This window comes from Streptomyces sp. NPDC045998 (assembly GCF_056430285.1).
Genome location: NZ_JBWKLJ010000017.1, coordinates 1 through 96,499 on the forward strand (window position 1 = coordinate 1; position 96,499 = coordinate 96,499).

A 96,499-nucleotide genomic window follows, 5' to 3' on the forward strand; every position below is an offset into this window, starting at 1 on the left:
GCCTTCGCGCTCTCCCGCCTCGCCGACCCCGACACCCTCCACCACACCCCCATCGGCGTCTTCCGCAGCGTCGACCGCCCCGTCTACGACACACAGATGGCCGACCAACTCGACGCCGCCATCGAACACAAAGGCAAAGGCGACCTCGCCGCACTGCTGACCGGCGGCGACACCTGGACGGTCGTCGGATAGAGACAGCCGGGCACGGCCGTCGCCGTGCGCGCAGGAAGGGGCGTCCTCCCGAGGGCGCCCCTTTTCCGTGCCCGCATACGGGTCGGCCGCGCTGCGGCACCCGCCCGTGCGTCATGACCGTATCGCGGTACGGACATGACAGGGTGGCCCGCCCGGCGCTACCTTTCTTCAGCAGGCCAGGGCGTGGCAGGGCAGGGGCGGTCGGGACAGGAGGCGATCAGTGGCGGCGAAAAGCGGTGGCGGCGATCAGCGGGCGGGGCTCTTCTACGGGATCGCGGCCTACGGCATGTGGGGCCTGGTCCCCCTCTTCTGGCCCCTGCTGAAGCCCTCGGGCGCCATCGAGATCCTGGCCCACCGGATGGTGTGGTCGCTCGCCGTCGTCGGCATCGCCCTGCTCGCGCTGCGCCGCTGGGGCTGGATGCGCGAGCTGCTGCGGCAGCCGCGGAAGCTCGGCCTGATCGCGGTCGCCGCGGCCGTGATCACCGTCAACTGGGGCCTGTACATCTGGTCCGTGAACACGGGCCATGTGGTGGAGGCGTCCCTCGGTTACTTCATCAACCCGCTCGTCACGATCGCCATGGGCGTCCTGCTGCTCAAGGAGCGGCTGCGGCCGGCCCAGTGGGCGGCGGTCGGCACCGGCTTCGCGGCGGTGGTGGTCCTGACGTTCGGGTACGGGCGACCGCCGTGGATCTCGCTGACGCTCGCCTTCTCGTTCGCCGTGTACGGCCTGGTGAAGAAGAAGGTCAACATCGGCGGCCTGGAGTCGCTGGCCGCGGAGACGGCGATCCAGTTCCTGCCGGCGATGGCGTATCTGGTCTGGCTCGGCTCCCAGGGCACGCTCACCTTCGGGGCGGAGGGCGCGGGGCACGCGGCGCTGCTCGCCGCGACGGGCGTGGTGACCGCCGCGCCGCTGGTCTGCTTCGGTGCGGCGGCGATACGGGTACCGCTGTCGACGCTGGGGCTGCTGCAGTACTTGGCGCCGGTGTTCCAGTTCCTGCTGGGGGTCGTGTACTTCCACGAGGCGATGCCGCCCGAGCGGTGGGCGGGCTTCTCGCTGGTGTGGCTGGCGCTGACGGTCCTGACGTGGGACGCGCTGCGGACATCGCGGCGTACACGGGCGGAGGCACTGCGCCTGGCGAAGGCCAAGGCGGCGGACGAGGCAGCGGCGGCCGCAGCCCGGCCGGAGGATGCAGCGGCGGCGCGGGTGCCGGAGGACAGGGCGCCGCGGCTCTGAGTCCCCTCACCCCGCCCCTTCCCCAACCCAACCAAGGGGCTCCGCCCCCAGCCCCCCCCGTCGGGGCGGGGCCAAAAGCCCACCCCCTAGCGGGATTCGGCCGGTGTCCGGCATCCGGACGAGGCGTGCGGCATAGCGGGCGGTGCTGGGCCGCGTCGAGGTGTCTCGGGGCGAGGGGCTAGCGGCACGTGGGGCGGCCGGCGGAACCGCCTCGTAACCGACAGCGACGTGGAGCGTCCGGTCATCGAACACCTGTGTCCGGAACACGCTCTTGACGTCGAGTCAACGTCTCGCTGAACATTCAGCACGCACGCCGCACCAGAAGCTCCTGCGCCCCGCGCCACCACGGCCGCGGGGCGTCTCGCACGTTCCGTTCCATCCCCGTACGGAATCCCGGAGCCCCCACATGAAGCTCTCCAGAGGAACCGCCGCGTCCGCCGCGGCACTCGCCGTCGCCGGGCTGATAGCCACGGCGGCCCCCGCCACCTCCGCCCCGCCGACGGCCGCTGCGGCTGCCGCTGCCGCCGCCGCGCCCGACATACCCGTCGCCAACGTCAAGGCGCACCTCGCCCAGTTCCAGTCGATAGCCACCGCCAACGGCGGCAACCGCGCCCACGGCCGCCCCGGCTACAAGGCGTCGATCGACTACGTCAAGGGCAAGCTGGACGCCGCCGGGTTCACCACCACCGTCCAGCAGTTCACGTACAACGGCACCACCGGCTACAACCTCATCGCCGACTGGCCCGGCGGCGACGCCAACCAGGTCCTGATGGCCGGCGCCCACCTCGACTCCGTCTCCTCCGGCGCCGGCATCAACGACAACGCCTCCGGTTCCGCGGCCGTCCTGGAGGCCGCGCTCGCCGTCTCCCGCGCCCAGTACAAGCCCGCGAAGCACCTGCGCTTCGCCTGGTGGGGCGCGGAGGAACTGGGCCTCGTCGGTTCGAAGTACCACGTCAACAACATGCCGAGCGCCGAGCGCGCCAAGATCGCGGGCTACCTCAACTTCGACATGATCGGGTCGCCGAACCCCGGCTACTTCGTCTACGACGACGACCCGACGATCGAGAAGACCTTCAAGGACTACTTCGCCGGGCTCGGCGTGCCCACCGAGATCGAGACCGAGGGCGACGGCCGCTCCGACCACGCCGCCTTCAAAAACGTCGGCATCCCGGTCGGCGGGCTGTTCACCGGCGCGAGCCGTACGAAGACGAGCGCGCAGGCGCAGAAGTGGGGCGGCACCGCCGGTCAGGCCTTCGACCGCTGCTACCACTCGTCCTGCGACACCACGGCGAACATCAACGACACGGCGCTCGACCGGAACAGCGACGCGCTGGCGCACGCCGTGTGGACGCTGTCCGCCGGGACGACGCCGCCGCCGACCGGTGACACGTACGAGAACACCGCCGACGTCGCCATCCCGGACAACGGCCCGGCCGTGACCTCGACGGTCACCGTCTCCGGTCGCACCGGCAACGCCCCGGCCGCGCTGCGCGTCGGCGTCGACGTCGTCCACACCTGGCGCGGGGACGTGGTGCTCGACCTCGTCGCCCCGGACGGCACGGCGTACCGCCTGAAGAACTCCAGCTCCTCGGACTCGGCGGACAACATCCAGACGACGTACACCATCGACGCGTCGAGCGAGGCCGCGAACGGCGCCTGGAAGCTGCGGGCGCAGGACGTGGCGGCCCAGGACACCGGTTACATCAACGCCTTCCGGCTCACGTTCTGAAGCCGAAGGGGCCGTACGTGGGCGGCGGACCCGCCACCCACGTACGGCCCCGACGCGCGCGCGGCTACTTCTCGGCGTTGGCCACGGAGAGCAGCTTCTCCGGGGTGACGGCGCCCGCGTACAGCCGGCCGTCGTCCGTCAGCAGGGCGTTCACCAGCCGGGTCTTGAAGACCGTGCCGGTGCCGAACTTGCCCGAGACCTTGTCGCCCAGGGCGTCCAGGAAGGCACCCGCCTCCGCCGGCGCCTCCTCGCGGCCCGCGGCCGCCTTGCCGTCCGCGGCCGCCTCGCCGCCCGGGGCGTTCAGTGAGGCGACGGTCGTCCAGCCCTCACCGATGACCTTGAGACCGCCCTCGAGGTCCGCGAGGCCCTCGAATTCCTTCGCGAGCTCCTCGGGCAGCTTCTCCCCCGCCGGATCCTGCGCCTCCTGCGGCGCCTCCGTCACCTTCGCGCCCTGCGGGAGCGCGAACGTCGAGCCCGCCGGCGTACCGAAGTCGACCTTCGTGAAGCCGACGTCGATGGCCGCCTTGCCGCCGTCGCTCGGCGTGAGCGTGAACTTCAGCGGCACGCCCTTCTCCGCGTCCACCGCCACCCTGATCGAGCCGATCGTCGACCCCGAGTCGCTCTGCTTCGGCTTGATGAGCAGCTGGTACGCGTCGCGCCCGGCGATCCGGGAGGTGCCGTCGACCGTCACCGAGGTCGTGTCGTCGACGGCCTTCAGCGCCTGGTCGGCGAGGTCCTTGGGGGTGGCCGGCACCTCGTGGTCGGGAGCCGTGCCGGAGCCCTGCCCGGCCTCCGAGGAGTGGACCGCCTCCTTCGACGCGCCGTCGTAGGCCCAGACGTCCTTCCCGTTGCGTATCAGGCTGTACTCGGCGGCGTCGTCCACGAAGGTCAGCCGCTGCTTGTCCGGGCCGTCGGCCGCCACCCTCAGGGTGTGCGTGCCCGAGGCGAGCTCCATGAGCTTCCCGCTCTCGTCACCGCCGGCGCCTCCCAGGGCGCCGAGCGACGGAAGCCCCAGGTCGGCGGTGACCTTCACCGTGCCGGACAGGCGCTGTACGTCCGAGGCGGCGATCTTCTCCACCAGCTGCTGTGCCGTGATCTCCGGCAGCTCGGGGTCCCCGGCCGCCGCGAGCGCCGGGACGAGCCCGATCGTCGCCGCCGCCACCCCCGCCACCGCGACCGGAACGGCGTACCGCGCCATGGTCCGGCGCCCCGCGCTCTCGTTCGGTGCGCTGTCGTTCGGTGCCATGTGTGCCTACCTCCGTGGTCAGCGATCCATCTGGATCCATCTGACCAAGGCGGCGCCCCGGAGGCGTCAGCCCCCGGGCTCAACTTCCGTACTGCTGAAGGATGACCCGGACCCTGAGAGCCCCGCGCACGGCCCCTAACCCGCCCGGTGCACCACCAGGTCGCACAGCTCCTCGAGCGCCGCCTTCGCGGTGCAGTCGGGCAGCGGGGCCAGCAGGGCCCGCGCCTCCTGCGCGTACCGGATGGTGTCCCGGCGCGCGAGTTCCAGCGCCGGGTGGACGCGCAGCCGGCGCAGGGCCTCCGCGTGCCGCTCGTCGTCCGTGAGGTCGCTGTCCAGCAGCGCCACCAGCTCGTGGTCCGCCGCCTCGCCGGAGGCCGCCGCCATCGCGCGCAGGTGCAGCACCGGCAGCGTGGCGATGCCCTCGCGCAGGTCGGTGCCGGGCGTCTTGCCGGACTCGTGGGAGTCGGAGGCGATGTCCAGCAGGTCGTCGGCGAGCTGGAAGGCGACGCCGAGGCGCTCGCCGTACTGCGTGAGGATGTCGACGACCCGCTCGTCGGCGCCCGACATCATCGCGCCGAAGCGGCCCGAGACGGCGATCAGCGAGCCGGTCTTGCCGGCGATGACGTCGAGGTAGTGCTCGACGGGGTCGCACCCGTCGCCCGGGCCGGCCGTTTCCAGGATCTGTCCGGTGACCAGGCGTTCGAAGGCCTCCGCCTGGATGCGTACGGCCTCCGGCCCGAGGTCCGCCAGGATGTGTGAGGCGCGTGCGAAGAGGAAGTCACCCGTGAGGACGGCCACCGAGTTGCCCCAGCGGGCGTTGGCGCTGGGCACCCCGCGCCGCACGTCGGCCTCGTCCATGACGTCGTCGTGGTACAGCGTCGCCAGGTGCGTGAGCTCGACCACGACGGCCGAGGGGACGACCCCGGGGGCGTACGGGTCGCCGAACTGCGCGGCGAGCATCACGAGCAGCGGACGGAAGCGCTTGCCCCCGGCCCGTACCAGGTGCTGGGCGGCCTCCGCGATGAACGGCACGTCGCTCTTGCAGGCATCGAGGAGCCCGGCCTCGACCGCCGCCAATCCGGTCTGGACATCGGCTTCAAGAGCCTGGTCCCGCACGCTCAGCCCGAACGGCCCGACTGCGGTCACGAGGAGATCTCCTGTCTGCTGACGATCACACGGATTGTCGATGTGTCGCTGGATTCACTCAAGTCAGCGTATCCGGTCGCCTTTCGATCACCATGGGCGCCTTCCCGCCACCCCCGGTATGTTCGGGATGGGTAGATTTGCCAGCCAATATGCGGTTTTTTCGGAACTCCGTGAGGCCTCTCCATGCGCTTCCGCACCTCCTTCCCGTACGAGACGACCCACGAGGACGTCCGGATCGCGCTGCCGGACAGCACCCGCCTGTACGGCCGGATCTGGCGCCCGCTGACGGACGAACCGGTGCCCGCGCTGCTGGAGTACGCGCCGGACCGGCTGACCGACGCGACCGCCGCCCGCGACGCGCAGCGCCACCCTTGGTACGCGGGCCACGGCTACGCCTCGGTACGGGTGGACGCGCGCGGGTACGGCAACAGCGAGGGCGTGCCGAAGCTCACGCAGGACCTCGCGGACGCGGCCGAGGTCCTCAACTGGCTCGCGGACCGGCCGTGGTGCAGCGGCCGCGTCGGCATGATCGGCATCGGCCCCGGCGCGACCATCGCCCTCCGCCTCGCCGCGCTCCCCGCACCCGCCGCGCTCCCCGCCGCCGCGCTCCCCGCACCCGCCGCCTCCCCGGCCTCCGGCCCGCTCGGCGCGGTGGTCGCCGTCTGCGCCGAGGACGACGCCCCGCAGACCACCGGGTACGACCACGGCCACGACCACGGTCACGGCCACAGTCACGGCCACGGCCACGGCCACGGCCACGGCGCCTGGCTCGCCCGCGTCGCCTGCCCGCCGGACCCGCACTACGTCGGCGATCTGTGGCGCGAGATGTGGCTGGCCCGCCTGGAGGCGCTGGACCCGGCCGGCGAGCCCGCGCTCCCGCCGTACGAGCCGGAGGCCATCGCCGTGCCCGTCCTCGCCGTCGGCGGCCGGCACGCCCCGCACCGCGCCACCGTGCTGCGGCTCGTGGAGCGCCTGCCGCGCGACCGGGTACGCGGCATCCTGGGGCCCTGGCCGCTCCAGTACCCGGACCAGGGCCTGCCGCCCGGGCCGGCGATCGGCTTCCTCCAGGAGACCCTGCGCTGGTGGGAACACCACCTCAAGGGCGTCGCCAACGACGTCATGGCCGCGCCGCTCCTGCGCTCCTGGATCAGCTCCTCCCACCCGCCCGCGACCGCGCCGCCCGAGCTGCCGGGCCGCTGGGCGGGCGACGACGCCTGGCCGTCGCCGCGGGTCACACCGGTCGCGTACGCACTGCAGGGCCCGCCCGTCGTCGTCCGCTCGCCGCTCCACACCGGCCTGGACGCCGGACGGCCGGTTCCCCGCGGCGGTGACGCCGACCTGCCGCCCGACCAGCGCGCCGACGACGCCTGCTCGGCCTGCTTCGACTTCCCCGTACCGGAGGACGGCCCACCGGTCGAGGTCCTCGGCAGCCCCCGGGTCACCCTGGCCGTGCGCCCCCACGCCCCCGCCGAGCGCGCGCAGGTGACCGCCCGGCTCTGCGACGTGGCGCCCGGCGGCGCTTCCACCCTCGTCGCGCGCGGCGCCTCCGCCACCGGGCCGGGTGGTGAGTACGTCTTCGACCTGGGTTCCATCGCCCACGCCTTCGCGCCCGGGCACCGCGTACGGCTCGCGGTCTCGTCCGCGTACTGGCCCTGGGTCCGGCCGCACCCGGAGGCCGGGGGCTTCACGCTCGACCCGGCCGGCAGCGCTCTCGAACTCCCCCTGCGCACGCCCGCGAGCGACGACGGCGTGGCCTTCGAACCGCCGGAACAGGCCGAGCAGCTCGGCGTCCGCCACCCCGCCACCCTCGACGACGCGCAGCGCCCCGCGCTCCTGCTCGTCCGGGACGTCGCCCGGGGCGAGTGGCGCCTGGAGGCCAACGCCCCCTGCGGTGACGGCGCCGGCTCCGGCGGTGGCGGTACGCGCGTCCACCCCGACGGCCTCGAATTCGGCGAGTACGCCGTGGAGACGTACACCGTCACCGACGGCGACCCGCTCTCCGCCCGCAGCCGCGCCGAGCGGACGTTCCGCTTCCACCGCCCGGACCCGGACCAGCTGTGGAACGTCACCGTCGACACCCGCTCGGAGACCGCCTACGAGGCCGGCCACCTCGTCACCACCGACGAGGTCGTCTGCGCCCAGGGCCCGGAAGTCCTCTTCCACCGCACCTGGGTCGGACGCAAGGGCCCTACGGCCGGATGATCACCGCGGCACCGTCGTAACGTGTCCCCCACACACGTGGAAAGCGAGGCAAGCACCGATGCCCGAGCAGTCCGAGCAGCACAGCCCGCTCGACCTGGCCGAAGGCGACCCCTTCGGCCCGCACAACCTCCCGTACGGCGTCTTCAGCACCGCCGACGAGCCCGCCCGCCGCCGGCTCGGCGTCCGCATCGGCGACCACGTCCTGGACGCGGGCGCGGCGGCCCTGGCGCTGGGCTCGCCGTACGCGGCGCTGCTCGCGCAGCCCAGCCTGAACCCGCTGCTGGCCGCGGGCCGCACCGCCTGGCGCGATGTCCGCCGGGCCCTGACCGCCTGGGTCACCGTGCCGGCCCACCGCGCGGACATCGAGCCCCTGCTGCACCCCCTGGCCGATGTCACGCTCCACCTGCCGTACGAGGTCGCGGACTACGTCGACTTCTACGCCTCCGAGCACCACGCCACCAACGTGGGCCGGATGTTCCGCCCGGACGGCGAGCCACTCACGCCCAACTGGAAGCACCTGCCGATCGGTTACCACGGCCGCTCGGGCACGGTCGTGGTCTCCGGCACCGAGATCACGCGGCCCTCCGGCCAGCGCAAGGCGCCCGCCGATCCGGCGCCGGTCTTCGGGCCGTCCGTGAAGCTGGACATCGAGGCCGAGGTCGGCTTCCTCGTCGGTACGCCGTCGGGGCTGGGCGAGCCGGTCGCGCTCGGCGACTTCCGCGACCACGTCTTCGGGCTGACGCTCCTCAACGACTGGTCGGCGCGCGACATCCAGGCGTGGGAGTACGTGCCGCTGGGCCCCTTCCTCGGCAAGTCCTTCGCCACCTCCGTGTCCGCCTGGGTCACGCCGCTGGAGGCGCTGGACGCCGCCCGCGTCGCGCCGCCCGCGCGGGACTTCCCGGTCCTGCCGTACCTGGACGACAGCGCGGAGGAGGAGCCGGGCGGCTTCGAGCTGCACATCACGGTGCGGATCAACGGGGAGGTCGTCGCCGAGCCGCCGTTCGCCACGATGTACTGGACGGCCGCCCAGCAGCTGGCCCACATGACCGTCAACGGCGCCTCGCTCCGTACGGGCGACCTGTACGGCTCCGGTACGGTCAGCGGCCCCGAGGTCCACCAGCGCGGCTCGCTGCTGGAGCTCACCTGGAACGGGCAGGAGCCGATCGAACTGTCCACCGGCAAGCGCACGTTCCTGGAGGACGGCGACGAGGTGACGCTCACCGCGTGGGCGCCCGGCCCGGACGGGGTGAAGGTCGCGCTGGGCGAGGTGACGGGCCGGATCGCCCCCGCCCGCTAGGGGGTGTCTTGTCGATCAGGCCGGATCAGGGAGCGGCGTCTGGTGCCGTGGCTCGCAAGGCGGAGGAGGGAGCCACTGCGGTGGGGGCACCCCCGTGCCCGCAGGGCTACGGGGGCCATTGGCGACCGACGACAACGCGGCGTGGGGGCACCCCCAGGCGAAGCTCTGGGGGAGCGGTGCCAGGCGTCGCGAGCCCGGCAAGATCGGCAAGACACCCCCTAGGCAACCGTGCCCGGTCCTGCCTGTGGCAGGCAGGCAGGACCGGGCAACGGGCCGGGTGCACCTCCTCACGCACCCGCGTACGCACCTACGTACCGCTAGGGCACGTTCAGTACGAAGTCGAACGCCGCCTCCCGCGCGCCCCCGGTGCCGCGCACCGTCATGAGCAGGCGCGGGTCGAAGAGCGGGTCGGTGTTGTTGCGCGGCTCACCCGGGAAGTACAGCTGCGTGGTGAGCACGGGCCGCCCGGGCGCCTGCACCTTGACGTGGAGGTGCCGGGTCCGGCCCGGGTAGAGGCCCGGCACGATGGTGGTGAGCGTGAACGCGCCCTGCGCGTTGGTGAACTGGTGGCCCCGGAAGCGGAAACCGGCGTTGTCGTACGCGCCGTTGGCGTCGGCCTGCCAGAAGTCCAGCAGGACGCCGCCGAGGGGCCGGCAGGAGAGGGCGAAGACGTACCCGGTGAGGCTGAGGCGTACGCCGGGGGTGGTCGGTCCGACCAGGGACGTGCGGCGCGGTGAGTTGGGCTTGAAGTACGGGCCCTCCATTTGCGGCGGGGTCGGGTCGTCGCCGTCGTCGCAGGAGGGGGTCGGTTCGAGGGTGGCCGCCGGGTCGGCGGAGGCCGTCAGGGTGCGGGCCAGGGCCGGTACGCCCATCAGCGCCGCGGGTGCGGCGATTCCGGCGGTGACCGCGGCGCGCAGCACCGCTTTGCGGCTGGGGCGCCCGGGGATCTCTGCCATGCCTGCTCCTCCTCGTGGGGGGCGGTCGTGGGATCGGCACCGAACTTATGCGGGCCGCCCGGGCGGGGCGATGGACTCGATCCGGTGGTCGTGGTGAATATCGCCGCCGCGCCGGAAGTCGCCCGGACTCACGCCCGTCTCGCGCCGGAAGAAGCGGCAGAAGTACGCCGGGTCCGCCATGCCGACGCGCAGCGCCACCTGACGTACCGTCAGATCGGTCCGGGCCAGCAGCCGCTTGGCCTCGTGCGTACGGGCCTCGCGGAGGAGTTGCCCGGGGGTGCGGCCCGTGGCGGCCTTGACGGCCTCCGCGAGGTAGCCGGAGGTCACCCCGATGCGGCGGGCGCAGGCGTGCACCGACCACAGGTCCGGGTCGGTGGCGCCCGCGATGAGCCGCGTGAACTCCCCGGCCACCGCTCGGGCGCGGTCCGAGACGGGCGCCCGGGACGCTTCGCCGACGCCGCGCATCAGCGCCTCGGGCGCGGCTCCGGCCGACGGGCCGTCCAGCCGGGCGGCCCGTACGACGAGGACGTGGAGCAGCGCCCGCAGGACGGTCTCGAAGCCGTCTGCGCCCCGGCGGTACTCGTCGTCGAGGTCGGCCACCAGGCGGGACGTCCAGGCGTGGGCGTGGTCGCCCAGCGTCAGCCAGGGGCGCTCGCTCAGGCGTCGCAGGAGGTCCCGGTCGCCGGGGTGGTCGAGCAGGAAGTGCTCGGTGAACAGGATGACGGAGCCGGCCAGGCCGGTCACGTCCTGCCAGTGGTGCACCTGGCCCGGCGTGATGACGCACAGGTGCGGCGGGCGCAGCTCCCAGCGGGCGAGGTCGACGACGTGGGCGCCGGTCCCGGCGGTGACGTGGACGATCTCGTAGAAGGTGTGCCGGTGCGGGAAGGACGCCCGGGACATCGGTCCGATCGTGTCGAAGGTGCCGATGGCGAACGGCATCACATTGGGCATCGGCACGTCCAGGCGGTGCAGGGGCAGCGCCCCCGCCGCGGCCCCCGCACCGGCCCCCGCCTCGGCCCCCGCACCGGCCCCCGCCGCAGTCCCCGCACCGGTCTCCGCAGCAGTGCCCGCACCGGCGCCCGCCCCGGTCCCCGCCGCGGGTGACGCCGGTAAGGCGGGCAGCACCGTGGTCCCGCGCATCGTCCACTCCCTCCGCTCGCGCTTCATCAGGTCCAGACCAATCGCGGTCTCCACGATGGCACGCTCCCCGCCGCGGCGGAATGGGCCCTCAACCGGCCTCAGCCCAACGGGCCACCCGGGATGCGGCCTGGCGCGACTCCACCAAGGCTGGTCACGGCAGTCGCCCCGTCCCCTCACACTCCTGGAGCAGTCATGCGTCCCCGCCCCCTGATATCCGCCCTCGGTCTCGCCGCCGTCGCCGCGCTCTCGCTGGGCGCCGCCCCCGCCCCCGCCGCCCCCGCGGCCGGCGGCGGGGACGACCGGCTCCACCCCGACGTCGTACGGGCGTACCAGGCGACGAAGAAGTACCGCGACGAGTCCCTCGCCCTCAGGGACGGCTACGTACCGGATCCCGTGTGTGTCTCCTCCGAAGAGGGCGGCATGGGCTACCACTACGTCAAGGAAGACCACATCGGCTCGACCGACCCCACCCGGCCCGCCGCGCTGCTGTACGAGGAGAAGGACGGCAAGCGGAAGCTGGTCGCGGTGGAGTACCTGGTGGTCGACGAGGATCAGGACCTCAACACCGACGAGGACCGTCCGGAGATGTTCGGCGGCGTGCCCTTCCAGGGCCCGATGCTCGGCCACACGCCCGGCATGCCGATCCACTACGACCTGCACGCCTGGCTGCACAAGCCGAACCCGAACGGGGTGTTCGCCGAGTGGAACCCCCTGGTGAAGTGCCCCGAGCGGCAGTCCTGATCACGCCGCGCCCCCGCGACGCGCGTCGGCGGGGTGCCCGTGACCGGGCACCCCGCCGACGTACGCGTCGTCTCCGCGCTCAGCGGACGAAGACCCCCGCCTGTCCGGCCAGGTCGAGGAAGTACTGCGGCGCGACGCCCAGCACCAGGGTGACGGCGACGCCCACGGCGATCGTCGTCATCGTCAGCGGCGACGGCACGGCCACCGTCGGCCCCTCCGGCTTGGGTTCGCTGAAGAACATCAGCACGATGACCCGGATGTAGAAGAACGCGGCGATGGCCGACGAGATCACGCCGACGACCACCAGTGCCCCGGCGCCGCCTTCCGCCGCCGCCTTGAAGACGGCGAACTTGCCGGTGAAGCCCGACGTCAGCGGGATGCCCGCGAAGGCCAGCAGGAACACCGCGAAGACCGCCGCCACGAGCGGCGAACGCCGCCCGAGCCCCGCCCACTTCGACAGGTGCGTCGCCTCGCCGCCCGCGTCCCGCACCAGCGTGACGACGGCGAAGGCGCCGATCGTCACGAAGGAGTACGCCCCCAGGTAGAACAGCACCGAGGAGACGCCGTCGGGGGTGGCCGCGATGACACCCGCCAGGATGAACCCGGCGTGCGCGATGGACGAGTAGGCCAGCAGCCGCTTGATGTCGGTCTGGGTGATGGCGATGACCGCGCCGGCCAGCATGGTGACGATGGCGACGCCCCACATGACCGGCCGCCAGTCCCAGGTGAGCCCCGGCAGCACCACGTACAGCACGCGCAGCAGGGCGCCGAACGCGGCCACCTTCGTCGCGGCGGCCATGAAGCCGGTGACCGGCGTCGGCGCGCCCTGGTAGACGTCCGGCGTCCACATGTGGAACGGCACCGCGCCGACCTTGAACAGCAGCCCCATCAGCAGCATCGCGGTGCCGATGAGCAGCAGGACGTCGTTGCCCATGGTGTCGGCGAGCGCCGGGGTGACGGCCGTGACCGAGCCGTCGACGACGTCGGCGATGCGGGCGTACGAGACCGAGCCCGCGTACCCGTACAGCAGCGCGACGCCGAACAGCAGGAAGGCCGACGAGAAGGCGCCGAGCAGGAAGTACTTCACCGCCGCCTCCTGCGACATCAGCCGCTTGCGGCGGGCGACGGCGCAGAGCAGGTACAGCGGGAGGGAGAAGACCTCCAGCGCGATGAAGAGCGTCAGCAGGTCGTTGGCCGCCGGGAAGACGAGCATGCCGCCGACCGCGAAGAGCATCAGCGGGAAGACCTCGGTGGTCGTGTGCCCGGCCTTGACGGCGGCCTTCTCGTGCTCGCCGCCGGGTACGGCGGCGGCCTCGGCCGCGAACGAGTCGACCCGGTGCCCGTGGTGGGCGGGGTCGAGCCGGCGCTCGGCGAAGGTGAACACCGCGACGAGCGAGGCCAGCAGGATGGTGCCCTGCAGGAAGAGCGCGGGCCCGTCGACCGCGATGGCGCCCATCGCGGCGATGCCCGCCTTGGTGGAGCCGTAGCCGCCGGCGGCGAGGCCGACCACCGCCGCGAAGGCGGCGGCCAGCGCGACGACGGTCAGGAAGACCTGCGCGTAGTAGCGGGCCCGGCGCGGGACGAACGCCTCCAGGAGGATGCCCAGCACGGCGGCGCCCACCACGATCAGCGTGGGTGCCAGCTGGGTGTACTCGATGGTCGGCGCCCCGATCTTGTCGACGGCTGCCGGGTCGGCCGCCGTCGTCCACAGGCTGTGGACAGCCTCTGCGGCTGCTGCGTTCACTTGGCCGCCTCCACTTCGGGTGCCGGGTCCTTCTGCTGTACGTCCGACATGGTGTGCCGCACCGCCGGATCGACGATCTCGGTCACCGGCTTCGGATAGACCCCGAGGAGCAGCAGCAGCGCGATCAGCGGCGCGACCACCACCAGCTCACGGGCCTTGAGGTCGGGCATGGCCCGCACCTCCTCCTTCACCGGGCCGGTCATCGTCCGCTGGTAGAGCACCAGCGTGTAGAGCGCGGCGAGCACGATGCCGAAGGTCGCGATGACGCCCGCGACCGGATAGCGGGCGAACGTGCCCACCAGAACGAGGAATTCGGAGACGAACGGGGCGAGGCCGGGCAGCGACAACGTCGCCAGACCGCCGATCAGGAACGTCCCGGCGAGCACCGGCGCGACCTTCTGCACCCCGCCGTAGTCGGCGATGAGCCGCGAGCCGCGCCGCGAGATCAGGAACCCGGCCACCAGCATCAGCGCGGCCGTCGAGATCCCGTGGTTGACCATGTAGAGCGTCGCGCCGGACTGGCCCTGGCTCGTCATGGCGAAGATGCCCATGATGATGAAGCCGAAGTGGGAGATCGACGCGTACGCCACCAGGCGCTTGATGTCCCGCTGGCCGACGGCCAGCAGCGCCCCGTACACGATGCTGACCAGCGCCAGCACGATGATCGCGGGCGTGGCCCACTTCGACGCCTCCGGGAAGAGCTGGAGGCAGAAGCGGAGCATCGCGAAGGTGCCGACCTTGTCCACTACCGCCGTGATGAGCACGGCGACCGGGGCGGTGGCCTCCCCCATGGCGTTGGGCAGCCAGGTGTGCAGCGGCCACAGCGGCGCCTTCACCGCGAAGGCGAAGAAGAAGCCCAGGAACAGCAGCCGCTCGGTGGTGGCCGCCATCTCCAGCTCGCCGCTCGCCCTGGCCTCGGCGATCTCCGTGAGGGAGAAGTTCCCGGCGACGACGTACAGCCCGATGACGGCGGCGAGCATGATGAGCCCGCCGACCAGGTTGTAGAGCAGGAACTTCACCGCGGCGTACGACCGCTGGGCGGCGGCGTTCTCGTCGCTGCCCGCGTGGGCCCGGTCCCCGAAGCCGCCGATGAGGAAGTACATCGGGATGAGCATGGCTTCGAAGAGGATGTAGAAGAGGAAGACGTCGGTGGCCTCGAAGGAGAGGATCACCATCGCCTCGACGGCCAGGATCAGGGCGAAGAAGCCCTGCGTCGGCCGCCACCTCTTCGACTGGGTCTCCAGGGGGTCGGCGTCGTGCCAGCCGGCGAGGATGATGAACGGGATCAGCAGCGCGGTGAGCGCGATGAGCGCCACCCCGATGCCGTCCACGCCCAGTTCGTACCGCACCCCGAAGTCCTTGATCCAGGTGTGCGACTCGGTGAGCTGGTAGCGGTCGCCGCCGGGCTCGAAGCGGACCGCGACGTACGCGGCGAGCACGAGCGTGGCGAGCGAGACGAGCAGCGCCAGCCACTTGGCGGCCGTGCGACGCGCGGCGGGGACGGCGGCGGTGAGGATCGCGCCGACGGCCGGCACGGCCGCCGTCACCGTCAGGAGGGGGAACGACATCAGGGTCACACTCCCCTCATCAGCAGGGTCGCGGCGATCAGCACCGCCGTACCTCCGAACATCGAGACCGCGTAGGAGCGGGCGAAGCCGTTCTGCAGCAGGCGCAGCCGGCCGGACAGGCCGCCGAACGAGGCGGCGGTGCCGTTGACCACCCCGTCGACCAGGGTGTGGTCGACGTAGACCAGGGAGCGGGTGAGGTGCTCGCCGCCGCGCACCAGGACGACGTGGTTGAAGTCGTCCTGCAGCAGGTCGCGACGGGCGGCGCGGGTGAGCAGCGAGCCGCGCGGGGCGACGACCGGCACGGGCCGGCGGCCGTACTGCGCGTACGCGATGCCGACACCGATCAGCAGCACGACGACCGTGGAGGCGGTCACCGCGCCCGCGCTGATCGGGGGGTGGCCGTGTTCGAACTCGGTCACCGGCTTCAGCCAGTTGACGAACGCGTTGTTGAGCGAGAAGAGCGCGCCCGCGAAGACCGACCCGAAGGCCAGCAGGATCATCGGGATCGTCATGGACTTCGGCGACTCGTGCGGGTGCGGCATCTCGCCGGGGCGGACGTCGACGCCCGGCTCCACACTGGGCGCCTTGTCCGGGTCGGGGGCGGGCTGCCAGCGCTTCTCGCCGAAGAACGTCATGAGCATCACGCGGGTCATGTAGTACGCGGTGATGCCCGCGCCCAGCAGCGCGACGCCGCCGAGGATCCAGCCCTCCGTGCCGCCCTTGGCGAAGGCCGCCTCGATGATCTTGTCCTTGGACCAGAAGCCGGAGAGCCCCGGGAAGCCGATGATCGCGAGGTAGCCGAGGCCGAAGGTGACGAAGGTGACCGGCATGTACTTTCGCAGGCCGCCGTACTTCCGCATGTCGACCTCGTCGTTCATGCCGTGCATGACCGAACCGGCGCCGAGGAACAGCCCGGCCTTGAAGAAGCCGTGCGTCACCAGGTGCATGATCGCGAAGGCGTATCCGATGGGGCCGAGACCGGCCGCCAGGATCATGTAGCCGATCTGCGACATCGTGGAGCCGGCCAGCGCCTTCTTGATGTCGTCCTTGGCGCAACCGACGATCGCACCGAAGAGGAGCGTGACCGCGCCGACGACGGTGACCGCCAGCTGCGCGTCCGGGGCGGCGTTGAAGATCGCGCCCGAGCGGGTGATGAGGTAGACGCCTGCGGTCACCATGGTGGCCGCGTGGATCAGGGCCGAGACCGGGGTCGGACCCTCCATCGCGTCACCGAGCCAGGACTGTAGCGGCACCTGCGCCGACTTGCCGCACGCGGCGAGCAGCAGCATCAGCCCGATGGCCGTCAGCATGCCCTCGGACGTCTCACCGGTCGCGGAGAGCACCGGCCCGAAGGTGAAGGTCCCGAAGGTGGTGAACATCAGCATGATGGCGATGGACAGGCCCATGTCGCCGACCCGGTTGACCAGGAAGGCCTTCTTCGCCGCCGTCGCCGCGCTCGGCTTGTGCTGCCAGAAGCCGATGAGCAGGTACGAGGCGAGGCCGACGCCCTCCCAGCCGAAGTACAGCAGCAGGTAGTTGTCGGCGAGGACCAGCAGCAGCATCGCCGCGAGGAACAGGTTCAGATAGCCGAAGAAGCGGCGCCTGCGCTCGTCGTGGGCCATGTACCCGATCGAGTACACGTGGATGAGCGTGCCCACGCCGGTGATGAGGAGGACGAACGTCATCGACAGCTGGTCCAGCTGGAAGGCGATGTCCGCCCGGAAGCTCTCCACCGGCACCCAGCTGAACAGGTGCTGGTGCAGGGCGCGTTCCTCCGCGCCCCTGCCGAGCATGTCGAAGAAGAGCACCGCGCCGATGGCGAAGGAGGCGGCCGCGAGCAGGGTGCCGAGCCAGTGGCCGGCCTTGTCCAGCCGGCGGCCGCCGCACAACAGGACGGCCGCTCCGAGCAGGGGCGCCGCGACGAGCAGCGCGATCAGGTTCTCCACGATTCAGCCCCTCACAGCTTCATCAGGCTGGCGTCGTCGACCGAGGCCGAGTGGCGGGAACGGAACAGCGACACGATGATCGCGAGGCCGACCACGACCTCCGCGGCGGCGACGACCATCGTGAAGAAGGCGATGATCTGGCCGTCGAGGTTGCCGTGCATCCGGGAGAAGGCGACGAGCGCGAGGTTGCAGGCGTTGAGCATCAGCTCCACGCACATGAAGACGACGATCGCGTTCCGCCGGATCAGCACCCCGGCCGCGCCGATGGTGAACAACAGGGCGGCCAGGTACAGGTAGTTGACCGGATTCACTGCGCCTTCTCCTCCTCACGGTCAGGCTCGCGGTCCTGGGGCCGGGACGCCTGCGGCTCCGACGGCCCCCGCCCCAGACGCTCCTCGGCGCGCTGCTCCAGCGCCTTGAGGTCCTCCAGGGCCTCGCGCGAGACGTCGCGGATCTGGCCGCGGGCCCGCAGGGTCGGGCTGACGGTGAGCTCCGACGGCGTGCCGTCGGGCAGCAGACCGGGGATGTCCACGGCGTTGTGCCGGGCGTAGACACCGGGCGCCGGCAGCGGCGGCAGCTGCTTGCCCTCGCGTACGCGCTGCTCGGCCAGCTCCCGCTGGGTACGGGCGGGCTCGGTGCGCTCCCGGTGCGTCAGCACCATCGCGCCGACCGTGGCCGTGATGAGCAGCGCGCCGGTGATCTCGAAGGCGAAGACGTACTTGCTGAAGATCAGCGCGGCGAGGCCCTCCACATTGCCGCCGGCGTTCGCCGTGGCGAGGCCGTCGAAGGTCTTCAGCGAGGCGCTGCCGATACCGGCGATGAGCAGGATGCCGAAGCCCAGCCCGCAGCCGGCGGCCAACCAGCGCTGGCCCTTGATCGTCTCCTTGAGCGAGTCGGCGGCGGTGACGCCGACCAGCATGACGACGAAGAGGAACAGCATCATGATCGCGCCGGTGTAGACGATGATCTGGACGACGCCCAGGAAGTACGCGCCGTTGGCGAGATAGAAGACCGCCAGGATGATCATGGTTCCGGCGAGGCAGAGCGCGCTGTGCACGGCCCTCTTCATCAGGACGGTGCACAACGCGCCGATGACGGCGACGATGCCGAGCACCCAGAACTGGACGGCCTCGCCCGTGGACGTCGTAGACGCGGCAAGGGTGTTCATGCCCCGATCACCTTCTTCGAGGCGGGCTCTTCCTCGCCGAAGTCGGACTCCGCGTCCTGCGGCTTCTCGCCCTTGCTGACGGCGGCCTGCTGGACCGTGCCCGGCGCGGCCTCCGTCACCAGGCCCCGGTAGTAGTCCTGCTCCGTCATGCCGGGGTGGATGGCGTGGGGGCTGTCCACCATGCCCTCCTCCAGGCCCGCGAGCAGCTGCTCCTTGGTGAAGATGAGGTCCGCCCGGGTGGAGTCGGCCAGCTCGAACTCGTTCGTCATCGTCAGCGCCCGGGTCGGGCACGCCTCGATGCATAGGCCGCACAGGATGCAGCGGGCGTAGTTGATCTGGTAGACGCGGCCGTAGCGCTCGCCCGGGGAGTAGCGCTCCTCGTCGGTGTTGTCCGCGCCCTCGACGTAGATGGCGTCCGCCGGGCAGGCCCAGGCGCACAGCTCGCAGCCGACGCACTTCTCCAGGCCGTCCGGGTGGCGGTTGAGCTGGTGCCGGCCGTGGAAGCGCGGCGCTGTCGTCTTCTTCTGCTCCGGGTACTGCTCGGTCAGCCGCTTCTTGAACATGGCCTTGAAGGTCACGCCGAAGCCGGCGACCGGATTCTGGAAGTTACTGTCAGACACCGTCGGCCTCCTTTCCGTCACTTGTAGTGTCGGGCCCACCACTGACAATCAGCGCCCGGTCACCCCGGGGCCGTCGGCGCGGCACCGGCGGCAGGGTCTGCCCGGGCAGCGGCGGTACGGGGAAACCGCCGGCCATCGGGTCGAACTCGGCGGGCGGCTCGGCGGTCCGCTCCGCCCCCTTCGCCTTCTTGTCGCGGAAGACGTCGGCCACGAAGGAGATCAGCAGCACCGCGATCACCGCGCCCGCCACGTACAGCACGATCTGCTGGAACTCGTAGTTCTCGTTGCGCAGCGCGCGCACGGTCGCGACGAGCATCAGCCAGACGACCGAGACGGGGATGAGGACCTTCCAGCCGAGCTTCATCAGCTGGTCGTAGCGGACGCGCGGCAGCGTGCCGCGCAGCCAGATGAAGAAGAACAGCAGCAGCTGCACCTTGACGACGAACCAGAGCATCGGCCACCAGCCGTGGTTCGCGCCCTCCCAGAAGGTGGAGATCGGCCACGGGGCCCGCCAGCCGCCCAGGAAGAGCGTCACGGACACCGCCGAGACCGTCACCATGTTCACGTACTCGGCGAGCATGAACATCGCGAACTTGATGGAGCTGTACTCGGTGTTGAAGCCGCCGACCAGGTCGCCCTCGGACTCCGGCATGTCGAACGGGGCGCGGTTGGTCTCCCCGACCATCGTCACGATGTAGATGAGGAAGGAGACCGGCAGCAGGACGATGTACCAGCGGTCCGCCTGCGCCTCGACGATCGCCGAGGTCGACATCGACCCCGAGTAGAGGAAGACGGACGCGAAGGCGGCGCCCATCGCGATCTCGTAGCTGATCATCTGCGCGCAGGAGCGCAGCCCGCCGAGGAGCGGGTACGTCGAGCCCGAGGACCATCCGGCGAGCACGATGCCGTAAATGCCGACGGAGGCGACGGCGAGGATGTAGAGCATCGCGATCGGCAGGTCGGTCAGCTGCATCGTGGTGCGCTGACCGAAGATCGAGATCTCGTTGCCGGAGGGGCCGAAGGGGATCACGGCGATCGCCATGAACGCCGGGATGGCGGCGACGATCGGCGCGAGCACGTACACGACCTTGTCGGCCCGCTTGACGATCACGTCCTCCTTCAGCATCAGCTTGACGCCGTCCGCGAGGGACTGGAGGAGGCCCCAGGGGCCGTGGCGGTTCGGCCCGATGCGCAGCTGCATCCAGGCGACGACCTTGCGCTCCCACACGATGGAGAAGAGCACGGTGATCATCAGGAAGGCGAAGCAGAAGACCGCCTTGATGACGACCAGCCACCAGGGGTCGCGGCCGAACATGGACAGGTCTTCCGCCGCCAGCGTGTACGGGATCATGCCTCCACCTCCGTGCGCTCCGCGGAGATCGGGGTCGCGGCGCCGATGCGGACCAGGTCACCCGGGCCGGCGCCCAGGGCCGACAGGGCGCCGCCGGGGGTCGAGTTGAGCGGGAGCCAGACCACGCGGTCGGGCATCGACGTCACCCGCAGGGGCAGTTCGAGCGAGCCGGAGGGGCCCGTCACCGCCAGCAGGTCGCCGTCCTTGACGCCGGTCTCCGCCGCCGTGGCCGCCGAGAGGCGGGCGAGGGAGGCGTGGCGCGTACCCGCCAGGGCCTCGTCGCCCTGCTGGAGGACGCCGAGGTCCAGCAGCATCCGGTGACCCGCCACCACGGCCTCGCCCGCGCCCGCGAGGGGCAGCGGGCGGCCGGACGCCACCGGGTCGGAGGCGCGCGTGCCGTCCCAGGCGCCGAGCCGGTCCAGTTCGCGGCGTACCGCCTTCACGTCCGGCAGCGCGAAGTGCACGTCCATGGTGTCGGCCAGCATGTGCAGCACGCGGGCGTCGGCCGGGGCCAGCGCGCGCGTCATGTGCTCCGGCTTCAGCGCGGCCTCGAACATCCGCACCCGGCCCTCCCAGTTGAGGAAGGTGCCGGACTTCTCGGCGACCGCGGCCACCGGGAGGACGACGTCCGCCCGCTCCGTGACCTCGCTCGGCCGCAGCTCCAGCGACACGACGAACGCCGCGTCGAGCGCCTCCCGCGCGCGTGCCGGGTCCGGCAGGTCCGCGACCTCGACACCCCCGACGAGCAGGGCACCCAGCTCGCCGGTGGCGGCGGCCTCCACGATCTGGCCGGTGTCGCGCCCGTAGCGGTGCGGCAGTTCCCGTACGCCCCAGGCGGTGGCGACCTCCTCCCGCGCGCGCGGGTCGGTGGCGGGGCGCCCGCCCGGCAGCAGCGAGGGAAGCGCACCCGCCCACAGGGCGCCGCGCTCCCCCGCCCGGCGCGGGATCCACACCAGCTCCGCCCCGGTCGCCGTCGCGGCCCGTACGGCGGCGGTCAGCGCGCCCGGCACCGCGGCCAGCCGCTCGCCGACGACGAGCACCGCGCCGGGCTGCCGCAGCGCCTCGGCGGCGGCGGTCCCGTCCGCGTCCAGCCCCGTGCCCAGGGCCAGCGCGTCGAGCCACTCGGTCTCGGTCCCGGGCGCGGCCGGCAGCAGCGTGCCGCCCGCCTTCTCCAGGCCCCGGGTCGCGTGCGAAGCGAGGGCGAAGGTCCGCTGGCCGCGCTTGCGCCAGGCCTTGCGCAGCCGCAGGAAGACGCCCGGAGCCTCCTCCTCCGCCTCCAGCCCGGCCAGCAGCACCGCCGGGGCCTTCTCCAGCGAGGTGTACGTGATCCCGTGCCCGTCCAGGTCCTTGCCGCGTCCGGCGACGCGTGCGGCAAGGAAGTCGGCCTCCTCACTGCTGTGGACCCGCGCCCGGAAGTCGACGTCGTTGGTGTCGAGGGCGACGCGCGCGAACTTGGCGTACGCGTACGCGTCCTCGACCGTCAGCCGGCCGCCCGCCAGGACACCGGTGCGCCCCCGGACGAGCCCGCGCGCGGCCGCCTCCAGGGCCTCCGGCCAGGAAGCGGGCTCCAGCCGACCCGTCTCGGAGCTGCGTACCAGCGGCGTCGTCAGCCGGTCGCGCTGCTGCGCGTACCGGAAGGCGAACCGCCCCTTGTCGCACAGCCACTCCTCGTTGACCTCCGGGTCGTTCGCGGCGAGCCGCCGCATGACCTTGCCGCGCCGGTGGTCGGTGCGCGTGGCGCAGCCGCCCGCGCAGTGCTCGCAGACCGACGGGCTGGAGACCAGGTCGAAGGGGCGGGAGCGGAACCGGTACGCCGCCGAGGTCAGCGCGCCGACCGGGCAGATCTGGATGGTGTTGCCGGAGAAGTACGACTCGAACGGGTCGCCCTCCCCGGTGCCGACCTGCTGGAGCGCGCCGCGCTCGATCAGCTCGATCATCGGGTCGCCCGCGACCTGGTTGGAGAAGCGGGTGCAGCGCGCGCACAGCACGCACCGCTCGCGGTCGAGCAGCACCTGCGTGGAGATCGGCACCGGCTTGGCGTACGTCCGCTTCTGCCCCTCGAAGCGGGAGTCGGCCTGGCCGTGCGACATGGCCTGGTTCTGCAGCGGGCACTCGCCGCCCTTGTCGCAGACCGGGCAGTCCAGCGGGTGGTTGATGAGCAGCAGCTCCATCACACCCACCTGCGCCTTCTCGGCGACCGACGAGGTCAGCTGCGTCTTGACGACCATGCCGTCCGTGCAGGTGATGGTGCAGGACGCCATCGGCTTGCGCTGGCCCTCGACCTCGACGATGCACTGCCGGCAGGCGCCGGCCGGGTCGAGGAGGGGGTGGTCGCAGAACCGGGGGATCTCGATGCCGAGCTGCTCGGCGGCCCGGATCACCAGCGTCCCCTTGGGGACGGAGATCTCGACCCCGTCGATCGTCAGCGAGACGAGGTCCTCCGGCGGGACGGCAGCCGCGCCGCCCCCGGCGGGGTTGGACGCCATGACGGTCATGCCGTCACCTCCACGTGGTTGTCCGCCCAGGCGGTCGACTTGGCCGGGTCGAAGGGGCAGCCCCTGCCCGTGATGTGCTGCTCGTACTCGTCGCGGAAGTACTTCAGCGAGGAGAAGATCGGCGAGGCGGCGCCGTCGCCGAGGGCGCAGAACGACTTGCCGTTGATGTTGTCGGCGATGTCGGCGAGCTTGTCGAGGTCGCTCAGGGCGCCCTTGCCCGCCTCGATGTCGCGGAGCAACTGCACCAGCCAGTACGTTCCCTCGCGGCACGGGGTGCACTTGCCGCACGACTCGTGGGCGTAGAACTCGGTCCACCGGGTCACGGCCCGCACCACGCACGTCGTCTCGTCGAAGCACTGCAGCGCCTTGGTACCGAGCATCGAGCCGGCGGCGCCCACGCCCTCGTAGTCGAGCGGCACGTCGAGGTGCTCGTCGGTGAACATCGGCGTGGACGAGCCGCCGGGCGTCCAGAACTTCAGCCGGTGGCCGGGGCGCATGCCGCCGCCCATGTCGAGCAGCTGGCGCAGCGTGATGCCGAGCGGCGCCTCGTACTGGCCCGGCGAGGCGACGTGGCCGCTGAGCGAGTACAGCGTGAAGCCCGGGGACTTGTCGCTGCCCATCGACTTGAACCAGTCCTTGCCCCGGTTCAGGATCGCGGGAACCGACGCGATGGACTCGACGTTGTTCACCACAGTGGGGCACGCGTAGAGACCGGCGACCGCGGGGAAGGGGGGACGCAGCCGGGGCTGGCCACGACGGCCTTCGAGCGAGTCGAGCAGCGCGGTCTCCTCACCGCAGATGTACGCGCCCGCGCCCGCGTGCACGGTGAGTTCGAGGTCGAGTCCGCTGCCGAGGATGTTCGTGCCGAGGTAGCCCGCCGCGTACGCCTCCCGCACGGCCTCGTGCAGCCGGCGCAGGACGGGGACGACCTCGCCGCGCAGGTAGACGAAGGCGTGGTTCGACCGGATCGCGTAGCAGGCGATCACGATCCCCTCGATGAGGGAATGCGGGTTCGCGAAGAGGAGCGGGATGTCCTTGCAGGTCCCGGGCTCCGATTCGTCGGCGTTGACAACAAGATAGTGCGGCTTGCCGTCGCCCTGCGGGATGAACTGCCACTTCATGCCGGTGGGGAAGCCCGCGCCGCCCCGGCCGCGCAGGCCGGAGTCCTTGACGTACGCGATGACGTCGTCGGGCGACATGGCGAGGGCCTTGCGCAGCCCCTCGTAGCCGTCGTGCCGCTTGTACGTCTCCAGCATCCAGGAGTGCGGATCGTCCCAGAACGCCGACAGGACCGGCGACAGCAGCTTCTCGGGGCTGGTCATCTCGGTGGCCAACGTCATCACTCCCCCTCCTCGGTGACCGGGCCGGACGGGTGCTGCGGGTCGGAGGCCGAGGTCGGCTGCGGCGCGTCATGCGAGCTGAGGTGCCCGGAGCCGGGCGCCGGCTCGTCCTGCGGGGCCTCGCCGCGCGGGTGGACCACGCGCGCGCCGGGTGCGGCCTCGCCCTTGGCGAGCCGGAGCCCGACGAGCGAGGCGGGGCCCGCGCCGCCCGTCGCCTCGACCGCGCCGGGGCGCTCGTCCGGGAAGCCGGCCAGGATGCGGGCGGTCTCCTTGTACGTGCACAGCGGCGCGCCGCGGGTCGGGGTGACCGGGCGGCCGGCGCGCAGGTCGTCGACGAGCCGCTTGGCGGTCTCGGGCGTCTGGTTGTCGAAGAACTCCCAGTTGACCATCACCACGGGGGCGAAGTCGCAGGCGGCGTTGCACTCGATGTGTTCGAGGGTGACCTTGCCGTCCGGGGTCGTCTCGTTGTTGCCGACGCCGAGGTGCTGCTTCAGCTCGTCGAAGATGGCGTCGCCGCCCATGACGGCGCACAGGGTGTTGGTGCACACCCCGACCTGGTAGTCCCCGGAGGGCTTGCGCCGGTACATGGTGTAGAAGGTGGCGACGGCGGTGACCTCGGCGGTGGTCAGGCCGAGGGTCTCCGCGCAGAACCGCATGCCGGTGCGCGAGACGTAGCCCTCCTCCGCCTGCACCAGGTGCAGCAGCGGCAGCAACGCGGAGCGGCTGTCGGGGTAGCGGGCGACGATCTCCTTGGCGTCCGCGTCCAGCCGGGCCCGCACCTCGGCGGGGTAGTCCGGGGCGGGGAGCTGCGGCATCCCCAAACCGACCTGTTGATTAGCGGTCACCGGTCGACGCCTCCCATCACGGGGTCGATGGACGCGACGGCGACGATGACGTCGGCGACCATGCCGCCCTCGCACATCGCCGCCATGGCCTGCAGGTTGGTGAACGACGGGTCGCGGAAGTGGACCCGGTAGGGGCGGGTGCCGCCGTCGGAGACGACGTGCGCGCCGAGCTCGCCCTTGGGTGACTCGACCGCGGTGTACGCCTGTCCGGGCGGGACCCGGAAGCCCTCGGTCACCAGCTTGAAGTGGTGGATCAGGGCCTCCATGGAGGTGCCCATGATCTTCTTGATGTGGTCCAGCGAGTTGCCGAGGCCGTCGGGCCCGAGGGCGAGCTGCGCGGGCCAGGCGATCTTCTTGTCGGCGACCATGACCGGGCCGGGCTCCAGCCGGTCGAGGCACTGCTCGACGATCCGCAGCGACTGGCGCATCTCCTCCAGCCGGATGAGGAAGCGGCCGTACGCGTCGCAGGTGTCGGCGGTCGGGACGTCGAACTCGTACGTCTCGTAACCGCAGTACGGGTCGGTCTTCCGCAGGTCGTGCGGGAGGCCGGCGGAGCGCAGGATCGGGCCGGTGACGCCGAGGGCCATGCAGCCGGCCAGGTCGAGGTAGCCGATGTCCTGCATGCGGGCCTTGAAGACGGGGTTGCCGGTGGCGAGCTTGTCGTACTCCGGCAGGTTCCGCTTCATCGTCTTCACGAACTCGCGGAGCTGGTCGACGGCGCCGGGCGGCAGGTCCTGGGCGAGGCCGCCGGGCCGGATGAACGCGTGGTTCATGCGCAGGCCGGTGATCAGCTCGTACAGGTCCAGGATCAGCTCGCGGTCCCGGAAGCCGTAGATCATGATCGTGGTGGCGCCGAGCTCCATGCCGCCGGTGGCGATGCACACCAGGTGGGAGGAGAGGCGGTTGAGCTCCATCAGCAGCACGCGGATGACGGAGGCGCGGTCGGGGATCTGGTCCTCGATGCCGAGCAGCTTCTCCACGCTCAGGCAGTACGCCGCCTCGTTGAAGAACGGCGTCAGGTAGTCCATGCGCGTGACGAAGGTGGTGCCCTGCGTCCAGGTCCGGAATTCGAGGTTCTTCTCGATGCCGGTGTGGAGGTAGCCGATGCCGCAGCGGGCTTCGGTGACGGTCTCGCCGTCGAGCTCCAGGATGAGCCGGAGCACGCCGTGCGTGGACGGGTGCTGGGGGCCCATGTTGACGACGATCCGCTCGTCGTCGGCCTTGACCGCGGACTCGGCGACCTCGTCCCAGTCGCCGCCGGTGACCGTGTAGACGGTGCCCTCGGTGGTCTCGCGGCTTTCCGCGTGGGGAGCGTGTGGGGTGGTCACGAGTACGACCTCCGCTGGTCCGGAGCCGGGATCTGGGCGCCCTTGTACTCGACGGGAATGCCGCCGAGGGGGTAGTCCTTGCGCTGCGGGAAGCCCTGCCAGTCGTCCGGCATCATGATCCGGGTCAGGGCGGGGTGGCCGTCGAAGATCAGGCCGAAGAAGTCGTACGCCTCGCGCTCGTGCCAGTCGTTGGTCGGGTAGACCTCGACGAGCGAGGGGATGTGCGGGTCCGCGTCCGGCGCCGACACCTCCAGCCGGATGAGCCGGCCGTGGGTGAGCGAGCGCAGGTGGTAGACGGCGTGCAGCTCGCGGCCCTTGTCGCCGGGGTAGTGGACGCCGCTGACGCCCGTACAGAGCTCGAAGCGCAGGGCGGGGTCGTCGCGCAGGGTGCGGGCGACGCGGACCAGGTGCTCGCGGGCGATGTGGAAGGTGAGCTCGCCGCGGTCGACGACCGTCTTCTCGATGGCGTTCTCGGGGACGAGCCCCTGTTCCTCCAGGGCACCTTCGAGCTCGTCGGCGACCTCGTCGAAGTACCCGCCGTAGGGGCGGGTGGCCTCGCCGGGGAGGCGGATGGAGCGGACGAGGCCGCCGTAGCCGGAGGTGTCGCCGCCGTTGTTCGCGCCGAACATGCCGCGCTGGACGCGGATCTCCTCACCGCCCTGGCCCCGCTGCCCGGGGAGGTTCTGCGCGCTGAGTTCCTGGTCCGGATTGGGCTGTGACTCGCTCACCTCAGCAGGCCCTTCATCTCGATCGTCGGCAGCGCCTTCAGCGCCGCCTCCTCCGCCTCGCGGGCCGCTTCCCGCGCGTTGACGCCGAGCTTGGAGCCCTGGATCTTCTGGTGGAGCTTGAGGATCGCGTCCATCAGCATCTCCGGACGCGGCGGGCAGCCCGGCAAATAGATGTCAACGGGAACAATGTGGTCAACGCCCTGCACAATCGCGTAGTTGTTGAACATTCCGCCCGACGATGCGCACACCCCCATGGAGATCACCCACTTCGGGTTGGGCATCTGGTCGTAGACCTGGCGCAGGACGGGCGCCATCTTCTGGCTCACCCGGCCGGCCACGATCATCAGGTCGGCCTGGCGCGGTGAGCCGCGGAAGACCTCCATGCCGAAACGCGCCAGGTCGTACCGCCCGGCGCCGGTCGTCATCATCTCGATGGCGCAGCAGGCGAGACCGAAGGTCGCGGGGAAGACGGACGCCTTGCGCACCCAGCCCGCGGCCTGTTCGACCGTCGTCAGCAGAAAACCGCTCGGCAGCTTCTCTTCGAGTCCCATGTCGGTGCCCCTCAGCCCCTTAAGTCCTCTTGCCTCTTGGTCCTCAGTCCCAGTCCAGGCCGCCGCGCCGCCATACGTACGCGTAGGCGACGAAGACGGTGAGCACGAAGAGCAGCATCTCCACGAGCCCGAACAGCCCGAGTGCGTCGAAGCTGACGGCCCAGGGGTAGAGGAAGACGATCTCGATGTCGAAGACGATGAAGAGCATCGCCGTCAGGTAGTACTTGATGGGGAAGCGGCCGCCACCGGCTGGTGTCGGCGTCGGCTCGATGCCGCACTCGTACGCCTCAAGCTTCGCCCTGTTGTACCGCTTTGGGCCGATAAGCGTGGCCATGACCACGGAGAAGATCGCAAACCCTGCCCCGAGGGCGCCGAGCACGAGGATGGGCGCGTAGGCATTCACGCTCCTCGCTCCTTCCAGTCGTCCTTGACCGTTGGACCGCACCGGGCATTCGTCTCGCCGCCTCGCGAAGATCGCGTACATGTGAGGCAGTTCACAAGCCCGACTGCTTCGCATCCTATGCCCGTCGATCTGTGATCTGCGACACGGGGTACGACAACGTCTTTGTGATCTCCACCACCTGGCGAAGGATCATGAATTCGGATGAACGGTGATCTTGGTACGCGGCGTGGCCGAATGACCTCATACCGTGACATGCAGGGGGGTTACCGCTGGTCGCGAGGGGTGTGCCCTATCAAGAGATGGCATCTACAGGCAAATTCGCCATGGGCTCTCCCGGGTGATAAAGGAGCTTCACCTCACCCGCCCGAGGGGCTCGCCTGGACCGAAGTGGACGCGTGCGCGTTTTCACGATCTTTCGGGCCGCTCCCCGCGCCCCGAGCCGTGATCACTCCGTGACCTGCGTCACAGGATTCACCGCTCGCCAATAGCGGGCTTGGCCACCGGAGCGCCGGAGTGGTAGGCGCGCGGCAATTCGGGCGTTTCGCGGAAAGCCCATGATCACGGCCTTGATCACGACAGTCCGCATTGTCCGTTACGGCGTCAATAAGGGCCCCGATGAAGCGGATTCGGGCATTCCACGCGCAACTGTGGCGCAACCCACGTTTCTTGAAGGGAACCGCACCGCCCTGATAGCGGTTGTACTCATGTCCCACACCGCTCACATACCCAGCCACCGGAAGCCCCGCCGCAGCGCCTCGAAGCTCTCGCTGCGCGCCGGAGTTGCCGGTGGCGTCCTCAGCACCGTCGCGGTGGCCGGTGCCGCCGGCCCGGCCCAGGCCGAGCCGGTGACCGAGACCATCGAGATGCCCGCGCTCAACGGAGACCTCTCCGCGGGTCTGTCGAGCGCTGTCGCCGCCTCCGCCGAGGCGACCCAGCAGATCGCCCTCGACACCGAGCTCCAGGCCGCTGAGGACGCCGCGGCGGCCAAGGCCGCCAAGGACGCCAAGAAGGCCAAGCAGGAGGCCGAGCGCAAGGCGGAGGCCGAGCGCAAGGCCGAGGAGCGGGCCCGCGCCGAGGCCCAGGAGCGCGCCAACCGCTCCTCCGAGCGCACCACGCTCTCCGCCTCGGGTTCCGGCTCCGCCATCGGTTCGGACGAGGGCGGTTCCGTCTCCGCGCCCGCCACCGGCTCCGCCGCGGCGATCATCGCCTTCGCCCGCGCCCAGGTCGGCGACGCGTACGTCATGGGCGGCACCGGTCCCAACTCCTGGGACTGCTCCGGCCTCGTGCAGGCCGCGTACCGCCAGGCCGGCATCGACCTGCCGCGCGTCTCCGGCGCGCAGTCGAGCATGGGCACCTCGGTCTCGCTCGACAACCTCCAGCCCGGCGACATCCTCTACTGGGGCAGCCGGAGCGGCTCGTACCACGTGGCGATCTACTCCGGCGGTGGCATGTTCATCGGCGCGCAGAACCCCGGCACCGGTGTCGTCGAGCGCCCGCTCGACTACGACCCGCCGTCCGGCGCGGTCCGCCTGCTCTGATCCAGGGGCCCACACGCCGAAGGGCCGTCGCTCCCCCGCTCGGGGTGGGAGCGACGGCCCTTCGGCGTGCCCTTCGTCGTCTTCGTACGCGGCGGGGGCGCGCGGCGACGCCGATGAGCAGGCCCTGGTGGACCGCGTGCACCAGGCAGGCGTGGCCGCGCACCACAGCCCGTCACCGCGATGGCCGTATCAATTCGCCGAGCGGGCCGCGTGGTTAAAGTGGCGTACTCAGTAGGTCACGACGGGACGGGGGCATGAGTCATGCACGGTTTCCACCTCGCGGTGGAGAGTTCCAGGGCACTGCCGAGTTGGGCGCCACCCGCACTCATCGGTGCAGCACTCACCGCGTGCGTCACCCTGCTGGTCTGGTATCTGAATGCTCGCCGCGAACCAGTCAAGCGCATCACCTGGGAAGCCCGTACCCAGTCCAGCATCGTGTCCATCGACCGTGAGTTCCAGCAGAAGGTGGGGATCTCGTACGCCGGTCAGCCTGTGAGCGATCTTTGTGTGGTCAGGTTCAAACTGAAGAACACCGGAAACAAGGTGATCAAGAACCACAAGATCCGGCTCCACTTTCCAGGCGACTCGCACATCCTCGAACAACACTTCTCACCTACCCCCGAAGAGGAGCTCGGCGCCTCGCTGCACATGCGCGCCGGTAATCAGTTCGAGCCCTCGTCGGAGACGGTCTGTTCCATCACCCATCTCGAAGCGGACCAAGAGGTGTCCTTCGAGATCATCGCCGCCGGGACCGATGCCAAGAACTGGAAACCGCACTCCTTCAACGAGGAAGGCGACGTCCAGTTCCGTGAGAAGTCGGCCGACCGCACGACCAGTGACTTCCAACTTCTCACGGGTTTCCTCGCACTGGCCCTCATGCTCGCGACGACGCCCTCGATGGTCGAGTTCGTCGGCGGTGTCGGCCCTCTCCTGGGAGCGCTTCTGCGCCTGGCCCTCCTGATCCCCATGCTCCTGCTCCTCCCTGCGGTCACTGGCGCGCTGTTGCGGGAGTTGGCGAAGCTGGGGAATGAGTCGCCGACGCTCCACGTGCACGACAGCGCGCTCATCTACAACGCCCGCTCCGCTTCGGTCGGAACAGCCCGCGTGACGCACAAAGCGCGGGTGGACGAAGAGTCGGCCGCAGCCTGACACACACGGGAGAACCACCCACCGGCCCTCACGCTTATGAACGCGGGGCCACCTTCGACAGGCCGTTGATGATGCGGTCCATCGCGTCGCCGCCCGTCGGGTCGGTGAGGTTGGCGAGCATCTTCAGCGTGAACTTCATCAGCAGCGGGTGCGTCAGACCGCGCTGCGTGGCGATCTTCATGACCTTCGGGTTGCCGATCAGCTTCACGAAGGCGCGGCCCAGCGTGTAGTAGCCGCCGTACGTGTCCTTGAGGATCTTCGGGTAGTTGTGCAGGGCCAGCTCCCGCTGGGCCGGGGTCGCGCGGGCGTGGGCCTGGACGATGACGTCGGCGGCGATCTGGCCGGACTCCATCGCGTACGCGATGCCCTCGCCGTTGAACGGGTTGACCAGGCCGCCCGCGTCGCCGACGAGCAGCAGACCGCGCGTGTAGTGCGGCTGGCGGTTGAAGGCCATCGGCAGGGCGGCGCCGCGGATCGGGCCCGTCATGTTCTCGGGGACGTACCCCCAGTCCTCCGGCATGGAGGCGCACCACGCCTTCAGCACCTCGCGCCAGTCCAGCTCCTTGAAGGAGTCGGAGGTGTTGAGGACGCCGAGGCCGACGTTGGAGGTGCCGTCGCCCATGCCGAAGATCCAGCCGTAGCCGGGCAGCAGCCGGTCCTCGCCCGGGCCGCGCCGGTCCCACAGCTCCAGCCAGGACTCCAGGTAGTCGTCCTCGTGGCGCGGGGAGGTGAAGTACGTGCGGACGGCGACGCCCATCGGGCGGTCCTCCCGCCGGTGCAGGCCCATGGCGAGCGACAGGCGGGTGGAGTTGCCGTCGGCGGCGACGACGAGCGGCGCGTGGAAGGTGACGGGCGCCTTCTCCTCGCCGAGCTTGGCGTGGACGCCCGTGATGCGGCCGGTGCGCTCGTCGACGATCGGCGCGCCGACGTTGCAGCGCTCGTAGAGACGGGCGCCGGCCTTCTGTGCCTGGCGGGCGAGCTGCTCGTCGAAGTCGTCGCGCTTGCGCACCAGTCCGTAGTCCGGGTAGCTGGCGAGGTCCGGCCAGTCGAGCTGGAGGCGCACGCCGCCGCCGATGATGCGCAGGCCCTTGTTCCGCAGCCAGCCGGCCTCTTCGGAGATGTCGATGCCCATCGCGACCAGCTGCTTGGTGGCGCGGGGCGTGAGGCCGTCGCCGCAGACCTTCTCGCGCGGGAAGGCGGTCTTCTCCAGGAGGAGGACGTCGAGGCCCGCCTTGGCGAGGTAGTAGGCGGTGGTCGAACCGGCCGGGCCCGCCCCGACGACGATCACATCCGCTGTGTGTTCGGACAGGGACTGCTGCTCGGCCACGGCGGGTTCTCCCGAATACTCGAAATTGCGTACCGGACGGCACAGGTCATGTGCAGTCTAGGGGGACGTACCGATCAGCGACCCGAAGGGCCACCCCGATGACCGAGCTGCTCCCCGCCGCCGCCCCGCCCGTAGTCCGGCTGCGCGTGCCGACGGACGAGGACGCGTACGCCTGGCACCGGGTCTTCGACGACCCGGAGGTCATGGAGTTCTTCCAGGGCGGCCCGGCCGAGCTGTCCGTCTACCACGAGTTCACCGCCCGCCAGCGCCGGCACGACGCCGAGCGCGGCTTCTGCCTGTGGACGCTGCTGGACGAGGACGACGAGGTCATCGGCTTCACGGGCGCGCAGCCGTGGCCGCACTCCTGGGGCCCGGTCGGCGAGATAGAGATCGGCTGGCGGCTGGCCCGGTCCGCCTGGGGCAAGGGGTACGCGACGGCCGCCGCCCACGCGACGCTGGAGCGGCTGCGCGCGGCGGGCGTGGAGCGGGTGGTCGCCATGGTGAACACCCGCAACGCGCGCTCGGTGGCCGTGACGCGGCGGCTCGGCATGACGCGGGGCGAGACGTACGCCATTCCCGACAGCGGCGGCCAGGAGGGCTACTGCTTCCGCCTGGAGCTCTGACGTGCTGGAACTCTGACGCGTCAGGCCTTGGTGCCCCGGTGCAGGGCCACGATGCCGCCCGTCAGGTTGCGCCACGCCACCTTCGACCAGCCGGCCTTCTGCAGCAGCCGGGCCAGCTCGGCCTGCTCGGGCCAGCTCTGGATGGACTCGGCGAGGTAGACGTACGCGTCCGGGTTGGACGAGACGGCGCGGGCGACCGGCGGCAGCGCGCGCATCAGGTACTCCTCGTACACCGTCCGGAAGGGCGCCCACGTCGGGTGGGAGAACTCACAGATGACGACCCGTCCGCCCGGCTTGGTCACCCGGTACAGCTCGCGCAGCGCGGCGTCCGTGTCCTGGACGTTGCGCAGCCCGAAGGAGATGGTCACCGCGTCGAAGACCTCGTCCCGGAAGGGCAGCTTCGTCGCGTCGCCCGCCGTGAGCGGCAGCCACGGGTGGCGCCGCTTGCCCTCGCGGAGCATGCCCAGCGAGAAGTCGCACGGCACGACGTACGCGCCGGCCCGGGCGAACGGCAGCGAGGAGGTGCCGGTGCCCACCGCGAGGTCGAGGACCTTCTGGCCGGGCCGGGCGTCGACCGCCTTGGCGACCTCCTTGCGCCACCGCCGGTCCTGGCCCAGCGAGAGCACGTCGTTCGTCAGGTCGTAGTTGGCCGCGACGTCGTCGAACATCGAGGCGACTTCGTGCGGCTGCTTGTCCAGGGATGCGCGGGTCACGCCCCCATTCAAGCAGGGGTCCTCCGGCGCTACGCGCGCCGGTGCACCAGCCGTCCGCCGATCACCGTGGCCACGCAGGTGGAGGCCCCGCGCCGGACGAGCTCCGCCCGGTCGGGCACGTCGAAGACCGCGAACCGGGCGGGCCCGCCGACGCGGAGCCCCGGCAGCAGCACGAGCGGCACCGGGGAGAACGACACGGGCCCGGGCAGCGTCGCCGGGCGGCCCGCCAGGGCGAGCCCGGCCCGCCGGACCGCGTCCTGGGCGGCCCGGCCGCGCAGTTCACCGGCGACGGCGACCGTGCCGTGCGCCAGCAGCCGCTGCACCCCGCGCCGGGCGCTGGCGCCCAGCCGGGAGGGGTCGGCGCGGAAGAGGGCCCGCGCCCGCTCGCCGGTGATCGGCGCGGTGCCGAATTCGTCGGCCTCGCGCGGGTCCGGGTGGTAGGTCAGCTCCAGGATCTCGGGACCGTACGGGTTGAGCAGCCCGGGCGTGAGGATGCCGGGCCACCGCCGCACCCGTGCGGTGGGACGGACGGCGGCCAGGTCCTCGTACGGGCCGAGGGCGGCGATGGACGCCCCGTCGACCAGGACGGCCGTCTCGGGCGTGGCCTCGGCGACGTGGAGGGTCAGCACGGCGGGCTCAGTTGGCGTTCAGCAGCTTGAGCTCGGGGTGGGCCGTGCCCCCCGCGATCGCCGTGGAGGAGATGTGCGAGGCGACGCGGTCGTCGACCGGGTCGTTCGCCGGATCGTCGTGGACGACGATGTGCTCGTACGTCGTCGTGCGCTGCGCCGGTACGCGGTCGGCGGTGCGGATCATGTCGATCATCTCGCGCAGGTTGGAGCGGTGCTTCGCGCCCGCCGACGAGACGACGTTCTCCTCCAGCATGATCGAACCGAGGTCGTCCGCGCCGTAGTGCAGGGTCAGCTGGCCGATCTCCTTGCCGGTGGTCAGCCAGGAGCCCTGGATGTGGGCGATGTTGTCCATGAACAGCCGCGCGACGGCGATCATGCGCAGGTACTCGAAGAGCGTGGCCTGCGTGCGGCCCTTCAGGTGGTTGTTCTCGGGCTGGTACGTGTACGGGATGAAGGCGCGGAAGCCGCCCGTCCGGTCCTGCACGTCACGGATCATGCGCAGGTGCTCGATGCGCTCGGCGTTGGTCTCGCCGGTGCCCATGAGCATCGTGGAGGTGGACTCCACGCCCAGGTTGTGCGCGATCTCCATGATCTCCAGCCACCGCTCGCCGGACTCCTTCAGCGGGGCGATGGCCTTGCGCGGCCGCTCGGGCAGCAGCTCGGCGCCCGCGCCCGCGAAGGAGTCGAGGCCTGCGGCGTGGATGCGCTGGATGGCCTCCTCCACCGTCACCTTGGAGATCCGCGCCATGTGCTCGACCTCGGAGGCCCCGAGGGAGTGGATGACGAGCTGCGGGAACTCCTTCTTGATGGCCGCGAAGTGCTTCTCGTAGTACTCCACGCCGTAGTCCGGGTGGTGACCGCCCTGGAACATGATCTGGGTGCCGCCGAGCTCCACCGTCTCCGCGCAGCGCCGCAGGATGTCGTCGAGGTCGCGGGTCCAGCCCTTGGCCGTGTCCTTCGGCGGCGCGTAGAAGGCGCAGAACTTGCACGCCGTGACGCACACGTTCGTGTAGTTGATGTTGCGCTCGATGATGTACGTCGCGATGTGCTCCGTACCGGCGTAGCGCCGCCGCCGCACCGCGTCCGCCGCCGCGCCGAGGGCATGCAGCGGGGCCGACCGGTAGAGGTCGAGCGCCTCCTCGGGGGTGATCCGCCCACCCTCGGCGGCGCGGTCCAGGACGGACTGGAGGTCGGCCTTCTCGGTCACCGGATGTCACCTTTCGGCGGTTTTACAGGGCTTCAGGGGTGCTTCAGCGGCTTCAGTACGGACCGAACCAGCCTACGCCCGGGTCACCCGCCCGCCTTGGTCAGGGTGCCGGTCGGCCGGCCCGCCGCCGCCTCGTCGGACCGGTAGGCGAGGGTGCCGTCGGCGGTGAGGGTGAAGGTCAGGGTGGCGGAGCTGCCGGTGCACAGGCCCGGCGACCCCGGCTTGGCCGGGTCCGTGCGGTCCACCACGGTGAGTTCGCCCGGCTTGACGGCGGTGAGCCTGCCGACGCTGTGGCACTCGACGGTCGTGGTGAGGACGGAGAGGGTGGTCGTCATCCGGACCACGTCCTGCCCGGTGCCTCCCCGGCTGAAGACGGCCGTCAGCTCGCCGTGCGGCAGGCCGTTGGCCTCCTGGGTGGGGCCCTTCCAGGTGCCGAGGAACTCCTTCGGAACGGCCGACGCGGAGGCGGGGGGCGCGGAGCCCTGCGCCGGGGGCTTGGCGGCGTTGCCGTTGTCGCCGCCCTGTCCGGGCAGCAGGTCCAGCAGGAACGCGCCGCCGACCGTCACCGCCGCGAGCGCCCCCGCGAGCGTGAGGGCGACCGTGCAGCTGAGGCGGCGACCGCGGGCCGCGGTCGGCGGCGCCGGGTCGAGCGGCGGCCCGAAGACGCCCAGCGGACCGCCCGTGGAGCCGGATGCCGCACCGCCCGTGGAACCGGACGACGAGCCGGACGCCGCGTCCGGTACGGCCCCGGCGCCCGCCCCGGCGCCGGACGGCGAGCTGGACGCCTCGACCGCTACGGCCCCGGCCGCCGTCCCCGGCGACGGCGGCTCGACCGCCGGGCCGCTGAACGGCACCGGACCCGACCGCACCCCGGCCGGGTCCGCCGCCGCCGGCTCGAGGTCCAGCAGCCGGACCGCCTCCCGGCTGAGCCGCGCCACCAGCGGGCCCGGCAGCCAGCCGCCCTCGACCAGCGCGGCCGCCCCGTCCGGGGCGAGCCGCCGGGCGACCTCGGCGGGCGCCGGGCGGGCCGCCGGGTCCTTGGCCAGGCACGCGGCGACCAGGTCCCGCAGCTCGCCGGTGAGGGCGCCGCCCAGCTCGGGCTGCTCGTGGACGACCTTGTAGAGGAGCGCCGCCGAGGAGTCGCCGGAGAACGGCGGCTCGCCGGTCGCCGCGTACGCGAGCACCGAGCCCAGCGAGAACACGTCCGCCGCGCCGCCCACGCCCTTGCCGAGGATCTGCTCGGGCGCCATGTAGCCCGGGGACCCGACGGACACGCCGGTGGAGGTGAGCGACGCGGTGCCGTCCGTCGCCCGCGCTATGCCGAAGTCGATCAGCCGCGGCCCCTCGACGGTCAGCAGGACGTTCGACGGCTTCACGTCGCGGTGGACGAGCCCGAGCCCGTGCACGGCCTCCAGCGCCTCGGCGAGTCCGGATCCCAGCGCCCGTACCGTGTGCGGCGGCAGCGGGCCGTGCTCGGTGACCGCGCGGGCGAGCGAGGGCCCGGCCACGTACGCCGTCGCGACCCAGGGCACGGGCGCCTCCGGGTCCGCGTCGAGGACGGGCGCGGTCCACCGCGCCCCCACGCGCCGGGCCGCTTCCACCTCGCGGCGGAACCGCGCCCGGAACTCCTCGTCCAGCGCGAAGTGCGGGTGCACGACCTTCACGGCGACGGTACGGCCGCCCTCGCTCCGCGCGAGGTACACCCGTCCCATACCGCCCGCCCCGAGCCTGCCGAGCAGCCGGTACGGGCCGATGGCCCCCGGTTCGCCGGCTTCCAACGGCTGCATGCGAGCCCCCCGTTCCCGTACGCCTCGGTCCCCTACGTCGTCGACAGCAGGGTAGAGGGCGGTGATTCGGCGGGGACGGTGGATTCCGGGGCCGCGAATTCCCGCGGCCCCCTTCCCTGACTTCCCGGAAATGTCACTCCGTACGCAGCAACTCGACCCGCACATCCGCGGGAAAGCCGGTCGTCGGCCCGGTCCTGCGGGCGAACTCGCGTACACCCGCCAGCTGTTCCGCCCCCAAACGGAAGTCGAGCGTCGTGAAATACCGCTCCAGCAGCGCCGCGTCGAAGGTCTCCCAGCGCGCCGCCTGTTCGGCCACCTTCACGACCTCCTGCAACGACAGGTCGCGCGAGGCGAGAAACGCCTCGTGGACCCGACGCGTCACTTCCGGCTCACGTGCCAGATATTCCTTGCGCACGGCCCACACCGCGAAGACGAACGGCAGCCCCGTCCATTCCTTCCACAGCTGCCCCAGGTCGTGAACATGAAGGCCGAGTCGCGGCGCGTCCTGCAGCGAGGCGCGCAGCGCCGCGTCCCCGATCAGGACGGCCGCGTCCGCCTCGCGCATCATCAGGCCGAGGTCCGGCGGGCAGGTGTAGTAGTCGGGCGCCACGCCGTACCGCTCGGCGAGCAGCAGCTGCGCCAGGCGCACGGACGTACGGGAGGTCGAGCCGAGCGCGACGCGCGCCCCGTCCAGCTCCTCCAGCGGCCGCTGCGAGACGATCACGCAGGACATGACGGGGCCGTCGCAGCCGACCGCGAGGTCGGGGAAGGCGACCAGGTCGTCGGCGTTGCGCAGGAACTCGACGAGGGTGATCGGGGCGATGTCGAGAGCGCCGTCCACCAGCTGCTCGCTGAGCTTCTCCGGGGTGTCCTTCGTGAGCTCGAGATCCAGAAGCGTTCCGGTGCGGGCGAGTCCCCAGTACAGGGGCACGCAGTTCAGGAACTGAATGTGACCGACGCGCGGCCGGTTCGGCTGCTGTCGCTGCTGCTGCCCGGGGTGACAGTCGGTTGAATTGTCCACATCGCGAGGCTAGACCCGCGCGGCGCGGCAGGCGTCAGGGGGTGCCGTGCGTCAGCGTCCGTGAAAGGTTCAAACCTCCGAGTGAAGTGATCTTTACCTCTACCGCTTCCCGGTGGCCGCGTGCTAGGCTCGGCGCAAGTTGCAGTTTGGTTTCCCTTGCAGTACAGAGCCTGCGGAGCATGTGACCCGCAGGCTTTTGTAGTTTTCAGACTTCTTTGCAGGTTCTGGAGCAGGGCAACCCTTTGGCCCATAGGAGGGCTTATGGCTACCGGAACCGTCAAGTGGTTCAACGCTGAAAAGGGCTTCGGCTTCATCGCCCAGGACGGCGGCGGCCCGGATGTCTTCGTACACTACTCCGCGATCAACGCCTCTGGTTTCCGCTCCCTCGAGGAGAACCAGGTCGTGAACTTCGACGTCACCCAGGGCCCCAAGGGCCCGCAGGCGGAGAACGTCACCCCGGCCTAGTTGCCCGGGTCGGCGATCGCGCACGACTTAGCAGTACCCAAGGAGCTCCTTCCCGTGACCAGGCGGTCGCGGGAAGGGGCTCCTGCCTTTTTCGCCCCCGAAGCAGGACGCGTCCGTACGATCGAAGACATGACGGATCGGAAACCGCCCGGCGTCAGCTTCGAGTCATGGGTCGACCGGCAGATCCGCGAGGCGCAGGAGCGGGGCGACTTCGAGCACCTCGACGGCTTCGGCAAGCCGCTGCCGGACGACACCGCGCCGTACGACGAGACGTGGTGGGTCAAGGGCAAGATGCACCGCGAGGGCATCGCCCCCGTCCTGCCGCCCGCGCTCGCGCTCCGCAAGGAGGCCGAGGACGCGCGGGAGGCCGCGGGGCGGGCGGCGAGCGAGGCGCAGGTGCGGCGGATCGTCGCGGAGATCAACGAGAAGATCGAGGCGGCGCTGCGCCGCCCGCCCGCGGGCCCACCGCTGCGGCTGGCGCCGCTTGACGCGGAGGAACTGGTACGGGAGTGGCGCGCGGGCCGCGACGGCTAGGACGTGTGCCCGTGCGCGGCTCGCCCCCGTACCCGCTCAGCGCTCAGGCCCAGCGCTCAGGCTCAGCGCTCGGCGCGCTCCGCGGGGAGGGCCCGCAGGCCGCCGCCTTGTGGGTCCGCCGCGACGCGCAGCCCGTACGCGCGGCTGATCCGGTCGAGGGTCTCCCGCAGCCACGCGCGGTCCGCGCCCGTCGCGGGCCGCAGACGCATCCGCCGGGGGCGCAGGACCGCCATCCGCAGGCCGGCGAGGCGGCCGGTGTCCGGCTCCAGCGAGGCGAAGCAGGCCAGGCGCAGGTCGTCGCGGTACTGCTCGTAGCCGGTGATGCCCTCGTAGTCGTCGATGAAGTCCCCGCAGCCGTACAGGACCAGGTGGCCCCGGTACAGCTCCAGCGGGCGCGGGTGGTGCGAGGAGTGCCCGTGTACGAGGTCGACGCCGGCGTCGATCAGCGCGTGGGCGAACCGGGTCTGGGCGCGCGGGACGCCGTAGCCCCAGTTGGAGCCCCAGTGGACGGAGACGACGGCCACGTCGCCCGGTCGCTTCGCCTCCCGGACGCGGTGGGCCAGCGCCGCGGCGGCGGCGTCGGAGGGCTCGGCGACGTAGTGGACCCCCGGCGTGTCCTCGCCGGCCGCCCATGCGGAGGGGACGCCGCTGGAGGACATGGAGAGGGCGAAGACCAGCACCCGGCCGCCGCCGGGCAGGGGGACGACGGCGGGGCGGCGCGCCTCGGCCGCGTTCCGCCCGGCGCCCGCCGTCCGCAGGCCGGCACCGGCCAGCGAGTCGAGCGTCTCCTCCAGGCCGCGCCGCCCGAAGTCGAGCACGTGGTTGTTGGCGAGCACGCACACGTCGGGTCGGGCGGCGGCGAGGCACGGCAGGTTGTCGGGGTTCATGCGGTAGAGGACCGCCTTGCCGTGCTCGCGGTCGTCGCTGCGCGTGACGCTGGTCTCCAGGTTCACGATGCGGGCGTGCGGTGCGGCGTCGCCGAGCACCGCCAGGGCGTCGCCCCACGGCCAGGCCGGGTCGACCGGCCGCGGGATCGGGCCGCTGACCGCCTCGGCGAGCTCGACGTAGGCGCGGGCGTCGCGGATGTACTCCTCCCACAGGGTGGGGTCCGAGGGGTGGGGGAGGATCTGGTCGACGCCGCGCCCGAGCATCACATCGCCGCAGAGGAACAGCGTCAGCGTGTCCCCGCGCATGCCTCCACGCTACCGCCGCGCCCCGTCGCCGCCCCTCTGCCGCGGGGCCGCGGGGGCCGCGGGGGCCGCGGGACCGGGGGGCCGGGGGGCCGGGGGCCCCTCCTACGCGTTCCGTGCGCGCACGCGGTAGCGCAGGTGCGTGACGCCCCTGCCCTCGGCGATGGACAGCGGACCCTCCAGTTCGTACGGGGCGCCCTCGAGGCCCGTGAAGAACGGCGTTCCGCCGCCGAGCAGGACCGGGACCAGGTCCACTCCCACCTCGTCGAGCAGCCCCGCGTCGAGGCACTGCTGGGCGATGGTGCCGCCGTTGACCCCTACATGCCGGCCGTCCCCGGCGAGTTCGCGGGCGAGTGCGACCGCGCGCTCCACCCCTTCGGTGACGAAGTGGAAGGGGGCGCCCTCGCGGGGCCAGCCGTCCGGCACCGCGTGCGTGACGACCACGACGGGCACGCCCATGGGGTGGTTGCCGCCCCAGCCGCCGGTCAGGTCGAACAGCTTCCGGCCGACGACGAGCGCCCCCGTCTCTTTGACGAGCCGCCGCCAGTGGGTGGCGCTCACCTCGGTCATGCGCAGGGTCATCCCGGGGTCCGCGGTCTCGACGGTGACCTCGCCGTTCCCGTACCAGGCGAACAGCTTGTCGAAGCCGGTCTCCTCGGGCCCGGAGATAAAGCCGTCGAGGGACATGCTGGCGCCGGTGTACACCTTGGTCGTCATCGGTCTGCGCGCTCCTTGTCTGTGTGGCGGGGATCGCCGTCGCAGGAGAGACCGGTGCGCCGCGCGGAAATCATCGGTACGGGGACGGGGACGGGGACATGACACCGGGATCCACTCTGCTCGACTACGACGGGGAAGCCGGGCAGTACGACGCCTCCCGGGGCGGTGAGCCGCGGGCGCGGGCGGCCGCAGAGGCGCTCGAGCGGCTGCTGCCCCAGGGGCCGGGCACGGTACTGGACGTCGCGTGCGGCACCGGCATCGTCACCCGCAGGCTGGTCCGCCCGGGCCGCACGGTGCTCGGCGTGGACCGCTCCCCCGGCATGCTGCGGCTCGCCGCCCACCGGCACCCGGGCCGTGTCGCCCTCGGCGACGCCACCCGCCTGCCCGTGGGCACGGGCGCCGTCGACGCCGTGACGCTCGTCTGGCTGCTGCACCTGCTGCCCGACGCGACGCCCGTGCTCGCCGAGGCGCGGCGGGTGCTGCGGCCCGGCGGCGTCCTCATCACGACGGTGGACAAGGACGACGCGTACTTCACGGAGGACAGCGACATCGCCGAGGTGACGGCCCCGCTGCGGCGGGCGTACGCGCCGCGCGTGCCGGACCACTCCGGCCGCGTCCTGGGCTGGGCCGCCCGGCACGGGCTGCGCCTCGTGGGCGAGACCACGCTCCCCGGTACGGGCCAGGGCCGCAGCCCCCGCACCTGGCGGGAGCGGATCACCGGGGGCCACATCCCGTGGAGCGCCGCGGCGGAGCCGGCCGACGCGGCCGGGGTGTGCCGCGGGCTGGCCGCGCTCCCGGAGCAGGAGACCCCGCGGCCGGACCCGCGCTACCGGCTCATCGCACTCGCCCGGGAGCGGTGAAACGTACGCCCGGCTCAGGACGGCGGGATCGCCATCACCATGACCGCCTCGAACTCCTCGACCGACCGCACCCTAGCCCCCGTCTTGCTCGCCGCCTGGCCGCGCAGCACGGCGACGGGCCCCCGGGAGGACGCGAGGCTGTCCTGGTCGGCGTAGATGGCGCCCACCTGCGCCTCGCCCGCGGCGCGGTCGAGGAGCAGCGCCCCGCCCTGGAAGCCGGGCATCTGCTGGAGCTTGGGCAGCGCGCCGTTCTCGAAGGCGTCGACCAGCAGGTCCGCGCGCGACGGGTCGAACTGCATCCGGATCATCCGGAAGCGGGCTCCCTCACCGACCGACTCGGGGCGCGTCGCGACCGCGGCCTCCCAGGTGTCGACGGTCATGGTCGTCGCGAAGGGCGCCAGCATCTCGGTCCGCAGCTCGCCCATCCGTTCCGCGCTCGCCCGCAGGGCCTCCTCGTCGTCCCACCACGTACCGGTCAGCAGCTTCCCGATCTCCCGGTCCACGAACAGGCCCGCCCCCCGGAAGCCGGGCTCGCGCTGCAGCGCCTGCCTGCCTTCCGTGGTCATCCTCCGTACGGCCTCGTCGAGCTTGGCCGGATCTCCCGTCGCATACGTCGTACGAACGAACATGGCGCCCTTTCTCGGCTGGGATCGGGGGGCCGGAGTCGAAGGGATCGAGGCTCCCCCGTCCATGCGAAAGCCGGTGCGGGCGGGCGGCAAGGGGGCGCGGGCGTTCGGGTGAGCCGTGCCGTCGGCGGCGGCGCCGGGCGGTGCGTCGGCCGAAGAAGCAGCCCGTCCGTGGCGGGTGCCGTTACCAGGTGTGCGCGACGTCGATGATCAGCTTGTCGTCCCACTGCGTCACGCGGAACGGCAGGCGCGCCCGGACGCCGAGGCCGATCTGCGTCTGCCCCTCGAAACTCACCGCGAACCGGGTGTCCCGGAAGGTCTGGTAGCCGGTGATGTCCACACCCGGAAGCGGCTGGCTGGCCCGGCCGCCGTAGGTCGGCTTCATCGTGGCCGGGTCGTAGCTGGGCGAGGACACGTAGATCTGCAGGATGGCGCCGCCCTTGACCGGTATGGGATCGCCGGACGCGTCCTGGTGGAGGGTGTCGACGTAGCCGACGTGATAGCGGAGCTTGCCGGTCACGCCGCCGGTGTCCACCACCATGCGGTCGAAGCACGGGGACTGGCCGGTCCTGATCGACGTCAGGGGCCGGGCCGTCTCCGTCCCGGCCGTCTTGGCGAGGCTTCCCCAGCCGGTCGGGCAGGTCGTCGTGGTGCTGGTCGCGGCACGCGCGCTCGCGCTCTCACTGGCCTCGGCCGTCCCCGTCACGCCCGCCACCGTCGCGGCCGTGAGGAGGAACATCGCAGCGGTCTTCAACGCTCCCATGAGCTTTCCTCCCAGACATGTTCGATGTACACCATCCGACCAGGTGGCGAATCGTCCCGGCAAACCCGGTGACGTCAACCGGCCAGCCCCCTGACCTGGAACGGCCGGATGGTGCGGAGCGGGAAGCCCTCCGGAGGAGGAAGGACAGCTTCGTCCTGATGCGGGTGAGGCTGTGGTTTCGAGGAAGTGTGAAAAGTCCTGCCAACGGATGGGTGCTCCTCCGGAGGGAGGCCCACCCGCGACTGACCGAAAACGTGCTGCGGTACACGGCGTACAGGAACGGCGTCCTCAGCCGCGACGCGTCAGCGGGACGGCGACCAGCGTTCCCCGTCCATGAGGCTCCCGAGCCCGGTCCAGGCGAAGTTCATCAGCGTCGCCGCCGCCTCCTTCGCGCAGACGCCCGGTGTCTCGTTGGCCCACCCGGCGAGCGACTCGGCCGCGCCGACCAGCGCCTGGGCGAGACCCGCCGCGTCCCGCTCGCCGAACGACGGTTCCCGGCGCGCCTCGCGCGCCGCCGCCCCGATCAGGCCCGTCACGAAGGCCGTGATGTCGTCGCGCAGCGCGGCCACCTCCCCCGCGAACGGCTCCCCGTGCGTACGCGCCTGCCGGTGCAGGATCGCCCAGCCGTCCGGGTTCTCGGCGGTGTGGGTGAAGAACGCCGTGAGTCCCGCCCACAGTTGGCGGTCCGCCGGCAGCCCGGGCCGTACGGCGGCGCGGACGGCCGCGGTCAGCGCGGCGGCCTCGCGGCGGATGCACGCCGTGAAGAGCTCCTCCTTGGAGTTCAGGTAGAGGTACACCAAGGGCTTGGACACGCCGGCCAGTTCGGCTATCTCGTCCATGGAGGCCGCCCGGTAGCCGCGCTGCCCGAAGGTCCGTACCGCCGCGTCCATCATCTGCCGTTCGCGCACGGCCCGCGGCATCCGCGTCGGCTTCGCACCTGTGCCTCTCACGGCCCCCACCTCCTGTTTTCCGGTGGCGCACAGCCTAAGTGCCCCCGGTCCAGAGGTGGACCGGGGGCACTGTCGGCGGGCGGGGAGGATGACGCGGGGGCCGCGCGGGGAGGGTTACGCGGCGACCGGCACGGCCACCTTCTGCTCGGCCTCGCGCACCTCGCGCTCCTCCACGGGCGAACCCGAGGCGGAGTTGTACGCGTCGAGGTCGAGGATCTTCTCGCGGGCGGCGACGATGACCGGCACGAGCGCCTGGCCGGCGACGTTCGTGGCCGTACGCATCATGTCGAGGACCGGGTCGATGGCCATCAGCAGACCCACGCCCTCCAGGGGCAGGCCCAGCGTGGAGAGGGTCAGCGTCAGCATGACCGTCGCGCCGGTGAGGCCGGCGGTGGCGGCGGAGCCGACGACCGAGACGAACGCGATCATCAGGTAGTCCTGGATGCCCAGCTGCACGTCGAAGATCTGCGCGATGAAGATCGCCGCGAGCGCGGGGTAGATCGCGGCGCAGCCGTCCATCTTGGTCGTGGCGCCGAACGGCACGGCGAAGGAGGTGTACTCCTTCGGCACGCCCAGGCGCTCGGTGACCTTGACGGTGACCGGCATGGTGCCGACGGACGAGCGGGAGACGAAGGCCAGCTGGATGGCGGGCCAGGCGCCCTTGAAGAACTGGAGCGGGTTCACCTTGGCGACGGTCGCCAGCAGCAGCGGGTACACACCGAAGAGCACCAGCGCGCAGCCGACGTAGATGTCGGCGGTGAAGGTGGCGTACTTGCCGATGAGGTCCCAGCCGTACTCGGCGATGGCGTATCCGATGAGGCCGACCGTGCCGACCGGCGCGAGGCGGATGACCCACCACAGCGCCTTCTGGAGCAGCTCCAGGACGGACTCGCTGAGGGTGAGGATCGGCTGGGCCTTCTCACCGAGCTTGAGCGCGGCGACACCGGCGACGGCGGCCATGAAGACGATCTGCAGGACGTTCAGCTCGGTGAAGGGCGTGATGACGTCCGTCGGGATGATGCCGGTGAGGAAGTCCAGCCAGGAGCCGGCCTTCTCGGGCAGCTTGCCGTCCTTCGGGGTCAGGCCGGTGCCCGCGCCCGGGTTGGTGAGCAGGCCGATCACCAGGCCGATGGCCACGGCGATCAGCGACGTGATCATGAACCAGAGCAGGGTGCGGGTGGCCAGGCGCGCGGCGTTGTTGACCTTCCGCAGGTTGGTGATGGACACCAGGATCGCGAAGAAGACCAGCGGCGCTACGGCCAGCTTCAGCAGCTGGACGAAGATGTGGCCGACCTTGTCGAGGGTGGTGTGCAGCCACTGCACGTCGTAGCTGCGGGTGAGCCAGCCGAGGACGACGCCGAGGACCAGACCGGCGACGATCTGGACCCAGAAGGGGACCTTGGGTATGCGGGAGGCGCGCTGGGCGGGGGATTCGGTGCTCGCGGAGGCGGACACGGACACACTCCAGTGGGGCGTATCGGGAAATACGGGCAGAGGTGAGGGGTGCGACGCACGCGCGCTACGGGCGGCGCCGCTGCATGATGCCGGGGTCAGATTTCGCGGCAACAGACCGCGGACATACAGCGGCACAGGTCGACATGCAGGCGCGCCACGAGCGGGGGGCTCATGGCTTCACGGGGGCGCACAGCTGTCTTCACGCCGAACACGTTAACACTTGAACTTTGAGGTCCTCAAAGCACTTCTTTGGGGGAGGAGTCCCCGGAAACGCCAACGCCCCCGTCCGAAGCGCGGCTTCGGCACGGGGGCGGGTACGGGCGCGTGCGGAGTATGAGCTACCTCACGGCGTGTGCGTCACTGGGCGGTGGCGTCCTCCTGGGACCGGCTGGACTCCAGCCGCGCCTTCATGGTGTCGACCTTCGGGGCGATCTGCTCGGACATCGCGTCCCGCTGCTTGCGCAGCAGCACGAAGCTGAGCGGCGCGGAGATCACGATCGAGAGCATGAGCACCCACAGCAGGTTCGAGTCGCCGAGCCCACGCGGCAGCACACCGACGTACACCAGGCCCCACAGGGCGAGGAAGCAACCGACGAAGATGCCGAAGCGCATCAGGGTGTAGCGGATGGTGGCGCTCGTCCAGGCGGCAGCGGACACGGCGGGCCTTCCTTCTTCCTGCTCTGCTCTCTTCGCTTACGTGCGCATCAAGTGAAGCATGCGCCCTTTGGATCATTTCAGGGGGTGAGGGAAGCGGGCGCTCCGGCGGCCCGCTGCAACGGCAGGTACATGATGACGTCGTCGCGGTCGTCGCCGTCCGCGACCCGGATCGCCCCCGGCACGCGCCCGACCTCCTTGTACCCGCAGCCGGCGTAGAACCGATCGGCCCCGGTGCCGCCGCGGCACGTCAGCCGTATCGCGTCGATGCCGTCGAAGCCGTGCACCGCCTCCTCGACCGCCGCCATCAGCGCGCGTCCGTACCCCTTGCCCTGGTGCTCGGGGTGCACCATCACCGTGTAGAGCCACACCCAGTGCCGCATCAGCCGGTGCGTGTTGTACGCGATGAAGGCGGTGGCGGCGACGGCCCCGTCCTCGTCGTACCCCGCCAGCAGCCGCATGCGGCCGTCCTCGATCGCGGCGAGGTGGCTCACCCACTGGGGCAGGATGTCGCCGGGCGTCACGGGCGGTACGAAGCCGACGGCGCCGCCGGCGTTGGTGACGTCCGCCCACAGGGCGAGGACGCCGTCGCGCAGGGCGGGGTCGATGCGCGGGTCGAGGGCGAAGGTCAGCGGCATGCCCTCGACGATAAACGCCTCAGCCCAGCGCCCGGGCGGCGATCCGCAGGTCGGACACCAGGCCCTCGTAGACCGCCTCCCGGTCGTCGGCGCGCAGCACGGCGGACGGGTGGATGGTGGCGAGCAGGCTCTCGCCCCGGTCCTCGTACGGCAGGAGCATGCCGCGCTGCCTGGTCACCCGGAAACCGGAGCCCAGCAGCGCCTTCCCGGCGGTGGCACCGAGGACCACGATCACCTCGGGGTCGACGAGCCGCATCTCGGCGTCGAGCCACGGCTTGCAGGCGGTCATCTCGCGCAGGCCAGGCGACTTGTGGATGCGGCGCTTGCCGCGCTCGGGGACGATCTCGAACTTGAAGTGCTTGACGGCGTTGGTGGTGTACGTGTCGTCGGGGTCGATCCCCGCCTCGTCCAGCGCCCGGTCCAGGAGCTTCCCGGCGGGGCCCACGAAGGGCGCGCCCTGCCGGTCCTCCTGGTCGCCCGGCTGCTCGCCGACGAGCATCACGCGCGCGTGCGGGTTCCCGGCGCCGAACACGGTCTGCGTGGCGTCGCGGTGCAGCGGACAGCCGCGGCACCCGGCGGCCGCCGCGCGCACCTCGTCGAGGTCCGCGCCGGCGGGCACGAACGGCCGGGCGTCGTACGCGTCCTCGGGGGCCTTGGTGTGCGCCATGGCCCCCGGGTACCCGTGGGGCGGTGCGTCAGACGCGCATGGGCTGCGGCGACTCACGGCGGTCCGCGTCCGGGCCCGGGTACTCGCGGATGATCTCGTACCGCGTGTTGCGCTCCACCGGGCGGAAGCCCGCGTCCCGGATCAGCTCCAGCAGGTCCTCACGGCTCAGCTTGTTCGGCGTGCCGTAGTTGTCCGCGTCGTGCGTGATCTTGTACTCGACGACCGAGCCGTCCATGTCGTCCGCGCCGTGCTGGAGCGCCAGCTGCGCCGTCTGCACGCCGTGCATGACCCAGAAGACCTTGACGTGCGGGACGTTGTCGAACAGCAGCCGCGAGACCGCGAAGGTCTTCAGCGCCTCGGCGCCCGTCGCCATGGTGGTCCGCGCCTGGAGGCGGTTGCGGATCTTGCCGTCCTTCATGTCCACGAAGTCGTGCTGGTAGCGCAGCGGGATGAAGACCTGGAAGCCGCCGGTCTCGTCCTGGAGCTCCCGCAGCCGCAGCACGTGGTCCACGCGGTGGCGCGGCTCCTCGATGTGGCCGTACAGCATCGTGCACGGGGTCTTGAGCCCCTTCTCGTGCGCGAGGCGGTGGATGCGGGACCAGTCCTCCCAGTGGGTGCGGTGGTCCACGATGTGCTGGCGGACCTCCCAGTCGAAGATCTCCGCGCCGCCGCCGGTCAGGGACTCCAGCCCGGCGTCGATCAGCTCGTCGAGGATCTCGGAGGCGGACAGCCCGGAGATGGTCTCGAAGTGGTGGATCTCGGTCGCGGTGAAGGCCTTGAGGGAGACGTTCGGCAGGGCCTTCTTCAGCTCGCTGAGCGACCGCGGGTAGTAGCGCCACGGCAGGTTGGGGTGGAGCCCGTTGACGATGTGCAGCTCGGTGAGGTTGTCGTTCTCCATCGCCTTGGCGAGGCGGACGGCCTCCTCGATGCGCATGGTGTACGCGTCCTTCTCGCCCGGCTTGCGCTGGAACGAGCAGTACGCGCACGACGCCGTGCACACGTTCGTCATGTTGAGGTGCCGGTTGACGTTGAAGTGGACCACGTCACCGTTCTTGCGCGTGCGCACCTCGTGGGCGAGGCCGCCGAGCCAGGCCAGATCGTCCGACTCGTAGAGGGCGATGCCGTCCTCGCGGGTCAACCGCTCCCCGGACCGGACCTTCTCCTCCAGCTCGCGCTTGAGCCCCGCGTCCATGCGGATGCCTCCCATACGTGTGTCAATCGGGCTCCACCACCGTACTCCCCCGTACTTTTCAGCCGGGGGGACCCCCACCGGGGCTCCGCGTCACTCCCCCTCCGGCAGGTCGCCGACCCGGTTCTCCCACTTCGTCGACAGCACGATCGTCGTCCGCGTACGGGAGACGCCCTTCGTGCCGGACAGGCGGCGGATGGTCTTCTCCAGGCCGTCGACGTCCGTCGCCCGCACCTTGAGCATGTACGAGTCGTCGCCCGCGATGAACCAGCAGTCCTCGATCTCGGCCAGGTCCTTCAGCCGGCGGGCCACGTCCTCGTGGTCGGCGGCGTCGGAGAGCGAGATGCCGATCAGCGCCGTGACGCCGAGGCCGAGCGAGGCGGAGTCGACGGTGGCGCGGTAGCCGGTGATGACGCCCGCCGCCTCCAGGCGGTTGATGCGGTCGGTGACGGAGGGCCCGGAGAGCCCGACGAGCCGGCCGAGCTCGGCGTACGAGGCCCTGCCGTTCTCCCGCAGGGCCTGGATGAGCTGCCTATCCACGGCGTCCATATGCCTGAAGCCTTCCATTGGTCAGCGAAACCGCGCGTTTGAGTGTCAATCTAAGGCATGCGGGGTCGGCGCCCCGTACGGATCTTCCCCTGGCTCTCGAGAGCCCTAATCACCATCACGCGAGCCACCACCGAGCTCGCCCTTCCAGCGGCGGTACAGCGCGTGCGGTACCCCCGCCGCGTCCAGCACCCGCCCCGCGACGAAGTCCACCAGGTCCTGGATGTGCGTCGCCCCCGCGTAGAACGCCGGCGAGGCCGGCAGCACCACCGCGCCCGCCTCGTCCAGCGCCACCAGGTGCTTCAGCGTCTGGCCGTTCAGCGGGGTCTCGCGCACCGCGACCACGAGCCGGCGCCGCTCCTTCAGCGTCACGCTGGCCGCCCGCTGCAGCAGGTCCTTCGACAGGCCCAGCGCCACCCCGGCCACGCAGGCGGTCGACGCGGGCACGATCAGCATCCCCTTGACGGGGTACGAGCCCGACGACGGCCCCGCGGCCAGGTCACCGGCCGCCCAGTGGCGTACGTCCGCCACGTCGACGTCCCGGAAGGTACCCGGCTTCCCGTCCGCGCCCCGCGCCAGCCACTCCGCCAGGTCCTCGCGCCAGTGCGCGTCGCGGAACGCGATCCCCGTCTCGTCCAGCAGCGTCAGCCGGGACGCCCGGGACACCACCAGGTCCACGCTCTCCCCGGCCGCCAGCAGCCCACGCAGCACGGCGGCGGCGTACGGGGTCCCCGAGGCCCCGGACACCCCGACGACCCAGGGAACGCGCTTGCCGACAGTCATGCGCCTGAGCCTATCCGGCCCGGCGGGCGGGGAACCGGGTAAGGTCCCCGGACGTTTGCCGAGGTGGAAGCGTGCGAGACCGCAGGGGGCCGCCATGGCGGGTACGACGAGTGGGACGGCGAGCCGGACCGGCCGCGACGGCACCGGCTGGAGCCGCGCCGGCCGGGCCGGGGCGGCCGCGAAGCTGATGGTCGCCTGGGTGGCGCTGCTGTGGCTCCTCGAAGCCGTGGACATGGCGACCGGTCACGCCCTCGACGCCTACGGCATCACGCCCCGCGAGACCGCCGAGCTGCGCGACCTCGTCCCCGCGGCGTTCCTCCACTTCGGCTTCGCCCACGTCGCGGCGAACACCGTGCCGCTGCTGGTCTTCGGCTTCCTCGCCGCGCTCGGCGGCATCCGCCGCTTCCTGGCCGTCGCCGCGCTCATCGTGGTCGTCGACGGGCTCGGCGTGTGGCTCGTCTCCCCGTCGTACAGCGTCACGGCGGGCGCCTCCGGCCTGATCTTCGGCCTCTTCGGCTACCTGCTGGTGCGCGGCTTCGTGGACCGCAAGCCGCTGGACATCGGCGTCGGCCTGCTGATCGGCGCCGTCTGGGGCAGCTCGATCCTGCTGGGCATATCCCCCACCCAGTCCGGCGTCAGCTGGCAGGGCCACCTCTTCGGCCTCCTGGCGGGCGTGGCGGCGGCCTTCGTCTTCCGCCGCCGCCCGCGCCGGACGGCGGCGCTCACCCCCTGAGGCCGCGCACCACCAGGTCCACCACCGCGCACACGAACAGCGCGATCCCGATGAAGCCGTTCGTCGTGAAGAACGCCCGGTTCAGCCGCGACAGGTCGTGCGGGCGCACGATCGTGTGCTCGTACACGAAGGCGACGGCCACCACGACCAGGCCCAGCCAGAAGAAGAGGCCCGCGTCGGTGGCCAGGGCGTACCAGACGAGCAGGGCCGTCGTCACGGCGTGGCAGGCACGGGCGCCGTGGAGGGCCGCCGGGACGCCGAACCGGGCCGGGACCGACATGACGCCGTGGGCGCGGTCGGCCTGGACGTCCTGGCAGGCGAAGATCAGGTCGAAGCCGCCGATCCAGACGCCGACGGCGAGGCCGAGGATCATGGCGTCCCACGACCACGCCCCGGTGACCGCGAGCCACGCGCCGACCGGGCCGATGGCCTGCGCCAGACCCAGGATGGCGTGCGGGAAGTTCGTGAAGCGCTTGCCGTACGGATAGACGACCATCGGCACGACGGCGAGGGGCGCCAGCGCCAGGCACAGCGGGTTGAGCAGCGCCGCCGCGCCCAGGAAGACCACCAGGGCCACCAGCGCGCCGGTCCAGGCGGAGCGGACGGACACCGCGCCGGTGACCAGCTCGCGGCCCGCCGTGCGCGGATTGCGGGCGTCGATCTCGCGGTCGATGATCCGGTTGCAGGCCATGGCGAAGGTGCGCAGGCCCACCATCGCGACCGTGACGAGCAGCAGCTCGACCCAGTGGACGCTCCGGTCGTCCTCGTACATCGCGGTGAGGGAGGCGATGTACGCGAAGGGCAGCGCGAAGACCGAGTGCTCGATCATCACCAGCCGCAGGAAGGCCTTGATGCCGCCGGCCGGCTTCGGCGCGGTGGTCGTCATCACGCGAGGCTCCCGAGGAACGCGTCGAGGTCGGCCAGCAGCGCGGCCACGGGCAGCGGCCCGGTCTCCACGGTCAGCGTGGTCTCGGGGTCGTCGGGCGGTGTGACGTGCGCCGTGAAGGCGTAGGCGTCCGCGCCGGCCGGACGGGCGTCCAGACGCAGGACCGCGCCGCCGTCGACGCTGAACGGCCCGGATGCGGCGGCAAGCTCGGCGCGCAGCCGCTCCGCGAAGTCGGCGGGCTCGGCGTCGCGCACGCCGGGCAGCTCGAAGCCGTCGCCCTCGCCGCCGCTCTCGACCAGGACGGCCCACAGGTCGCCCGCGCCCGCGAACTCCTCGGGGGCGACACCCGCCTCGGCGGCGGCCCGCTGGACCCCGGCGTCCGCCGGGTCCAGCTCCGGGCGCACCAGCGCCACGTAGTCGGTGTCGGTGCCGATGAAGAGGGCGGGACCGCCCATCGCGATCGGGCTCACAGCCCGTACTCCTTCCAGCGGCGGTCCACCAGCGCCGCCGTCGCCGGGTCGGACTCCACCATGTCCGGCCAGCCGCCGTCGCGCGTGTAGCCCTCCTCGGGCCACTTCTTCGTGGCGTCGATGCCCGCCTTTCCGCCCCAGAACTGCTGGTACGAGGCGTGGTCCAGGTGGTCGACCGGGCCCTCGACGACCGTGAGGTCGCGGGCGTAGTCGGTGTTGCCGAGCGCCCGCCACGACACCTCGTGCATGTTGCGGACGTCGCAGTCGGCGTCGACGATCACGATGAGCTTGGTCAGCGACATCATGTGCGCGCCCCAGATGGCGTGCATGACCTTCTGCGCGTGCTTGGGGTACTTCTTCTCGATCGAGACGATGGCGCAGTTGTGGAAGCCGCCCGACTCCGGCAGGTGGTAGTCCACGATGTCCGGCACGATGATCTTGAGCAGGGGCAGGAAGAAGCGCTCCGTCGCCCGCCCCAGCGGCCCGTCCTCCGTCGGCGGCCGGCCCACCACGATGGACTGCAGCAGCGGCCGCTTCCGCATCGTCACGCAGTCGATCTTCAGGGCCGGGAACGGCTCCTGCGGGGTGTAGAAGCCGGTGTGGTCGCCGAACGGCCCCTCGGGGAGCATCTCGCCCGGCTCCAGCCAGCCCTCCAGGACCACCTCCGCCTGCGCCGGGACCTGCAGCGGCACCGTCTTGCAGTCCACCATCTCGATCCGCTTGCCCTGGAGGAAGCCCGCGAACAGGTACTCGTCGATGTCCTCCGGCAGCGGCGCCGTCGAGGCGTACGTCACCGCCGGGGGCGCCCCGAACGCGATCGCGACCGGCAGCCGCTCCCCGCGCCGCGCGGCGACCTGGTAGTGGTTGCGGCTGTCCTTGTGGATCTGCCAGTGCATGCCGATGGTGCGCTTGTCGTGGCGCTGGAGCCGGTACAGGCCGAGGTTGCGGATGCCGTTCTCGGGGTGCTTGGTGTGCGTGAGCCCCAGGTTGAAGAAGGACCCGCCGTCCTTGGGCCAGGTGAAGAGCGCCGGGAGCATGTCCAGGTCCACGTCGTCCCCGCGCAGCACGACCTCCTGCACGGGCGCGTCCTTGACCTTCTTCGGCGGCACGTGCGCCATCGCGCCGAGCTTGCCGAACGCCTCGCGCACGCCCACGAAGCCGTGCGGCAGCTCGGGCCGCAGCAGGCCGCCGATCTTCGCGCTGATCTCGTCGTACGACGTCAGGCCCAGCGCCTTCAGCAGCCGGCGGTCGGTCCCGAAGACGTTCATCGCGAGCGGCATCGCGGAGCCGCGCACGTTCTCGAAGAGCAGCGCCGGGCCACCGGACTTCTGGACCCGGTCCACGATCTCCCCGACCTCCAGGTGGGGGTCGACTTCGGCCTTGATGCGCTTGAGGTCGCCTTCGCGCTCCAGAGCCCTGAGCAGCGAGCGGAGATCGTCGTAAGCCATGGGGTCAAGTATCGGTCACCGGCTACTCTGGGCCTGTCACCGGGGCTGTGGAAACCGGCCCGCCAATGCTTCCAGGGAGCTGTCCCCCATGCTCAGGGCACTGCTGTACATCCTGCCGCTGGCGTTGACGATCTACGCGTTCATCGACTGCCTGAACACGCCGGAGGACGAGGCGAAGCACCTCCCCAAGGTGGCCTGGATCTTCATCATCCTGCTCTTCTGGATCGTCGGCCCCATCGTCTGGTTCGCCGCCGGAAAGATGCGCCACGCCCCGGCCGGCGGACGCACCCCCTCCGAGTGGCACCGGAACCACCGCACCCAGTGGGTCGCCCCCGACGACAACCCCGAGTTCCTGAAGTCCCTGCGCGACGAGAGCAAGAAGGACGAGGCCCTCCTGAAGGACTGGGAGGCCGACCTGCGCCGCCGCGAGGAGGAGCTCAAGAAGGGCGAGCAGGACGAGGACGACGACCCGAAGAAGCCCTGATCTAGGTCGCGCCGAAGTCGCGGGCCTCGTACCGGCTGCGCAGGTCCTGCCAGCGCTCGCGCGACCAGGAGGGCCAGTCGGCCGGCTTGCCGTCCAGCGCGTCGACGAGGTACTCGAAGCGGTCGTGCCAGCCGGCCAGGCGGTCGAGACGCCGGTCGTCCGTGCCTCGGAACTCGTTCAGGAACCGCAGCACGGTCGTGTCGGGCGCGCCGCCCCGCTCCAGGTGCAGGCGGACGCGGCCGTACACGTCGAGCGTGTACTCCACGATGCGCTCGACGTCCCACGCGGTGACCGTGCCGGTGGCGACGGTGTCGCTGGTGGGCCAGCGCAGGATGGCCGTGCCGCCGAGGTGCGGCTCCAGCGCTTTGGGCTCGGCCAGCCAGCCGCGCAGGCCGCCCGGGGTGGAGATGGCCGGCCAGACGCGCTCCACGGGGTGCGGCAGCGGAACCGTGAACCGCACGGTGTGGGTGTCGCCATGGGTCTCGCTCGTACCGGGAGGTATGGGATCAGCCATACCTCCAGCCTCGCGCGGGCGCCGGGCCCGCGCTACCTCACACGCCTGCGTAGGAGTGCTTGCTGCTCACGAAGATGTTGACGCCGTAGTAGTTGAAGAGGAAGCACGCGAAGGCGATCAGCGCGATGTACGCGGCCTTGCGGCCCTTCCAGCCGGCCGTCGCGCGGGCGTGCAGGTACGCGGCGTACCCGACCCACGTGATGAACGACCAGACCTCCTTGGCGTCCCAGCCCCAGTAGCGGCCCCACGCGTCGCCGGCCCAGATCGCGCCCGCGATGATCGTGAAGGTCCACAGCGGGAAGATCGCCGCGTTGACGCGGTACGCGAACTTGTCCAGGCTCGCGGCCGCCGGCAGCCGCTCCAGCACCGAGCGGGCGAAGGCGCTCGGCGTGCGGCCCGCCGCCAGCTTGGCCTCGTACCCGTCGCGGAAGAGGTAGAGCAGCGTTGCGACGGCTCCCAGGTACAGGACGGCGCCGCAGAAGATGGCGGTGGAGACGTGGATCCACAGCCAGTACGAGTGCAGGGCCGGGACCAGCTGGTCGCTCTCGGTGTAGAGCCAGGTGGTGGCGATGCCGAGGTCGATCAGGACGGTGGTGACCAGCGGCAGGCCCATCCAGCGGACGTTCTTCTTCGCGAGGAGGAAGCCGAGGTACGCGCCGACCGCCACCGTCGAGAAGGTGGTGGAGAACTCGTACATGTTGCCCCAGGGGGCCCGCTGCACCGACAGCGCGCGGGTGACGACACCGGCGGCCTCGATGAGGAAGGCGAGCGTGGTGAGGGAGACGGCGATCCGCCCGTAGAGGTCGCCCTTCTCGTCGCCGCCGGCCGCGCCCGGGCCGTCGGGGACCTCGCGGGCGCCGGCTGCGGCGCGGGTGACGACCTGCGGCTTGTCCAAGACGGCGGTGCCGCCGCCCTGCCGCGTGACCTGGACCGGCGCCTGCGCGCCCGCCGAGGACTCCGTCAGGGCCGCCGCCGTACGGCCGACCTTGCTGCGGCTGCCGAGGACCCACTCGGCGATGTGCGCGAGGAAGGCCAGGGTGTAGACGGCCATGGAGGAGTAGATGAGCAGATTGCTCAGCTCCGCCAGGCTCTCGTTGGTCGCGGCGGCGAGATTCACTTCTCAGCCCTTTCGTCGGCGTGGTCGGCCTCGGCCTCGGGTGCGGGCGCAGGGGTGGGCGCGGGCGCGGTCGGTGCCTGGGAGTGGAGGGTGGCGGCCAGGTCGGCCAGCTCCTCGGGAAGCTTCGCGGACTCGCTGCGGCCGAGCCCCGCCAGCTCGACGACGGTCACGCCGTCGTCACCGCGGACCGCCCGGACCCACACGCGGCGGCGCTGGATGAAGAGGGAGCCGACCAGTCCGGCGATGGCGGCGATGGCACCGGCGAGGGCGAGACCGTTGCCGGGCTGCTGGGAGATCTGGAAGCTGGCCCACTCCTTGATCCCCTTCTCGAAGGTGACCGAGCCGGCCCCGCCCGGCAGCTCCATGCGCTCGCCGGGCCGCAGGGTCTTCTTGTAGATCTCGCCGTTCGCGTCCTTGAACGGGGTCATCTTGCTGGTGTCCAGCTGGTACACGTTCTGCGGCAGGCCGCTGTCGACGCGCAGGTCGCCGTGGTAGGCGCTGATGTTGAGCGCCGGGAAGACCAGGCCGGGGAACTGGCTGAACATCTGGCCGCTGCCCTTGCCCGCGTACGTCGGGACGAAGAAGAGCGGGAAGCCGAGCTGGTCCTTCTTGCCGTTCTTGTCCTTGTAGCCGTCCATCACCTTGAGGACGCCGGTGGAGGTGACGTTGTTGTCGATGGGGAGCAGCGGAACGGCGGCCCGGTAGACGACCTCGCCCTTGCCGTCGCGGACGGTGAGGACGGGCGCGTACCCGTGCGAGATCAGATAGACCTTCGAGCCGTCGACCTCCAGCGGCTCGTTGACCCGGATGACGCCCTTCTTCTTCTCCTCGCCCGCCCTGCCGTACGTGACGTCCGCCTCGAAGGTGCGGGGGGTGCCGCGCTGCGGGCCGCTCGTCTCGTACGTGCCGGTGAACCGGTCCAGCTTGAAGCTGAACCGCGCCAGCTCGTCGGTGTCGAAGAGCGAGCCCGACTTGAAGTCGTCGTACTGCGGGAGGATGTTCGAGAAGCCGTCGCCCTCGACGATCAGCTTGCCGCCCTCGGACTTGAAGAGCTGTCCGGCGGCGAAGGCCACCAGCATGACGATGAGCGCCACGTGGAAGAGGAGGTTGCCGGCCTCGCGCAGGTAGCCCTTCTCGGCGGCGACCGCGTCCCCGGCGGTGTGCGCGCGGAAGCGCCGCCCCTTCAGCAGCGCGAGCGCCGCCTCGCGTACGTCCTCGGGCGCGGCCTCGGTGCGCCAGGTGGCGTACGCGGGCATGCGGGTGAGGCGGCGGGGGGCGGCCGGCGGGCGGCTGCGCAGCTGGCCGACGAACTGCCAGCTGCGGGGGACGATGCAGCCGATGAGCGAGACGAACAGCAGGATGTAGATCGCCGAGAACCACACCGAGCTGTAGACGTCGAAGAGCTGGAGCCGGTCGTAGATCGGCGCGAGCGTCTCGTGGGCTTCCTTGAAGGTGCGGACCTTCAGCTCGTCGGCGCTGTTCTGCGGGATGAGCGAGCCCGGGATGGCGCCGAGCGACAGCAGGAAGAGCAGGATCAGCGCGACCCGCATGGAGGTCAGCTGGCGCCAGAACCAGCGGACCCAGCCGAACACGCCGAGGGTGGGGCCGCCGGTGAGCCCGTCGGCCGGCCCGCCGGACTCCGCGGAGTCCTCGGCGGGCGCCGTCGACAGGTGCGCCCCGGCCGCGGCGTCCGCGTCGGCCTCCGCCACCGCCCCGGCCGTCCGTGCCGACTCGGCCGCGTCCGTCGTCTCTGCTGCCTTGCTCATGGAACTAGATCCCCACCTGGAAACCGCTGGACCAGACCTGCATGTGCTGCACGAGGATGTCCCACGCGCCTGTGAGGAGCAGCAGGCCGGTCAGGATCATCATCCCGCCGCCGATGCGCATCACCCACGCATAGTGCCGCTTCACCCAGGCGAACGCGCCGAGCGCCTTGCGGAACGCGATCGCGGCGAGCACGAACGGCACACCGAGACCGAGGCAGTACGCGAACGTCAGCAGCGCCCCGCGCCCCGCGCTGGCCTGGTCGGCGGCGAGGGCGGTGACGGACGCGAGCGTCGGGCCGATGCACGGCGTCCAGCCGATGCCGAACAGCGCGCCGAGCACCGGCGCCCCGACGAGACCGGTCACCGGCCGCTTGTGGAAGCGGAACTCGCGCTGCGTGAACCACGGCAGGAGCCCCATGAAGAAGACGCCCATGAGGATCATCAGCACGCCGAGGATGACGGTCAGCGTCTGGCGGTGCTGCTGCAGGGTCCAGCCGAAGTAGCCGAAGAGGGCGCCGCCGGAGACGAAGACGGCGGTGAAGCCGAGGACGAAGAGGGCGGCGCCGGCGGCCATCCGGCCCCGGCGGGCCTCGGCGAGGTCGGTGCCGGTGACACCGGTCACGTACGAGAGGTAGCCGGGTACGAGCGGCAGGACACAGGGCGAGAAGAAGGAGACCAGCCCGCCGAGCACCGCGATGGGCAGGGCGAGCAGGAGGGCCCCGCTGAATACCGTCTCGTTCATGGGTTACTTCTCCGCGAGGACCGGGTCGATCATCGAGCGGAGCTGTTCCTCGCCCACGGCCTTGAGCACGCGTGCGGCGATCTTGCCCTCGCGGTCGAGCACGACGGTGGAGGGGATGGCCTGGGGCGGAAGCGTGCCCTTGGGGAAGCCGTTGAGGATGATCTCGCCGGCCGGGTCGTGCAGGCTCGGGTACGTGATGCCGTTGTCCTGCTCGAACTTGACGGCCGGCTGCGGGCTGATGTCCCGCGTGTTGAGCCCGACGAACTCCACGCCCCGCGCCTTGAGGTCTTCGGAGACCTTGTTGAGGTGCGGGGCCTCGGTGCGGCAGGGCCCGCACCAGGAGCCCCAGACGTTGAGGACGACGACCTTGCCCTTGAGGTCGGCGACGTCGAGCGGCGCACCCTGCAGGGTCTTGCCGGCCATCGTGCCCACGGCCTTGCGCTCACCCTTGGGGACCATCAGGATGCCGCCGTTTCCGGCGACGAAGTTGGTGTCGCCGCCCCCGCCGGAGACGCCCTTGGTGCCACTGGTGCACGCGGTCAGCGCGAGCGCGGCCGCCAGGGCGCCGGCGGCGAGCATGATGCTTCGAGGAGCGCGGCTAAAGGTCATGTGAAAAGTTTCGCATGGGCCTTCCGGGGATCTTCCGCGCCCCCCTCCGTACTCCCTCCGCAGTTCTCCGGTGACCGTAAAGCCCGATGTCAGGACGGTCTAAGCGGCCTTGAGGAAGGTGTTCCAGCCACCGGTCGGCGATTGCCCGACCTCCAGCGTGCGGAGCTTGTCGAGGATCTTCGGGTCCTGGACGTCGAGCCAGTCGGTGAACTGCTTGAAGGAGACCAGCCGGACGTCCTTCTTTCCGGCCATGCCCTTGAGCGCTTCTTCGACGGCGTCCATGTAGATGCCGCCGTTCCACTGCTCGAAGTGGTTGCCGATGAAGAAGGGCGCGCGATTCGATTCGTAGGCGCGCCGGAATCCGGCGAGGTACGCCTCCGTGGCCTGCTTCTTCCAGTCGGGATAGCGGGCCGGGTTGCCCTTGGTCGTGTTCTGCGACTGGTTGGCGAGCATGTTGTAGTCCATGGACAGGACCTCGAAGGCGCGGCCGGGGAACGGCACCTGCTGCAGCGGCAGGTCCCAGATGCCCTGGCGCTTGACGGGCCACTTCTGGCGGCCGCCGGGCGAGCTGGCGTCGTAGCGCCAGCCGAGCTTCTTCGCCGTGGGCAGCAGGTTGTCCTGGCCGAGGAGGCAGGGGGTGCGGGCGCCGACGAGTTCCTTGCGGTAGTCGAAGGGCAGCGGGTCGAGGGTCGTCCAGCCGCTGTTCGTCTTCCATTCGGTGACGAATTTCACGGCCTGGTCGATCTCGCTCTGCCACTGCGCCGGGGTCCATTTGCCGACCGAACCGGAGCCCGCGCAGAAATGCCCGTTGAAGTGGGTGCCTATCTCGTGTCCGTCGAGCCAGGCCTGGCGGACGTATTTCAGCGTCTCCTTGATGTGGTCATCGGTGAGGTAACCGATGTCGGAGGCGCCGACGGGGTTGTTCGGCGGGCGGTAGAGGGTCTTCTTCGATTCCGGGAGGAGATAGAGCCCGGAGAGGAAGAAGGTCATGGCCGCGCCGTGGTCCTTGGCCAGTTCGAGGAAGCGGGGGAAGAGGCCGTTGCCGACCTCTCCGGCGCCGTCCCAGGAGAAGACCACGAACTGGGGCGGGGTCTGACCGGGCTCCAGGGGGACGGGCTTGTCGGGCTGGTTCGGCTGCTTACCGGTGTCGGAGGTGGAGCCGTCGCCTATCAGCCGTCCCTTCGGCGCGCCGCCGGCTTCGGGCTTACCGGTGTTCGCGCCGGCGCCGCCGGGCTGTGCGCCGCCTTTGCCCGTACCGTCGTTACCGCCACCGGGGCCGCAGCCCGCGATTCCGATCGCGGCCGCGGCCCCAACTCCGGCTCCCAGCAAACCCCTTCGGCTGATCCCGCGCATCTCGTCCCCATCCGCATTCGCGCCTGCTTTTCGACCGGAAAGTCACGACCGGTCCGACAAGGGGAGAGATGCGGTGGGGAACGCACGGGTTCCCGAATTAATCACATAATCTGCTCTGTGACAGGGTAGTTACGCGCCGAAGGCCTTGGACGCGCCCTTGTCCCTGCCCTTCACCGGCTTCGCACCGGCCAGCAGGTGCGCCGGGACGAGATCGCGGGCCGGCTCGCTGTAGCCCACCGACACGATCTTGTCGCCCTGGTACGTGAACGTGGTCAGGGACGCGAGCGTGCACTGCCGGCGCCGCGGGTCGTGCCACAGCCGGCGCCGCTCGACGAAGCTGCGCACGATCCAGATCGGCAGCTGGTGGCTCACGCACACCGCCTCGTGCCCGCGGGCCGCGTCACGCGCCGCGTTCAGCGCGCCCATCATCCGTACGACCTGGTCGACGTACGGCTCGCCCCAGGACGGCCGGAACGGGTTGGTCAGGTGCCTCCAGTTGGCCGGCCTGCGCAGCGCGCCGTCGCCCACACCGAAGGTCTTGCCCTCGAAGACGTTCCCCGCCTCGATGAGCCGCTCGTCGGTGGCCAGCTCCAGGCCGTGCGAGGCGGCGATGGGCTGGGCCGTCTCCTGGGCGCGCTCCAGCGGCGAGGCCACGACATGGGTGATGTCGCGCTCCGCCAGGTGCTCGGCGACCCGGTCGGCCATCTTCCGGCCGAGCTCGGAGAGGTGGTAGCCGGCGCGGCGCCCGTACAGGATCCCGTCCGGGTTGTGCACCTCGCCGTGGCGCATCAGGTGGACGACGGTGATGTCGTCGTTCCCCCCGTTCATGCCGTCGCCTCCGCTGCGGCGCGGGCGGCGGCCGGCAGCGCGGCGGCGATCCGCTCGACGGCGCGCTCGTCGTGCGCCGTGGAGACGAACCACGACTCGAAGGCGGACGGCGGCAGGTAGACGCCCTGCGCCAGCATCGAGTGGAAGAACGCGGTGAAGCGGAACGCCTCCTGCTTCTTCGCGTCGTCGTAGTTCACGACCTCGGCGTCGGTGAAGAAGACGGAGAACATGTTGCTCGCGGTCTGGAGCCGGTGGGCCACGCCCTCCTTGCTCAGCGCGTCCGTCACCAGCGCCTGGATCTCGCGCGAGACCGCGTTGACCTTCTCGTACGCCGCGTCGTCGAGCAGCCGCAGCTGCGCGAGGCCGGCGGCCGTGGCGATCGGGTTCCCGGAGAGGGTGCCGGCCTGGTAGACGGGCCCGGCGGGCGCCAGGTGCGCCATTACGTCGGCGCGGCCGCCGAACGCCGCGGCCGGGAAGCCGCCGCCCATGACCTTGCCGAACGTCATCAGGTCGGGGACCACGCCGTCGACGCCGTACCAGCCGGCCTTCGAGGTGCGGAAACCGGTCATGACCTCGTCGGAGATGTACAGCGCGCCGTTGGCGGCGCACAGCTCCTTCAGTCCGGCGTTGAAGCCGTCGCGGGGCGGGACCACGCCCATGTTGCCCGGCGACGCCTCGGTGATCACACAGGCGATCTCGCCGGGGTGCGCGGCGAAGGCCTGGCGTACGGCGTCGAGGTCGTTGTACGGCAGGACGATGGTGTCGCCGGCCTGCGCACCGGTGACGCCGGGCGTGTCGGGCAGCCCGAAGGTCGCGACGCCGGAGCCGGCCGCGGCCAGCAGCGCGTCCACGTGCCCGTGGTAGCACCCGGCGAACTTGACGACCTTGGCGCGGCCGGTGAAACCGCGGGCGAGCCGGATCGCGGACATCGTGGCCTCGGTGCCCGACGACACGAGCCGCACCTGCTCGACCGGCTCGACCCGGGCCACGATCTCCTCGGCGAGCGCGACCTCGCCCTCACCCGGCGTACCGAAGGAGGTTCCGCGCGCGACGGCCTCCTGCACGGCGGCGATCACCTCGGGGTGGGCGTGACCGAGGATCATCGGCCCCCACGAGCAGACGAGGTCGACGTACTCGCGCCCGTCCGCGTCAGTGAGGTACGGACCCGTACCGGACACCATGAACCGGGGCGTTCCGCCCACCGCGCGGAAGGCGCGCACGGGAGAGTTCACGCCGCCGGGCGTCACGAGGGACGCGCGGTCGAAAAGCGTCTGTGAGACTGGGGCTTCGTATGAATACGGCACTTTGGTCCTGACCTGCGAGAACGAGTGGAGGGGCGGCAATGCGCGGGCACGGCCGCCGGACGGCGACGATCTGTTGACAATCTGTTGATGATCTTGTTGCGGATCTTGCCGACGACCTTGTTTTACGACCGGGCGGCAGGGCTCCGCGTCTGCGAAACTGGGGCGTCATTGGGAAAGCTCACGGAAACCATGGTGTCAGAGGCCCGGACGTTCTTGCGGACAGGTGTTTCACCGCACGCGCGTGGGGGAGGTCACTGTCACGATGATCGGGTTGCGCGGTTGGGGCCGTGTTACCTAAAAGCAGTCGGGTGGAGATATGCATCGCGGTGGCGGACTGGGTGAAGGGACCGACGACCTGGGTCCTGAGCCCGCCCGGCGGGGGAAGCACCGGCGGCGAGAACGGGACATTCCCCCGGGGAACCAGCCCTCCCGGTCCTCCGGGAACCAGCCTTCCCGGTCTTCCGGGTCTTCCGGATCCTCCGGGTCCTCCGGGGAACAGACCTCCGGGAACCCCCTGGGGCACGAGCACATGGGGAGCGTTCCTCTGGGAGGCGGGAGTGGCCGGGGCATGGGGGTGACGTACAAGTACTTCGGCGCGCCCAACGGCGCCACCGCCGCGCGCGTCCCGATCTCGATGCGGCCCGAGGAGCTCGGCGGCGACGAGCTCGGCATGGGCGGCATGTTCACCAAGATCAAGCCCGAGACGATAGCCGCGATGGTCCTCACCGGCATCCAGGGCATGCCGCTGCACAAGGTCCCGCCCCTGGAGCTCGTGGTCCTGCACCCGGACTACGCCGTGGTGAAGCTCCCGACGACGGTGGTCGACCCCTTGCGCGGCATCGGCGAGGAGACCGTGGGCGCGGCGGCCTTCATATGGTCGACGGTCCCCGACCGCGGCGGACCGCGGGACGCGTTCGACGTGTACCAGCTGCTCCACGAATGGCAGGACTTCTCGGTACGCCTCCACGAGGCGGGGCACCAGCCGTACTGCCTGGTGTGGCCGTAGGCGGGGCCCGGGGCTCGGCCCGATGAGCGCGCTGACCGTACGCGTCCGCCTCGAGCCGTGGTCCGAGGACGGCTTCGCGCTGCTGCGGGCCGCCAACACGCCGGAGATGATGGCCCACCTGGGAGGTCCGGAGTCCGAGGACCTGCTGCTCAGGCGCCACCAGCGGTACGTCGACCTCAGCGCGGACCGCTCGGGGACGGGGCGGATGTTCCGGATCGTGCTGCTGCCGGACGAGGTGCCCGTGGGCGTGATCGGCTACTGGGAGCGGGCCTGGAACGGCGCCCGGGTGTACGAGACGGGGTGGGTGGTGCTGGCGCCCTTCCAGGGGCGCGGGATCGCCACGGCCGCGACGGCCGCCGTCATCCGGGAGGCGCGGGCGGCGCGCAAGCACCGGTATCTGCACGCCTTTCCCGCCGTGGACAACGCCGCCTCGAACGCGGTGTGCCGGAAGGCGGGCTTCGAGCTGCTCGGGGCGTACGACGACGAGTACCCGCCGGGCCGCCCGCTGCGGAGCAACGACTGGCGCCTGGACCTCGGGCCGGACCTCGAACCGGACCTCGGACCGGACCTCGGCCCGGACCTCCCGCGGCGGGGGGCTTGACGGGGCGGCGGCTTCCGGTGGGGTGCCTTCCGGTGGGGCGGGCGAAATGGCCTGGCTGGCGCGGAGCCCCCGGTGGCATGCTGGCCGCGTGAACGGACCGGAGATCCACATCAGCTTCGCCCCGGAACTGGGGCTGTTCGTCTCGGCGCCCCGCCGCGCGGGCCGCACCTCCGTGGTCACGGACGGCGCCTCGACGCTCGGGCACGTCGTCGAGTCGCTCGGCGTACCGCTGACCGAGGCGGGCAGGCTGCTGGTGGACGGGCGCGCGGTCTCCACCGCGCACGTCCCGGCCCATGGCGAACACGTCGAGGTGCTGGGGCGCGAGCGCCCGCAGCCGGTGCCGGGCGCCCCGCTGCGGTTCCTGCTCGACGTGCATCTCGGCACGCTGGCGCGCCGGCTGCGGCTGCTCGGCGTGGACACGGCGTACGAGAGCGAGGACATCGGCGACGCGGCGCTGGCCACCTGGTCGGCGCGGGAGCGGCGCGTGATGCTCTCGCGTGACCGGGGGCTGCTGCGACGCCGCGAGCTCTGGGCCGGGGCGTACGTCTACAGCGACCAGCCCGACGACCAGCTCCGCGACGTCCTGGAGCGCTTCGCGCCGCGGCTCGCGCCGTGGACGCGGTGCACCGCCTGCAACGGCACGCTGACGGACGCGGACAAGGACGCGGTGCGCGAGCGGCTGGAGCAGGGCACGCAGCGCTCGTACGACGTGTTCGCGCAGTGCACGGCGTGCCGGCGGGTGTACTGGCGCGGCGCCCACCACGCCCGCCTGGAGGCGATCGTCGAGAACGCCCTGCGCGAGTTCGGCGGCGCGGCCGCGTAGGCGCGGTGAGCCTGCGCCCCGGCCGGCCGCGTCAGGGGGACTCGGCCGTCAGGTACCGCTGCACCGTCGGCGCCAGCCAGGCGATCACCTCGTCCCGCGACATCTCGACGGCGGGCGGCAGGTGCAGTACGTAGCGGGCCAGCGCCATGCCGAGGAACTGCGAGGCCACCAGGGCCGCGCGGCGCGGGGCGTCGGCCGGGTCGGGGCAGACGCCGGCCACGATGGGGCCTAGTTGCGCCGGGAACATCGCGCGTATCCGCTCGGCGCCCGCGGCGTTGGTGACGGCGACCCGGAGCACGGCCGTGAGCACCTCGTCCTGCTCCCACCGGTCGAAGAAGTGGGCGGCGAGGACCGCGCCGACGTGCTTGACGGGCAGCGCCCCGACCTCCGGAATGCGCAGGTCGACCGCGCAGGCGGCCGCGAACAGCCCCTCCTTGTTGCCGTAGTAGCGCATCACCATCGACGGGTCGATGCCCGCGTCGCGGGCGATGGCGCGGATGGTGGCGCGCTCGTACCCGTCGGTCGCGAACCGCTCGCGGGCGGCGCGGAGGATCGCGGCGCGGGTGGCGTCCGAGCGGCGGGGGGCGCTCGGGGCGTCGGCGGGGGCTTCGAACTTCATGCCAACAACTGTAGGCCAACGGGTGTTGACGCGCCATCAGCGCGGGCATACATTTGCCAACGAGCGTTGACCAACAACCGTTGACCAACATCCGTTGGCATTCCACGGGCAGGAGGCAGCCATGACTGGCACGCCGGGCACGGAGTTCGACGTCATCGTCGTGGGCGCGGGACCCACGGGACTACTGCTCGCCGGCGACCTCGCCGCCGCGGGCCTGGAGGTGGCACTCGTCGAGCGCCGCCCCCACGAGACCAGCAACCTCGCACGCGCCTTCGCCGTGCACGCCCGGACGCTGGAGCTGCTCGACGCCCGCGACCTCGCGGACGAACTGGTGAAGCGGGGCACCCCCCTCACCCGGCTGAACCTCTTCAGCAAGCTGTCGCTCGACCTCTCCCGGCTGCGCTCCCGCTTCCCCTTCGTGCTGATCACGCCCCAGTACGAGGTCGAGCAGCTGCTGGAGCGCCGCGCCGTCTCCGCCGGCGTGCACTTCCGGTACGAAACGGAGCTGCGGGGTCTGCGCCAGGACGCCGACTCCGTCACCGCCGAGGTCACCGGCCCCGACGGCGCGCCCGGCGAGCTCCGCGCCCGCTATCTCGTGGGCGCGGACGGCGTGCGCAGCGCCGTCCGCGACGGACTCGGCGTGCCGTTCCCCGGCGAGTCGGTGATCCGCTCCGTCGTGCTCGCCGACGTCCGGCTCACCGAGGAGCCCGGCAGCGCGCTCACGGCGAGCGGCACCCCCGACGCCTTCGCCTTCGTCGTGCCCTTCGGTGACGGCTGGTACCGGGTGGGCGGCTGGAGCCGCCACCGCCAGTCGCCCGACAGCGAGCCCGTCGACTTCGACGAGATCCGCGCCCTCACCCGCACCGCCCTCGGCACCGACTTCGGGATGCACGACCCCCGCTGGCTCTCCCGCTTCCACAGCGACGAACGCCAGGTCCCGGAGTACCGCAAGGGGCGGGTCTTCCTCGCCGGTGACGCCGCGCACGTCCACTCCCCCGCCGGCGGCCAGGGCATGAACACCGGCCTCCAGGACGCCGCCAACCTCTCCTGGAAGCTCGCCGCCGTGCTGCGCGGCGAGGCCCCGGAGCCCGAGGCCCTGCTCGACAGCTACCACGACGAGCGCCATCCCGTCGGCACGACGGTGCTGCGCAGCAGCGGCGCGCTCATCCGCCTGGCCATGGTCCACACCCCGCCCACGCTGGCGGCCCGCGCCCTCGGCACCGGGCTGCTCAACCGGTTCCCTCCCGCGGCCGCCAAGGCGATGCGCATGATCAGCGGCATCGGCATCGCGTACGGCGCCGGGCGCGGCGCCCACCGTCTCACCGGTCGGCGCGCCCCCGACCTCGCCCTGACGGAGGGCCGGCTCTACGAGCTGCTGCGGGAGGGGGCCTTCGTCCTCGTCGCCCCGCGGGGCGGTGCCGCCGCACCGGACGTGCCCGCCGCGCCGGGCCGGGTCATACGGGCGAGCTGGACCAACGCCGCCCGCCGGGACACACTCCTCATCCGCCCCGACGGCTACATCGCCTGGGCCGGAAGCGGGAGCTGACTCAGAAGACGTACCAGTCGCCCGTCGCGGGGACCAGCACCTGATGGTCGTTGTTCCCGGGGTTCCGGTCGGTCGCGCCGCCGTTCCACTCGGTGGCCACCCGTACCGCCACCTCGTGCGGGGTGCCGGCCGTACGCAGGTCCAGCACGGTGTCGCGGGCCGGGCCGTCCGCGCGCAGCGGACCGGTGGAGCACAGCACCTCCCGGTCGCCGCCCCACAGGCAGTTGGGCGGCAGCGGCGGCCCGCCGGCGAGCGGCACCGAGAAGGCCAGGCGCACGGTCGTGGTCGGCACGCCGGACGGGCCGTGGTTCTGACTCGCCATCAGCACCTCCAGCCGGTCACCGCCGAGGGAGACATGCCCGTGGTGGGCGACATCCGCCTCGGGGGCGATCACCCCGGTGGCGCCGGCGGCGGGGGCACCGGCGGCCGCCCCCGCGCCCGCGTCCGAGGCGGCCACCGCCGCCAGCACCGTCACGGCCGACACCACCAGTCCAGCCCTGCCCCTCGCAACCATGTCCAGAAGGTACCGATTGTTCCGCCCCCTACGCTGGACGCCATGCTCATCGCCCGCTCCGCCGCCCTCTTCGTCCTGGCCGCCCTCTGCGAGATCGGCGGCGCCTGGCTCGTCTGGCAGGGCGTCCGCGAGCACCGGGGCTGGCTCTGGATCGGCGCCGGCGTGCTGGCGCTCGGGGCGTACGGCTTCGTCGCCACGTTCCAGCCGCAGGGCGACTTCGGCCGGATCCTCGCCGCGTACGGCGGCGTGTTCGTGGCCGGCTCGATCGCGTGGGGCATGGTGGCCGACGGCTACCGGCCCGACCGCTGGGACGTGACCGGCGCGCTGATCTGTCTCGCCGGTATGGCCGTGATCATGTACACACCGCGCGGCCACTGACCGGCACCACACCCGCACCTATCCTGACCGCGTATCGACCACCCTTTCGATCAGCCGCGCGAGGAGAAGCCCATGACCGCCGCCACCCCCACCGCGCCCGTCGCCGTCGTCACCGGAGCCAGCAGCGGTATCGGCGCCGCCACCGCACGGCAGCTCGCCGCGGCCGGCCACCACGTGGTGCTCACCGCGCGCCGCAAGGACCGCATCGAGACCCTGGCCGCCGAGCTCACCGCCGCCGGCCACCAGGCCACGGCATACGCCCTGGACGTCACCGACCGCCCGGCCGTCGACGCCTTCGCCGCCGGCCTCGAGCGCTGCGACGTCCTCGTCAACAACGCGGGCGGCGCACTCGGCGCGGACCCCGTCGCCACCGGCGACCCCGCCGACTGGCGCCAGATGTTCGAGGTCAACGTCATCGGCGCCCTCAACATGACCCAGGCCCTGCTCCCCGCCCTCACCGCCGGCGGCGCCGGCACGGTGGTGATCGTCTCCTCCACCGCCGGCCACGCCACCTACGAGGGCGGCGGCGGCTACGTCGCCGCCAAGAACGGCGCCCGCGTCCTCGCCGAGACCCTCCGCCTCGAAATCGTCGGCACCCCGGTCCGCGTGATCGAGATCGCCCCCGGCATGGTGAAGACCGACGAGTTCGCCACGACCCGCTTCCGCGGCGACACCGAGAAGGCGGCCAAGGTCTACGCGGGCGTCCCCGACCCGCTCTCCGCCGACGACGTCGCCGACACCATCACCTGGGCCGTCACCCGCCCCGCCCACGTCAACATCGACCTCCTGGTGGTCCGCCCCCGCGCCCAGGCCTCCAACACCAAGGTCCACCGCGAGCAGTAGACCCGGCGGGACATGCGAAGGCCCCGGCGCCAACCCGCCGGGGCCCTCACCCAAAGCCGAGGTGTCTCCTCCGCCTCAGCCCTTCACACACACCACCTGCTTCAGCTTCGCGACCACCTCGACGAGGTCGCGCTGCTGGTCGATGACCTTCTCGATCGGCTTGTAGGCGCCCGGGATCTCGTCGACCACACCGGCGTCCTTGCGGCACTCCACCCCGCGCGTCTGCTCCTCCAGGTCCCGCGTGGAGAAGCGCCTCTTCGCGGCGTTGCGGCTCATCTTGCGGCCGGCGCCGTGCGAGGCGGAGTTGAAGGACGCGGCGTTCCCGAGCCCCTTCACGATGTAGGAGCCGGTGCCCATCGAGCCGGGGATGATCCCGTACTCGCCGGAGCCCGCCCGGATCGCGCCCTTCCGCGTGACGAGCAGGTCCATTCCGTCATACCGCTCCTCCGCCACGTAGTTGTGGTGGCAGGAGATGACTGGCTCGAAGGTGACCTTGGCCTTCTTGAACTCGCGCCGCACGACGTCCTGCGAGATGGCCATCATGATGGCGCGGTTGTACTTCGCGTACTCCTGCGCCCAGAAAAGATCGTTCCGGTAGGCCGCCATCTGCGGCGTCTCCGAGATGAACACTGCCAGATCCCGGTCGACCAGGCCCTGGTTGTGCGGCAGATCCCGCGCCACTCCGATGTGGAAGTCGGCGAGCTCCTTGCCGATGTTCCGGGACCCGGAGTGCAGCATGATCCAGACGGAACCGTCGGTGTCGAGACACAGTTCCCAGAAGTGGTTGCCCCCTCCGAGCGTTCCCATCTGCTTCACCGCCCGGTCCTGACGGAACTTGACCGCTTCCGCCACCCCACCGAACCGGGCCCAGAAGTCGTCCCACCCCGCCGCCGGGAAGCCGTGCAGCCCGGCCGGGTCGACCGCCTCGTCGTGCATCGCGCGGCCCACCGGGATGGCCTGCTCGATCTTCGAGCGCAGCCGCGACAGGTCGCCCGGGAGGTCGTTCGCCGTCAGCGACGTCTTCACCGCCGACATGCCGCAGCCGATGTCCACACCCACCGCGGCCGGGCAGACCGCCCCCTGCATCGCGATGACCGAGCCGACCGTCGCGCCCTTGCCGTAGTGCACGTCCGGCATCACGGCGAGGCCCTTGATCCACGGGAGCGTGGCGACGTTCCGCAGCTGCTGCATCGCGACGTCCTCGACCGCCGCCGGGTCCGTCCACATCCGGATCGGGACCTTCGCCCCGGGCACCTCTACAAAAGACATACTTCCTCGATCCCCCGAAAAGTCTGAAAACGCAAAAACCGGCGCCAACATCCGCGTATGCGACAGCGGACCAGCATCGACGGCAGCGCGTGCGATAGACATTGTGTCCACCCGTCGGCGTCGGGCGGCAACAAGTTTTCGGATGGCAGGCACCCGAGCGAAAGGACCCCGGACCGTGCAGCGAAGGGCGTACGCACCCGGCCTGGCCGCACTTCTCGCGGCGGTCACCGCCGGCGTCACCGGCCTGACCGGCTGCACCGCCGGCTCCGGCGGCTCCGGTTCCGCCACCGACTCCAAGGCCGGGGGCCCCGCCGCGGCGGCCGCCGAACCCGGCAAGTACCGCACGCTCCTCGAACCCTGCGGTTCCATCGAGCGGTCCACGCTCAGGGACCTGCTCCCCGGCGTCGACTTCCTCCCCCAGGAGCAGCGCGAGCGCGTCTACCGCGGTTCCTCGGCCGTCACGTACGACACCGACCGCCGCGCCGGGTGCAGTTGGAAGGCCGACGGGCCGGACGCCTCGCACCAGCTCACCCTGGACTTCGAGCGCGTCGTCTCGTACGACCCGACCGTCAGCGACGACGACCGCGCCCAGCAGGTCTACGAGGGCAAGCAGACCGCCGCGGGCCTGGCGGTCGCCCCCACCCCCGGCACCCCCAGCCCGCCCGCCTCCCCGGCCTCTCCCGCCGGCCGGCCGCCGGCCACCGGAGGCCCCGCCCCGAGCGCCGCCGCGCCCGCCCCGAGTGTCGCCGCCGTCCCGGCCGCCAGCCCCGGCACCACTCCCGAGGGCCTGGAGCCGCGCGTCCTGACCGACCTCGGCGACGCGGCGTTCCTCGACGACGTCCTCACCCGCGCCGGTTCGACCGCCCAGCACCGCACCGTCAGCGTGGTGTTCCGCACATCGAACGTGATCGTCACCATCCGGTACGGCGAACAGCCCGGCCGCATCACCGAGGTGCCCGACAGCAAGGAACTGCAGGAAAAGGCACAGGGACTGGCCCGCAAGCTCGCCGAGAAGTTCGACGAGTAGCCTCCCGCGCGCCGACCCCGCCCCGGCTCCACGCGGCGCCCGCGCCTCTCCCGTGCCTCGCCCGTACACGTACGACTCGGGCTACCGTGTCGGAACTGCCGGACGACCGTACGACAAGCGACTGAAGGAACCATGCACCGATCAGCCCCGCGACTCACCCGCATACTCGCCTGCGCAGCCGTACCGGTGATGCTCGTCGTCGCCGGCTGCTCCTCGGACTCCGACGGCAAGGGCGAGCCCGAGAAGCAGACGCCCCCGTCCGCCGCCTCGTCCAGCGCCGCGTCCGGCGCCGCGAAGGAGCCCACGCCGAAGGTCGAGCCCGCCGTCTTCACCAAGCTGCCCGACGCCTGCAAGGCCATCGCGGCGAAGACGGTCGCGGAGATGGTCCCGGAGGCGAAGGTCAAGACCGGTACGCCCGGAAAGTCCAACGACATCGCCAGCCGCGGCAGCTGCTCGTGGAACGGCCTGGAGGACAAGGGCATCAAGGGCTCCAACTACCGCTGGCTCGACATCTCCCTCCTGCGCTACGACTCCGACCCCACGCTCGGCAGCGGTGAGAAGCGCGCCCAGGAGAGCTTCGCCAAGGAGGTCGCCAAGGTCCAGGCGACCGAGGGCGCCACCGGTCTGCACGCCTCGACCGCCACGGGCGTCGGCGACGAGTCGAAGGCGTTCAGCTACGGCCTGAAGAAGACCGACGAGGACTTCAAGAACGCGGTCATCGTGACCCGTACGGAGAACGCCGTCGTCATCCTCTCCTACAACGGCGCCGGGTACGCGGGCGCCGAGACCCCCGATGTGGGGGCCCTGATGGAGGACGCGGTCAAGGCGTCCAAGGAGGCCGTGGCCGCCATCGCCACCGCCAACAAGTAGCCGCCCGCACGGGCGCTATGCGGAGTCCGGCCCTCCCCCGGGGGCCGGGCCCCGTACACGTGTGCCAGGCTGTGCCCGCCAGATCTCGACTGCGGGGAGGGGATCGCGGGTGGCCGCGATGGAGCTGACACGGACGCACCGGATGCTGATAGGTGTCGTCATCGCCGGTGCGGTGGTCATCGCCGGCATCGGTTTCGCGGGCTCGTACGCGGCGGTGCGCGAGCTCGCGTTCCAGAAGGGCTTCGGCGACTTCTCGTACTTCTTCCCCATCGGCATCGACGCGGGCATCTGCGTACTGCTCGCCCTGGACCTGCTCCTCACGTGGATCCGCATCCCGTTCCCGCTGCTGCGGCAGACGGCGTGGCTGCTCACCGCCGCGACGATCGCCTTCAACGGCGCGGCCGCCTGGCCCGACCCGCTCGGCGTGGGCATGCACGCGGTGATCCCGGTCCTCTTCGTGGTCGCCGTCGAGGCGGCGCGGCACGCGGTCGGCCGGATCGCCGACATCACGGCCGACAAGCACATGGAGGGCGTACGGCTCACCCGCTGGCTGCTCTCGCCGGTGCCCACCTTCCGGCTCTGGCGCCGGATGAAGCTGTGGGAGCTGCGCTCGTACGAGCAGGTCATCAAGTTGGAGCAGGACCGGCTGATCTACCAGGCGCGCCTCCAGGCCCGGTACGGCCGGGCCTGGCGCCGCAAGGCGCCGGTCGAGGCGCTGATGCCGCTGCGGCTGGCGAAGTACGGCGTGCCGCTCGCCGAGACCGCGCCGGCGGGCCTGGCGGCGGCGGGCATCGAGCCGGTCCTGCTGCCGCCGAACCCGACGCCGCAGCCGCTCCCGGCGCCGCCCGCCGCCGAGCTCACGCAGGCGCAGCCCCTGGCTCATGAGCAGGCCGCGCAGGACGACACCCCGGCCCCGGGCGCCCCGGCCCAGGAGCTCCCGGCCCAGCACCCCGACGAGACCGAGCCGCAGCGGCAGCCCCAGCCGCAGCCGCCGTTGCAGCTCCAGCCCCAGCCGCCGCTCCAGCCGGAGCCGGAGGAGGTGCCGGAACCGCAGCCCCAGCTCCCCGCCAACCACCACAGCCCGTGGTTCGCCGCGCCGCAGCTGCCGCCGACCGCGTACGAGGGGGCGTACGACCCGGCGTACACGGAGGAGCCGTCGCCGCAGGGCGAGGTCCCCGAGCCGGACGAGCCGGACTCCGAGGAGTTCCGGGAGGGCGCGTACCCGGTCTTCAAGCAGTACGTCGACGAGAACAACGTCTGGCCGAGCGCCGAGGTCCTCGACATACACCTCGCCGACGGCCACGGCATCCGGCACCCGCTCAGCGCCGTCCTGCTGCGCCGCATGCTGCCGGAGTTCAAGGAGCGCTACCAGGCGGACCTGGCGTCCGAGCACATCGCGTGAACGACATCGCGTAGGCCCCTGACACGGGCGAGGCCCCCCACCGGACGGTGGGGGGCCTCGCCGTTACGGCTTCAGCGTGCTCACGCGCCCAGCAGCTTGCGCACCCGGTCCGCGCCGACGGCCAGCAGCAGCGTGGGCAGTCGCGGTCCGGTGTCGCGGCTGACGAGCAGCCGGTACAGCAGCGCGAAGAAGTTCCGCTGGGCGACCTTCAGCTCCGGCGTCGGCTTGGCCTCCGGGTCCAGCCCCGCCATCACCTTCGGCACGCCGTACACCAGCGTGGTCAGCCCGTCCAGCGACCAGTGGCTGTCCAGGCCCTCCAGCAGCAGCCGCAGCGACTCGCGCCCCTCGTCGTCCAGCGAGCCGAGCAGCTCGGTGTCGGGCTCCGAGCGGACGATGGTGCGCTGGTCGGCCGGGACGTGCGTGGAGATCCAGTTCTCCGCGCGGTCCAGCCGGGGGCGCACCTCGTCCAGGGAGGCCAGCGGCCGGGACGGGTCGAGCTCGCTCAGGATGCGCAGCGTCTGCTCGTCGTGCCCGGCGGTGATGTCGACGACCGAGGCGAGCGTGCGGTACGGCAGCGGGCGAGGGGTGCGCGGCAGCTCGCCGACGGCCGTGCGCACGGCGCGCGAGTGGGCGGCGGCGTCGGCGGGCAGGACGCTGCCGTCGGCGACCTTGGCCTCCAGCTTGTCCCACTCGTCGTACAGCCGCTGGATCTCCTGGTCGAAGGCGATCTTGAAGGCCTGGTTGGGCTTGCGGCGCGCGTACAGCCAGCGCAGCAGCGGTGCCTCCATGATCTTCAGGGCGTCGGCCGGGGTCGGCACGCCGCCCTTCGAGGACGACATCTTCGCCATGCCGGAGATGCCGACGAACGCGTACATCGGGCCGATCGGCTGGACGCCGTCGAAGACCTCGCGCACGATCTGCCCGCCGACCACGAAGGACGAGCCGGGCGAGGAGTGGTCGACGCCGCTGGGCTCGAAGATCACGCCCTCGTACGCCCAGCGCATCGGCCAGTCGACCTTCCAGACCAGCTTGCCGCGGTTGAACTCGCTCAGCTTCACCGTCTCGGAGAAGCCGCAGACGCAGCTGTAGGTCATCTCGGTCGACTCGTCGTCGTACGCGGTGACGGTGGTGAGGTCCTTGCCGCACTGCCCGCAGTACGGCTTGTACGGGAAGTACCCGCCGGCGCCGCCGGAGCCGTCGTCCTCGCTCGCCGCGCCGGAGCCCTCGGCGGCCTCCAGCTCGGCCTCGTCGACCGGCTTCTGCTGCTTCTGGGGCTGCGGCTTCTGGCCCTGGCCCTGGCCCTGCTTCTTCGGCTGGCCGGTGGCCTTGTCCTTGGTCCGGTAGCGGTCCAGGATCGCGTCGATCGCGGCGCGGTGCTTCATCGCGTGCAGGATCTGCTCGCGGTACACGCCCGCCGTGTACTGCTCGGTCTGGCTGATGCCGTCGAACTCGACGCCCAGCTCGGCGAGCGACTCGACCATGGCGGCCTTGAAGTGCTCGGCCCAGTTCGCGTACGGGGAGCCGGCGGGGGCGGGGACCGAGGTCAGCGGCTTGCCGATGTGCTCGGCCCACGACTCGTCGACGCCGGGGACACCGGCCGGCACCTTGCGGTAGCGGTCGTAGTCGTCCCAGGAGATCAGGTGGCGCACCTCGTACCCCCGGCGCCGGATCTCGTCCGCGACCAGGTGCGGGGTCATGACCTCGCGGAGGTTGCCCAGGTGAATGGGGCCGGACGGCGACAGGCCCGAGGCGACCACGACCGGTTTGCCAGGCGCACGTCGCTCCGACTCGGCGATGACCTCGTCCGCGAAACGGGAGACCCAGTCGGTCTCGGTGCTGCTCTGAGCCACGATCGGCACGTCCTTGAATGCTTGGGGTTTCGAAGGCTGGCGTAAGCCATTCTCCCAGACGCCGACGGCACGGTCCGAGGTTGTCCACAGCCCGCACCCGCCGGTATGACAGCGCTGGGACGGCTGTGGACAGCGGTGGATAAGAGCTTGCGCACCCGTGGGACACTTGACAACCGGAATACACCCCGGACGACAGCACAGCGATCAAGACAGAAACGGAAGCTCATGGCCTCGGTCCCTTCCCTCGCTTCGACCGTGCAGCAGCGCCTCGCGGACGCCCTTTCGGCAGCCCTGCCGGAGGCCGGCTCCCGCAACCCCCTGCTGCGACGAAGCGACCGGGCGGACTTCCAGGCCAACGGCATCCTGGCCCTGGCCAAGCAGGTCAAGGGCAATCCGCGTGAGCTGGCGGCCAAGGTCGTCGAGGCGATCCCGGCCGACGACGTGATCCAGGACATCGAGGTCTCGGGCCCCGGCTTCCTCAACATCACGATCACGGACCGGGCGATCGCCGAGACGCTGGCGGCCCGCGCCGCCGACGACCGCCTCGGCGTCCCGTACCGCGACGAGCCGGGCACGACGGTCATCGACTACGCCCAGCCGAACGTGGCCAAGGAGATGCACGTCGGCCACCTGCGCTCGGCGGTCATCGGTGACGCCGTGGTCAAGATCCTGGAGTTCGCGGGCGAGAAGGTGATCCGCCGCCACCACATCGGCGACTGGGGCACCCAGTTCGGCATGCTCATCCAGTACCTGATCGAGCACCCGCACGAGCTGGACCACAAGGACGCGGCGGTCTCCGGCGAGGAGGCCATGTCCAACCTCAACCGCCTCTACAAGGCGGCCCGGGCGCTGTTCGACTCCGACGAGGAGTTCAAGGCCCGCTCCCGCGACCGGGTCGTGGCCCTCCAGTCCGGGGACGAGGAGACCCTCGCCCTGTGGCAGCGGTTCGTCGACGAGTCGAAGATCTACTTCTACTCCGTCTTCAACAAGCTGGACATGGACATCAAGGACCCGGACGTGGTCGGCGAGTCCGGGTACAACGACATGCTCGAGGAGACCTGCCGCCTGCTGGAGGAGTCCGGCGTCGCGGTCCGCTCCGAGGGCGCGCTGTGCGTGTTCTTCGACGACGTCAAGGGCCCCGACGGCAACCCCGTCCCGCTGATCGTGAAGAAGTCCAACGGCGGGTACGGCTACGCCGCCACCGACCTCTCCGCGATCCGCGACCGCGTCCAGAAGCTGGGCGCGGACACCCTGGTGTACGTCGTGGACGCCCGCCAGTCGCTGCACTTCAAGATGGTCTTCGAGACCGCGCGCCGCGCCGGCTGGCTGAACGACCGGGTGCACGCCGTGCAGCTCGCCTTCGGCACGGTCCTGGGCAAGGACGGCAAGCCGTTCAAGACCCGTGAGGGCGAGACGGTCCGGCTGGTCGACCTGCTCGACGAGGCGATCGACCGCGCCACCGCCGTGGTCCGCGAGAAGGCCGGGAAGGTGGGCCTGAGCGAGCAGGAGATCGTCGAGAACGGCCGGTACGTGGGCATCGGCGCCGTGAAGTACGCCGACCTGTCGACCTCCGCGTCCCGCGACTACAAGTTCGACCTGGACCAGATGGTGTCGCTCAACGGCGACACGTCCGTCTACCTCCAGTACGCGTACGCCCGTATCAAGTCGATCATCCGCAAGGCGGGCGACACCAAGCCGGCCGCCCACCCCGAGCTGCCGCTCGTCCCGGCGGAGCGTGCGCTGGGCCTGCACCTGGACCAGTTCGGGGAGGTCCTGACGGAGGTCGCCGCGTCGTACGAGCCGCACAAGCTGGCGGCGTACCTCTACCAGCTGGCCTCGCACCTGACCACGTTCTACGACCAGTGCCAGGTGATCAGCGACGAGAACGCGCCGGAGGTCGTGGAGAACCGGCTCTTCCTCGTCGACCTGACCGCCCGCACCCTGCACCAGGGCATGGCGCTGCTCGGCATCCGCACGCCCGAGCGGCTCTGACCCCCGCGGCCTCGCGGCCCCGCGGCCTCGCGGCCCGCTCAGCCCAAGGCCGAAGCCCCCGCCGGACACCGGCGGGGGCTTCGGCGCGCTTCACACCCCTCAGACGATCTTGTTGTAACGCAGGGCCACGTAGTTGCTGTACGCGTGGCTGTCGATCGTGCCGCTGTTGATGTCGGCCGTCGAGTAGTTCATGTCCGTGCTCGGGCTGCCCTCGGAGTAGTAGTAGAAGGTGCCGGCGGCCTTGTCCTTCCAGCCCGCGAAGAGGACGACGTGGTGCGTCTTGTAGTTGAGGATGTCGCCCGGCTGGAGGTCGCTCTTGGAGATCTGCGTGGCGACGGTCGGCAGGCTGTAGGTCGTCAGCGAGTCCTGCAGGTGCCAGGCCATGGAGACGAAGCCGGAGCAGTCCGTGCGGTACTTCACGTCCGTCGTCGGGCCGTACTCCCAGTCCGCCATGTTGGTGCTCTGGCTGTACTGGATGTTCCGGTCGTACCAGTTCTTGGCCCGCGACATGACCTCGCTGCGCGTGATCTGGCCGTTGGCGGTGGAGCTCGGCGTCACGTACGAGCAGTCGCCGCCGAAGGCGGAGAGCAGGCTCTGGGTCCAGCCGGACGCGTCCACCGGGTCGTCGGTGTGGTACGCGATGTCGCTGCCGTCGCCGTCGTACGGGGTCGCGTCGTGGTACCAGTACATGCCGCCGTTGGTACGGCCGTAGAAGAGGCCGCCGCCGGGCGAGACGAGCGAGTCGACCGCGGACCAGCCGCTCGCCTTCAGCTGGGACGAGGCCCAGTCGCCCACCCCGTTCACCTTGTAGCCGAGCAGACGGCCGTCGGCGGTCGAGGCGATGAGCCGGTCCTTGCCGGAGGCGGCGAGCGTCTTCAGCACGAAGCCCGAGCCGATGACCTCGTGCTGGCCGATGTGGGCCGGGCCGGACGGCTTGGCCTCGGTGACGATGTAGCGGTGCAGGTCGCCGTTGACCGTGCCGTAGAGGCGCCCGGCGCCGTCGTACGTCAGCTTGTCGAAGGTCCAGCCGCCGTCCCAGATCTTGGTGATGCCTGCGATGCCGAGCGAGGTGTTGTTGGTCTGGATGTCGACGCGGTACAGCTCACCGGCGGTCGAGGTGACCAGGACGGTGTTGAAGTTCAGCGTGGCCATCGCCTTCGGCGTGAAGCCCAGCTCGGCGCCGACGAGGGTCTTCACCCGGTCGCCGGTGTTCGGGGCTATCGCCGTGTAGGTGAGCCGGCCGTCCGGGAGGATGCCGTAGACCGACACGTCCCCACCGCAGCTGGCGGCGGCCGCTGCCGTACCGGAGCCGACCGTGGTGACCAGGCCGAGGGACATCGCGCTGATGGCGAGCGCGGCTCCCGAGCGGCGGAAGGCATGGCTGAGCTTCATGGTCTCTCTCCTGCGGAGTCGTGAGGACGGGGCGCGGGATACACACCTCGGCCGGCAACAGCTGCCCTGCAGGTGCAGCTGGTGTGGCTTGTTCGGGTGTGGCGCCCGGTGACATCACGTACTCTCGCCGCCCGGGAAGCGGCCCGGAAGAGAGATCGGCTGGACGGAACGGGCCCTGTCCGCTTGGGGCCTCGAAGTCCCCGCCCCGCGCACACGAAGAGGCCGCCAACCCCCCTTCAATCAAGGGGGATTGGCGGCATCACTCCAGGTGGTGCGGGCGGCCTACCGGAGCCGCTGAGCGACCTCCGTCGCCCAGTAGGTGAGGATCATCTGCGCACCCGCCCGGCGAATGCCGGTGAGGGTCTCCAGGATCGCCTTGTCGCGGTCGATCCAGCCCTTCTCCGCGGCGGCCTCGACCATCGCGTACTCACCGCTGATCTGGTACGCCGCGACCGGCACGTCCACCGCGTCCGCCACCTTCGCGAGGACGTCGAGGTACGGCCCGGCCGGCTTGACCATCACCATGTCGGCGCCCTCTTCGAGGTCGAGCGCCAACTCCCGCAGGGACTCGCGGACGTTCGCCGGGTCCTGCTGGTACGTCTTGCGGTCGCCGCGCAGCGAAGAGCCGACGGCCTCCCGGAAGGGCCCGTAGAAGGCCGACGAGTACTTCGCGGTGTACGCGAGGATCGCCACGTCCTCCTTGCCGATGGTGTCCAGCGCGTCGCGGATCACCCCGACCTGACCGTCCATCATCCCGCTGGGGCCCACCACGTGGACACCCGCGTCCGCCTGGACCTGCGCCATCTCGGCGTACCGCTCCAGCGTCGCGTCGTTGTCGACGCGCCCGTCCGCGTCCAGGGCGCCGCAGTGGCCGTGGTCGGTGTACTCGTCCAGGCAGAGGTCCGACATGATCACCAGGTCGTCCCCGACCTCGGCGCGCACGTCCCGGATGGCGACCTGGAGGATGCCGTCCGGGTCGGTCCCGGCGGTGCCGAGCCCGTCCTTCTTGGACTCCTCCGGCACGCCGAACAGCATGATCCCGGAGACCCCGGCCGCGGCCGCCTCCACGGCGGCCTTCCGCAGCGTGTCCCGCGTGTGCTGGACGACGCCGGGCATGGCCCCGATCGGCACCGGCTCGGTGACGCCCTCGCGTACGAACGCGGGCAGGATCAGATCGGCCGGATGCAGCCGCGTCTCCGCGACCATCCGCCGCATGACGGGAGTCGTCCGCAGCCGCCGCGGCCGCGCACCGGGAAAGGATCCGTACGAAGTCATGCGTCCACGCTACGCCCGCCCCGGGGGCGCTTTTGCCGACAGCCCGCCGGTCGCACGCGCCCCCACCCGGGCAGCCCCCGCCCCGATGCCCCACGCCGGACGGCCGGCCCCGCCCCACCGGGCCTCCCGCCCGTACCGCCGCCGCAGGCCCAGGCGTCGCGTACGGACCACGCGTACGCCCGCCAACGCCGACGGCCGGGCCCGCCCCCCTCGGGGACGCACCCGGCCGTGGCCGTACACACAGGGGCCGCTAGTACGCGCAGGGACCGCTGGTACGCGCAGGGACCGTCAGGTCGTACGGCGCCGCCGTGCGCCCGGCCGCCGCTCGCTCGGGCGCGTGACCGGGTCGCCGGCCTCCAGCGCCGCCTGACGGCGCCGTATGCCGAACTCCGCCAGCGCCTCCGCCAGCTTGTGCACCGACGGCTCCGGCGCCAGGACGTCCACGCGCAGCCCGTGCTCCTCCGCGGTCTTCGCGGTCGCCGGGCCGATGCAGGCGATCACCGTCACGTTGTGCGGCTTGCCCGCGATGCCGACCAGGTTCCGCACGGTCGACGACGACGTGAACAGCACCGCGTCGAAGCCACCGCCCTTGATCGCCTCGCGCGTCTCGGCCGGCGGCGGCGACGCGCGCACCGTCCGGTACGCGGTCACGTCGTCGACCTCCCACCCGAGCTCGATCAGCCCGGCCACCAGCGTCTCGGTGGCGATGTCGGCGCGCGGCAGGAAGACGCGGTCGATCGGGTCGAAGACCGGGTCGTACGGCGGCCAGTCCTCCAGCAGCCCGGCCGCGGACTGCTCGCCGCTCGGCACGAGGTCCGGCTTCACACCGAACTCGACCAGCGCCTTCGCGGTCTGCTCGCCCACCGCCGCGACCTTGATCCCGGCGAAGGCGCGGGCGTCGAGCCCGTACTCCTCGAACTTCTCGCGCACCGCCTTGACGGCGTTGACCGAGGTGAAGGCGATCCACTCGTAGCGGCCGGTGACCAGGCCCTTGACCGCGCGCTCCATCTGCTGCGGCGTGCGCGGCGGCTCGACGGCGATGGTCGGCACCTCGCTCGGCACCGCGCCGTAGGACCGCAGCTGGTCGGAGAGCGACGCCGCCTGCTCCTTCGTACGCGGTACGAGGACCTTCCAGCCGAACAGCGGCTTCGACTCGAACCACGCGAGCTGGTCGCGCTGGGCGGCGGCGCTGCGCTCACCGACCACGGCTATGACCGGCTGGCCCCCGTCCGGCGACGGCAGCACCTTCGCCTGCTTGAGCACCTGCGCGATCGAGCCCAGCGTCGCCGTCCACGTCCGCTGCCGCGTCGTCGTACCGGCGATGGTGACGGTCAGCGGGGTGTCGGGCTTACGGCCCGCCGACACCAGCTCACCGGCGGCGGCCGCCACGGAGTCGAGCGTCGTCGACACGACCACCGTCCCGTCGCTGGCGCCCACCTCCGTCCAGCACCGGTCGCCCGCGGTCCGGGCGTCGACGAAGCGCACGTCGGCGCCCTCGGCGTCGCGCAGCGGCACACCGGCGTACGCCGGCACACCCACCGCCGTGGCGACGCCCGGCACCACCTCGAAGGGGATGCCCTCGGCGGCGCACGCGAGCATCTCCGCGCCCGCGTTGCCGTCGAGCCCGGGGTCGCCGCTCACCGCACGGACGACCCGCTTGCCGCCCCGCGCGGCCTCCATGACAAGATTGGTCGCATCCCTCAACACGGGGACCCCGGCGGGCATTGACGCATCGTCAACAACCGCCAGCTCCGGCGTGCTCACGCCCGCCCGGGCATGGCCGCGTACGACATCGAGCACATCCGGCTCCGCGATGAGTACGTCAGCACCCGCCAGCGCCTCGACGGCGCGCAGTGTCAGCAGCCCCGGATCCCCGGGTCCGGCGCCCAGGAAGGTGACGTGCCCGCACGCGGAGAACGCCGAAGAAACCTTGGATGCAGTGGTGGGGCTCAAAGTGCTCGCTCCCCCATAAGACCAGCCGCACCCTTGGCGAGCATCTCGGACGCGAGTTCGCGACCGAGCGCGACGGCGTCGCCGTGCGACGTGGGTACGGGACCGGTGGTGGACAACTGCACCAGCGTGGAGCCGTCGGTCGTGCCGACGACGCCCCGCAGGCGCATCTCATGAACAACCTGCCCATCGGCCAGCAGGTCGGCCAGCGCACCCACGGGTGCGGAGCAGCCGGCCTCCAGGGCGGCGAGCAGGGACCGCTCGGCGGTCACGGCGGCCCGCGTGTGCGGGTCGTCGAGCCCGGCGAGCGCGGCGGCGAGGTCGGTGTTTGCCGCCGTGCACTCGATCGCCAGCGCCCCCTGACCGGGAGCGGGCAGAACGGTGTCGACCGACAGGAAGTCGGTCACCTCGTCGATACGCCCGATGCGGTTCAGCCCGGCCGCGGCGAGAACCACCGCGTCCAGCTCACCGCTCCGCACGTAGCCGACGCGCGTGTCGATGTTCCCCCGAATGGCGACACACTCGATCTCCATGCCGTGGGCGCGCGCGTACGCGTTGAGCTGCGCCATGCGCCGCGGCGAACCGGTGCCCACGCGGGCCCCGGCCGGCAGCTGCTCGAACCGCAGCCCGTCCCGGGCGACCAGCACGTCGCGCGGGTCCTCGCGGAGCGGGATCGCGGCGAGCACCAGGTCGTCCGGCTGCGCGGTCGGCAGGTCCTTCAGCGAGTGCACGGCGAAGTCCACGTCCCCGGCGAGCAGCGCCTCGCGCAGCGCCGTGACGAAGACGCCCGTCCCGCCGATCTGCGCCAGGTTCTCGCGGGAGACGTCGCCGTACGTGGTGATCTCCACGAGCTCCACGGGACGCCCGGTCAGCTGCCGCACCGCCTCCGCGACCTGCCCGGACTGGGCCATGGCGAGCTTGCTGCGCCTGGTCCCCAGCCTCAGTGCCCTCTGGGCCCTCTCGGTCATACTCGCCCTCGGTTCTTGAGATCGGCGTCGTTCACGTCGGCCCGGCTGACGGAGGCGACCGCCTCCGGGTCGAGGTCGAAGAGTGTGCGCAGCGCGTCCGCGTAGCCGGCGCCGCCGGGCTCGCTGGCGAGCTGCTTGACCCGCACGGTCGGCGCGTGGAGCAGCTTGTCCACCACGCGGCGCACGGTCTGGGTGATCTCGGCGCGCTGCTTCTCGTCGAGACCGGGCAGCCGCCCCTCCAGCCGGGCCATCTCCCCGGCCACCACGTCGGCGGCCATGGTGCGCAGGGCGACGACGGTCGGGGTGATGTGCGCGGCCCGCTGAGCGGCGCCGAAGGCGGCGACCTCGTCGGCGACGATGCCCCGCACCTGGTCCACGTCGGCGGCCATCGGCGCGTCCGCCGACGCCTCGGCGAGCGACTCGATGTCGACGAGCCGGACACCCATGAGCCGGTGCACGGCGGCGTCGATGTCACGCGGCATGGCGAGGTCGAGCAGCGCGAGCGGCGCACCCGTACGCCCGGCCACGGCGGCCTCGACGGCCGCCCCGGTCAGCACGAGGCCGGTGGCGCCGGTGCAGGACACGACGACGTCGGCACGTGTCAGTTCGTCGCTCACGGAGGCCATGGCCACGGCGCGCGCGGCCACGCCCGTGCCCCCGGGCTCGGTGAGGATCTGTACGAGGCGCTCGGCGCGCTCCGTCGTCCGGTTGGCGACGACCACCTCGTCGACGCCGGAGCGCGCGAGCGTGGCGGCGGCGAGCGAGGACATCGAACCGGCGCCGATGACCAGCGCCCGCTTGCCCTTGGCCCAGGTGTCCACCGGGGTGCCGGCCGCCAGCTGCTCGAGGCCGAAGGTGACGAGCGACTGCCCCGCCCGGTCGATACCGGTCTCGCTGTGCGCCCGCTTGCCGACCCGCAGCGCCTGCTGGAACAGGTCGTTCAGCAGCCGCCCGGCGGTGTGCAGCTCCTGGCCGCGCGCGAGGGCGTCCTTGATCTGGCCGAGGATCTGCCCCTCGCCGACGACCATGGAGTCCAGCCCGCACGCCACCGAGAAGAGGTGGTGGACGGCCCGGTCCTCGTAGTGCACGTACAGGTACGGGGTGAGCTCCTCCAGCCCCACCCCGCTGTGCTGGGCGAGCAGTGTGGACAGCTCGGCGACGCCCGCGTGGAACTTGTCCACGTCGGCGTAGAGCTCGATGCGGTTGCAGGTGGCCAGGATGGCGGCCTCGACGGCCGGCTCGGCGGCGAGGGCGTCCTGGAGCAGCTTGCTCTGCGTGTCGGGGGCCAGGGCGGCCCGCTCCAGCACGCTGACGGGCGCGCTGCGGTGGCTGAGTCCGACGACGAGGAGGCTCATGCCGGCATCACGGCGGGCATGTCCCCGTCAGGTCCCTTGCGTCCGTCGACCGGGGCGGTGGCGGCGGCGCCGCGCACCACGGGGGGCACCGGCGCGCCCGGCTCCTCGCCGGCCTTGCGCTGCTCGTGGAAGGCGAGGATCTGCAGCTCGATGGAGAGGTCCACCTTGCGCACGTCCACGCCGTCGGGCACCGACAGCACGGTCGGCGCGAAGTTCAGGATGGAGGTCACCCCGGCCGCGACGAGCCGGTCGCAGACCTGCTGGGCCGCGCCCGCGGGCGTGGCGATGACACCGATCGACACGCCGTTCTCGTCGACGATCTTCTCCAGGTCGTCGATGTGCTGCACCGCGATGCCCGCGACCGGCTTGCCGACCATGGCCGGGTCGGCGTCGATCAGCGCGGCGACGCGGAAGCCACGGGAGGCGAAGCCGCCGTAGTTGGCGAGGGCGGCGCCGAGGTTACCGATGCCGACCATGACGATCGGCCAGTCCTGGGTGAGCCCGAGCTCGCGGGAGATCTGGTAGACGAGGTACTCGACGTCGTACCCGACACCGCGCGTCCCGTACGAACCGAGGTAGGAGAAGTCCTTGCGCAGCTTCGCGGAATTGACCCCCGCCGCCGCCGCGAGCTCCTCGGAGGAGACCGTCGGTACGGAGCGCTCCGACAGTGCGGTGAGCGCCCGCAGATACAGCGGAAGCCTGGCGACGGTGGCCTCGGGGATTCCTCGGCTACGGGTCGCCGGTCGGTGTGTTCGGCCAGTTGCCACGGTGCTCCTGCGGGATGAGCGGGGCTGCAGGCGGCCATGCGTACCGAGGCCGCCCCGTCGACAGCAGGCTATGTCTTTGTGAACGCGTGCACAAAGATGGTGTCCCTTTTGTCCGGCCAAAGTGACCGGGGTCACGCGATCCGATCGCGCCGCCCCGGAACCGAGGGCGCGCTCAGCCCGTTGGGAACACGAAGGGGGCAAGACGGTTCACACTCCTCACGGCTCCGCCCCCGAAACCCAACAAAACGCACACGATGGTAACCGCCCTTTCCGGTCACCCGCCGTGCCTCAGCCTCCGAGCTCGCGCCGCAGCCGCGCCGCGTCCACCTTCCAGAAGGTGTGCTGCTCACCGTCCACCAGCACCACCGGGATCTGCTCCCAGTAGGCGCGGTGGAGCTCCTCGTCCTGGAGGATGTCCTTCTCCTCCCACACGGCGCCCGTCTCGGCGCAGACCCGCTCGATCACCGCCCGCGCGTCATCGCACAGATGACACCCGGGCTTCCCGATCAGCGTCACCGTCCGCGGACCGCCGGCCTTCTTCGTACGTCGCCCGAACATGCCCCCCATTCTCCTTCCGTTCACGCTGTGGCGGCCCCCACGAGGCGGGAAGGACCGAACACAGTGGCTATGCTCACGGCATGGCCGCACTGGGATGGCTCACCCCTCGCAGGCGCTCCGCCACCGCGCGCAGTGTGCTGGCAGGCGAAGCGTCGGCCGAGGCCGCCCGTAAGACCTCACAGGAGTTCCCCGTCCACGGGGACGAGCGCGCGGCGGCCTTCTTCGACCTCGACAACACCGTGATGCAGGGCGCCGCCCTCTTCCACTTCGGCCGGGGCCTGTACAAGCGGAAGTTCTTCCAGCGCCGCGAGCTGGCCCGGTTCGCCTGGCAGCAGGCCTGGTTCCGGCTCGCCGGGGTCGAGGACCCCGAGCACATGCAGGACGCCCGGGAGAGCGCCCTGTCCATCGTCAAGGGCCACCGCGTCTCCGAGCTGATGACCATCGGCGAGGAGATCTACGACGAGTACATGGCCGACCGCATCTGGCCCGGCACCCGCGCCCTCGCCCAGGCGCACCTCGACGCCGGCCAGAAGGTCTGGCTGGTCACGGCCGCCCCCGTCGAAACCGCGACGATCATCGCCCGGCGCCTCGGCCTGACCGGCGCGCTCGGCACGGTCGCCGAGTCCGTCGACGGCGTGTACACCGGCAAGCTCGTCGGCGAGCCCCTCCACGGCCCCGCCAAGGCCGAGGCGGTCCGCGCCCTGGCCGCCGCGGAGGGCCTGGACCTTTCGCGCTGCGCCGCGTACAGCGACAGCCACAACGACATCCCGATGCTCTCGCTGGTCGGGCACCCGTACGCGATCAACCCCGACACCAAGCTGCGCAGGTACGCGCGCGAGCGCGAGTGGCGCCTGCGCGACTACCGCACGGGCCGCAAGGCCGCGAAGGTCGGCATCCCCGCGGCCGCGGGCGTCGGCGCCCTCGCCGGCGGCACCGCCGCCGCGGTGGCCCTAAGCCGCCGCCGCCGCTGACCCACGGCACCCACGGAGGCGGCGCGGAGGCACTTGGGCGTTTAGGGACGCAGCCCGGCGGCGCCAAGCTGCCGCGTGCCGAGCGCCCGAGCGCACCCCTCCGGCGGCCAGGAGCACCTGGTCGTCCAGGGACGCAGCCGGGCGGCGCGAGGCTGCCCCGTGCCGAGCGTCTGGGGCGCACCCCTCCGGCGGCGCGAAGCTGCCGCCTACCGGCGGCGCGGAACAGCTGGGCGCCCGGGGGCGCACCCCGGCGGCGCGGAGCCGCCGCGTGCCGAGCGCGTCCGAGGCACGACTCCCCGGGGGGCGAGGGGCCTACGGGCTTGCAGGGACTGGATGTCCCGGGGGGCACCCCGGCGGCGCGGAGCCGCCGCCTACCGACGGCTCGCAGCAGCTGAGCGTCCGGAGCACGGCCGACCCGACTGTGCGGCATACCGAACGCCCAAGGCGCCCCCCTCCGCCGGAGCCGCCGCCTGCCGAGCGTCCGGGGCGCGACCCTCCGGCGCCGGCAGCTGCCGCCCAGCGGGCGTCCCAGGTGCAGGCCCCGGCGGCGCGAAGCTGCCGCTCGCCGGGCGGGGCGTGGGGGCATCGGCCCCCATAAGCCCTCCCCGCCAGGGGCCCGGGGCGCAGCCACGGTTTCGGGAAGGGGCGGGGTGGGGGAACGCCCCCGGGGCGGCACCGGGGCGCCGACCCCCGTGGCCGCGCGAGTCGCGGCCAAACCGGGGTCTTACCCGCGCCGCCCCCACCCCAGTCCCCCACCCCCGCACTCGACCACAACACACCCCCACCCCACCCACATCCGAAACCGATCCGATCAATTAACGGTCACCAAGTGCGACTTGATCAGCCCCCTAGACGTCACAGAAGCGACTGAATCGATGATTTGAGCAACTCGGTGTAGCGCTCCCTGCACGAAGCGTTATTCTCCTCAGACGCATACGGAACCCTCATACGTCGCTACGACGGGTGAACGGTTCCGCACTGCACGTGATGGAAGCTCTGCCTCTGGGAGTCCCGTGTACCCACACGTCGGGGTTGACGCCTCGGGCCTGGCTACGCTCCGCGCAACGGTCCTCGACCACCTGCGCGGCTTCGTCCCCACCGCGTACGCCGTCCCCGCCTTCGCCGTACCGGCACCCGCCGGCCCCTGCTATGCCCTCGCCGACGGCGGTCCCGCCGTCGGAAGAAGGGGTGGCCGGGGCGGAGCGGGCACCTCGACCACCGCGCGCCGGCCCACCGCCGACAGCGACAGCGCCCGCATGATGGACCTGGTCGAGCGCGCCCAGGCGGGCGAGGCCGAGGCCTTCGGCCGCCTGTACGACCAGTACAGCGACACCGTCTACCGCTACATCTACTACCGCGTCGGCGGAAAGGCGACGGCCGAAGACCTGACCAGCGAGACGTTCCTCCGCGCCCTGCGCCGCATCTCGACCTTCACCTGGCAGGGACGCGACTTCGGAGCCTGGCTGGTCACCATCGCTCGCAATCTGGTCGCCGACCACTTCAAGTCGAGCCGATTCAGGCTCGAAGTGACCACAGGCGAAATGCTCGACGCCAACGAGGTCGAACGCAGCCCGGAGGACTCCGTCCTGGAGTCCCTCTCCAACGCCGCGCTCCTGGAGGCCGTCCGCAAGCTGAACCCCCAGCAGCAGGAGTGCGTCACCCTGCGCTTCCTCCAGGGCCTCTCGGTCGCCGAGACCGCGCGCGCGATGGGCAAGAACGAAGGCGCGATCAAGACCCTCCAGTACCGCGCGGTGCGCACCCTCGCGCGCCTGCTCCCCGACGACGCCCGCTGACCGCACGACACCTTCCGTGAGGGCGCGAGCACGCACTGGTCGGATCATCTTTCGTCCGTAACCCAGGTGCCGCGACGCTCGTTGTGCGGGATGCAGGCTCCCTATGGTCACACCCTGACCGCACCCACTCACTCGTTCGTGTGGATGCGCTCAAGGTGTGCAACCTTCCCGCCCTTCCGGGGAGTCGACCGTGATGACGAGAGGAGGTGCCGCCAGTGATCGCGAACGTATCGGCGCACCGGCGGGCGAACGCCTTCGCCCAGGCCCTGGAAGATCAGGCGGCCGAGCAGCCCGACGCGTCGGCCGAACCGACCGAGCGTGGGCGACTGTTGGCCCTGGCGAGCGGTCTCGGCAAGCTGCCGAAGCCGGAGTTGGACCCCGAAGTCAAAACCGTGCAGCGAGCCCAGCTGGTCGCCGCCATGGAGGCGATGGTCGCCGAGGGGGGTGCGTCCGCGGGCCCTACCGTGCCGGAGCAGCGGACGTCGTCGGGGCGGGGGGCCCACCGGGCCACCGCGCTCCGGAAGTTGCGCCCACGCTCCCGCTGGTCGAAGGGGCTCGCCGCCGGCGGCCTCACGGTCGGAGTGGCCGCGGGGGCCTTCAGCGGGGTCGCCGCTGCCAGTTCCGACGCCCTCCCGGGTGATTCGCTGTACGGGCTGAAGCGTGGCATGGAGGACCTCAAGCTCGGCCTCGCCGACGACGAGGCCGACCGCGGCGAGCTCTACCTGGACCAGGCGTCCACCCGCCTCAGCGAGGCCCGCCGCCTCATGGAGCGGGGCCGCTCCGGCGTCCTGGACCACGAGTCGCTGAACGAGATCCGCCGCGCCCTCAACGGCATGCAGCACGACGCCGCCGAGGGCCACCGCCTGCTGCGCATCGCGTACGAACGGGACGGCACCATCGCGCCGATGGCCACGCTCGACTCGTTCGCCCGCAACCACCGCGAGGCGTGGCACGGCCTGCGCGACCGGCTCCCTCCCCAGCTCACCGACGTACGCGACCAGGTGAGTTCCGTCTTCGCCGCCATAGACGAAGAGGTCGGCCCGCTGCAGTCCAAGCTGCCGCGCGTCCCGGAGGAGAAGGACGGCCGCGCTCCCTCCGGCACCCACAGCGGCCCCCAGGACTCGAGCCGCCCCGGCAGCCCGTCGCACGAGTCCCCGTCCGCGCCGGAATCCCGCCCCTCGGGCGGCCCCGGCAAGCCGGGCCCGTCCGGCTCCGGCTCGGGCTCCGCGCAGGACGACGGCCTGCTCGGCGGCAACACGGGCGGGCTCCTGGAGCCCGACCCGACGACACCGCCGCCCGACGCGAGCCAGGAGCCATCCGCACCGGCTCCCGACGTCACCATCCCCCCGCTGCTCCCCGGCATCCTCCCGGGCCTCGGCATCGACGAGCAGGACGCGCGGTAGGACATGCGATAGGACGAAGGTGGGGCGCCTCTCGGACACGAGGGCGCCCCACTCTCGTACGTACGCGCGTACGCGCTAGAAGAACACCGACCGCCGCTGCACCAGCAGCTTGTACAGCGTGTGCTGGATCTGCTCCCGGACCTGGTCCGTCAGGTTGAACATCAGCATCGGGTCCTCCGCCGCCTCCGGCGGATAGCCGTCGGTCGGGATCGGCTCGCCGAACTGGATCGTCCACTTCGTCGGCAGGGGCAGCGCGCCCAGGGGCCCCAGCCAGGGGAACGTCGGCGTGAGCGGGAAGTACGGGAAGCCGAGCAGCCGCGCGAGCGTCTTCGCGTTGCCGATCATCGGGTAGATCTCCTCCGCGCCCACGATCGAGCACGGCACGATCGGCACCCCGGCCCGCAGTGCCGTCGACACGAAGCCGCCCCGCCCGAACCGCTGCAGCTTGTACCGCTCACCGAAGGGCTTCCCGATGCCCTTGAAGCCCTCCGGCATCACCCCGACGACCTCGCCGCGCCGCAGCAAGCGCTCGGCGTCCTCCGCGCACGCCAGCGTGTGCCCGGCCTTCCGGGCCAGCTCGTTCACGACCGGCAGCACGAACACCAGATCGGCGGCGAGCAGCCGCAGATGGCGCCCGGCCGGGTGGTGGTCGTGGACGGCGACCTGCATCATCAGGCCGTCCAGCGGAAGTACTCCCGAGTGGTTCGCCACCACCAGGGCTCCGCCCTCGGCCGGGATGTTCTCCACGCCCTTCACCTCGACGCGGAAGTACTTCTCGTACAGCGGCCGGAGAAGCGACATCAGGACCTGGTCCGTCAGCTCCTCGTCGAAACCGAACTCGTCGACCTCGTACTCACCGGTGATGCGCCGCCGCAGGAAGGCCAGCCCGCCCGCGAGCCGCCGCTCCCAGTCGCCACCGGCCGCCGAGCCCCCCGGAGCCGGAGCGTCGTCCCCGGCCTCCTCGGCCTCCTCGGCCTCCTCGGGCCCGTACGACCCCGGCAGCGGGCTCACCGGGGCCGGCTCGCCCCTCCGTCGGGCACCACCGCCCAGCAGCGGACGCCGACGCGCCGGCCGGGGGGCCGCACCCGCGCGCGAACGGTCGTCGTCGAAGGGAATGACCTTGGCGTCCGCCATCGTTGCTCGCGCTCCTTAATCGGCTTCGGCGCTTGTCGTCGTCTTCGTCTTCGTATCCGGCCTCGTATCCGGCTTCGTATCCGGCTTCGTATCCGGCTTCTGCTTCGCACCGCTCAGGAGCGGCGACGCGGCGATCCGGTCGACCGCACCGGCCACGGCCTCCGGCGGCAGCAGCCCGGGGCCCCGGCTGCGCGCGAAGTCCGCGAAGGCCTGGGCGGTGGTGTACGCGGGCTCGAACCCGAGCGTCTCGCGCATCTGCACCGTACTGACCACCCTGCCGTGTGTCAGCAGCCTGATCTGCTCCGGTGAGAAGTCCGTCACACCCACCGTGCGCAGCGCCGTACCGACCCACCTGACGGCCGGCAGCAGTACCGGCACGGTGGGCCGCCCCAGCCGCCGCGAGCACTGAGAGAGCGTCAGTACGCCGTCGCCGGCGATGTTGAACGTCCCGCTGTTCAGCGTGGCCCGCCGCGGCTCGTGCGAGGCGATCCGCAGGACGTCGACGACATCCTCCTCGTGGACGAACTGGAGCCTCGGGTCGTACCCGAAGACCGTGGGCAGGACGGGCAGCGAGAAGTACTCGGCGAGCGGCGAGTCCGCGCCGGGCCCCAGGATGTTCGCGAAGCGCAGCACGCACACCGCCACGTCCGGGCGCCGCCGCGCGAAGCCGCGCACGTACCCCTCGACCTCGACGACGTCCTTGGCGAAGCCTCCGCTCGGGAGCGACTTCGGCGGCGTCGTCTCGGTGAAGACCGCCGGGTCGCGGGGCGCCGAGCCGTACACGCTCGTGCTGGACTTCACCACCAGCCGGCGGATCGTCGGCGACTTCTGGCACGCGCCGAGCAGCTGCATCGTGCCGATGACGTTGGTCTCCTTGACCGCCGTCCGGCCCCCGCTGCCCAGCGGCTGGCCCGTGACGTCCAGATGGACGACGGTGTCGACCGCGTGCTCGGCCAGTACGCGCCCGATGCCGGGCTGCCGGATGTCGGCGCGGACGAACTCCGCCGCGCCCAGCCGGTGCGGAGGATCGACGGCGTCGACACCGATCACCCGGTCCACGCCGGGGTCCTGCTGGATGCGCCGTACGAAGCGGCCGCCGAGCTTCCGGGCCACCCCGGTGACGAGCACGACCTTCCCCAAGATCAGCGCCTTCCGTTCGGTCCTGTTCGCCTACGCGCCACCGTAGCGTTTCACCCTCGCGGTGTGACGACCGCCGCACTCTCCCGCCCACGGCCGAAAACACCGCGGCCCTCCCACCGGAACCGGTGGGAGGGCCGCGAATGCCGCACGTACAGCCGTCGCTTACTTCTTGTTGCGACGCTGAACGCGGGTGCGCTTGAGCAGCTTGCGGTGCTTCTTCTTGGCCATCCGCTTACGCCGCTTCTTGATAACAGAGCCCACGACTACCCTCGCTCACTTCTCGGAACACCCCCGCGCCAGCGGGGATCTCGGTGCGGGGCGTCTGGGCCCACACGACCTACGTCGGCCTAGCCTACCCGGCCGAGCGACGAGCTTGTAATCCGAGGGCTCGTGGAGTGCCCTTCGCGCCCCGCTACGCGGTTTCCACCCCCACGAAAGACTCTCGCAGGTACTCGTGAACCGCTTGCTCCGGCACCCGGAAAGACCTGCCCACCCGGATGGCCGGCAGATGACCGCTGTGCACCAAGCGGTACACGGTCATCTTCGACACTCGCATCACCGCGGCGACTTCCGCCACGGTCAGGAACTTGACCTCGTTGAGAGGCCTTTCGCCAGCAGCAGCCATGACCCACCTGTACCTTCCGCACACGACGCCCACCGGCTTCCCCTCCGGTGACTCTTCGTCGTTGTGCGCTCACTCCCCAGAGTAGGGGCGGGTGATGCGAGTGGGGAAGAGGAGCTGCCATCGGCCCCCTACTGTGACAGACACGCCCGATTGAGTACATAGCGAGTAAGCGGCCGGTAGTAAGCGGACCGCACACCGTCATCGAGCGGAACGGCCACGGACACCCGTCCCTCCGCTTCTCCGACGAACAGCGCGGGGTCGTCCGCATCGGCCAGACCGATGGCCTCGAACCCCAGCTGACCTGCTCCGCAGACCCATCCGTGGTCCCCGACGACCAGGTCCGGCAGCCCCCTTCCGCCCTCCGCCGCGGCCTCCAGAGCGGCCCTGACCGGGAGGGGGGAGTGCGTGTGTGCGCCGGTCTCACAACCGGCGCCTTCGGCCCCGGGTTCCCGCACCAGCGCGACTCCCCGTACGTAGTCCACGGTGTACGTACGTACGCCAAACCGGGTCGTTATGTCGACACATCTCCCCTGCGCGGGTGTGAGAACGGTGCATCCCACCGCCGACAAAGCGTCTGCCAACCCGGCGTAGAACCCGAGCAGACGGTGCGGGTGCCCGGTCCCGAACAGCACCGCACCCCGCCGGGAGGCCACCTCCGCGATCCGCGCCGCGAACGCGTCCAGCGCGCTCAGCGTCCGCTCCGGATCGATGACGTCGAGCCCGGACCGGTGAGCGGGATCCGCGGAGACCCCGCACCTGTCCGCCATGAGCCGCAGCACCTCGCGCTCGCTCCACCCGCCGTCGGGGTCGAGCCCCAGCGTGACGCGCGGATCCCGGGCCGCGAACAGCCGGTAGTTGCGCAGACTCCGCTCCCGCGCGGTGGCCACCGTCCCGGCCAGCCCCGAAGCCACCAGATGCGCCCGGAGCGCCTCCACACTCAGCACCCTCCCGATGCTGCCGCACCCCGGCCGCCCGAGCGCCGAAACGCATCCGGGCTCCCACCGTTGGCGTAACCCCGCCACGCCGAGGCGCTTCTACGCCAGCAGCCCCCGCAGCGGGAACACCGCGCGCCGCGTCGCCAGCACCGCCTGGTCCAGCCGGTCCGCCGGGTCGTACCCCTCGTCCCAGGAGCGCCACTCCACCGGCCACCGGCCGTCCGTCATCCGGCCCGGCGCCAACTGCCGCGTCCGCGCGTACACCTCGTCCCGCCACGACGAGGGGATGACCGACTCCGGCTCCACCGGCGCCCCCGCCGCGATGCCCACCAGGTGCGTCCACGACCGCGGCACCACGTCCACCACCGCGTAACCGCCTCCGCCGAGCGCGACCCACCGCCCCTCGGCGTACGCGTGCGCCAGGTCGTGGCAGGCGGCCTGCACCGCCCGCTGCGCGTCCAGCGACACCGCCAGGTGCGCCAGCGGGTCCTCGAAGTGCGTATCGGCCCCGTGCTGCGTCACCAGCACCTGCGGCCGGAAGTCCGCCAGCAGCTCGGGCACCACCGCGTGGAACGCCCGCAGCCACCCCGCGTCCCCGGTCCCGGCCGGCAGCGCCACGTTCACCGCGGTCCCCTCCGCCTCGCCGGTCCCACCGGTCTCCTCAGGCCATCCGGTCCCCGGGAACAGCGTCCGCGGGTGCTCGTGCAGCGAGATGGTCAGCACCCGCGGGTCGTCCCGGAAGGCGGCCTGTACGCCGTCCCCGTGGTGCACGTCCACATCCACGTACGCGACCCGCTCCGCCCCCAGCTCCAGCAGCCGGGCGATGGCGAGCGACGCGTCGTTGTAGATGCAGAAACCCGCCGCGGAGCCCGGCATCGCGTGGTGCAGGCCGCCCGCGAAGTTCACCGCGTGCGCGGCCTCGCCCCGCCACACCGCCTCCGCCGCGCCCACCGACTGGCCGGCGATGAGCGCCGACGCCTCGTGCATCCCCGCGAACGCCGGATCGTCCATGGTGCCGAGCCCGTACGCCTGGTCCGCCGCCTTCGGGTCCGCCGACGCCGCCCGTACGGCCGCCACGTAGTCCTCGCGGTGCACAAGCCGCAGCGTGGAGTCCCCGGCCGGCTTGGCCGCCACCACGTCCACCGCACGGTCCAGGCCGTACGCCCGCACCAGACCCATGGTCAGCGCGAGCCGCACCGGGTCCATCGGGTGGCTCGGCCCGAAGTCGTAACGGGTTACTGCGTCATCCCACATCAACAGTGCGCGGCCGCTCATGCCCGCCACCGTATCGGTCCCGTTCAACGCCGAACGACCGGGCATACCGGAGCGTCACCAGCACCAACACCATCGGCACCAGCATCGCCCCGCGGTACGTCCAGGCCTCGCCGAGTGCCCCGACCAGCGGCGAACCGACCAGGAACCCGACGTAGTTGAAGACGTTGAGCCGCGCCACCTCCGCGTCCCCCCGCGCGGCCGCGAACGTCTGCGGCACCACCACGCTCAGGCCCAGCCCCAGCACCGTGAACCCGGCCACCCCGGCCCACGCACCGGGCGCCCCGGCCACCATCCCGAAGCCGGCCGCCGCGAGCAGCACCCCGCCCCGCACCACGCCCACGGCCCCGAACCGCCGCACCCCGAGGTCCCCGACCGCCCGCCCGAGCAGCGTCGTCACCATGTAGGCGTTGTACGGGACGGTCGCCAGCGCCTCCGAACCGCCCAGCACGTCCGTCAGGTACGTGGCGCTCCAGTTCGCCACCGTGGCGTCCCCGATGTACGCGAACGTCATCACGAGGCACAGCGGCACCAGGAGCCCCGTCGGCCGGCCTGTCGCGCCGCTGTCGGCCTGCCGCTCCCCGCCCATGTACCACCGGCTCGCCATCAGCGCCGCGGGCAGCAGCACGGCCACCACGGACCCGTACGCCGACCCCAGCTCCAGCCCCCGGCGCACCGAGTCCCACGCGAGCGAGGCGCCCACGATCCCGCCGAGGCTGTACGCCGCGTGGAAGCCGAGCATGATGCTGCGGCCGTACGCGCGCTGGAGGCCGACGCCCAGCATGTTCATGGAGGCGTCCAACGCGCCGACCGCCAGCCCGAACACCCCGAGCGCGACGGCGACGTGCCACATCCGGTCCCCGGCCCCGACGGCGACGAGCGCCGACAGCACCACCGGCTGCACCCACCGGAGCACGACGGCCGGCGTCGCCGCGCGCCGCACCAGCGTGCCCGTGACCACGCTCCCCACCCCGGCGAGGACGGGGACGGCCGCCAGGAAGACCGGGAGCAGGGCGTCGGATATCCCGTACCGGTCCTGGATGGCGGGGATACGCGTCACCAGCAGCGCGAAGGTCACTCCCTGCACGAAGAAGCAGACCGCGAGCGAGCCGCGCCCGCGCCGTAACGGCGTCGATCCCCTGTCCGCCATGGCGGCACAGCCTAGGGCGCCCCCCTACCGCTGGGTAGATCGCTGGCACCAGTAGGTCATACGAGGAGCGCGGGCAGCCGGCTCATGTCGTCGAAGCAGCCCGTGACCCCCGCCAGCCGCTCCGCGGGGGTCATCGCGGTGAACCCGTACACGTCCATCCCGGCCGCGAGCGCCGCCTGCACGCCGAGGGGGCTGTCCTCCACCACGACGCACCGCTCGGGGGCGACGCCCATCCGCTCGGCGGCGTACAGGAAGAGGTCCGGCGCCGGCTTGCCCTGTCCCACGTCCTGCGCGCTGAAGACGGTGTCCTCCGGGAACCAGAGGTCCAGCCCCGTCTTCCGGTGCCCGACCCGGATCCGCTCGTGGCTCCCGGACGACGCCACGCAGTACCGCACCCCGTCCGCCACGAGCTTCCCCAGCACCTCCGTCACACCGGCGACCGCCTCCAGCTCGCGCTCGAACGCCGCGAAGACGCGGGCGTGCAACGTCGTGTCGAACTCTTCCGGCAGCCGCTGCCCGGTCCGCTCCAGGATCACGTCATGCACCCGGTGCACGGCGGCCCCCATGTAGTCCCTGAGCGAGTCCTCGTACGAGGTCGGGTGCCCGAGCTCGGTCAGGTAGCCGGCGAGGATGGTGTTGGAAAGGTACTCACTGTCGACGAGTACACCGTCGTTGTCGAAGATCACCAGTTCATAGCGCATGGAGCCACCTTAGAAGGCGGTGAACGCAGAAAAGCCCCGCACCAGAAGGTGCGGGGCTTTCCCCAAAAATTGTTCGGCGGCGTCCTACTCTCCCACAGGGTCCCCCCTGCAGTAC

91 protein-coding genes and 2 pseudogenes are annotated in these 96,499 nt (G+C 71.5%); 27 read left to right on the forward strand and 66 right to left on the reverse strand.

Translation table 11 applies throughout. The annotated features are described in order from the left end of the window. The 3 genes and pseudogenes from AC07FJ_RS32790 to AC07FJ_RS32800 form a co-directional block, all read left to right on the forward strand. Positions 1-192 (forward strand): annotated as a pseudogene (locus tag AC07FJ_RS32790) (2-oxoacid:ferredoxin oxidoreductase subunit beta); the annotation flags it as partial. Between the two features lie 286 nt (positions 193-478). Continuing rightward, positions 479-1,426 carry an EamA family transporter RarD gene (gene rarD / locus AC07FJ_RS32795; RefSeq protein WP_479052899.1) on the forward strand — a complete coding sequence of 316 codons (948 nt, stop codon included), beginning with the start codon at positions 479-481 and terminating at the stop codon, positions 1,424-1,426. 406 nt (positions 1,427-1,832) lie between these two features. Then, on the forward strand, positions 1,833-3,155 hold the full coding sequence (locus AC07FJ_RS32800; protein WP_479052833.1) for a M28 family peptidase: 1,323 nt from the start codon (positions 1,833-1,835) through the stop codon (positions 3,153-3,155). 64 nt (positions 3,156-3,219) lie between these two features. Here the strand turns inward: AC07FJ_RS32800 and AC07FJ_RS32805 are convergent, their stop codons facing one another. After that, complete coding sequence (locus AC07FJ_RS32805) at positions 3,220-4,401, reverse strand: LolA family protein (RefSeq protein WP_479052834.1); 1,182 nt, start codon at positions 4,399-4,401, stop codon at positions 3,220-3,222. Positions 4,402-4,536: 135 nt separating this feature from the next. Beyond that, positions 4,537-5,547: a polyprenyl synthetase family protein gene (locus AC07FJ_RS32810; protein ID WP_479052835.1), complete on the reverse strand. Its 1,011-nt coding sequence runs from the start codon at positions 5,545-5,547 to the stop codon at positions 4,537-4,539. 183 nt (positions 5,548-5,730) lie between these two features. On the opposite strand from AC07FJ_RS32810, the gene AC07FJ_RS32815 reads away from it, so the two are divergent. Both AC07FJ_RS32815 and fahA read left to right on the forward strand, forming a co-directional pair. Further along, a complete protein-coding gene (locus AC07FJ_RS32815) occupies positions 5,731-7,749 on the forward strand; it encodes a CocE/NonD family hydrolase (protein ID WP_479052836.1) in 2,019 nt (672 codons plus the stop codon). A 58-nt stretch (positions 7,750-7,807) separates the two neighbouring features. Then, complete coding sequence (gene fahA / locus AC07FJ_RS32820) at positions 7,808-9,046, forward strand: fumarylacetoacetase (protein ID WP_479052837.1); 1,239 nt, start codon at positions 7,808-7,810, stop codon at positions 9,044-9,046. Between the two features lie 320 nt (positions 9,047-9,366). Here fahA and AC07FJ_RS32825 read toward each other — a convergent pair. Beyond that, positions 9,367-10,002, reverse strand: a pseudogene (locus AC07FJ_RS32825) (dioxygenase family protein); the annotation flags it as partial. A 45-nt stretch (positions 10,003-10,047) separates the two neighbouring features. Further along, positions 10,048-11,196 carry an AraC family transcriptional regulator gene (locus tag AC07FJ_RS32830; RefSeq protein WP_479052838.1) on the reverse strand — a complete coding sequence of 383 codons (1,149 nt, stop codon included), beginning with the start codon at positions 11,194-11,196 and terminating at the stop codon, positions 10,048-10,050. 138 nt (positions 11,197-11,334) lie between these two features. Here AC07FJ_RS32830 and AC07FJ_RS32835 point away from each other — a divergent pair, with 138 nt between their 5' ends. Then, a complete protein-coding gene (locus tag AC07FJ_RS32835; RefSeq protein WP_479052839.1) occupies positions 11,335-11,883 on the forward strand; it encodes a hypothetical protein in 549 nt (182 codons plus the stop codon). 79 nt (positions 11,884-11,962) lie between these two features. Here the strand turns inward: AC07FJ_RS32835 and nuoN are convergent, their stop codons facing one another. From nuoN to AC07FJ_RS32905, 14 genes are read right to left on the reverse strand one after another with little or no spacing between them, the layout of a single operon-like run. Next, positions 11,963-13,627, reverse strand: a complete 1,665-nt coding sequence (gene nuoN / locus AC07FJ_RS32840; protein ID WP_479052840.1) for an NADH-quinone oxidoreductase subunit NuoN — start codon at positions 13,625-13,627, stop codon at positions 11,963-11,965. After that, positions 13,624-15,195: an NADH-quinone oxidoreductase subunit M gene (locus AC07FJ_RS32845; protein WP_361428320.1), complete on the reverse strand. Its 1,572-nt coding sequence runs from the start codon at positions 15,193-15,195 to the stop codon at positions 13,624-13,626. The genes nuoN and AC07FJ_RS32845 overlap by 4 nt, the downstream gene beginning before the upstream one ends. 5 nt (positions 15,196-15,200) lie before the next feature. Continuing rightward, positions 15,201-17,141 (reverse strand): NADH-quinone oxidoreductase subunit L, encoded by a 1,941-nt coding sequence (gene nuoL, locus AC07FJ_RS32850; RefSeq protein ID WP_479052841.1) that lies wholly within the window; start codon positions 17,139-17,141, stop codon positions 15,201-15,203. 11 nt (positions 17,142-17,152) lie between these two features. Continuing rightward, on the reverse strand, positions 17,153-17,452 hold the full coding sequence (gene nuoK, locus AC07FJ_RS32855) for an NADH-quinone oxidoreductase subunit NuoK (protein WP_064070011.1): 300 nt from the start codon (positions 17,450-17,452) through the stop codon (positions 17,153-17,155). Further along, a complete protein-coding gene (locus tag AC07FJ_RS32860; protein WP_479052842.1) occupies positions 17,449-18,309 on the reverse strand; it encodes an NADH-quinone oxidoreductase subunit J in 861 nt (286 codons plus the stop codon). The genes nuoK and AC07FJ_RS32860 overlap by 4 nt, the downstream gene beginning before the upstream one ends. After that, on the reverse strand, positions 18,306-18,929 hold the full coding sequence (gene nuoI / locus AC07FJ_RS32865; protein WP_479052843.1) for an NADH-quinone oxidoreductase subunit NuoI: 624 nt from the start codon (positions 18,927-18,929) through the stop codon (positions 18,306-18,308). Before nuoI ends, AC07FJ_RS32860 begins: the two co-directional genes overlap by 4 nt. Next, positions 18,922-20,280 carry an NADH-quinone oxidoreductase subunit NuoH gene (gene nuoH, locus AC07FJ_RS32870; RefSeq protein ID WP_479052844.1) on the reverse strand — a complete coding sequence of 453 codons (1,359 nt, stop codon included), beginning with the start codon at positions 20,278-20,280 and terminating at the stop codon, positions 18,922-18,924. The genes nuoI and nuoH overlap by 8 nt, the downstream gene beginning before the upstream one ends. Beyond that, complete coding sequence (locus tag AC07FJ_RS32875) at positions 20,277-22,775, reverse strand: NADH-quinone oxidoreductase subunit G (RefSeq protein WP_479052845.1); 2,499 nt, start codon at positions 22,773-22,775, stop codon at positions 20,277-20,279. The genes nuoH and AC07FJ_RS32875 overlap by 4 nt, the downstream gene beginning before the upstream one ends. Then, the gene (nuoF, locus tag AC07FJ_RS32880; RefSeq protein WP_479052846.1) at positions 22,772-24,115 is read right to left on the reverse strand and encodes an NADH-quinone oxidoreductase subunit NuoF; all 1,344 of its coding nucleotides are present in this window, start codon (positions 24,113-24,115) and stop codon (positions 22,772-22,774) included. Before nuoF ends, AC07FJ_RS32875 begins: the two co-directional genes overlap by 4 nt. Then, entirely contained in the window at positions 24,115-24,930 is an 816-nt protein-coding gene (nuoE, locus tag AC07FJ_RS32885) for an NADH-quinone oxidoreductase subunit NuoE (protein WP_479052847.1), read from the reverse strand. Before nuoE ends, nuoF begins: the two co-directional genes overlap by 1 nt. A gap of 26 nt (positions 24,931-24,956) precedes the next feature. Continuing rightward, positions 24,957-26,288 (reverse strand): NADH-quinone oxidoreductase subunit D, encoded by a 1,332-nt coding sequence (locus AC07FJ_RS32890; protein ID WP_468297234.1) that lies wholly within the window; start codon positions 26,286-26,288, stop codon positions 24,957-24,959. Further along, positions 26,285-27,016 (reverse strand): NADH-quinone oxidoreductase subunit C, encoded by a 732-nt coding sequence (locus tag AC07FJ_RS32895; protein WP_361428301.1) that lies wholly within the window; start codon positions 27,014-27,016, stop codon positions 26,285-26,287. Before AC07FJ_RS32895 ends, AC07FJ_RS32890 begins: the two co-directional genes overlap by 4 nt. Next, a complete protein-coding gene (locus AC07FJ_RS32900; protein WP_064070020.1) occupies positions 27,013-27,567 on the reverse strand; it encodes a NuoB/complex I 20 kDa subunit family protein in 555 nt (184 codons plus the stop codon). The genes AC07FJ_RS32895 and AC07FJ_RS32900 overlap by 4 nt, the downstream gene beginning before the upstream one ends. A 43-nt stretch (positions 27,568-27,610) precedes the next feature. After that, the gene (locus tag AC07FJ_RS32905; RefSeq protein ID WP_031077122.1) at positions 27,611-27,970 is read right to left on the reverse strand and encodes an NADH-quinone oxidoreductase subunit A; all 360 of its coding nucleotides are present in this window, start codon (positions 27,968-27,970) and stop codon (positions 27,611-27,613) included. A gap of 704 nt (positions 27,971-28,674) precedes the next feature. On the opposite strand from AC07FJ_RS32905, the gene AC07FJ_RS32910 reads away from it, so the two are divergent. Further along, a complete protein-coding gene (locus AC07FJ_RS32910) occupies positions 28,675-29,508 on the forward strand; it encodes a C40 family peptidase (protein WP_361428298.1) in 834 nt (277 codons plus the stop codon). Between the two features lie 261 nt (positions 29,509-29,769). Beyond that, positions 29,770-30,657 carry a hypothetical protein gene (locus AC07FJ_RS32915; protein WP_479052848.1) on the forward strand — a complete coding sequence of 296 codons (888 nt, stop codon included), beginning with the start codon at positions 29,770-29,772 and terminating at the stop codon, positions 30,655-30,657. A gap of 34 nt (positions 30,658-30,691) precedes the next feature. Here AC07FJ_RS32915 and AC07FJ_RS32920 read toward each other — a convergent pair whose 3' ends face one another. After that, positions 30,692-31,984 (reverse strand): geranylgeranyl reductase family protein, encoded by a 1,293-nt coding sequence (locus AC07FJ_RS32920; protein ID WP_479052849.1) that lies wholly within the window; start codon positions 31,982-31,984, stop codon positions 30,692-30,694. A gap of 98 nt (positions 31,985-32,082) precedes the next feature. On the opposite strand from AC07FJ_RS32920, the gene AC07FJ_RS32925 reads away from it, so the two are divergent. Continuing rightward, entirely contained in the window at positions 32,083-32,607 is a 525-nt protein-coding gene (locus AC07FJ_RS32925) for a GNAT family N-acetyltransferase (protein WP_361428284.1), read from the forward strand. Between the two features lie 20 nt (positions 32,608-32,627). Here AC07FJ_RS32925 and AC07FJ_RS32930 read toward each other — a convergent pair whose 3' ends face one another. The 5 genes from AC07FJ_RS32930 to AC07FJ_RS32950 all read right to left on the reverse strand — a co-directional run bounded on the left by AC07FJ_RS32930 (position 32,628) and on the right by AC07FJ_RS32950 (position 37,964). After that, positions 32,628-33,320, reverse strand: a complete 693-nt coding sequence (locus AC07FJ_RS32930; RefSeq protein ID WP_479052850.1) for a demethylmenaquinone methyltransferase — start codon at positions 33,318-33,320, stop codon at positions 32,628-32,630. 29 nt (positions 33,321-33,349) lie between these two features. After that, positions 33,350-33,949, reverse strand: coding sequence for a hypothetical protein (locus AC07FJ_RS32935; RefSeq protein ID WP_479052851.1), 600 nt, complete (start codon positions 33,947-33,949; stop codon positions 33,350-33,352). A 7-nt stretch (positions 33,950-33,956) separates the two neighbouring features. Beyond that, positions 33,957-35,156 (reverse strand): cyclic dehypoxanthinyl futalosine synthase, encoded by a 1,200-nt coding sequence (gene mqnC / locus AC07FJ_RS32940; RefSeq protein ID WP_479052852.1) that lies wholly within the window; start codon positions 35,154-35,156, stop codon positions 33,957-33,959. An 83-nt stretch (positions 35,157-35,239) separates the two neighbouring features. Beyond that, positions 35,240-36,943, reverse strand: a complete 1,704-nt coding sequence (locus tag AC07FJ_RS32945; RefSeq protein WP_479052853.1) for a serine/threonine-protein kinase — start codon at positions 36,941-36,943, stop codon at positions 35,240-35,242. Between the two features lie 133 nt (positions 36,944-37,076). Continuing rightward, positions 37,077-37,964 carry a menaquinone biosynthetic enzyme MqnA/MqnD family protein gene (locus AC07FJ_RS32950; RefSeq protein ID WP_479052854.1) on the reverse strand — a complete coding sequence of 296 codons (888 nt, stop codon included), beginning with the start codon at positions 37,962-37,964 and terminating at the stop codon, positions 37,077-37,079. Positions 37,965-38,225: 261 nt separating this feature from the next. On the opposite strand from AC07FJ_RS32950, the gene AC07FJ_RS32955 reads away from it, so the two are divergent. After that, positions 38,226-38,429, forward strand: a complete 204-nt coding sequence (locus AC07FJ_RS32955; RefSeq protein ID WP_003967102.1) for a cold-shock protein — start codon at positions 38,226-38,228, stop codon at positions 38,427-38,429. A 129-nt stretch (positions 38,430-38,558) separates the two neighbouring features. Continuing rightward, the gene (locus tag AC07FJ_RS32960; protein WP_361428272.1) at positions 38,559-38,963 is read left to right on the forward strand and encodes a DnaJ family domain-containing protein; all 405 of its coding nucleotides are present in this window, start codon (positions 38,559-38,561) and stop codon (positions 38,961-38,963) included. A gap of 62 nt (positions 38,964-39,025) precedes the next feature. Here the strand turns inward: AC07FJ_RS32960 and AC07FJ_RS32965 are convergent, their stop codons facing one another. Further along, positions 39,026-40,156: a CapA family protein gene (locus AC07FJ_RS32965; RefSeq protein WP_479052855.1), complete on the reverse strand. Its 1,131-nt coding sequence runs from the start codon at positions 40,154-40,156 to the stop codon at positions 39,026-39,028. Between the two features lie 102 nt (positions 40,157-40,258). After that, positions 40,259-40,870 (reverse strand): dihydrofolate reductase family protein, encoded by a 612-nt coding sequence (locus tag AC07FJ_RS32970; protein WP_479052856.1) that lies wholly within the window; start codon positions 40,868-40,870, stop codon positions 40,259-40,261. A gap of 116 nt (positions 40,871-40,986) precedes the next feature. On the opposite strand from AC07FJ_RS32970, the gene AC07FJ_RS32975 reads away from it, so the two are divergent. Then, a complete protein-coding gene (locus AC07FJ_RS32975) occupies positions 40,987-41,730 on the forward strand; it encodes a class I SAM-dependent methyltransferase (protein WP_479052900.1) in 744 nt (247 codons plus the stop codon). 14 nt (positions 41,731-41,744) lie between these two features. Here AC07FJ_RS32975 and AC07FJ_RS32980 read toward each other — a convergent pair whose 3' ends face one another. The 10 genes from AC07FJ_RS32980 to AC07FJ_RS33025 form a co-directional block, all read right to left on the reverse strand. Continuing rightward, a complete protein-coding gene (locus AC07FJ_RS32980) occupies positions 41,745-42,359 on the reverse strand; it encodes an antibiotic biosynthesis monooxygenase (RefSeq protein ID WP_479052857.1) in 615 nt (204 codons plus the stop codon). 181 nt (positions 42,360-42,540) lie between these two features. Further along, the gene (locus tag AC07FJ_RS32985; protein WP_479052858.1) at positions 42,541-43,119 is read right to left on the reverse strand and encodes an AMIN-like domain-containing (lipo)protein; all 579 of its coding nucleotides are present in this window, start codon (positions 43,117-43,119) and stop codon (positions 42,541-42,543) included. 302 nt (positions 43,120-43,421) lie between these two features. Beyond that, the gene (locus tag AC07FJ_RS32990; RefSeq protein WP_479052901.1) at positions 43,422-44,039 is read right to left on the reverse strand and encodes a TetR/AcrR family transcriptional regulator; all 618 of its coding nucleotides are present in this window, start codon (positions 44,037-44,039) and stop codon (positions 43,422-43,424) included. Between the two features lie 144 nt (positions 44,040-44,183). Beyond that, positions 44,184-45,530 (reverse strand): dicarboxylate/amino acid:cation symporter, encoded by a 1,347-nt coding sequence (locus AC07FJ_RS32995; RefSeq protein ID WP_479052859.1) that lies wholly within the window; start codon positions 45,528-45,530, stop codon positions 44,184-44,186. A gap of 351 nt (positions 45,531-45,881) precedes the next feature. Beyond that, positions 45,882-46,136: a DUF4229 domain-containing protein gene (locus AC07FJ_RS33000; protein WP_479052902.1), complete on the reverse strand. Its 255-nt coding sequence runs from the start codon at positions 46,134-46,136 to the stop codon at positions 45,882-45,884. 122 nt (positions 46,137-46,258) lie between these two features. After that, positions 46,259-46,816: an N-acetyltransferase family protein gene (locus AC07FJ_RS33005; RefSeq protein ID WP_479052860.1), complete on the reverse strand. Its 558-nt coding sequence runs from the start codon at positions 46,814-46,816 to the stop codon at positions 46,259-46,261. Positions 46,817-46,835: 19 nt separating this feature from the next. Continuing rightward, positions 46,836-47,483 (reverse strand): UdgX family uracil-DNA binding protein, encoded by a 648-nt coding sequence (locus AC07FJ_RS33010; protein WP_479052861.1) that lies wholly within the window; start codon positions 47,481-47,483, stop codon positions 46,836-46,838. Between the two features lie 28 nt (positions 47,484-47,511). Next, positions 47,512-48,675, reverse strand: a complete 1,164-nt coding sequence (gene mqnE, locus AC07FJ_RS33015; protein WP_403556413.1) for an aminofutalosine synthase MqnE — start codon at positions 48,673-48,675, stop codon at positions 47,512-47,514. 90 nt (positions 48,676-48,765) lie between these two features. Next, positions 48,766-49,221 carry an Lrp/AsnC family transcriptional regulator gene (locus AC07FJ_RS33020; RefSeq protein ID WP_361428253.1) on the reverse strand — a complete coding sequence of 152 codons (456 nt, stop codon included), beginning with the start codon at positions 49,219-49,221 and terminating at the stop codon, positions 48,766-48,768. A 105-nt stretch (positions 49,222-49,326) separates the two neighbouring features. Further along, positions 49,327-50,001: a UbiX family flavin prenyltransferase gene (locus AC07FJ_RS33025; RefSeq protein ID WP_479052862.1), complete on the reverse strand. Its 675-nt coding sequence runs from the start codon at positions 49,999-50,001 to the stop codon at positions 49,327-49,329. 94 nt (positions 50,002-50,095) lie between these two features. Between AC07FJ_RS33025 and AC07FJ_RS33030 the strand changes: the two genes are divergently transcribed. Continuing rightward, complete coding sequence (locus AC07FJ_RS33030) at positions 50,096-50,734, forward strand: rhomboid family intramembrane serine protease (protein WP_479052863.1); 639 nt, start codon at positions 50,096-50,098, stop codon at positions 50,732-50,734. Here the strand turns inward: AC07FJ_RS33030 and mqnP are convergent. The 3 genes from mqnP to AC07FJ_RS33045 are packed head-to-tail and all read right to left on the reverse strand — an operon-like array spanning position 50,724 to position 53,538. After that, positions 50,724-51,620 carry a menaquinone biosynthesis prenyltransferase MqnP gene (mqnP, locus tag AC07FJ_RS33035; protein ID WP_479052864.1) on the reverse strand — a complete coding sequence of 299 codons (897 nt, stop codon included), beginning with the start codon at positions 51,618-51,620 and terminating at the stop codon, positions 50,724-50,726. The genes AC07FJ_RS33030 and mqnP overlap by 11 nt on opposite strands. Further along, positions 51,620-52,090 carry a hypothetical protein gene (locus tag AC07FJ_RS33040; protein ID WP_479052865.1) on the reverse strand — a complete coding sequence of 157 codons (471 nt, stop codon included), beginning with the start codon at positions 52,088-52,090 and terminating at the stop codon, positions 51,620-51,622. The genes mqnP and AC07FJ_RS33040 overlap by 1 nt, the downstream gene beginning before the upstream one ends. Continuing rightward, the gene (locus AC07FJ_RS33045) at positions 52,087-53,538 is read right to left on the reverse strand and encodes a menaquinone biosynthesis decarboxylase (RefSeq protein WP_361428243.1); all 1,452 of its coding nucleotides are present in this window, start codon (positions 53,536-53,538) and stop codon (positions 52,087-52,089) included. The genes AC07FJ_RS33040 and AC07FJ_RS33045 overlap by 4 nt, the downstream gene beginning before the upstream one ends. Before the next feature lie 88 nt (positions 53,539-53,626). Here AC07FJ_RS33045 and AC07FJ_RS33050 point away from each other — a divergent pair, with 88 nt between their 5' ends. After that, positions 53,627-54,022 (forward strand): PLD nuclease N-terminal domain-containing protein, encoded by a 396-nt coding sequence (locus AC07FJ_RS33050; protein WP_479052866.1) that lies wholly within the window; start codon positions 53,627-53,629, stop codon positions 54,020-54,022. A gap of 1 nt (position 54,023) precedes the next feature. Here the strand turns inward: AC07FJ_RS33050 and AC07FJ_RS33055 are convergent, their stop codons facing one another. The 8 genes from AC07FJ_RS33055 to hemL all read right to left on the reverse strand — a co-directional run bounded on the left by AC07FJ_RS33055 (position 54,024) and on the right by hemL (position 62,255). Next, positions 54,024-54,536 carry an SRPBCC domain-containing protein gene (locus AC07FJ_RS33055; RefSeq protein ID WP_361428239.1) on the reverse strand — a complete coding sequence of 171 codons (513 nt, stop codon included), beginning with the start codon at positions 54,534-54,536 and terminating at the stop codon, positions 54,024-54,026. Between the two features lie 37 nt (positions 54,537-54,573). Continuing rightward, the gene (gene ccsB, locus AC07FJ_RS33060) at positions 54,574-55,653 is read right to left on the reverse strand and encodes a c-type cytochrome biogenesis protein CcsB (RefSeq protein ID WP_479052867.1); all 1,080 of its coding nucleotides are present in this window, start codon (positions 55,651-55,653) and stop codon (positions 54,574-54,576) included. After that, positions 55,650-57,419 carry a cytochrome c biogenesis protein ResB gene (resB, locus tag AC07FJ_RS33065; protein WP_479052868.1) on the reverse strand — a complete coding sequence of 590 codons (1,770 nt, stop codon included), beginning with the start codon at positions 57,417-57,419 and terminating at the stop codon, positions 55,650-55,652. Before resB ends, ccsB begins: the two co-directional genes overlap by 4 nt. Positions 57,420-57,423: 4 nt before the next feature. Beyond that, positions 57,424-58,161: a cytochrome c biogenesis CcdA family protein gene (locus tag AC07FJ_RS33070; RefSeq protein WP_479052869.1), complete on the reverse strand. Its 738-nt coding sequence runs from the start codon at positions 58,159-58,161 to the stop codon at positions 57,424-57,426. Positions 58,162-58,164: 3 nt separating this feature from the next. Next, positions 58,165-58,770: a TlpA family protein disulfide reductase gene (locus AC07FJ_RS33075; protein ID WP_479052870.1), complete on the reverse strand. Its 606-nt coding sequence runs from the start codon at positions 58,768-58,770 to the stop codon at positions 58,165-58,167. Between the two features lie 99 nt (positions 58,771-58,869). Then, positions 58,870-60,123, reverse strand: coding sequence for a polysaccharide deacetylase family protein (locus AC07FJ_RS33080; RefSeq protein ID WP_479052871.1), 1,254 nt, complete (start codon positions 60,121-60,123; stop codon positions 58,870-58,872). A gap of 129 nt (positions 60,124-60,252) precedes the next feature. After that, positions 60,253-60,951 carry a histidine phosphatase family protein gene (locus AC07FJ_RS33085; protein ID WP_479052872.1) on the reverse strand — a complete coding sequence of 233 codons (699 nt, stop codon included), beginning with the start codon at positions 60,949-60,951 and terminating at the stop codon, positions 60,253-60,255. Then, positions 60,948-62,255, reverse strand: coding sequence for a glutamate-1-semialdehyde 2,1-aminomutase (hemL, locus tag AC07FJ_RS33090; RefSeq protein WP_355362735.1), 1,308 nt, complete (start codon positions 62,253-62,255; stop codon positions 60,948-60,950). Before hemL ends, AC07FJ_RS33085 begins: the two co-directional genes overlap by 4 nt. Before the next feature lie 316 nt (positions 62,256-62,571). On the opposite strand from hemL, the gene AC07FJ_RS33095 reads away from it, so the two are divergent. The 3 genes from AC07FJ_RS33095 to AC07FJ_RS33105 all read left to right on the forward strand — a co-directional run bounded on the left by AC07FJ_RS33095 (position 62,572) and on the right by AC07FJ_RS33105 (position 64,685). After that, positions 62,572-63,261: a hypothetical protein gene (locus AC07FJ_RS33095; RefSeq protein WP_479052873.1), complete on the forward strand. Its 690-nt coding sequence runs from the start codon at positions 62,572-62,574 to the stop codon at positions 63,259-63,261. A gap of 22 nt (positions 63,262-63,283) precedes the next feature. Next, on the forward strand, positions 63,284-63,862 hold the full coding sequence (locus AC07FJ_RS33100; protein ID WP_479052874.1) for a GNAT family N-acetyltransferase: 579 nt from the start codon (positions 63,284-63,286) through the stop codon (positions 63,860-63,862). 88 nt (positions 63,863-63,950) lie between these two features. After that, a complete protein-coding gene (locus tag AC07FJ_RS33105) occupies positions 63,951-64,685 on the forward strand; it encodes a Mut7-C RNAse domain-containing protein (protein WP_479052875.1) in 735 nt (244 codons plus the stop codon). A 31-nt stretch (positions 64,686-64,716) separates the two neighbouring features. On the opposite strand, the gene AC07FJ_RS33110 is transcribed toward AC07FJ_RS33105, so the two are convergent. Further along, positions 64,717-65,304, reverse strand: a complete 588-nt coding sequence (locus tag AC07FJ_RS33110; RefSeq protein WP_479052876.1) for a TetR/AcrR family transcriptional regulator — start codon at positions 65,302-65,304, stop codon at positions 64,717-64,719. A 121-nt stretch (positions 65,305-65,425) separates the two neighbouring features. On the opposite strand from AC07FJ_RS33110, the gene AC07FJ_RS33115 reads away from it, so the two are divergent. Beyond that, positions 65,426-66,850: an FAD-dependent oxidoreductase gene (locus AC07FJ_RS33115; protein ID WP_479052877.1), complete on the forward strand. Its 1,425-nt coding sequence runs from the start codon at positions 65,426-65,428 to the stop codon at positions 66,848-66,850. Position 66,851: 1 nt separating this feature from the next. Here AC07FJ_RS33115 and AC07FJ_RS33120 read toward each other — a convergent pair whose 3' ends face one another. Beyond that, entirely contained in the window at positions 66,852-67,364 is a 513-nt protein-coding gene (locus AC07FJ_RS33120; RefSeq protein ID WP_479052878.1) for a hypothetical protein, read from the reverse strand. Between the two features lie 42 nt (positions 67,365-67,406). Here AC07FJ_RS33120 and AC07FJ_RS33125 point away from each other — a divergent pair, with 42 nt between their 5' ends. Further along, positions 67,407-67,742, forward strand: coding sequence for a YnfA family protein (locus tag AC07FJ_RS33125; protein WP_468297126.1), 336 nt, complete (start codon positions 67,407-67,409; stop codon positions 67,740-67,742). Positions 67,743-67,814: 72 nt separating this feature from the next. Next, positions 67,815-68,585 (forward strand): SDR family NAD(P)-dependent oxidoreductase, encoded by a 771-nt coding sequence (locus AC07FJ_RS33130; protein WP_361428212.1) that lies wholly within the window; start codon positions 67,815-67,817, stop codon positions 68,583-68,585. A gap of 75 nt (positions 68,586-68,660) precedes the next feature. Here AC07FJ_RS33130 and AC07FJ_RS33135 read toward each other — a convergent pair whose 3' ends face one another. Beyond that, complete coding sequence (locus AC07FJ_RS33135) at positions 68,661-69,854, reverse strand: RtcB family protein (protein ID WP_479052879.1); 1,194 nt, start codon at positions 69,852-69,854, stop codon at positions 68,661-68,663. Between the two features lie 175 nt (positions 69,855-70,029). Here AC07FJ_RS33135 and AC07FJ_RS33140 point away from each other — a divergent pair, with 175 nt between their 5' ends. From AC07FJ_RS33140 to AC07FJ_RS33150, 3 genes are all read left to right on the forward strand, one after another. Then, positions 70,030-70,881 carry a DUF3558 domain-containing protein gene (locus tag AC07FJ_RS33140; RefSeq protein WP_479052880.1) on the forward strand — a complete coding sequence of 284 codons (852 nt, stop codon included), beginning with the start codon at positions 70,030-70,032 and terminating at the stop codon, positions 70,879-70,881. A gap of 132 nt (positions 70,882-71,013) precedes the next feature. Beyond that, positions 71,014-71,751, forward strand: a complete 738-nt coding sequence (locus AC07FJ_RS33145; protein WP_479052881.1) for a DUF3558 family protein — start codon at positions 71,014-71,016, stop codon at positions 71,749-71,751. 118 nt (positions 71,752-71,869) lie between these two features. Next, on the forward strand, positions 71,870-73,153 hold the full coding sequence (locus tag AC07FJ_RS33150) for a DUF2637 domain-containing protein (RefSeq protein WP_479052882.1): 1,284 nt from the start codon (positions 71,870-71,872) through the stop codon (positions 73,151-73,153). Positions 73,154-73,233: 80 nt separating this feature from the next. On the opposite strand, the gene lysS is transcribed toward AC07FJ_RS33150, so the two are convergent. Then, entirely contained in the window at positions 73,234-75,012 is a 1,779-nt protein-coding gene (gene lysS, locus AC07FJ_RS33155; RefSeq protein ID WP_479052883.1) for a lysine--tRNA ligase, read from the reverse strand. 216 nt (positions 75,013-75,228) lie between these two features. Here lysS and argS point away from each other — a divergent pair, with 216 nt between their 5' ends. Beyond that, a complete protein-coding gene (gene argS, locus AC07FJ_RS33160; RefSeq protein ID WP_479052884.1) occupies positions 75,229-76,995 on the forward strand; it encodes an arginine--tRNA ligase in 1,767 nt (588 codons plus the stop codon). Between the two features lie 99 nt (positions 76,996-77,094). Here argS and AC07FJ_RS33165 read toward each other — a convergent pair whose 3' ends face one another. From AC07FJ_RS33165 to AC07FJ_RS33195, 7 genes are all read right to left on the reverse strand, one after another. After that, the gene (locus AC07FJ_RS33165) at positions 77,095-78,387 is read right to left on the reverse strand and encodes a tachylectin-related carbohydrate-binding protein (protein WP_479052885.1); all 1,293 of its coding nucleotides are present in this window, start codon (positions 78,385-78,387) and stop codon (positions 77,095-77,097) included. Between the two features lie 282 nt (positions 78,388-78,669). Continuing rightward, on the reverse strand, positions 78,670-79,662 hold the full coding sequence (hemB, locus tag AC07FJ_RS33170; protein WP_479052886.1) for a porphobilinogen synthase: 993 nt from the start codon (positions 79,660-79,662) through the stop codon (positions 78,670-78,672). Between the two features lie 288 nt (positions 79,663-79,950). Then, on the reverse strand, positions 79,951-81,615 hold the full coding sequence (locus AC07FJ_RS33175; protein WP_479052887.1) for a bifunctional uroporphyrinogen-III C-methyltransferase/uroporphyrinogen-III synthase: 1,665 nt from the start codon (positions 81,613-81,615) through the stop codon (positions 79,951-79,953). Continuing rightward, positions 81,612-82,580: a hydroxymethylbilane synthase gene (gene hemC / locus AC07FJ_RS33180; RefSeq protein WP_479052888.1), complete on the reverse strand. Its 969-nt coding sequence runs from the start codon at positions 82,578-82,580 to the stop codon at positions 81,612-81,614. Before hemC ends, AC07FJ_RS33175 begins: the two co-directional genes overlap by 4 nt. Then, positions 82,577-83,935 carry a glutamyl-tRNA reductase gene (locus AC07FJ_RS33185; protein ID WP_479052889.1) on the reverse strand — a complete coding sequence of 453 codons (1,359 nt, stop codon included), beginning with the start codon at positions 83,933-83,935 and terminating at the stop codon, positions 82,577-82,579. The genes hemC and AC07FJ_RS33185 overlap by 4 nt, the downstream gene beginning before the upstream one ends. Beyond that, positions 83,932-84,702 carry a redox-sensing transcriptional repressor Rex gene (locus AC07FJ_RS33190; protein WP_479052890.1) on the reverse strand — a complete coding sequence of 257 codons (771 nt, stop codon included), beginning with the start codon at positions 84,700-84,702 and terminating at the stop codon, positions 83,932-83,934. The genes AC07FJ_RS33185 and AC07FJ_RS33190 overlap by 4 nt, the downstream gene beginning before the upstream one ends. Before the next feature lie 288 nt (positions 84,703-84,990). Then, entirely contained in the window at positions 84,991-85,269 is a 279-nt protein-coding gene (locus AC07FJ_RS33195; RefSeq protein WP_361428187.1) for a glutaredoxin family protein, read from the reverse strand. A gap of 71 nt (positions 85,270-85,340) precedes the next feature. Here AC07FJ_RS33195 and AC07FJ_RS33200 point away from each other — a divergent pair, with 71 nt between their 5' ends. The 3 genes from AC07FJ_RS33200 (at position 85,341) to AC07FJ_RS33210 (ending at position 89,427) form a co-directional block, all read left to right on the forward strand. Then, positions 85,341-86,231 (forward strand): HAD family hydrolase, encoded by an 891-nt coding sequence (locus AC07FJ_RS33200; protein ID WP_479052891.1) that lies wholly within the window; start codon positions 85,341-85,343, stop codon positions 86,229-86,231. 1,013 nt (positions 86,232-87,244) lie between these two features. Continuing rightward, positions 87,245-88,024 (forward strand): ECF subfamily RNA polymerase sigma factor, BldN family, encoded by a 780-nt coding sequence (locus tag AC07FJ_RS33205; protein WP_361428183.1) that lies wholly within the window; start codon positions 87,245-87,247, stop codon positions 88,022-88,024. A 215-nt stretch (positions 88,025-88,239) separates the two neighbouring features. Next, positions 88,240-89,427, forward strand: a complete 1,188-nt coding sequence (locus AC07FJ_RS33210; protein WP_479052892.1) for a DUF5667 domain-containing protein — start codon at positions 88,240-88,242, stop codon at positions 89,425-89,427. A gap of 75 nt (positions 89,428-89,502) precedes the next feature. Here the strand turns inward: AC07FJ_RS33210 and AC07FJ_RS33215 are convergent, their stop codons facing one another. The 8 genes from AC07FJ_RS33215 to AC07FJ_RS33250 form a co-directional block, all read right to left on the reverse strand. Continuing rightward, complete coding sequence (locus AC07FJ_RS33215; RefSeq protein WP_479052893.1) at positions 89,503-90,561, reverse strand: lysophospholipid acyltransferase family protein; 1,059 nt, start codon at positions 90,559-90,561, stop codon at positions 89,503-89,505. Between the two features lie 15 nt (positions 90,562-90,576). Beyond that, on the reverse strand, positions 90,577-91,701 hold the full coding sequence (locus AC07FJ_RS33220) for an NAD-dependent epimerase/dehydratase family protein (RefSeq protein ID WP_479052894.1): 1,125 nt from the start codon (positions 91,699-91,701) through the stop codon (positions 90,577-90,579). Positions 91,702-91,863: 162 nt separating this feature from the next. Continuing rightward, positions 91,864-91,962: a 30S ribosomal protein bS22 gene (locus tag AC07FJ_RS33225; protein ID WP_003948845.1), complete on the reverse strand. Its 99-nt coding sequence runs from the start codon at positions 91,960-91,962 to the stop codon at positions 91,864-91,866. 151 nt (positions 91,963-92,113) lie between these two features. Beyond that, positions 92,114-92,326 (reverse strand): helix-turn-helix domain-containing protein, encoded by a 213-nt coding sequence (locus tag AC07FJ_RS33230; RefSeq protein WP_160159783.1) that lies wholly within the window; start codon positions 92,324-92,326, stop codon positions 92,114-92,116. A 128-nt stretch (positions 92,327-92,454) separates the two neighbouring features. Continuing rightward, complete coding sequence (locus tag AC07FJ_RS33235; protein ID WP_479052895.1) at positions 92,455-93,270, reverse strand: phosphatase; 816 nt, start codon at positions 93,268-93,270, stop codon at positions 92,455-92,457. Between the two features lie 90 nt (positions 93,271-93,360). Then, a complete protein-coding gene (locus tag AC07FJ_RS33240) occupies positions 93,361-94,536 on the reverse strand; it encodes an acetoin utilization protein AcuC (RefSeq protein WP_479052896.1) in 1,176 nt (391 codons plus the stop codon). Then, positions 94,505-95,683, reverse strand: a complete 1,179-nt coding sequence (locus tag AC07FJ_RS33245) for an MFS transporter (protein ID WP_479052897.1) — start codon at positions 95,681-95,683, stop codon at positions 94,505-94,507. The genes AC07FJ_RS33240 and AC07FJ_RS33245 overlap by 32 nt, the downstream gene beginning before the upstream one ends. A gap of 56 nt (positions 95,684-95,739) precedes the next feature. Then, positions 95,740-96,384: an HAD family hydrolase gene (locus AC07FJ_RS33250; RefSeq protein WP_479052898.1), complete on the reverse strand. Its 645-nt coding sequence runs from the start codon at positions 96,382-96,384 to the stop codon at positions 95,740-95,742. Positions 96,385-96,499: the final 115 nt, after the last annotated feature.

Coding starts and splice junctions, on each gene's coding strand:
- rarD (WP_479052899.1), top strand. CDS start 479: ATGTGGGGCCTGGTCCCCCTCTTCTGGCCCCTGCTGAAGCCCTCGGGC.
- AC07FJ_RS32800 (WP_479052833.1), top strand. CDS start 1,833: ATGAAGCTCTCCAGAGGAACCGCCGCGTCCGCCGCGGCACTCGCCGTC.
- AC07FJ_RS32805 (WP_479052834.1), bottom strand. CDS start 4,401: ATGGCACCGAACGACAGCGCACCGAACGAGAGCGCGGGGCGCCGGACC.
- AC07FJ_RS32815 (WP_479052836.1), top strand. CDS start 5,731: ATGCGCTTCCGCACCTCCTTCCCGTACGAGACGACCCACGAGGACGTC.
- fahA (WP_479052837.1), top strand. CDS start 7,808: ATGCCCGAGCAGTCCGAGCAGCACAGCCCGCTCGACCTGGCCGAAGGC.
- AC07FJ_RS32835 (WP_479052839.1), top strand. CDS start 11,335: ATGCGTCCCCGCCCCCTGATATCCGCCCTCGGTCTCGCCGCCGTCGCC.
- AC07FJ_RS32845 (WP_361428320.1), bottom strand. CDS start 15,195: ATGTCGTTCCCCCTCCTGACGGTGACGGCGGCCGTGCCGGCCGTCGGC.
- AC07FJ_RS32860 (WP_479052842.1), bottom strand. CDS start 18,309: ATGAACACCCTTGCCGCGTCTACGACGTCCACGGGCGAGGCCGTCCAG.
- nuoH (WP_479052844.1), bottom strand. CDS start 20,280: ATGATCCCGTACACGCTGGCGGCGGAAGACCTGTCCATGTTCGGCCGC.
- AC07FJ_RS32875 (WP_479052845.1), bottom strand. CDS start 22,775: ATGACCGTCATGGCGTCCAACCCCGCCGGGGGCGGCGCGGCTGCCGTC.
- nuoF (WP_479052846.1), bottom strand. CDS start 24,115: ATGACGTTGGCCACCGAGATGACCAGCCCCGAGAAGCTGCTGTCGCCG.
- nuoE (WP_479052847.1), bottom strand. CDS start 24,930: ATGCCGCAGCTCCCCGCCCCGGACTACCCCGCCGAGGTGCGGGCCCGG.
- AC07FJ_RS32900 (WP_064070020.1), bottom strand. CDS start 27,567: ATGGGACTCGAAGAGAAGCTGCCGAGCGGTTTTCTGCTGACGACGGTC.
- AC07FJ_RS32910 (WP_361428298.1), top strand. CDS start 28,675: ATGTCCCACACCGCTCACATACCCAGCCACCGGAAGCCCCGCCGCAGC.
- AC07FJ_RS32915 (WP_479052848.1), top strand. CDS start 29,770: ATGCACGGTTTCCACCTCGCGGTGGAGAGTTCCAGGGCACTGCCGAGT.
- AC07FJ_RS32925 (WP_361428284.1), top strand. CDS start 32,083: ATGACCGAGCTGCTCCCCGCCGCCGCCCCGCCCGTAGTCCGGCTGCGC.
- AC07FJ_RS32945 (WP_479052853.1), bottom strand. CDS start 36,943: ATGCAGCCGTTGGAAGCCGGCGAACCGGGGGCCATCGGCCCGTACCGG.
- AC07FJ_RS32955 (WP_003967102.1), top strand. CDS start 38,226: ATGGCTACCGGAACCGTCAAGTGGTTCAACGCTGAAAAGGGCTTCGGC.
- AC07FJ_RS32960 (WP_361428272.1), top strand. CDS start 38,559: ATGACGGATCGGAAACCGCCCGGCGTCAGCTTCGAGTCATGGGTCGAC.
- AC07FJ_RS32965 (WP_479052855.1), bottom strand. CDS start 40,156: ATGCGCGGGGACACGCTGACGCTGTTCCTCTGCGGCGATGTGATGCTC.
- AC07FJ_RS32970 (WP_479052856.1), bottom strand. CDS start 40,870: ATGACGACCAAGGTGTACACCGGCGCCAGCATGTCCCTCGACGGCTTT.
- AC07FJ_RS32980 (WP_479052857.1), bottom strand. CDS start 42,359: ATGTTCGTTCGTACGACGTATGCGACGGGAGATCCGGCCAAGCTCGAC.
- AC07FJ_RS32985 (WP_479052858.1), bottom strand. CDS start 43,119: ATGGGAGCGTTGAAGACCGCTGCGATGTTCCTCCTCACGGCCGCGACG.
- AC07FJ_RS32990 (WP_479052901.1), bottom strand. CDS start 44,039: ATGCCGCGGGCCGTGCGCGAACGGCAGATGATGGACGCGGCGGTACGG.
- AC07FJ_RS33000 (WP_479052902.1), bottom strand. CDS start 46,136: ATGCGCTTCGGCATCTTCGTCGGTTGCTTCCTCGCCCTGTGGGGCCTG.
- AC07FJ_RS33005 (WP_479052860.1), bottom strand. CDS start 46,816: ATGCCGCTGACCTTCGCCCTCGACCCGCGCATCGACCCCGCCCTGCGC.
- AC07FJ_RS33010 (WP_479052861.1), bottom strand. CDS start 47,483: ATGGCGCACACCAAGGCCCCCGAGGACGCGTACGACGCCCGGCCGTTC.
- mqnE (WP_403556413.1), bottom strand. CDS start 48,675: ATGGACGCGGGGCTCAAGCGCGAGCTGGAGGAGAAGGTCCGGTCCGGG.
- AC07FJ_RS33020 (WP_361428253.1), bottom strand. CDS start 49,221: ATGGACGCCGTGGATAGGCAGCTCATCCAGGCCCTGCGGGAGAACGGC.
- AC07FJ_RS33025 (WP_479052862.1), bottom strand. CDS start 50,001: ATGACTGTCGGCAAGCGCGTTCCCTGGGTCGTCGGGGTGTCCGGGGCC.
- AC07FJ_RS33030 (WP_479052863.1), top strand. CDS start 50,096: ATGGCGGGTACGACGAGTGGGACGGCGAGCCGGACCGGCCGCGACGGC.
- mqnP (WP_479052864.1), bottom strand. CDS start 51,620: ATGACGACCACCGCGCCGAAGCCGGCCGGCGGCATCAAGGCCTTCCTG.
- AC07FJ_RS33045 (WP_361428243.1), bottom strand. CDS start 53,538: ATGGCTTACGACGATCTCCGCTCGCTGCTCAGGGCTCTGGAGCGCGAA.
- AC07FJ_RS33050 (WP_479052866.1), top strand. CDS start 53,627: ATGCTCAGGGCACTGCTGTACATCCTGCCGCTGGCGTTGACGATCTAC.
- AC07FJ_RS33055 (WP_361428239.1), bottom strand. CDS start 54,536: ATGGCTGATCCCATACCTCCCGGTACGAGCGAGACCCATGGCGACACC.
- resB (WP_479052868.1), bottom strand. CDS start 57,419: ATGAGCAAGGCAGCAGAGACGACGGACGCGGCCGAGTCGGCACGGACG.
- AC07FJ_RS33070 (WP_479052869.1), bottom strand. CDS start 58,161: ATGAACGAGACGGTATTCAGCGGGGCCCTCCTGCTCGCCCTGCCCATC.
- AC07FJ_RS33075 (WP_479052870.1), bottom strand. CDS start 58,770: ATGACCTTTAGCCGCGCTCCTCGAAGCATCATGCTCGCCGCCGGCGCC.
- AC07FJ_RS33080 (WP_479052871.1), bottom strand. CDS start 60,123: ATGCGCGGGATCAGCCGAAGGGGTTTGCTGGGAGCCGGAGTTGGGGCC.
- AC07FJ_RS33085 (WP_479052872.1), bottom strand. CDS start 60,951: ATGAACGGGGGGAACGACGACATCACCGTCGTCCACCTGATGCGCCAC.
- AC07FJ_RS33095 (WP_479052873.1), top strand. CDS start 62,572: ATGCATCGCGGTGGCGGACTGGGTGAAGGGACCGACGACCTGGGTCCT.
- AC07FJ_RS33100 (WP_479052874.1), top strand. CDS start 63,284: ATGAGCGCGCTGACCGTACGCGTCCGCCTCGAGCCGTGGTCCGAGGAC.
- AC07FJ_RS33110 (WP_479052876.1), bottom strand. CDS start 65,304: ATGAAGTTCGAAGCCCCCGCCGACGCCCCGAGCGCCCCCCGCCGCTCG.
- AC07FJ_RS33115 (WP_479052877.1), top strand. CDS start 65,426: ATGACTGGCACGCCGGGCACGGAGTTCGACGTCATCGTCGTGGGCGCG.
- AC07FJ_RS33120 (WP_479052878.1), bottom strand. CDS start 67,364: ATGGTTGCGAGGGGCAGGGCTGGACTGGTGGTGTCGGCCGTGACGGTG.
- AC07FJ_RS33125 (WP_468297126.1), top strand. CDS start 67,407: ATGCTCATCGCCCGCTCCGCCGCCCTCTTCGTCCTGGCCGCCCTCTGC.
- AC07FJ_RS33130 (WP_361428212.1), top strand. CDS start 67,815: ATGACCGCCGCCACCCCCACCGCGCCCGTCGCCGTCGTCACCGGAGCC.
- AC07FJ_RS33135 (WP_479052879.1), bottom strand. CDS start 69,854: ATGTCTTTTGTAGAGGTGCCCGGGGCGAAGGTCCCGATCCGGATGTGG.
- AC07FJ_RS33145 (WP_479052881.1), top strand. CDS start 71,014: ATGCACCGATCAGCCCCGCGACTCACCCGCATACTCGCCTGCGCAGCC.
- AC07FJ_RS33150 (WP_479052882.1), top strand. CDS start 71,870: ATGGAGCTGACACGGACGCACCGGATGCTGATAGGTGTCGTCATCGCC.
- argS (WP_479052884.1), top strand. CDS start 75,229: ATGGCCTCGGTCCCTTCCCTCGCTTCGACCGTGCAGCAGCGCCTCGCG.
- AC07FJ_RS33165 (WP_479052885.1), bottom strand. CDS start 78,387: ATGAAGCTCAGCCATGCCTTCCGCCGCTCGGGAGCCGCGCTCGCCATC.
- hemB (WP_479052886.1), bottom strand. CDS start 79,662: ATGACTTCGTACGGATCCTTTCCCGGTGCGCGGCCGCGGCGGCTGCGG.
- hemC (WP_479052888.1), bottom strand. CDS start 82,580: ATGACCGAGAGGGCCCAGAGGGCACTGAGGCTGGGGACCAGGCGCAGC.
- AC07FJ_RS33185 (WP_479052889.1), bottom strand. CDS start 83,935: ATGAGCCTCCTCGTCGTCGGACTCAGCCACCGCAGCGCGCCCGTCAGC.
- AC07FJ_RS33195 (WP_361428187.1), bottom strand. CDS start 85,269: ATGGGGGGCATGTTCGGGCGACGTACGAAGAAGGCCGGCGGTCCGCGG.
- AC07FJ_RS33200 (WP_479052891.1), top strand. CDS start 85,341: ATGGCCGCACTGGGATGGCTCACCCCTCGCAGGCGCTCCGCCACCGCG.
- AC07FJ_RS33215 (WP_479052893.1), bottom strand. CDS start 90,561: ATGGCGGACGCCAAGGTCATTCCCTTCGACGACGACCGTTCGCGCGCG.
- AC07FJ_RS33230 (WP_160159783.1), bottom strand. CDS start 92,326: ATGGCTGCTGCTGGCGAAAGGCCTCTCAACGAGGTCAAGTTCCTGACC.
- AC07FJ_RS33240 (WP_479052896.1), bottom strand. CDS start 94,536: ATGAGCGGCCGCGCACTGTTGATGTGGGATGACGCAGTAACCCGTTAC.
- AC07FJ_RS33245 (WP_479052897.1), bottom strand. CDS start 95,683: ATGGCGGACAGGGGATCGACGCCGTTACGGCGCGGGCGCGGCTCGCTC.
- AC07FJ_RS33250 (WP_479052898.1), bottom strand. CDS start 96,384: ATGCGCTATGAACTGGTGATCTTCGACAACGACGGTGTACTCGTCGAC.